Here is a 115,343-nt window from a genome sequence, read left to right on the forward strand (position 1 = left end):
ATTTACATTACCCCAGTATTAGTATTGCCCAAAAAATAAAAAATTAGTACAGGAGTAAATTCCCATACTAATTTCTAGTTAGATATACACTTCTAAAGTCATTTACACAAATCTATAAACATTCTCGGTTGAAATTATTATTATAGTGTTTCTTTTGTTATTGCTCAATTGAATCACCTCCTTTTTCCTCTTTACTCCATAATATTTTACAAGTGTTTACTAAATTATAGTTTATTTATACAATAAAAATAACATAAATTTCACCATCCATTTTTCTAAAGGTAGTTTGGTGCTTGATAATGCAGATTTTGTAACTCTAAATCCGAAAAAGTTTTTATATCTTCTTTCAAAATACCAACACTTGGCATATAATAACCTTAAAAATGTATTTATTGCCTTATTATAACACATGCCGCAAAAATATATACAATATCACTATTTATGTCTAACATATCCTAAAATTAAAACGTTAGCGCATATATATATATATGAATGCAATATATTAACTAATGATTTTTCGATAATATTTCAATAATATGGTATAATACTATTAGGGCACAGGCCCCTTAGGCAAAGTATGATATAGGTATGGTGATGATGATGACAATGCTGGGAAAAATAATATATGGTGCTGGAAAACTAGTTGGGAATACTGCTGAGTATAGCATTGAGCTAACGGGTAATGTTGTAGCTAATATAGTAGGGCTTTCAGGTAAGAAGAAGTTGGCTTTAAACACTAAAAAATATAGTACAGTAGTTGGTGGTGTAGTAGGTAAAACTGCAAAAATAGCAGCAGCAATAACTGCGGTTGTAGCAGATACAACTGTTAATGCAACTGTAAATACTGCAAAATATATTGCTGAAAATGCTGTACAAACAAATATACGTATTTATGGGCAATCAGAAAAATTTTATGATGAAGATAAATATATTGAGGTTGAATATAAAACATTGGAATAAAAATGAGTATAGTCTAAAAGACACTATAGTAATATTAATTATATAAATTTAATAATATTGCTTTGCAAATGTATATTTTAGTGATATAATTTTCATTGAGAGTAAATATGAATTATGGCTAAGAGAAATGAGAGCCACACTAACAAGTCTGTTTAACGATAGATTTATTAAGTGTGGTTTTTTGTGTTTATATTTCTTGGATTTAAATTATCGTAAATAAAGAATTAGTTTGTATTGCTTGGTCAAAAGGGTGTAGAATTATTTTAATAAAGTATGGATAGGATATAAAAAATATAATAGGGGGCTGGGGTTATGAAAGCAGAAAATTTTAAGATTAAGGACAAGGGTGACTTAGAGATATTCGTATACAAATGGCTACCTGATGAGAATATAAAAGTTAAAGGGGTAGTTCAGATAGCCCATGGAATGGCAGAAACGGCGGCTAGGTACGAAGGTTTTGCAAGGGCTTTAACAAATGATGGATTTATAGTTTATGCGAATGACCATAGAGGACATGGGAAAACGGCAGGTCAAGTTTCCAAACTAGGAGACTTAGGTGAAGATGGATTTAACTCAATGGTGGAAAATATGCATGGACTAAATGAAAGAATTAGAGAAGAAAATAACAATTTGCCTATGTTTTTATTTGGTCACAGTATGGGATCTTTCTTAACACAAAGATATATTTGTTTATATGGAGGGGACTTAAAGGGTGCAATTATTTCAGGATCTTGTGGCAAGCAGGGAATTACTGTAGATATTGCAAGACTTATAGCAAAGAGAGAGATTAAGAAAATTGGAAGAATAGGCAAAAGTAATAAATTAGATAAATTATCTTTTGGAAATTATAATAATTCTTTTAAGCCAAATAGAACAGCCTTTGATTGGTTAAGTAGGGATAACAAACAAGTGGATAAATATATAGGTGATCCTTTCTGTGGGACTGTTTTTACAGCAGGATTTTTCTATGATTTTCTAGGTGGACTTAAGAGTATAGCTGACCCAAGGGAAATTAAAAATGTTCCTAAAAACTTACCTATTTATATTTTCTCAGGCGATAAAGATCCCGTAGGAAAGAATGGCAAGGGTGTTTTAAAATTGGTTAACACTTATAAAGAACATGGAATGGTGGATTTAACTTATAAGCTTTATAAAGATGGAAGACATGAGATGCTTAATGAGATTAATAAGGAAGAAGTAATTGAGGATGTAATAAAATGGCTTAACGCATCTATAAATAAAATAAATTAAGAATTACTAAGGCGCAGGGAAGCATTTTACACAATATATCCTTTTGTTAGCATAATCTAAGAAAAAATACTTATGTATAAAATTATCATTTTTTTATATTAAAGAAATTTATAATTCTATTAATAGTAGAAAGATATTAAAGAGGCTTATCACATCATCACAAGTGGTAAGCCATTAAATCCCTTGAAATATTACTTAGGTTTATATTGTTTCATCTTTTGATATTTTCGATCCACATAATGAGTATGGAGTAGCTCATGAGCTTTTTCACCATAAGGTTCCCCTAAAAATTCACTATAGAGCTTTTGAATATAGGGGTTTTCATGGGATTTTTTTATGACTTTATTGTCGTCTTCACTGTAAATAGCTTCTATTCTCTTTTTAAGTATATCACTATTACCGTAAATATATGGTTGACCACCCCCACCAATGCAACCACCTGGGCAGGCCATAATTTCGATTATGTGGTAAGTAGATTCACCACTTTTTATAGATTCAAGTAGTTTTCTGGCATTGCCTAGTCCGTTAGTAACTGCTACATTTACATCTGTGTCATTTATTTTAAGAGTTGCTTTTTTAGAGCCTTCCAGTCCTCGTATAGAGTGGAATTGTAATGCTGGACCAGTTTCACCTGTGATCCACTCATAAGCAGTACGCACAGCAGCTTCTAAAACCCCACCGGAAGCTCCAAAGATAACTCCAGCACCTGTGGATTCTCCTAGTGGATTGTCAAAATCATCATCCTCAAGAGAATTAAAGTCAATACCAGCCTCTTTAATCATTTTTGCCAGTTCCCTAGTGGTTATTACAATATCTACATCTCTTAAATTATCGTGTTTTAGTTCATCTCTTGCAGCTTCATATTTCTTGGCAAGGCATGGCATAACAGATACTACTATCATTTTTTTAGGATCTATATTCATTTTCTGCGCAAAATAGGTTTTAGCTATAACGCCAAACATTTCATGGGGAGATTTGCAAGTGGATGGAATATCAAGCATGTCGGGGTAGTCATGTTCTAACATATTTATCCAAGCAGGGCAGCAACTTGTAAGTATAGGTAAGGTACCACCATGTTCTAATCTATGTACAAATTCACTAGCTTCCTCCATTATAGTTAAATCAGCTGCAAAGTCTGTATCAAAAACATAATCAAATCCTAAGGCACGTAGAGCAGATACCATCTTACCAGTTACTAGGGTGCCAGGTTCTAAACCAAATTCTTCTCCAAGAGCAGCTCTTATGGCTGGTGCAGTTTGAACTACAACAATTTTATCCTTAGTATTTATAGCATCCCATACATTGGTAGTGAAGTTTACTTCTGTTAAAGCTGCAGTTGGACATACTGCAACGCACTGACCGCAGAAAGTACAGTTTGTTTCAGCTATAGGTGCATTAAAAGCAGGGGCTACATTGGTTATAAAGCCTCTATTAATTCCAGATAATACCCTGCAGGTCTGGACTTCATTACACATAGTTTCACAACGCCGGCACAAAACACATTTATCTAAGTTTCTTATAATAGAGTAACTTGAATTATCTATTGGATAATGAGACATTTTACCTTCATATCTAATTTCACGAATATCTAGTTCACCTGCTAGTGATTGAAGTTCACAGTGAAGATTTTTTTCGCATAATAAGCATTCTTTAGGATGATTAGAAAGATAGAGTTCAACTATTGTTCTACGTGCTTTTATAGCCCTTATAGAATTAGTTTTTATAACCATTCCGCTGGAAACAGGAGTGGAACAAGCAGGAGCTAAATTTCTGCGTCCTTCTACCTCTACCACACATACTCTGCAGGAACCAGGATCATTTATAGTTTTGTCATCATGAAGCTTAAAATGACATAAGGTAGGTATACGGATATTAAGACTTTTGGCAGCATCTAAAATAGAAGAGCCCTCTGCTACTTCAATTTTTTTATCATTTATAGTTAGAGTTACTAAATTCAAAGTTTTCACCTCTCTTGTGTTTTATTTTCTGATTATGGCATCTACTGGGCATGCCTCATAGCATGAACCACATTTAATGCATCTATCTTGATCAATAACATGTAGCTCTTTAACTTTTCCATGTATACAGGTAACGGGACAAATTTTAGCACAACGAGTGCAGCCTATACACTTGTCTGTTATTTCATACATTAATAAGTCTTTACATACTCCAGCAGGACAGTGTTTATCCCTTATATGAGCATTAAATTCCTCTTCAAAATACCTTAAATTACTAAGAATAGGATTTGGAGATGTTTGACCAAGACCGCAAAGAGAAGTATCTTTGATAATTTGACCAAGCTCCTTTAAATTAGCGATATCTTGCTCCGTAGCCTTACCTTTTGTTATTTTATCTACTATTTCGTATAATCTAGTATTTCCTATTCTACAAGGAGTACATTTACCACAGGATTCTTCTAAAGTGAATTGAAGATAGAATTTTGCAATATCTACCATGCAATTATCTTCATCCATTACAATCATCCCACCAGAACCCATCATGGAACCTATTGAATTTAGTGATTCATAGTCTATTGGTGTATCGAGTAGAGAAGCTGGAATGCATCCACCAGAAGGTCCACCAGTTTGAACTGCTTTGAATTCACGTCCATTTTTAATTCCGCCACCGATATCATATATAATTTCCCGGAGTGTAGTTCCCATTGGGACTTCAACCAGGCCCACATTGTTAATTTTGCCTGCAAGAGCAAAAACTTTAGTTCCTTTAGAGGTTTGTGTTCCTATAGAGCTGAACCATTTTGCGCCTTTATTAATAATTGCTGGTATGCAAGCGAAGGTTTCTACATTATTAACACTGGTAGGTTTATCCCAAAGACCGCTTTGCGCAGGGAAAGGGGGTTTATTTGTAGGTTCTCCACGATAGCCTTCAATGGATTTTATAAGTGCAGTTTCTTCTCCACAAACAAAGGCACCGGCACCATATTTTAATTTTACATCGAAGCTAAAGTTAGTTCCTAAAATATTGTTGCCCAAAACACCGCACTGGCGAGCCTGAACAATAGCTATTTTAAGCCTATCAATGGCGAGTGGATACTCAGCTCTTATATATATAAAACCTAGGGAGGCACCAATTGCGTATCCAGCAATAGCCATAGCTTCTAGCACACTGTGAGGATCGCCTTCTAGTATAGAACGATCCATAAAAGCTCCAGGGTCTCCTTCATCTGCATTACATATAATATATTTTTGATCTGCTTCATATTTCTTGGCGAAAGACCATTTTTTGCCTGTAGGGAAACCACCGCCGCCACGTCCTCGAAGTCCAGAATCAGAAATTAGGCTTATAATATCATCTTGGGACATGCTAGTAATAACTCTGCCCAGGGCCATATAACCTTTTTGCGCGATAGATTCTTTTATATCTTCTGGATTTATAAGACCACAGTTTCTAAGTGCAATTCTGTGCTGCTTTTTATAAAAGGATATTTCATCTTGCCTCTTAACCTTTTGTTTTAAAGTTGGCTCTTCGTATAATAACCTTTCAATTACATTACCTTTAAGCAAATGCTGCTGTACTATTTCCTTCGTATCTTCTGGTTTTACTTCAACATAAAATACATTATCAGGAACTATTTTTACAATAGGACCTTTTTCACAAAAGCCAAAGCAACCTGTTACATGTGCGGTTACTTCAAGCTCTAATCCAACCTCCTTAATTTCTGTGTTTAAGTTATCAATAATAAGGGCGCTATCAGCAGACCTACAACCGGTTCCACCGCAAACTAATATTTCACGCTTACATCTAGTATGTTCTACAATTAACTCTTCCATATGAGAGCATTTTCTAAGTTCCAGTAGTTTCTTAAAATCCTCATGAGCTTTAGAAAGATCTTTAAAAGAATTTATTTTATTCAAGGGCAAATCCTCCTCGCTGTTTTCTGTGGGTAGATAACAGTTCTTAATCGCTATCTCCTTATTATTCTGAGTACTCTTCTAAGATTTTAATTACATCATTAGTTTTAAAATGACCGTAAACTTTACCGTTAACAGTTACTACGGGAGCCAAGCCACAGGCCCCTATACATCGAAGGGTCTCAATGGTATATTTTTTATCAGGGGTAGTTTCACCAGCAGATATATTAAGTCTTCTTTCAAATTCACCTAAAATATCAGCAGCCCCTCGTACAAAGCAAGCAGTTCCAGTGCATACATTTATAACATATTTCCCCCTAGGCACTGTAGTGAAGTATGAGTAAAAAGTTACAACCCCATACACTGAAGCTGTAGGAATATGTAGTTTTTCCCCAATGAAATCCTGAACTTCGTTAGGGAGATAGCCAAATATGTGTTGTGCTTTGTGTAAGACTTCAATTAAAGAACTACGGTCATTAGGTACAGTGTTAATAAAATTCTCTAGTTGTTTGAATTTTTCATTAGGCAAGTTTTCTAAGCACACTATAAGACCTCCTTGTTATTCTCCTGTGTATAAATTGCGTTACATCTAGATATATTTTATACATCAATTTTTTAGAGTGGATATAATTTAATAGTATTTCCAATTTTAAAAGAGATATCCTATGTACGCATTTTACGCGATATATACTTTTGTTAGCATAATCTAAGAAAAAAACCTAATTTTAATAGTTTTAGCAGTTCTTAGTGCAAGTAACGAAGTGAAAAATTTTTATTATATAGGAAACAGCTTGCGGAAGTGGCCGTGGATAACATCTATAGGGTAGAGCTTGTCACTTTTGCCACTTGCCACGTGGGTGGCACTACTCTCCTCCCTTTTGTGCCAGTAAATACAATTATAAAATAATTCCTATCAATTAACAGAGAAAACCTTTGCAAAACCACGGCATTCGATATAAAATATAATTAACAGCATATAATTATTTCAGTTATTTATATGTTAAAAAACCCATTTAAAAATAATGTGGTTAAAATAATTTAAATGGATGGTGTTATAATGAACAACATTTTAGAAATTATTAAAAATGGGACCCTAACCTATGAGCAAAAGGTACTAACTCTTGCACGAGCTGCGGAAGATAGTATAGATGTTTTAAATATTGAAAAAGATACTCAGAAACTTAGAGGTGAGGGAATAATCTGTGATCTTTTTGAAGGACATGCACCTTATAGGCCTAGGTATATAGTACCTAATTACGAGAAATTCATGAAAAATGGAAGTGAGTTTTTAGGCCTGACGCCACCTTTGGATATTTGGGAGGCTACAAATAGTTTATTAATATTATATAATCATGTACCCTCAATTTCTTCATTCCCAGTATATATAGGGAATATTGATTATCTTTTGGAACCCTTTGTGGTTAATGAAGAAGAAGCTTTTCATGCTATAAAATTATTTTTAACACATATAGATAGAACTATAACAGATTCATTTTGCCATGCAAATATAGGACCAAAAGATACTAAAGCAGGAAGATTAATATTAAGGGCAGAAAGAGAACTACAAAATGCAATTCCTAACTTAACTTTAAAATACAGCACAGAAGATACCTCAGATGAGTTTGCTATTGATGCAATTAACACTGCACTAATAACTGCAAAACCAAGCTTTGCTAATCATGAAATGTTTTCAAGGGAATTTGATAACAACTACGCTATAGCTAGTTGTTATAATGGATTAACAATAGGTGGGGGAAGTTATACACTTTCTAGGTTGAATTTAGCGAGCCTGGCTAAAAAAGCAGAAAATGAAGATGAATTTATAAATGTTATATTGCCGGATGCAGTAGAGAAAATGGCTGGGTATATGAAGGAAAGAATTAGATTTTTAGTAGAGGAAAGCGGATTCTTTGAAACTAATTTCCTTGTAAATGAAGGATTAATCCATAAAGATAATTTCACAGCTATGTTTGGCATGTTTGGACTAGCTGAATGTGTGAATTACTTTATTGACGCATCTAAACTAGAAAATAGATTTGGACATGGCGAAATAGCCAATAATTTAGGTTATAAGATTATTGAAAAGCTAGAAACTGAGGTTAATAAATATAATGACCCTCATTGCAGTATATCTAAAGGAAAATATTTATTACATGCTCAAGTGGGTATTGATTCTGATATGGGGATAAGTCCAGGGTGTAGGATTCCTATTGGAGATGAACCTGACCTTCCTCAGCATATAGTTGAAGCGGCTAAATTCCATAAGTTTTTTCCTTCAGGAATTGGTGATATATTTAATTTTGATAGTACAGTTAAAAGTAATCCGAAGTATGTTCTAGATATTATCAAAGGCGCTTTTAAAAAGCAAATGAGATATTTTTCAGCATATTCTACAGATTGTGATGTAATAAGAATTACGGGATACCTTGTAAAAAGATCAGAAATTGAAAAGCTACAAAAGGGACAGCAGGTTCTGCAGGATACAGTAACACTCGGACTTGGAGCAGTTTTGAATCAAAAGGTATTAGACCGAAAGATAAGAAAAAATGATTAAGGGACTAGTTAATCGAATTATTCCCTTTAGCTCCGTGGATGGACCAGGGAATAGAACTGCTATATTTTTGCAAGGGTGTAATTTTAACTGCTCCTATTGTCACAACCCAGAGACTATAAATGTTTGTATTAGCTGCGGGGAATGTGTGAGTGCTTGCCATTATAGTGCATTAGAGTTTAAGGCTCCTAATGTAGTATGGGATAAAACAGTTTGCAGTAAATGTGATGAATGTTTGAAGGCTTGCAAAAGAAACAGTTCGCCTAAAGCACAAAGCATGACTGTAGAAGAAGTTGTGGGGGAAATAGAGAAGAATAAATTTTTCATCTCTGGAATTACTGTCTCAGGTGGCGAGTGTACCCTACAAAGCGAGTTTTTAACAAACCTATTTAGGGAAGTTAAAAAGATGGGGTTAACATGTTTTGTGGATACTAATGGTTCGGTACCACTATGGGAACATAAAGAGCTAGTGGATGTTATGGATATGGCAATGGTAGATATAAAATCCTATAATAATGAGGAACATAAGGAACTTACAGGTATGGGAAACGCTACTGTCATAGAAAATGTAAAATATTTAGCTAAGTTAAATAAAATATTTGAAATTAGAACGGTTATTGTTCCAGAAGTTTTAGATAATTTTAATAATGTAGATAAAATCAGCAAGCTTATTGCAATCTTAAATCCGAATATAAGATACAAACTTATAAAATATAGGCAAATTGGTGTTCGACGGGATAAGATAAACAGTTATACACCTAATGATAAACTCATGAAGGAATTAGGTGAAATAGCGGCGCATAATGGGTGCAAAAATATAGTTGTAGTATAGTTTATATTTAGGCATAAAAAACCAACAAGTCAGTATGTTAATTTGTATATTGGAATATAATACTATAAACCTCACAAAATGTGAGGTTTTTTAGATTGTAGAATTTTTGTAAGTTATATGATAGTATAGATATAATATGTTATCTGCTAATGTAAGTTAGTGGATCTTAAATTTATAAAATGAAAGAAGGAAATTATAGTGAGTGAAGTTAAAAAGCTTAAGACAAGAGACGAAATTAATAGTACGTATAAGTGGAAAGTTGATAAGATGTACGAGAATTCTGTGGCGTGGGAAGAAGATTTTGAAATATTAAAATCTAAAGCCCCAGAAATGAAAAGGTTTTCGGGAAAACTAGTGAGAGCAGAAGATTTATTAGCATTTTTAGAAAGTAATGTAGAGATTGGAAGACTTTTAGAAAAATTGCTTGTGTATGCTCATTTAAGAGGGGACGAAGATACAGCTAAAGCAGAGTTCCAAATTCTTAAGAGTAAGATTGATGCTTACAGCGCAGAAGTTTCTAGTGTCACAGCATTTTTTGTTCCTGAATTATTATCATTACCAGAGGGAGCTATAGATGAGGCGATTAAAAGACTTCCAGCACTTAAACTCTATGAATTCTATTTGAAAGATATTTTAGAGCAAAAGCCTCATATTTTAAGTGCAGAGGGAGAAAAGCTTTTAGCTTCTGTTTCCGATTGTTTAAATGCACCAGGAAATATATTTGGAATGCTTACAAATGCAGATATGACGTTTCCAAGTATAAAAGATGAAAGTGGTAATGAAGTTGAATTAACAGAAGGAAACTATAGTACTTTTATAAAATCAAAGGATAGAAGAGTAAGAAAAGATGCTTTCGATGCACTATTTGGAACCTATAGTGGATTTAAAAATACTTTAACAACCTCTTTAACATCTTCAATAAAGAATTTTATATTTAATGCAAAAACAAGGAATTATACCTGCGCATTAGAAAGTTCTTTAAAGCCAAATAACATCCCGGTAGAGGTTTACCACAATGTGGTGGATACCATAAATAACAATTTATCATCGCTTCATAAATACGTAAGCCTTAAAAAGAAACTGTTAGGACTTTCCGAAATTCATATGTATGATTTATATGTGCCCATAGTTGATGTAGAAGTAGATCATATTGAGTATGAAGATGCTGTTAAAATAGCACTCGAGGGTATTAAGCCACTAGGTCAAGAATATTTAGATATTTTCAAAAAAGGAATTAGTGAAGGATGGGTAGACGCATTTGAAAATAAGGGTAAACGTGGAGGGGCATATTCTTGGGGCTGCTATGACAGTATGCCATATGTACTATTAAATTATAATTACCAATTAAATGATGTATCTACGCTTGCTCATGAAATGGGGCACTCTATTCATTCTTATTATTCAAGAAAGACTCAACCCTATATATATTCTGAGTATGTGTTATTTTGCGCAGAAGTAGCATCAATAACTAATGAATGCCTATTAATAGATTATTTGATTAAAAATGAGACAGACAAGAAGAAAAGATTATTCTTAATAAATCAGCAATTAGAGGGAATAAGAACTACAGTATTTAGACAATGTATGTTTGCAGAGTTTGAAAAAATAACTCATGAAAATATTGAAGAGGGCAATCCATTATCTCCAGAGGATTTATGTAGAATTTACCATGATTTAAACGTAAAATACTTTGGACCAGATATGGTAGTAGATGAGGGAGTAGATATGGAATGGTCAAGAATACCTCATTTCTACAATGATTTCTATGTATATCAATATACTACAGGTTTTGCAGCAGCTAATTCTTTTAGTAAAATGATAGTTGAAGAGGGCGAAAGTGCTGTAGAAAGATACAAAGGATTCCTAAAAAGTGGTGGAAGTGACTATCCAATAAATATACTTAAAAAAGCAGGGGTAGATATGTCTACACCAAAACCTTTAGAAGATACTATAAGAAGATTTGATGAATTATTAGAGATGCTGGAAAAAGAGATGTAAGAGAAGTATAGAAGTTCTCCTACGCGCCTTGCAATAAGAGCTTGAAACTGGAAATTTGATTAAGAAATTCTAATATTTTGCGAATGCAAAATTCTCTGGCGCTCACATTCGGCGTCCTGCCTCAAGTTCGCTAGCCTGCCTTCCTGGCAGGCTCACGAGAATTTTACATTCGCAAAACAAGAATTTCTAAATCAAATTTCAATAGTTTCTGCACTTCTTATTGCAAGTCACTTTGGAGAATTTTCATAATTGCTATTTAGCTACTATTTTAAGAGTACATCTGACAGACATAACTATAACGAAAGAAGCACAGAAATTATTCTGTGCTTCTTTCGTTATAGTTATTATCAACCCATTAGAGGGTTAGGAAAAGTATATATTATGTAAATTGCATATGAGCAAGCTTTAGCAATTCTTAACTAATTTTAATTAAAGATACGTTAAGAAAATTACATGTTTGAGCAGAGCGAGTTTGTAATTTTTAGTATCTTTAATTAAAATTAGTTTAGAATTATTTAGCACAGCGAATTGCAATTGTAATAATATATACTTTTCTATTTTTATTTCTTTCTCTTAATATACCAATATACAGGTAACCCAATTAAAGTTATTGCAAGTCCTATAAGCGCGTTTGAAGTATCAGTCATAAGCGTACTTATTAGTATATATATACCTCCGATAATTCCTATAAGTGGAATTATTGGGTATAATGGTACTTTATAAGGTCTATCTAAATCTTTATGTTTTGTTCTTAAAATAAAGATACCAGCTACTGCCATGGTGAAGAAAATCCATAAAACAAAGGTAACAAGGTTAGTTAATTTATCGAAAGAACCGCTAAAAACATATAAGCAAGCAATTACTACCTCAAATACAAAAGCATTTAATGGAGTTTGATATTTTTCATTAACTTTTCCTATGAATTTGTCAAAGGGTAAAAGCTTATCCTGTGCCATGGCAAAAGGTATTCTAACTCCTGTCATTAGGTAACCATTTAATGTTCCAAAGATTGAAATTAATATACCTGCAGCGATAAATAATGAACCAGATTTTCCGAATAAAACTGTTGCAGCATCAGAAGCTACTTTATTAGAACTTATTACTTCTTTTATAGGAACTATGTTTAGAATTGCTAAATTAAATAATACATACACTATTATAATAACGGATAGCCCAAAAATTATGGACTTTGGTATGTCTTTTTTAGGATTTTTAAGTTCACCTGCTATATTACCTACACCTACCCAGCCATCATATGCCCAAAGTGTTCCAAGCATAGCAGCTTCAAATCCAGCTCCAGCTGTTACATCTCCTACTGGCAGAGAGAAACTGTGAGCGGTTCCTTTTATAAGGCCTAAAGCAATAATAATAAGAATTGGAATTAGTTTTGCAATAGTTGCAACGAATTGAATTTTACTACCAAGTTTTGTTGATATAACGTTTGCAGTTGTAATGATAAAAAGCATTAATATTGCAAATAGTTTTTGTTGCATTGAACTCATAGGTACAAAATTAGTAGCTTGAGTGGCAAGTACTATTGCAAGCGCCGCAGCGGCACCAGGTACATAAACAACGGTTTGTACCCAACCAAATAAAAAGGCGGTTTTTTCTCCATAAAGTTCTTTGAGATATATAAACACACCTCCAGTTTTTGGGATAGCTGCTGCTATTTCAGCTATAGTAAGAGCCGAAGCCATAGTTATAATACCACCTGCTACCCATGCAAGTATTCCTAGGGTTGGAGACCCAGCGTTTTTAAAAACAATGGAAGGTTTAAAGAAAATTCCTGAACCTATAACCATACCTATAACTATGGTAATGGCTTCTAGCAAACCGATTTCTTTCTTTAGTGTTTTTGGTGAATTCTTGATAGAATTTAGCTTTTTCGACGTTTCCAGAATAAATCATCCTTTCTTTTGTTAGCATTGGAGTTAGAGCAATAGAAAATTGGTAGTAATTAAAGACTTCAGAAGATTATTAGGTAGTGTGTATATAGTTTTTTCTTCAAAAAAGTCATTAAAATATATAAAAACAGGGAGTAAAAGGGCAATATAAACAATGCCTTCTTACTCCCTGTCCTTTTATCTGAAAGTTTCCTTAGATAATTATCTAAGTTGCTCCGTTGATGCCACATTTAAGTAGTCTCTCCAGGGGTATGTCAAATTATTGTACAAGGCATTTAATAACAATCACTAGACTATACTAGTCTGTCATTTTTTTAGATGCCTAATACCTGAAAGTTTCAAAATAAACCTTAAGCATAGATTCATTTTTTTCTTCTACGGTTATCCAATGTGGATATCTCCAATAATTATCATCCATAAATATAAATTTTATTATTTCTTTATTATTTTAATAGGAAATATAAATTTAGTCAACAAGATTTTTTAGAATTTTTTACTTTAAAAAGAAATTCATAAGACTATGGGAAGCTATCCATATTATCTACTTAAGAGAGATAAAAGGGAATATATTATAACATTAACATTATATTAAAAATTTGTAGTAAAAGTGAAACATTTTTTCTGTATGTGTCGTCTATTAAGTTAAAGAGTATAAAATTACATGGAAATATTAATAGATTTTACATTAAAAATACAATGTTGGAGGTTTTATTATGAAATTTACGAAGAAAACAATAGCAATATTAACTTTAGGGATATTTATAACTGGAAATTCTATTTTAGCATCTGCAAATACTATGAGCAGTCCAAAGAATGATACTAATTTAAAAATTGAAGCAATTAGTAAAAAGGGGTCACAAATAAATTTTGCAAGTACAGCAGGAATGGTTTCAAATGTGAAATCATCTGAAAGTAGATCTAGTTTTACTATTAAGAATAATAAATCAAATAATGATGAGATTATTCTAAATGTAAATGATGATACTGAGATAATAAGCACAAATGATGGCAAAAAATTAAATATAGGTGACATTAAAGATGGAGTAAAAGTCAAGGCTTATTACGGACCCGCTGTTACTGCCAGCATTCCACCAATGAGTACTGCAAATATGATAATAGTAGAGCAAGGTAAGGAAGAATGTGGATCCTGCAATTATGGAATAATCACTGATGTTTCTTTAATCAAAGAAAGCAAAGAAAACCCAAAAGATAAAAAAGATAAAGAAATTAGAGCATTTATGGATGGTGAAACAGATACTAATCTTATCGTAAGTGAAAAAACTGAAATTATAGATAATGAAACTGGTAAGGTTGTAAGCTATAAAGATATAAAAAATGGTACTAGAGTTATAGCCTATTATAATATTACTACTATGAGTATGCCACCGATAGCAACTCCTAAAAAAGTTGTTATACTGTCTAACCCAAAAGATAAAGAATCAAGTACTACAGCTACGGGAGTGATTAGTGATATCAATGTTCTCCAAGCAAGCAAAAATGAGATTATGGTATTGGTTAAGGGAGAAAAATCTAAAGATAATATATATGGCGACATAAGCTTTATTATAAATTCTAAAACTCAAATTATAAGCGAGAACAGTGGTAATGAATTAACAATAGAGGCAATTAAAAATGATGCAAATGTGAAAGTTTACTATAATGGGGTGCTTTCTAAAAGTCTACCACCAATAGGAGTTGCCAAAAAAATAGTTATTAGTGAACCAAAACATGAAATGGGCATAATTGGAAACATAGATAATGTTTATACATCAGAAGATAAAAAAGATAGTAGAATTGAAATAAAAGGTGAAAGAATAGGGGAAAGTGGCTTTGATAATATTATTCTTAATATAAGTCAAAAAACTAAAATTGTAGATTTTAAAACAGGTGTAGAACTAAAAGTACATGATATTAAGAAAGATTCTAAAGTTGCAGCATATTATGGTGGAAAATTAACAAGAAGTATACCACCAATTGGATTTGCAGAAAAAATTGTTTTAATAAAGCAATAAGACACAAAGAACTATAAAAATATTGCAGCTTCGAAAAAGATTAACAGCTGCGCAGAGGACGAGTTAAACTGGTACCTATAGACTTGACACTTTGAAAAAGTGTTTGAGCTATAGGTATTTTTTGTATTTGGAAGTTTTATTTTAACTAATGATAATCAAGTACAAATATAAATTAATACTTGCCCATAGATATCTATTGTTATTATATATATAATATAAGATAGGATAGCTTAAGTTAATGAGTTCTTAAAAATTAACAAAATCATTTTAATACATAATACTTAAATAATGTATTAATTAGTTTAGCTGATAAAAGTTAGTAATTATTAAGAAACATGGTGAATTATTAAAGGGAGGAATGAAAATGAGATTATTGCTTACCAATGACGATGGTATAAATGCAAAAGGGATATATGCACTAGCAAAAGAACTAGAAAAAACTCATGAAGTAATTATCGTAGCACCAGATAATGAAAGAAGTGCCTGCGGACATTCAATAACACTTTCAAGGCCGCTCATTGTAAAAGAAAATAGGCTAGAGGGATTAAAATCAAAAGCTTTTAGTGTGGATGGAACACCGGCTGATTGTGTAAAGATTGCAATTAATAAGCTTATTGAGGGTAAAATAGATATGGTAGTATCAGGAATCAATAAAGGATTAAATTTGGGTACCGATGTTCTATATTCTGGTACAGTTTCTGCAGCTATAGAAGCAGCTATTTATAAAGTACCATCTATGGCAATTTCTATGCAGATTAATAAAAATGTTGAAAACTATGAAATGGCTGCTGTATATGCTGGAGAAATATTGCTTAGGGCTAAGAAGAATAACATTAAGAGTGATATTGTGCTAAATGTAAATGTCCCACTACTAAAAGAGAATGAAATAAAAGGAATTAAAGTATGCAAAATTGGAAGTAGGTTATATAACAACACTTATATAGAAACTATAGGAGAAAATAACGAAACTCATTATGAAATTAAGGGCGAATTAAAAGATATTCATGAGGATGATTCCGACACGTTATATTTTAAACAAGGGTATGTCACTGTAACACCACTTCATTATGATTTAACTAATTTTAAAATATTAAATGATGTAAGTGAATGGTTTTAATTTTATCCAAAAGAGGCTCTTGATAACTATAAGCTCCTTTTTAAAAAAAAATTGTATATATGCAAAGAAAATTTGCCATATACTTTTATAATATGTTATCATTATACTAAAATTATGAAATATTTACATATGAAGTAAAATATTGATTAATTGTAGTTTGTGTTTTGGAAGAAAAAATTATATTAAAATATTGGGGGGAAAAAAGTGATCAATAAAATATTATTAAAAGAAACTGAAAATACAAATGATACACACAAAGTAATAAAATGTTTTGAAGAAATACTAGATCAATTACCTGCATTATTCGAGGATGAGATTGCTTTTACATTAACAAATAAAGAGCGGTTTGTTAAGTTTGTTGAAAGTGAAAATATGCCTGCCTATTCTGAAGTGGGAAAAGTGATTCCTAAGGGTGAAGCACTAAGAGAAGTTATAGAAAGTGGTAAAATGAAAGCCTTTACAGTTGACGATTATAATAATATGAGCATTAGAGTAGTAGCAATTCCATTAAAGGACGAGCATGGTAAAGTGGTAGGTGCAATATCCTATGGTAAAAATTTAGCTAATAGTACTAGGGTTACTAAAATGTCTGTGGACTTATCAAATGCAACTGCATCTATATTAAAAGTGGCAAATGGGATTAATAATGATATACAAAATATTAGAGAAATAAACACTAAGGTTGTAGAAGAAGTGAAAAACACTTCAAATCAATGCAATAATACGGATGACATAATTAAGTTTATCGAAGGTATAGCAAAACAAACAAATCTGCTAGGGTTAAATGCTGCAATAGAAGCATCTAGAGCAGGTGAGCTTGGAAAAGGATTTGGTGTTGTAGCATCTGAAATAAGAAAGTTATCTGGATCTAGTACCCAATCTATAACTGAAATCAATACTATACTAAAAAGTATTAAGGATTCAGTAGGCAAAGTAGAAAAAATTATTGGTATTTCTATGACTTCCGCTGAAAAACAAGAAGAAGCCATAACTCAAATAGTTAATTCTGTAAAAGAGCTAAATAATAGTGCAGAGATTTTGGCTAAAATGGCAAGCAAATTATAGAAAGAAATAGGGACGGTTAACAATTATTTATCCTTTATTTAGGTACATGTTTTCTATGAAAACTTGTACCGTTTTGAATAGTAAATTCATTTACTATTATCTTAGTATGATTATTTTCGTATTATAAAATAGATAATATAATATTTTTGTATGCTTGTCCCAATTTACCTAACAAAAAATATTTATCTAATTTCTGCAAAAAAAATATTTATTACAATTGATTACTAAATGTATAGCTAAGATACATAATTAAAATGGATATTACTAGCTATGATTAGATTAAATAATAAGCCTAATATTTAAATACATGTAAATGGATCAATACTAAGTATAACATTTAATAAAATCTCCAATAATATTTTCATATTTTTCGTCAGTTCCCATTAATTCAATACCGATACTACTTAATTGGGATAATCTAGCTTGTGTAATGTTTCCAAGTGCACCGGATATATCGTTGAAATTAAAATTGCAAAGACTCCTCATTAAAACAACTGTTAAGGCCTTTGCTCCTACAAGCTTTCTACTGTACTTAGTATTAAGGTGAAACTTTGATATATTCATTTTTGATGCTATAAAGTCTATTATATCTTCAGATGTGAAATTTCTTACAAGGATTTTTCTCCCACTTCGATATTCTGTTTTTTCATCTTGAAATTCAAATTCTTCTTTTAATTTTTCGTCGTTACATCCCCAAACATGACTATAGTAACTTTCCCTTGCGGTATCAAGGTCATTACCAAAAAAACCCATAACAAATTTATAATCAACTATGCTTAAATGGTCCCGTCTTTTTCCAATATATATTCCTAAACTGGAAAAAGCATATTTTTCAGGACAATCTTTAAATTCACCTATATCTTTAGGATTATTATGTATATATAATGATACGGTCCTCAAGTATTTTTCATTATCAACAATCTTACTCTTAAATCTATCTTTAAAAAGAGGCCCTTCTGTTTTATATTTTTTATTATAGTACATTGCATAAGAAAAATTTATTCCATGCATAACTTTTGATATATCTGCTCCATTAGCATCAACCAATAAATGTGAATGGGTATCCATAAGACAGTACCCGTAAATTTTAACTTTATAGAGCTTTTTATACTTCTTTACAAGGGATAAGTATTTTTCTTTATCATCACAATCCCTGAATAAGGTTACCTCGCTGATACTTTTACATATAATATGATATATAGCGTCAGCTGCTTTCAATCTTGCCTTTCTTGCCATAAAAATCACCTCTCTACACAAACTTTTCTCTGAATTATTGCCAATGTTCCCATAGTATATTCATGTGTTGAAGCTAATTGTTTAATATTTGTTAACCGTCCCCAAGCATTACCCAGGCATTATATTTATATTCTTAGGAAAATAGTTTAAGAAATTGTTAACCGTCCCCCGTCTCTGGTTAGTGTTGACAAGTACTAATTCCTGCAATATAATATAACATATGAACAACAATTCATGTGTTCATATGAATGGAGGGAAATAAATGGTGAAAAAAATAGAGTTTTGTACTTGTTCTACTATACATGAAGATGTGGTGGAAAAAGTTAGAAAATCAATACCACAAGAAGAAACACTGTATGAATTAGCGGATCTTTTTAAAGTTTTTGGTGATAGTACAAGGATTAAAATTCTTTGTGTGTTATTCCAAACTGAAATGTGTGTTTGCGATATAGCGGCGCTTATTAATATGACCCAATCAGCTATTTCGCATCAACTTCGTGTTCTTAAAAACGCTAGACTTGTGAAGCATAGACGCGAAGGTAAGGTTGTGTACTATTCCTTGGATGACGAGCATGTTAAACAAATTTTTGATCAAGGACTTATACACATAAAAGAATTAAAATAATATTCTATTACTATAAAGTAAAATACATAATGTAGAGTACATAATGTAGAGTACATAAAAAAATTTGTAAGAGGGGGAGAAAATGGAGACTATAATAAAAAGAGAATTCATTTTAGAAGGGCTAGGTTGTGCTAATTGTGCAAATAAAATTGAAACTAATTGCAAAAAAATAGAGGGAGTAATGGATGCAAATCTAAATTTTATTAATAAAAAATTAGTAATTAATTTTCAAAGCGAAGATAAAGTATTAGTAATTATTGAGGAAATAAAAAAAATAGTTAAGAGGATAGAACCTAATGTTGTGATTATACCAAACAATAAAAATACATTTAAACAGGAGGAAAAAGGTCATAATCATAGCCATACTAAAGAGGAACCAGGAGATGATAAAAATAAAATCATTGCAGTTTCTATAGGTGTAGTAATTTTTATCATAGCAATTGTATTTAAATTAGACTATTGGGTTGAATTTGGTTTATTTTTTATAAGTTATTTATTAATTGGTGGAGAAGTCCTTCTAATAGCCCTGAAAAATATATTAAGAGGCCAAGTGTTTGATGAAAATTTCTTAATGGCACTGGCTACTGTGGGAGCATTTTCTATTGGAGATTTTGCGGAAGGCGTTGGGGTTATGCTTTTTTACCAAGTAGGAGAACTCTTTCAAGATATAGCTGTAAATAAATCAAGAAAATCTATATCTGCACTTATGGATATAAGGCCAGATTATGCAAATAAAAAGATTAAAGGTGAAATTGTTAAAGTAGATCCGGAAGAGGTACACATTGGAGATGTTATAGTAGTAAAGCCAGGAGAAAAAGTGCCTTTAGATGGAATGGTAATAGAAGGCAAGTCCTTAGTAGATACAGCTGCCTTAACTGGCGAATCAGTTCCAAGACAAGTTGTGAGTGGGGATGACATTTTAGCTGGGTGCATAAATAAAAATGGATTATTAACTATAGAAGTAAAAAAGGAATTTGGAGAGTCAACTTTGGCTAAAATTTTGGATTTAGTGCAAAATGCTAGCAGTAAAAAAGCACCAACGGAAAATTTTATAACAAAATTTGCAAGGTATTACACACCAGTTGTAGTTATAAGTGCAATTATTCTTGCAGTAATGCCACCTCTTTTAATACCTGGTGCTACTTTCTCTGAGTGGATATACAGAGCATTGGTATTTTTAGTAGTATCTTGTCCTTGTGCACTGGTGATATCTATTCCACTTGGATTCTTTGGAGGAATAGGTGGTGCATCTAAAAGTGGAATATTGGTTAAAGGTGGAAACTACTTGGAGGCATTAAATAGTGTTGAAGTGGTGGTTTTTGATAAGACAGGAACATTAACTAAAGGAGTATTTGTGGTTACAGAAATACATGAAGAAAGGGAAATTAGCAAAGATGAGTTATTAGAATATTTAGCCCATGCAGAAAGCAATTCAAATCATCCTATTGCCACTTCTATATTAAAAGCTTATGGCAAAGAGATATGTAAAGAAGACATTGAAGATGTTTACGAAATAGCTGGCAAAGGGATTAGAGCTGTGGTAAAAGGAAAATATGTGCTAGCTGGTAATTCTAAGTTAATGGATAGTGAGAAAATTTCCTATAGTAAAGCTGAAAATGTAGGAACTGTAATATATGTAGCTATAGACAAGAAATATGCGGGTAGCATTGTAATTTCTGATGAGATAAAAGAAGACTCCATTCGCGCCGTAGCTAGTTTAAAGGCTATGGGTGTTAAGAAAATAGTAATGCTTACGGGGGATAATAAGGACATAGCCGAGAGTATTGGAAGAACATTAGGCGTAGATGAAGTTTACTCGCAGCTTCTTCCACAGGAGAAGGTTGAGAAGTTAGAAATGTTACAAAAGGAAAAGTCTCCTAAAGGAAAGATAGTATTTGTAGGTGATGGCATTAATGATGCTCCGGTACTTGCAAGAGCAGATGTAGGAATAGCAATGGGGGGAGTAGGTTCTGATGCTGCAATAGAAGCTGCAGATATAGTGATAATGACTGATGAACCTTCAAAAATTGCTGAAGCTATTGTGATTGCTAAAAGAACAAAGAGGATTGTTATGCAAAATATTGTATTTGCACTAAGTGTAAAAGCGGCTATTTTGATATTGGCGGTTTTTGGAATTTCTACCATGTGGGAAGCTGTTTTCGGAGATGTAGGAGTTGCTCTAATTGCAGTGTTAAACTCTATGAGAGCCATGAAGGTTAGCCACATTTCAGCACCCTAAGGGATGATTTAAATCTAAAGACAGAAAAAAGGTTAACAAGAACACAAAGTTCTTGTTAACCTTTTTGTAAGGTCTACTGCTTCATAGCAGCTTTCATATGAGTAACTAGTGGGTCAGCAATGGTACCAACTATGATTTGATAATTATTGCTTCCAATTTTCATAATAGCAGTAGCACCAAGTTCTTTTAGTCTAGCTTCATTTACAAGAGAATTGTCCTTAATAGTTAATCTTACTCTTGTAATACAAGCATCTATATTTTCTATATTTGATTTACCTCCAATAGCTTCTAACATACTAATAGCTCTAAGACCTAACTCAGAAGTGTTTAGTTTAGCTAATGGAGCAGATATTTCTTCATTTCCTCTACCTGGAGTACTTAAGTTGAACTTCTTAATAAAGAAGTAGAAAACAAAGTAATAAATAACACCAAATATTAAACCTATTATTAATAAAAGTATTGGCTTACTTGCGATTCCAAAGCTTATTACATAATCAATTACACCTGCAGAGAAACCAAAACCAGATTTAACTCCTAAAGCAGAGGTTATAGCAAAAGATGCTCCCGTTAATATTGCATGGACTGCATATAGTCCTGGTGCAATAAACATGAATAAGAATTCAATTGGTTCTGTAATACCAGTTAGGAAAGCAGTAAAAGCAATACCAAGAAGCATTCCAGTTACAGCTTTTCTATTTTCTTTTTTAGCTGTAGCTATCATTGCAAGACATGCAGCAGGAAGGCCAAACATCATAATTGGGAAAAAGCCTGTCATAAATGTACCGGCAGTTGGATCTGAATTAAAAAATCTAGTCATGTCTCCTGTAAATACTTTACCAGCAGCATTCGTAAAGGTACCAAACTGTACCCAAATAGGTATGTTCATAACATGGTGTAGTCCAAAGGGAAGAAGTATTCTATTTAGGACGCCATAGAAAAAGGCACCTATAGAACCAGATTGTGCAATAGCATTCCCGGCATTATTAATAACACCTTGAACATGTGGCCAAATATAACCAACGCCTACACCTATAATTAAAGTGTAAAAGGATGTTATAATTGGAACAAAACGTTTACCGCCAAAGAAACCTAAGAAATCTGGAACTCTTATACTCTTATACTTGTTGTATAGGTAACCAGCTAATATACCAACAATAAAGCCTGCTAGTACACCCATATCTATCGTAGCATTAAAAGTGACAGCAACTTTAGTTAATACAAAATAACCAACTGCAGCTGCAAGACCGGCAACTCCATTATTATCATCAGCAAGTCCTATAGCTATACCGATAGCAAAAATTATAGGAAGATTGCCAAAAATAGCATCTCCAGCAGCAAACATCCATTTAATATTAAATACATCTTTAGATCCTAATCGTAATAGTAGTGCAGCGGCAGGCATAACTGCAACTGGCATCATCATTGCTTTTCCAAGTCTCTGGAGATTTGATGAAAATTTCTTTTTTATAGACATTTTATTACCTCCTAGTGTTTTTTTTGTGGATAAAATTATTAATAGAGGTGTAAAGATATTGTTAAAGTATTATTTCGTGCTAACAATATTTAAGAAATCTAACACCAGATATACATAGTTATTAAAGCATCATAGTTTATAAAAACACAAACAAAAAAAGAGCTTGAAAGGATATACCTTTCAGCTCTTGCCCTTATATCGGTTACACGCTGATATCGAAAATTATATATTAATAAAAGCTTGTATTTTTAATAACTTTATTATAGTATATAAATTAATAGTTGTAAAGATATACTTTTATTAAATAAATTAAAAAAATCTAGGCAATAATGTAATTTAGTAGGCAGGGTTAAATTTCTCTATATGTACAGCAAGGTACGCAATTTCTTCATCTGATACATTTAAATGTAATTCAGACTCTATAAGATTACTAACTTTTTGTGCTAAAGTATAAGAAGCACTATATTGTTTTTTTATAACATCAAACAATTCATTTTTGATAGGTGTATTGTTAAGTAGCCTCTCAATAGCAAATCGAATATGAGTTATGAATCTTGCATAGTCAATTGATTGTTTGTCAATTTGTATATTTAAATTATCTTCGATTAACTCTATGATTGAATTAGATAAGAAAGCATATTTTATAGTGTTTGATAGCTTACCATTATTTCTAGCTGAATGAATATGTAGTGTAATAAAGCCTATCTCACCATCAGGAATTATTATATTCATCTTCTTTTCAAGCATGGAAACAGCTTTTTTAGCTATTTCGAATTCTCTTTTATATAGTGTTTCAGTTTCCACCAAAAATGGATTTTCAATTTCATCATTTTGTTTAAGCCTCTTTAAGGTAAATGCAACATGGTCTGTAAGGGAAATATGTATTTTTTCATTTAGTTCTTCATTAAGTTCTTTTGATATCATAAATATAATTTCTTCACATAGGCCAATTAATTCATTATCTACAGTAGTTACAAGTTCTTTAAAATTATGATAATTAGTTTTATCATCCAAAGAAAAAATTTTATCAATTTTTGTGTTTGAAGAAAGTATATCACCAAAATGTTTACCAAAACCTAATCCTTTTCCAAATAGTATTTTTTCTTTGTTTTTTTGTGTAACTAATAGAACATTATTATTGAATACCTTTTCTATGGTATAGTCAGTTTTAAAAAGAAAATTCATAAAGGTGATACCTCCCGTATTTCACTAAAATAGATAATGATTAATAATAATATTTTATCTTTACTAATATACTATTATATATTCAAAAGAATAATGAAATTTTATTTATTAACTTAAATAGGTTGTAAAACAAATGTATTTGAAATATAATTGGTATATACAACATAACAACATGATAACATATTGACTACAGGTATGTATATAAAAATTTATTGCTAATTGAGGAGGAAAGGTTTTGAAAAAAATTTCAAAGGATAATCCCATACCACTTCATTACCAAATAAAAGAGATTCTACAAGAAATGATAGAAAATGAAGTTTTAAAGCCAGGAGAATTGATTCCAACAGAAAGAGAGCTTTGTGAAATTCAAGGTGTTAGCAGAATGACAGTAAATAAGGCTATTATGTCCTTAGTAAATGAGGGGTTAGTTTATAGAGAACAGGGAAAAGGAACTTTTGTGTCTATTGCAAAGGTTAATCGTGAAATATCACAGCTTAAAGGGTTTACTGAACAAATGCAAGAAAATGGAGTGGTATCAAAAACTAAAATATTATCATTTAAGGTTATAGAAGCAACAAAAAAATATAAACATGAACTGAAAATGCCTGAAGATGAAAATAAAATAATTGAAATTAAAAGAGTTAGATTTAGTGATAATCAACCAGTAGCCATTGAAACAGCATGGCTTCCATGTTATTTATTTAAGGGTATGACTAGAGAGATAATTGAAAATAAATCGCTATATGATATATTTCGCGAAAAGTATGGGTATCACCCAGATAAAGCCAAACAAACTATTGAACCTACAATGTTAAATCAATATGAAAGCAATCTGTTAAATCAAGAAAATTCTGCTTTAGCATTAATATTTAGGCGCACCACCTATTTAGAAAATGGAACTCCAATTGAATATACCAAAGCTATCTATAGAAGCGATAAGTATAAGTATCAAATAATTTTAAATTAAGATGAAAATAATTACAATTACGATCTATCCCAAGATTTAAATAAGGAGGCTTTTTATGAGGGAAAATACTGAAAATAAATTAAATTTAGATACCATGAGTACCTTTGAAATTCTTAAGAAGATAAATGATGAGGACAAAAAGGTAGCTACAGCTATTGAAAAAGAGCTTATTAATATAGAGAAAGCTGTAGAACTAATTGTTAATTGTTTTGAAGATGGTGGCAGACTTTTTTATATTGGAAGTGGCACAAGTGGAAAGTTAGGAGTAATGGATGCATCTGAATGTCCTCCTACCTTTGGTGTTTCAGATACTATGGTTCAGGGAATTATTTCTGGTGGAGTGGAAGCCTTAAGTGGGTGGCTTGAACATACAGAGGATGACCCGGAGCTTGCTATTCATGATTTAGAAGCAGTAAATATAAATGAAAAAGATGTTTTAGTAGGAATAACGGCTAGTGGAAATACACCTTATGTTACCCGCGCTATGGAATATGCAAAAACAATGGGCTCAAAAACTATAGCGCTTATATGTAATTCAAAGGGCAAAATTAAAGACATTTGTGAAGTTGCCATAAATACAGAGGTTGGACCAGAAATAATACTAGGATCTACTAGAATGAAGGCGGGAACTGCACAAAAAATGGTTTTAAATATGCTAAGTACCGTAGCCATGATTAAAATGGGTAAAACTTATTCTAATTTAATGGTTAATGTACGTCCTATTAATAAAAAACTACAGCAGCGGGTAAGGGAAATAGTGAAGCTTGCCACAGGTGTGGATGATGCAACAGTAAATGAAATCTTAGAAATCTGTGAATATGATCCTAAAGTTTGCATTGTTAAAATTAAAAGTGATGTGACGCTTGAAAAAGCAAAAGAAGCATTATATAGGAGTAAGGGAAATGTGGCTAAGGCATTAGCTATATTATAATAATTTGGATGGGGTGATGAAAATTAAAGCTATAATTAATGGGAAACTTATTATGAAAGATAGAATAATTAATGATAGTGTAATAATATTTCAAAAAAAAATTATAAAAATTATAAATATGAATGACTTCCTTCAATATAAAAAAGATTATAAGGAACAATATAAGGAAGAAATACAAGTAATAGATGCCAAGGGTAAATATGTATCACCTGGCTTTATTGATATTCATATTCACGGTTCTGGAGGCTATGATACTATGGATGCCACGGCAGAGGCCTTAAAAGTTATAAGCACTACAATAGCTGCAAATGGAGTAACAGCGTATTTACCTACTACAATGACTAAGGATAAAAATAGTATATATTGTGCTTTAGATGCTATAAGAGAAGCAATGTCAATAGAAAATGAAGGAGCAAAGATTTTAGGGGCACATATGGAGGGACCTTTCATAAATGAAAAGTACAAAGGGGCTCAGATGGCAGATAATATTATAGAACCAAATTATGATATTATAGTGGATTATTTAGATATTATTAAAATTATAACCCTTGCGCCAGAAAAGGACAAGGATCATAGTTTTATAAAAAAAGTAAAAGGTAATTCTAAAATTACATTATCAATAGGTCATTCAGATGCAAGCTATGAAGAGACACTTGCAGCAATTAAGCATGGAATAACACATGCAACCCATACATTTAATGCTATGACTCCCTTAAATCATAGGAAACCAGGTATTGTAGGTGGGATTTTTACAAGCGATATAACCTGTGAGTTAATAGCGGATACTATACATGTTCATCCAGCAGTTTTTAGTATACTTATAAATGCAAAACAAAAGGATAAAGTTGTACTTATAACAGATTCTATGAGAGCTGGATGTATGAAGGGTGGTATATATGAGCTAGGTGGACAGAAGGTAATAGTTGAAAACGGAGCCGCAAAGCTTGAAAACGGTACTTTAGCTGGTAGTGTATTAACCTTAAATAAGGCAGTGAAAAATATGCTGGGTCACAGTGATTTAGAGATTTACGAGGCAGTGGCAATGGCATCCAGTGTTCCAGCAAAGGTTATTCATATGGAGGATAAAAAGGGGAGCTTAGAGGTGGGACTAGATGCAGATATAGTTATTTTTAATGAAGACATAGATGTATTTTTAACAATAGTTGAAGGGAAAATAGTGTTTCAAACTCAAAAATAAAATTTTGAGTATTATTATGAGGCGGTGTAAATATGAGAATAATAGTGGTAGATAATTATGAAGAAATGAGTAAAAAAGCTGCAATGATGATTGCAAGTCAAGTATTGTTAAAGCCTAATAGTGTATTAGGACTGGCTACTGGAGACACTCCTCTTGGAATGTATAAAGAATTAATCCTATTGCATAAAAAAAACCAAGCGGATTTTAAAGAGGTTACAACTTTTAACTTGGATGAATATTATGGAATTAATAGAGAAAATCCTGAAAGTTATTATAATTATATGATTGTTAATTTATTTAAGCATATAAATATAAATATGGAAAATATTAATGTGCCAAATGGTATGGCAAAAGATGTTGATGCTGCATGTTCAGACTATGAGGAAAAAATAAAAGAAGCTCACGGCATAGATATGCAAGTGCTGGGTATAGGTGGAAACGGGCACATTGGATTCAATGAACCAGATGTGAATTTTGAGGCAGAAACCCATTTAGTTAATCTTGACGAAGAAACTATAGAAGCTAATTCTAGGTTTTTTGACTCAATAGAGGATGTGCCAGTAAAAGCCATAAGTATGGGAATAAAGACAATAATGAATTCTAAAAAAATCATTTTACTTGCCAATGGAATAGGAAAGGCTGAAGCTATAGCAAAAGCTATTAATGGAAAGATAAGCCCTAAGGTACCTGCGTCTATTTTGCAGCTCCATAATGATGTAACAATAATTTTAGATAAGGAAGCTGCTAGCCTTTTATAAAAACAAAGCACCTATACCAGCTATTTAAGCCAGTGATAGGTGCTTTGTTTATTTTTAGTACCTTATGTTGCTATTAATTTAAAGCCTTTAATTTCATTATTATCGTATAATAAATTAAAACAATAAGTTATTATATCACTTCTTTTAATTATTCCTATAAAAACATTATTATCATCTACAACGGGAACAAAATTTTGATCCTTGGCTAGAGATATTAAACTCTCGATGTCTGAATTAATTGTTACTGCTGTGTTACAGATATGCATAGGAATATCTTGAATTAAAATTTTACTTGTTTCATTAAAACTTAAATTTGGAGTATTCTTTAATTTCCATAATAAATCACCTTCTGTTAAAGTGCCTACATAATTACCTTTTTCATTTACTAAGGGCACAGCTGAATACCTATGGTATTCCATTCGTTCTAATGCTTGCCTCATTGTAGAGCTGGGCGTTTCATAAACAACTTCATTTTTAGGCGTAAGAAAAAAAGCTATGTTCATATTTTATCCATCCTTTAAAATTTTTTATTTTACCAGTTTTACCAGTTATCTTACAATCTCATTATATCATGTTTTCTTATTTATGGAGGTATAATCTATTAAGAAACAATGCAATATAATAAATGATTTGTAAAGTAGTTACAAAAGGTTTATAACTATTTACGATTGTAGCGCCAAGGTGATAATTTAATAATGGACTTTACATGAATTTTATACTAAAATACTAAAATAACACATTAAATAGTAATTATGCCTTAACAATAAGGTATAATGATAATAAGCAACTATGTAATGCTATTTTAATATAATATATAGACAAATACAAAAAATATGAGTATGGAGGGTGGTGGATTTGTTTTTTAAAGATAAAAAAAATAGTAGTACAATATCTACAAAATATTCTAGTAAAGCAAATGTGAGAAGCGCAACTTTTAGAATATTAAGTACAGCAATTATATATAATGTTGAAGAAGATTACTATGATACATTAGCTACTTGCGCTAATGAAAATAATATAATAGAAACAATAAGTATAGAAGAATTTGAAATACATGAAAATGTTATAGAGCTTAGAGGTGCATATATTGATTACGAAGAGTATAAAGAAGACGCAGAAGTAAACTATACTGGGACAATATACTATTTGTAATTTTATGGAGGTTAGTATGAGGAAAATTTCAGCATATTCACGAAAAATATGGACAATAAAAGGATTAATAACAACTGGGATATTTTTAGCAATTGCTGTAGCATTAAATATATCTTTAGAATTCAATATTTTATGGAAATATGTAATAACTTATAGTATGTATGGATTAGCATTAGTTTTTTTAATAAATTCATTATTTATGCCGAAATATAGATATAAAAAATATAGATATGAAATGGACAGGTCAAAAATTATTTTAAGATATGGAATATTTAATGAAAAAAATGTAGTTATTCCTATGGAAAGAGTTAAGTACGCGGATACCAAGCAAGAAAAAATATTAAAAAAATATAAGCTTATAAATTTAACTGTGCATACTTTTGGAGGCCATTATGTAATCCCTTATTTGGAAAGTGAAGTAGGAAGGAAAGCTCAGCTCAGTATTGCAAAAATTGTTCAGGAGAGAAGTATATGAGAAAAATAAACAATAAAAACGAAAATGAATTAGAAGTAAAAGAAAACACAAAAAAAATTACTACTTCTTTAAAAGATTTATTTATGATGGCTACAATGTCTAGTAGTATCTTAGTAGGATTTTCTATAATTGCAGCTTTTTACTTTAAGCTAGAGGATATAATAATTTTTATTATGTTATCTATTTCATGGATAACATGTACTATTGTAACTATATTAAAATATTATAATTTTACAGTTATAAGAGAGGTCGACAATATTAAACTATCTTATGGGTTATTTAATAAAAAGGAAGAAATTATTCCGGTAAAACGAATTCAAAGTTTAATAATAGTAGAGGGGCTTATTAAAAAGCCTTTAGGGTATTCTTCATTAAAGGTGGAAAATACAGGATGTGGAAAAAATAAAGGTGAAAGCACAATGAGTTGTCCTTTAGCTAAAAGCAAAGTGCTTAACAAGTTTTTTGAAGACATTTTACCTGAAATGAATATAAATTACGACTTAAGGAATTCCCCAGAAAAAGCTTTAAATGGATTTCTATTATTTAGATTACTAGAGGAGGTTATGATAATAGGAATAATGGCTATTTTTCTTCCTTATGGACGCTATGTTTTTTTTATAATACCTATTTTATTAGTTTGGTACAAGATAAGATTTAAGGATAATGGGTTATATTATGGTAATGATTTTGTTGTCATGAGATTTAGAAAATTAAACAGGAAAACAGTTATAATCCGTAAGGATTGTATCCAGTCTTTTGAAAAAGAACAAAATATTTTCCAAAAGAGAAAAGCTATTGCAAAATATAAAGTGACTATAGCTGGAGATAATATGGGTAAATCATATAAGGTTGGATATATTGGCGAAAATACTTTTTGTTGAGAATGCATTTATCAAAACACTAAGGAGTGAGTATGATGAATTTTTCAGCTGTTGAAGAATATAAAAAGGCTAGTAAATCAGCTAAACTCAGGTATTACATGGACATATCAAAAGGAAAATCAGGACATATATCATCATTAGATAGTATCTTAAAAAAACTAGACATAGTAGCAGAAATCCCCTTAGGAATAAAAAGTATTCCATTAAAAAAGATATTAGGAACTTACTTTTATACAAGGAGTAGGGATTTTGCAATGAATTTCCTTCCTCTAGCGGGTGAAGATAGTGAGTTTTCTACGAAGTGGCAAGCAGTCTATGCTCATCATATTAATGATGGAATAAATGACCCCGTAAAAATTTATGAGTACATGAATGAATTCTATGTTATGGAGGGAAATAAGAGGGTAAGCGTCTTAAAATATGTAGATGCTTATGCAATAGAAGGAGAAATTACCAGGTTAGTTCCTAAAAGGGATGAGAGGGATCTGAATAATACAATATATTATGAATTTTTAGATTTTAATAATAACACAGGGATAAATGCTATTTGGTTTACGGAACTTGGTAGTTTTACTTTGCTTTCCAAATATTTGAGTGAATATAATCCAAAGCTTACCTTGTTTTCAAACAAATACGAGCATTTTTTAAAAAATGTTTATTCACCCTTTAGAAACATCTTTTATGAATTAGGTGGAGATAAATTAAATATTACCACTGGTGATGCATTCCTAGAATATATTAAAATATATGGTATTTCAGATGAATTTATAGAAAAAAAGAGAAAGTTAAGAGTTGAAAAATTTTTAACAGAACTTAAGATACTATCAAAAAATAATGCAGTAGATATTCAAACAGAACCTTTTGATGTGCATAAAAAAAATGTTATTACCTCATTTACAAATTTAGTAACTCCACCTAAAAAGTTAAGCGTGGCTTTTATTTTTGAAAAAACAATTGATACCTCAGGTTGGAGTTACGTTCATAATTTAGGAAGAATGTACGCACAGAAACAATTAGAAAGTGAAATTGAGACCACTGTTATAGAAAATTTTCAAAATGATGGTGATAGCTATGAAAGATTAAGTGAGTTATGTGAAAAAAATTATGATATTATATTTACTACATGTTCAAGTTATCTTAATATAACTTTGAGAGCAGCTTTAAAATATGACAATATAAAGTTTTTTAATTGCTCTCCAGTAAAGGCTTTTAGAAATGTAAGTACTTATTTCGGGCGTTCGCATGAACCAAGATTTTTACTGGGTCTCATCGCAGGTACAATTACAAAATCAAACATTATAGGATATATAGATATTTATAATGAAACTGAAATTATAACAGGCATTAATGCCTTTGCCTTAGGTGTTAAAACAGTAAATCCTAATGCGAAAGTTATTATTTCTTGGCTTAATGAAATAGGGGATGTAAATCATTCTAAAGAATTAATTCAAGAACTTCAAATGCGAGGCGCAGATCTTATAATGCAAAATGACTTAACAGCTTTGGGTAAAGGTTCCAGAGACTTTGGGTTATATTCTTTAAAATATAGTGAAAAGCAGGAAAAATGGATACCGGAAGTAAACTATGGATTAATTACATGGGACTTAGGAGCGTTTTACGAGAAAATACTTAGAAATATAGTTAATGGTAGTTTTAAAGGTATATTTAGTACTGAATCTAAACGTGTAAGTTTTTGGTGGGGGATGGACTCAGGCCTTGTGGATATTATTTATTCAAAACATAATGTGCCCATCCAAACTCAAAAGTTAGTAGATATAATGCGCGAACTAATTATTGAGAATAGATTTCATACTTTCGCAGGTCCTGTGCAAGACACTCAAGGTGAAATTAGGATTAAGGATGGCGACATAGGAAACTATGAGGATATGTTATATATGGACTGGTTTGTGGATAATGTAGTAGGAGAACTTCCCGTGGAGGAATAGAATTTCAAAAGATAAGTAGGTGATTAAAGTTAAAGTATTATTAGTTTCAGATATTGAAGATAGTTATATTTGGGATCACTTTGATTATGAAAGATTTAGTGAAATTGAGCTGGTAATATCCTGTGGAGATTTAAAAGCAGATTATCTAGAATATATAGCTACTATGATTAAAGCACCAGTACTATATGTTAATGGTAATCATGATGTAAATTACTTGAAGACCCCACCAGCTGGATGTATCCCTATTGATGATAAGATTTTTGTGTATAAAAATCTTAGAATACTAGGCCTTGGAGGATCTATTGATTATAATAAAGGGCCTTTTCAATACTCAGAAAAGGAAATGCAAAAAAGGTTTGGGAAATTAAAACTGAGTTTATGGAAAAATAAGGGCTTTGATATATTGGTGACTCATTCACCAGCAAAGGGCATGGGGGATGCCAAAGATCCTTGTCACAAGGGTTTTGAAGTATTTATAGATATTTTAAATAAATATTCACCAAAATATTTTTTTTATGGTCACCAGCATTTGGACTATGGAAAAGGTGAAAGAAAAATGATTTATAACACCACTATACTTATTAATGCATTTAAATATCATATTATTGAAATATAGAAAACCCATGGGTAATGATTTTGCCCAGGGGTTTTCTATATTTTCGTGTACTTAAGTTAACTACTAGCTGATATTTTCTTTCTTTTTAAGAAATCCCATTTAGTTTCTGTTGTTATAATTGCCATAAATATAGTAAGGCAGCCTATGACCATTTTTGATGTAAATACTTCATTAAGCATTACCACAGATAAAATAGAACCAAAAACTGATTCTAAACATAAAATAATAGCAGCGTGAGTAGATGTGGTATATTTCTGTGCTACATTTTGTATAATAAATGCAAACATTGTACTGAAAATTGCTAAATAACCAATTGCAAATATTGTATCTGAATTCATTTGAGTTGGTATTGGTTCATAGATTAAAGCAGCTATAAGTGAGAAAACTGCAGCGGAACCTAGTTGTATTATTACAAGGGTTATAGCACCAACTTTTTGCGTGAAAAACCCAACAGAAACTATATGAGCTGCAAAAAATACTGCAGATATTAAGGTCAAACCGTCTCCAAGTCCGATGTGTATACCTCCATCTAAGGTGAGCATTGCTATTCCTATAAAACATAGAAAAGCTGATGCTAACGAATAGGAATCTGGTTTTCTTTTGCTAATTATCCAATAAAGAAAGGGTACAATAACTACATTAGTTCCGGTTAGAAAAGCATTTTTACCGGCAGTTGTATATTTCATACCAATAGTTTGAGCAGTAAAACCCAAAAAGAGGAGAAGTCCAACCAAAGTTCCAACCGCTAGCTGATTTTTAGTAATGTGTTTAATTTTTTTTCTGAAGAATAGTAGCATAATTATGGCAGATATACCAAAACGCATTGTCATAATATAAAAAGGTGTAATACTATCTAAAGCGCCTTTTACAGCTATAAATCCACCACCCCAAACAATTGCCACTAGTAGCAAAGACATATCAGCGAGGATACTCTTTCTTTTGTCTATATTTTTCATCATTAGCACTCCTTCAATATGCGAGGCATCTTTGCCTTGTTATTTTTTTAAAATCATAAGTTAATCATTAAATTCTTCTAGTGTTTTGAATTCATATCCATTATTAATTAAATATTCTATTATAGTTGGAAGTGCGTCTACAGTTGTAGTTTTTATGTTAGTATCATGCATTAGTATAATGGCTGAAGATTTAGTGTTTAGTGTTTCTTTTGTCCTTGATATAAGTTTGTCTTTAGAAACTAAATAACCTTCAGCATCGCCGTTTAGAGCGTTCCAATCATAATAAAGGTATTTATCTGCCATAACTGCTAGTTTAAGACTATCATCTTTTCCGTAAGATCCTCCAGGAAATCTGAAAATCTTAGTATTATAAGTGGGAATAATCTTTTTTATAATATTATTGGTTTTTTCAATTTCACTTATAAGCGAAGTAGCACTTACATATATTTTGTTGTAATTATGACTGTAGCTATGGTTTGCAATAACATGACCGCTTTTATAAATTTTCTTTATTAGGTCATTATGGGCTTCAGCGTTAATGCCTGTAACAAAAAAAGTAGCTTTTATATTGTACTTTTCTAAAATATCTAATATTTTAGGTGTAACATTTGTAGAGGGACCATCATCAAAGGTTAAATAAACAAATTTACCAGTGTTTTTTTTATAAGGTTTTCCAACTACAATTAGATTATTAATTGTACCTACTGTTTGTACAATTTTATTTTGAAGATTTTTTTCATCAATAGTCGGTTGTCCTGATTCTAAATCAGGATTTGGGATATCAGGCAGTGCAGGGTCCTTGTCCTCTTTTATTTCTGGGATGTTTTTTATCTCTAACTGTAATATATAAACACCTTCTTTAAGGGGACCACATTTTACGTTGTTTTTATAGCCTGTTAGGGGTATTATTTGTTTATTATTTAAAACATCAAATATATTGTATCTATATTCTGTTTTTATATCAGGGGCAATATTAAATTCAATTTTTTCATTTACCTCATAATTTTTTTTTGGTTTAGGGAATTGTGTAATATTATTTTCATTGTCTTTTTCTGAACAATTAAAATTAAAGGATACATAATTATCATAACCCTTAACATTTAAGGGCTGTTTATGGGCTCTTTTTATCCACAGGGACAAGGTGTAATCACCAAGGAGGAGGTTTGGAGTTGATATGCTGTATACACTTTGTGCGTATAGAGGGTCAACATATCCCTTAGTAAGTTCCACCCAGGTATTTACGCTTTTATTTTTAAGCCAAACCCTGTATTGAACATCTTCAAAACCTTTAGAGAATACTTGGAAGGTTTGAAAATTTCCCACCTGAAGGTATGGAAACCGCGCCACTACTTTTTCAATATTAGGAATATTGGATTTTTCAGTTTTGCTTTTGTCTGATGAGCTATTATAGACTTGTCCATCATAACGACTACAAAGAAAATTATAAGCATGATAATTATCATATCCATTTTTGTTTATTGGCTCTTTGTCTGCTGTCTTTACCCATATAGATAAAGTGTATTCTCCAAATTTTAATTTAGGAATTGTAAAGGTGAAAGCTTTTTCTGGAATCAGCGCATTAGTATAGGTTGTAGTTAACTCTTTCCATAAATTATCTTCTTTAGAATAAAGCCAAAACTTATATTGAATTTTTGAATTTGCTTTAGTGTAAATATCTATACTTTGAGTACAACCCTCATATACTCGTGGGTTTTCTAAATCTACTTTATATATATTAGGAGGAGCATTAGCATATACAATTTTAGTTGTGCTAAAAGATAGAAATAAAATAAAAATTATACCTAACATTGTAGATAATCGTTTTTTCATATAACCAACCCCTTTTATCGTTTTAATGTAATATTTTACCAGTAATTAATCTTAGTATTACATATGTAAATATATTTGTAAAGATTATATACTAAAAAAAATACAAATTAATATGATAAAATAAGGTTAGTTAATATTTTACATTTATTCAGTTTGCTTTGGTAACGTTGAATGTGTTTCGGTTAGAAGTTCTGTAATAAATATTTCTTTTTCAATGCTTAAATCTATAAAATTTGAATTAACAGATATTAGTGGCCTGGCAATATTATTTATGTCTATTTTGATTATTCTTCCTATAGAGCCATTACTTAACTTAACCATTTCACCAGTAAAGTAATTTGACATTTGTGTTATAAAAGTAGTGAGGTAATTATAATCAAATAAGCCCATACAATCATGTTGCATAATTTCTAATGCAAGAAAGGGATTTTGTTTTTTGCCATAGACTTTGTCTGCGGTCATTGCATCAAACATATCTGTAATTCCTATTATTTTTGCAAAAACACTGATTTTATCTTCTTTTAAATGTAGAGGATAACCAGAACCATCTATACGTTCATGATGCATAAGAACAGCTAAGCTTACAGACTCGTCTAAATAAGGAATAGTGCGTACAAATTCATAAGAGTAAACTGAATGTTTTTTAATTTGTTCAAATTCTGATTTTGTGAGTTTTGAAGATTTATTTAATATACTGGGGTTAACTTTGGTTTTACCAATATCATGAAGGAATGCTGCATAGGTCAAAAGTGTTAAATTCTTCTTAGATAAATTCAACCATTTACCTAGCATAGAACTTAAAAATGCAACGTTTACGCAATGCCTTATAAGATAATCATCTATATTTCTAGAATTGGTTATACTCTTTAAAATAGAACCATAATCATTAAGGTCATCTAAAATCTCTTTAGACATAGCTCGTATTTCTGTTAAGTCTGGTTCTGTATTATTATCTATGCTATTTAAAAAATTATCTATGCGATTTGAAAAATTATTTAGTACCTTTTCAGTATGGATTGAATTTTGTGAAATAGGAACCTCTATTTCTTCTTCAAAAGCATTAATGCATATAGTGTTTGATGGGTAAAATTCCAGTATTTTTTTTATTATGGAACTATTTAATGCACTTTCCTTTGTAACTAAAGTTAAGCCGTTTAGTATTAAATCTTCGGCTAAAATCATATTTGGTTTTAACTCGTAAATGCTTATGCTTTTAATATTTGGTTTCATAGATGCCCTCCATTTATAAGTAATTCATAAATTAAGTGAAATTAATTAAATATAGTAGACAATTTATTCGAATAAATTTATTTTACCATAAAAACTGACATTATCCCAAATGAATGTTTTTATTCATTGACATTAATAATTAAAATATTTATAATTAAGTATATCAGAGCAAAACACTAAGAATTGATTTAGTAATTATAATGGATATTTGAAGAGGAGAGATATAGAAATATGGAAGTTTATTTAGATAATAGTGCAACAACTATGCCTTATGAAGAGGTTATTGAGGATGTATGTAGTACTATGAGAAATTATTATGGTAATCCATCTTCAGCTCATAGTTTAGGATTTAAGGCAGAGCAAAAACTTAGGGAAATAAGAGTAAATATTGCTGAAAGTATAAATGCTACAAGTGAGGAAATAATATTTACATCAGGAGGAAGCGAAAGTAATAATTTTCTTATAAAAGGGTTTGTAAAATCCACGTCTCATATAATAACTACTAAAATTGAACATTCAAGTGTGTGGAACACATTTAAGGCATTAGAAGATTTAGGAGCAGTGGTTACATATATTGATGTAGATGAAAGTGGTAGAATCGATATAAAACAGCTTGAGAACAGCATAAATAAGAATACTCAAATTGTTAGTATTATGCATGTTAATAACGAAGTAGGTGTTATACAGGACCTTGAACACATAGGTAAATTAATTAAAGAAAAAAGTAATAGGGCTAAATTTCATGTAGATGCAGTGCAAAGTTATGGAAAGATTCCAATTAATGTAGAAAAGTATAATATTGATTTATTATCTACTAGTGCACATAAAATCCATGGCCCTCGGGGAATTGGATTTGCATATGTAAAAAAAGGACTCATACCTAATAGTTTAATAAACGGTGGAGGGCAAGAAAGAAATTTAAGATCAGGTACGGAAAATCTTGCTGGAATTGTTGGATTTGGAACAGCAGCATTTATTATGTGTAAAAATCAGCAGGAGAATTTCAATAATGTTTTAGAGATAAAGAAATATTTCATAGATAAATTGTCTCAGCTAGATGGTGTAATAATTAACAGTAAGTTGGAAGAGAGGTTTACACCATATATACTAAGTGCTTCATTCATCGGTGTCAAAGGTGAGGTACTTCTGCATAGTTTAGAAGAAAAAGGAATATATGTGTCTACAGGTTCAGCATGTTCAGCTAAGAACCCTAATAAAAGTAGTGAAGTATTAAAGGCTCTTGGAAGGAATTTAGAGGAGCAAAAGGGAACTATACGGTTTAGTTTTTCGCAGTATAATAATAAAGAGCAAATAGACTATGTGGCATGTGAACTAGACAAGGCACTAAAGTTTTTGAGAAAGCTAAACAAAAGATAATTGATTAAGTCATTAATATTTCAGTATGGAAGATGACCAAAAGCTATGCGGATGATGAGGTAGGCGATATAAGAAAAAGAGGAGTGATAAAAGATGAGAAAATTAATTTTGGTAAAATATGCCCCGGAAATTTTCTTGAAGGGTTTAAACAGAGGTAAATTTGAAAAGAAACTTAAAGACAATATAAAAAATGTATTAATAGACTTAGATTATGAATTTGTTGAGGACTCAGGAAGATGGTTTATATGCTCCCAGCAAATGGATAAGATTATTGAAAAGGTTAAAAATGTTTTTGGAATAATGGAGGTTTGTATTGTTACAGAAATTGAAGCAACTCTTGAGGAAATTCAAAAGCAAGCACTACTGGAGATGCAAGAGTGCTCAGATAAGACTTTTAAAATACAAACAAACAGAGCAAACAAAAATTTTGACATAAATTCATTAGAAGTAAGTAGAAAAGTAGGGGCTTATATACTACAAAATAATGAAGGAGTAAGCGTAGATGTACATAATCCTAAGTGTATTATAAATGTAGAAATAAGAAATAGTGCATACATATATTCTAAAAGAATAAAGGCAGTAGGTGGTCTGCCTTATGGAATGAACGGTAGCACTATGCTTATGTTATCTGGAGGCATAGATTCTCCTGTGGCAGGTTATATGATGGCAAGGCGTGGGGTAGAACTGCATGCGGTTTATTATCATAGCCATCCCTATACTAGTGAAAGAGCCAAGGATAAGGTAAAGCAATTAACTAATATTTTAAAAGGATACACTGGGAAATTGACTTTGTATGTAGTACCTTTTACTGAAATTCAAATGCAAATTATAGAAAAGTGCAGAGAAGATGAATTAACAATAATTATGCGAAGATTTATGATGAGACTTGCTTGCGCTCTTTCCGAAAAATATGGAATAAATTCAGTAACTACTGGAGAAAGTATAGGGCAAGTAGCTAGCCAAACTATGGAAGGCCTTGTAGTAAGTGATGATGTTTCTGACAGGCCAGTTTTCAGGCCACTAGTGGCTATGGATAAAATAGATATTATGGATGTTTCAAGAAAAATAGCAACTTATGAAACCTCAATTCTACTTTATGAAGATTGTTGTACAATTTTTGTTCCTAAACACCCCAAAACAAAGCCAAGATTAATTGAGATAATTAAGTCTGAATCAGTTTTAGATATTGATGCATTAGTTGAAAAGGCAATTTGTGAAATGGAAATTTATAAATAAATATATTCATGTTAATGAACTCATAATATGTATTAAATCAGGCAAAGTGTAAATAATATTAGAAGAAATATGATTTTAAAATATATTAAAGAGGTGATTAACATGGCTAAAAAAGGTGGAGAAAAGAAATCAGGTTCTAAGGATACAAAAGATAAAACCCAGAAAAAGAATCAAAAGGGCAATACAGTAGGCTAATATCGCAGCATCGAAGATGATGAACAGCTTCGAAGATGATGAACAGCTTCCATGCTAATGAGTTAACATCCAACTACCCTAGTTACTCCTAATTTTATGAAAAAGTAAATATACTATTTAAAAAATAAGCTAATATAAATGGTAAATCATTTTGTTAGCTTATTTTATTTTATAGAGAATTATATAAATTACTATTATTTTCACTTAAAAGAAATTATTATAGTATTAATGAAACAAAATCCATGTTATTATCGTCTAATATTTAGGATGGGAGTGATATAGGTGCCTATTGCGTTTTTAGTTCAAAAGGACAATGAAGAAAAAAAGGATATCCAAAAGGAATTAGAGAGGCTTATTAATTGCTATGGAGATGATGTTCTTAGGGTAGCATTCCTATATGTTAAAGATAGGAATAAAGCTGAGGATGTTTTCCAAGAAGTGTTTATTAAAGTGTTTAAAAAATATGATTCTTTTAAAGGTAATAGTAGTGAAAAAACATGGATTATGAAAATAACAATAAATGTATGTAAAGACTATTTAAAAAGTTTTTGGATAAAGAGGGTTCTCCTAAATAGCCATGGAGATTATGATAGGGAAATTTATAATGAGAGATATAGTGCTGAAAGCTTAGATGATACTATAATCAAATCTATAGAGTCACGGGAACTACTACACCAGGTTATGAACTTATCTATCAAATATAAGGAAGTAATTATTTTATATTACTATGAGGAATTTAATACTAGAGAAATTGGTGAAATGTTAAAGATTCCAGAAGGGACAATACGAACTAGATTATTTAGAGGTAGAGAGTTATTAAAAAAGAATGTTGCTGGGAGGATTGGATATGAGGGATAACTTAGATGGATTAAAAGATATATTTAATATGGAGCTAAAGAATATAAAAGTAAGTGAAGAATTAAAGTTAAAGACATTAGGAAAATTGGATAAAAGCAGTAGAAGACCAATAAGCAAAGCCGTTATTCCAATAACTCTAACTATGGTAGCTTGTTTATTTATTGGATTTATAATATACCCTATATATAATAAAACCAATTTAATGCACAATGAAGGAATAACCATGAATACCAGTAACCAAGAAATTAAAACATTAATAGAACCATATGCAGGTACCGCAATGGTTAAAGATAAAACTAATATTACGGAAGATAAACCTAGTAAAATAGTGGAAGAAAATAAAAAGATAGTTAATAAAAATAGTAAAAAACAAAAGACGGAAAAACAAACAATTGTTTTAAATGAGAAGCCTATAATACCCTTTAAAGCAGAAAGCTTAGTGCCGGAGGATAAAAAGGAAAAAGACATTGTTGTTGCCATAAATGGAGGTATAGTTGATAATGAAAAATCGATAAAGGCGGATAATAAAGAAAATTATATGGTATTGCAAGAGAAAAGTCAGTTACAACTTAATGAAGAAACTAAAATGAGAACAATATCTTTACATGAAGCAAAAAATATTTTTGGGGAGAGTATAAAAACTTCGGTTTATATACCTAAAGCTTTTGTAATGGAAAAAATTTTAATACCAGAAGAAAATAGTAATTCAAGTGAATTATATGAAATTATTTATAGCAATGGTTCACAGTATTTTAAGATTACTCAATATAAAAATATGAAAGATAGTAGTGCATTGAGTATGGATAGTAGTCCAGAATCAAAAGTAGTAGAGGGAAATATTATGGTTATAAATATAAATAAGATTCCAGTTAATTATATTTTACGACCAAACATTGATAACAAAGAATTGCCCTATGTTAAGCTTTTTTTGGAAAGTGAAGGTGAAAAGTACAGTGTTGATGGTAATGCGCCATGGGCAGAACTCATTAATATTGCATATTATATCTTATTTTAAGTATGATAAAATATATTATGTAACGGATTTAGAATTAAACATAGTGAAAGAAGCAAAAAGGTTAACAAAATATTGTGATATTTTGTTAACCTTTTTGCATGAATTTCAAAATGACATAAACTATTAGAATTCGAGTATTTCGAGAAAATTATTTACAAATATTTAATAAAATTATATAATAATTATAAAATATCGAAAATTAATTATTATGTTAAGGAGAAGGTATGAATTTATATAATAAGTTTCTAACTGGAGTAGGGTTTGTAGCAGTAGTTTTTACAACAGTTTTACTAATATTATCCAATAGTATATTGTTAAGTGATTATAAGAAAATAGAGGAGAATAGTATTATTAAGAATGTGGAAAGAGTTAATAATGCCATAAATATAGAAGTAGATAGTATAAGTGATTTCCTGCAAGACTATTCAATGTGGGATGATACATATACCTTTTCAAAGGATAATAATGAACAATATATTTCTTCGAATTTTGGTAATGTTGCATCACTTAGAAAGTTTGGAATTAATTTTATGATTTATAAGGATAAAGAAGGAAAAATTATATTGAGTAAAGGCTTTGATTTAAATACTGATAAAGAGGAGATTATTTCTAAAAAACTAGAAAGTGAAATTATACTTAAGGTTAAGGAACTATCAATAATAAAACACTCAGAAAGTATTAGTGGACTTAGTGAAATTAACAATACACCTATTATGCTTGTTAGTGAACCTATAACAACCTCGGATGGTAGAAAAGCATCTGGGGGACTTATTATTGTAGGTAGATACTTAGATGCAAAGCAAATCTCTCAAATTGGTTCCAGTGTTAAGGTTAATTTGAATATGGAAAAATATAAGGAAACATTAGAGTTTAACAAAGACATAAATTGGAACAGTAATATAGCTGTTAAAAATATTAACAAGAAATCCGCAATAGGTTACAAAATATTGCTAGATATTGAGGGTAATCCATATCTAGTTATTAAAATAAATGCAATTAGAGAAATATATAGACAAGCTACAAGGAGTATAACATGTTTTGTTATCATTTTTGTTTTGATAAGTTTGACTTTTTTTAGTATAGCATTGATTTGTTTAAATAAAGTGGTAGCAAGAAAACTAATGAAGATGAATACAATAATACATAAAATAAGTGATACGAAAGACTTAACTTTGAGACTGAAAGTTGATGGAAATGACGAAATTGCGACCTTAGCTGCAGGGTTTAACAATATGCTAGGGGAGCTAAAAAAATCTAGCGACAAAAACTTAGAACTTGCAAATAAAGACACCCTAACTGGACTTCCTAATAGAAAAATGATAATAGAGAATATAAACACAACTATAGATAAAAGAAAAAAACATGGGGGAAAATTTGCTGTATTGTTTATAGATTTGGATGATTTTAAAAGAGTTAATGATGGTTTAGGACATGATGTAGGGGATATTTTGATTCAAAAGGTGGCTGCTCGGTTTAAGAATGTTATATCTGCTGAGGATATAGCGGCACGTATTGGTGGGGATGAATTTATTATACTACAGGATAATATAAATTCAGTTGGACAGGCTGAAAATTTAGCCCTGCACATAAAAGAGGTATTAAAAGAGTCCTTTGTATACCTAGGGAATGAACTTCATACTGCAGCAAGTATAGGAATAAGTATATACCCTGATGATGGAGAGGATATACCTACTTTGATGAAAAATGCAGATATAGCAATGTATGAAGCTAAAAAAAATGGAGGAAATTGTTATAGAATATATTTGGGAAATATGAATAAGGCAGGACTCGCTAATCTTATTTTAGAGAATAATTTATATAAATCTCTTGAAAAAAAAGAGATGGTCTTATATTATCAAGCTATTACTCATGTGGAAAGTAAAAGAATAATTGGATTTGAAGCATTAATTAGATGGAATCATGATAACAAACTAATACCACCATCAGATTTTATTCCTATGGCTGAAGATAATGGTTATATTATTGAATTAGGGAAATGGGTACTTAGAGAAGCTTGTAAGCAGTGCAGTGAATGGCAAAATGCTGGTATGAAAGTATACGTTACTGTGAACATAACTTTTAAGCAATTAGAGCAATCTGATTTTGTAGATATAGTTAGTAATGCATTAAAAGAAGTAAATATGGATTCAAAATATCTTGTTTTAGAAATTACAGAAAACGCAGCAATGCAAAATGTTGATTTAACAATAAAAACTTTAAATAAGATTAAAAATTTGGGTGTAAGTATTGCTTTAGATGATTTTGGTACAGGCTATTCTTCTTTAAGCTATGTAAATAGGCTTCCAATTGATGTTTTAAAAATAGATAGGTCTTTAATTATGGATATTACGCAAGGTACGCAAAATATTGCAGTGATAAAAGCCATAATTGCAATGGCAGATAGCTTAAATATTAAAGTTGTTGTAGAAGGTGTTGAAGATATTGAACAATTTATTATTTTAAAGAAATTAAAAACCTATTTAATTCAAGGGTATTTAATTAGCAAACCATTACCAGCAAAAGATATTAAAAGCTTAATAGGAAGAAAGATAAATTTGCCATAGAAAGAATAATAGCAATATTGAGAAGATTGAAAAATATTTCAAGAAATTATAAAAAAAATGTTGAAAAAAGTAATAATACGTGATATTATATATGTATTACGTAATTAGTAGTTGTAATTTAGTTATAAGTGTAAATTTATATGTAAAAGTTTACAGTTGAAATCAATTTAATAAGTAAATTTGCGTGTTACTGATAAAATCAGGCATGAGCATAAGTCATTATAATATAGTAGTTATATTTAATTATAGCTATTGATGTGACTTTGCTCATGCCTTTTATTTTTGCTAACATGCCACAAAGGAGAGGGGAATATAAATGAAAAAAGCTTTTGGTGTTTTACAAAAGGTAGGAAAAGCTTTAATGCTACCAGTAGCGTTATTACCGGCTGCAGGATTATTACTTGGATTTGGTAACATGTTTCAAAGCAATCAATTCTTAGCAAGTGCTCCGATATTTAATGCTGGTTGGTTCCAAATGGTAGCTAAAATTATGGAACAGTCTGGAGATGTTATTTTTGGTAACCTTGCATTATTATTTGCAGTAGGGGTTGCAGTAGGTCTAGCTGAAGGTGAAGGAGTTGCAGGACTTGCAGCAATAGTTGGATTCTTAATAATGAACAAGACACTAGGTATTGTTGCTGGGGTTACTTTGGAATTAACAAAAGGTACAGCACATCCAGAGTTTGCAAGTGTACTAGGTATTCCATCACTTCAAACAGGAGTATTTGGTGGTATTATAATAGGTATAGTAGCGGCGCAATTATATAAAAAATTCTATAATATTGAATTACCTTCTTACCTCGGATTCTTTGCAGGTAAGAGATTTGTACCTATAATTACAGCAGTATCTGCTATTGCAATAGGTATTGCAATGAGCTTTGTATGGCCTCCAATTCAACATGCCTTAAATGTGTTTTCAAAAAGTATGATTGAGGCTAATCCAACAGTATCAGCTTTTGTATTTGGAGTAATAGAAAGGTCATTAATTCCATTTGGATTACATCATATTTTTTATAACCCATTTTGGTATCAATTTGGTGAGTATATAAATAAAGCTGGTCAAATAGTTAATGGAGATCAAGCTATATTTATGGCTCAGTTAAAAGATGGTGTACAATTTACAGCAGGTACATTTATGGCTGGTAAATTCCCATTCATGATGTTTGGACTTCCAGCAGCAGCACTTGCAATGATTCATGAAGCAAAACCTGAAAAGAAAAAAATTGTAGCTGGTATTATGATATCTGCAGCTTTAACTTCTTTCCTAACAGGTATTACAGAACCAATTGAATTCTCATTCTTATTTGTAGCACCAGTATTGTTCGGAATTCACTGTGTATTTGCAGGATTATCCTTTATGACGATGCAAATATTAGAAGTTAAAATAGGAATGACCTTCTCTGGTGGACTTATAGATTACTTACTATTTGGTGTGATTCCAAATAGAACAGCTTGGTGGCTGGTAATCCCTGTAGGTTTAGCATTTGCAGCACTTTACTACTTTGGCTTTCGTTTTGCTATAAGAAAATGGAATCTTAAAACTCCAGGTCGTGAAGTAGACGTGGAAGAAGACACAAGTAATGTAAAAACTAATCTTAAAGGTCAAGAACACGCAATAGAAGTATTAAAAGCATTAGGTGGAAAAGAAAATATCACAAATTTAGATGCTTGCATTACTCGTTTACGAGTAAGTGTTGTGGATGCTAAAAATGTTGATAAAGCGGAACTTAAGAAATTAGGAGCTGCGGGCGTTCTTGAAGTTGGTGACAGTATTCAAGCAATATTTGGAACAAGAGCAGAGCATATAAAAACAGAAATTAAAGAAGTTATAGCTAAGGGTTTAGATAAATAATATGTATATCCTTAACTGATAATAAATTTTCACATAAAAAGACATTAGATAAGTATATTACTTACCTAATGTCTTTTTATGGTTATTATGAACTGTATTGCTTTTTAGTGTTTATTAATAGAGAACTTATTAAAATTAAGGCTAGTACCATTACACTCAAATTAATATTAAATATAGTTTTATTATAAATTAAACCTTCACCAATAAATCTTGTATATAAAACTACATATGAAATCCATGCACTAGAGCCAGAGATAATACTAAATTCAAGGTTTTTATTTATGAGAAAATATAATGTTACATAATAAGTTACAATCATGGGGGTAAGCCAGGTAATTAGCACATAGAAAAAGGGAAGCTGCAAACCCATGAATATATTTAAAATTCCTATTATGAAAGAAAGTATCACATTAATTGCTAATATAATTATAGTTCTGGAGAGTGTAATTTCAAAAGTTGAATATTTACAACATAGTTCCATTTCATAAACATTGTAATATACACCTCTATAAGAATATAATACTTGAAATAAAACTATCAAAGGAGAAAAAACAAATATTTGATTAAAATATCCATAAGTATTTAAGAGTAAGGAACTGGCTAATATGAGTGCAACTGAAATATAAAAAGCTTTGCCCAGTATTAATATTTGATTTTTTACTTGTCTTAGAAGGAAAAACACTTTATTGTCAGGGCATTGAGAGTTAAAAGCATCATTTTCATGCATAAGTGGCATTACACAATTTATAATGCTTTCTGCTAAATCATCAGGAGGATTAATTTGGACATTAGTACTTAAATTTTGCTCTATAAGGTCTATATCTTCCAGTGTGATATCATCATACAGGTTAAGAGCTTCAAGATCTTTCAATACATCAACATTATTTTGTGTTTTCAAGTTTATCACCTCCATAATCCTTTTTTAAGGCTTGTTTCAAATACTTTATTCCAGAATATAATCTAGCTTTAACTGTATTTAGATTACTTTCAGTTATATAGGATATTTCTTTTAGAGAAAGATCTTCATAAAATCTTAATGTTACAACTTCTTGTTGATTTTCTTTTAAAGTTTTTAAAGCATCATTAATATCATTTTGAAGCATTTTGTATTCTATAATATTAAAATTTTCAGTGATTGCAATATCTTCTAATACTTCTGACGCTTGCTTTTTATTTTTATATTCTTTAGAACGAAAATAATCTATTATACAATTGTTGGCGATCTTATATATCCATGATTTAAATGTATATTCTGGGTTAAAAGTATCACGTTTTTCATAAACTTTTATGAAAACTTCCTGACATAAATCTTGAGCTAAATAATAATCGCTGAGTTTACTATATATGAATTTGTAAATAAGTTTGTTATATCGATGAATAATTATTTCCATTGCCTCCTGATTATTTTTAGAAATAACCTTTAGAAACAACTTTTCATCAGTTATATCCTGCATTATATTCACCTCAAATTTAATGGATTTCCATGCGTTTAAATATAAATTGTCCTAAAATATATACCACTATGGATTGAGCAAGCATGCTTATAAGAGTAAAAGTCAAATTATAGTGTTGACTATTACCAAAATAAAATATTAAATCAAATAGGATGTAGGTTGATGGAAGGAAATATGTCCATTCAAATTCATTTAAAAATACAGACCCGAAGCTTACAAGAAGTATACAAAATATATAGGGTGCTAAAAAATTCTTGAATAATGAAGAGACTAAAATAAAAATGCAGGCAAACGAACTGCAACAAATAAATAATGTTAAAATTTTCTTGGTTAAGAATTCTAAAATGCTCATATTAACAGTGGCCATTTCAAACCCTCTAACTTGTTGAATTGAACCATTTATATCAGAAAATCCAAGAATTAAACCATTTGTAACAAGTGAGAAAATAATGTTTGCTATAATAAGCAAGGCAATGGATATTATTAGGGCTACATATTTTCCGTTATATAAGGTACTGCGTTTAGTTTTACATGCAAATTGAAAACTTAAAGTGTTTTTTGCTTTTTCATCAGAAATTATATTGCTGCAAAATATGCCAATTAAAACAATATATATTGCAAAGCTATTAAAATTTTTAACAAAGCCTTGAATAAAGTTTTTCTTTAAATTAGGTAATTGATGGCTTGTATAATATTCTAAATCTTTTGTTCTAGAAATAATATCAGCTTTAACAGATTCAGGGTGTTTGTTATAAAATCCATTCAGATACTCATAAGGAGCTTTAATAAAATCATTAATATCGGCGATTTCTTTTTTATATTCTATCTTAGATTTAACATTAATTTCATTGTATTTTGGAAATTCTAGTTTTGCTTGTACAGAATAAAACAAAGAGATTAAGATCATAGCTAGAAGGACAAATTTAAATTTATTAGAAAAAATTATTTTTTTAAGTTCAAATTTTACAATTTGTAAAAACATTGTGTTCACCCCCCTTACACCATAGCTCTATAATAATGTAGGTATACATCTTCAAGGGTTGGTTCTACAAGCTGCGCTTCATTACAAGGTTTGTCACCTACAACTCTTACCAGTACACCATTTTTCTTGTTTTGAGTATTGCTTACAATGTATTGTTTTTTTAGCTCATTTGCACCTTTTACATCTGTGAGAGTTTGATAAACTTTTCCTTCTAACATTTCAAGTGATTTTTGAGGTGTTGTATATTCAAGTAGCATACCATCTTTCATAAAAGCTATAGAAGTAGCTATTGCTTCTATATCAGATACAATATGTGTGGATAAAACAACTATTCTATTATCACTAAGTTCGCTTAAAAGATTTCTGAATTTTATTCTTTCTTCTGGGTCTAATCCAACAGTGGGTTCATCTATAATCAATATTTTAGGGTCGTTTAAAAGTGCCTGAGCTATACCCATTCTTTGCTTCATTCCACCTGAATAAGTTTTTAACTTTCTATGTCTTACTGAAGTTAATGAAACTACATTTAGTAAATAGTCGATCCTTTTTTTAGCAGTTTTAGGGTCTAATCCTTTTAAAACCGCAAAATAATTTAAAAAATCATCAGCCTTGAAATCTGGATATACACCAAAATCTTGAGGTAAATAGCCTATAACATTACGATATTCACTTCCTAAGCTGAAAATATTACGTCCATTACATTGTACTTCGCCGCTAGTTGGACGCATAACTGTAGCAAGTATTTTCATAAGTGTGGTTTTCCCAGCGCCATTAGGCGCAAGAAGACCTACAATACCATCATTTATATTAAGGGAAAAATCCTTTAGTGCCCAAATATTTTTATTATATTGTTTTGATAAATTATTAATTTTTAATTCCATAATTTTAACCTCCGATTAATTTTAACAAACTTGTTTTTTTAGAATTTTAATAATAGTTAAAGCAATAAAGAATGCTGTACTAAAAATTATTAAAATTAAGGGCAAAGACCAATTTAGATTATACATATTTCGAATTTTTGTAAATAAATTATAATCTAAATATGAAGTGGGTAAAAATTTAACAATATGAGAATAATCTTTCCATAGATTACTTGACATCATGGTTATAAAACCTAATAGAATACCTGAAAAAACAGGTAAAAGATAATTCTTAGTTAAAGATGAAATGAAAGTTATTACTGCTACAAACAAAAAGCACACTAAATTGGAATACAAAAAACCTATTGAGATATATTGCATAACACTCATATTGCTCTGAATAAACTCTGACCCAATCAACTGCTGCATTGGTATATTAATAGATGTATCCTTTAAAAATAAAAATCCCATACCATAGCAGGAAATAAAGAATAATAAGTTTGTTAATACAATTATAACAAAGGATGAGATAATTTTACTTAAAACTAAGTGGGTTCTAGATGTTTTACTTGAAAATAACAAACTTTCTATATTTGTTGAATATTCCTTTGAAAAAATATCTCCAAATAATATCCCAATAATTATTGAAAGGTACAGTAAATTAAAGACTGTATTGTTAATAACATTAAAAGGACTCTTAACAACTTTGGGCGAAATTCTTTCAATATTTAAAGCAGAAATTTTATCTTTAATTTTTTCCTTTTGTGCTTTGTCTGTAATGGTATTCAATTTTTTACTAAGTTTATCATAAGTAATATTGTTTGTTGTAATTACCTTATCAAGTCTAACTTGATGTTTGCCAGTTTCTATTCCACTTTTAAAGTTAATGGCAGACATAAAGCTAATTAATAAAATAATTAATAGTACCGATATGGTATTTGTTCTAAATATATTTTTTCTGAATTCCATATAAACTGTTTTTAAAAACATAACATATCTCCTTTAATAATCTAAAATTGAATAAATTGGTATGTTGATTAGTTATTTTGAAATTAAATTCGAAGTTATTACATATGGCCATATATAATTTTCCTTTTTCAATAATTAATACGGAGAAAAATATGGGAAAGTTGTAGGCAGTAATAAAAAAGTTATTTAAAAGCAATGATAGCTTTAAATTTTAATATATTAGCATACTGATTTAATATTTCTAAATATATTTTAAATCAACAACAATAAATGTACCCATACATTTGACTGATATAAGTTTACTGGTATAATAATCCTTGTAAATGATTACAAATAAATAGTTGTAGGGGGATAATTTATGAAAGTTAAAAGAGTAGTACTTTGTGGGCTTTTTGCAGCATTATGTTTTATTGGAACTTGGGCACATATTCCTATAAATATAAGCGGAAGTCCAACAATGGTTCATTTAGGAACAACAGTTATATTTCTTACAGCAGTTATAATTGGTAAGGATGCAGCTTTTGCAGGAGGTATCGGATGTGCATTATTTGATGCAACAAATCCTGCTTATATAGCTTGGGTTTTACCTACATTAATAATAAAAGGATTAACAGGATATACAGCAGGAAGCATTGCATTTGCAAGAGGAAAAGAAGGCAAAAGTATGTCTCAAAATATTATTGGCTTTATAGTTGGTGGAGTAGTATCATTACTGGGATATTTTCTTGTTAACTGGTTTGTATTTGTAGGATTTAATGTTGCAGTTGTGAAAATGGTATCATCTTTAATAACAACGGGATTAGGAATAGCAATAGCTATACCTTTAGCAGTTGTTATTAAACCAATATTAGAGAGAAGTGGTTTGAATTTAGCTAAATAGTTATCTGGACACTTTTTCTGATATCTGAACTAATAAAGAAGGAAACCTAATAAATACTGGGTTCCTTCTTTATTTATATCTATTGTTAATTGTTAATTGTTTCTTCTGCAATTTAGCAATTTTCATTATGATGATAGGATTGGTGTAAAGAATAATATAGAAATATACTTTCTCTTTTATTACAAAAATTATAATGTTAAAATTATATATAAGACAATTCAAGCTTACAAAAGGGGGTAACGTAATGAAAGACAAAGATGTAAAAAATCAAATAAATGAATACCTAGAATTATATACAAAATTATGGGCCTTTAGTGGTTCTATCGCTGCTATAAAGGATGGGGAAGTACTGTTTAAGAAAGATTACGGATACGCTAACATTGAATACAAGGTTAAAAATATTACAGAGACTAAATATAAAATATGGTCAATTACAAAACAGTTTACGGCTGTAGCTATTCTAATGCTGGAGGAAAGGGGATTATTAAGGGTAGAAGATAGTTTGAAAAAATATTTTCCTGATTGGGTTGATCTAAACCCAAAAATTACTATCCATCACTTATTAACTCATACCTCTGGAGTTTTTAACTACTCAAACCTGCCAGACTCCCATAAAACTTTTCAGAGGATGTACCATAAAAAATCTGATTTAATTAAAATGTTTGTAAGTAGGCCATTGGATTTTGAACCTGGTACACAATACAATTACAGCAATACAGGATATTACTTTCTGGGAATGTTAATTGAAAAATTATCAGGAAAGACCTACAGTGAATTTTTAACTGAAAAGATTTTTCTACCGCTAGGCATGTTTAATACAGGGGTAGATGATGAGAAAAAAATAATTGAAAATAAAGCATCAGGCTATTATCTAAATGGCGATCATCTGATACACTGCGAAAATATCAATATGAATTTGATATTTTCTTCCGGGGCTATGTATTCAACAACTCAGGATTTATTGACATGGAACCAGGCCTTAAATAGTGATAAGTTATTAAGCAGAAAGTCTATTGAAAAAATGAATAGCCCATATATGAATAACTATGGCTATGGTGTTGAAATAAATATGAATGGCAATAGAAGAGTTGTTAAACATAATGGTGGATGTGAAGGTTTTTTAACTGAAATACATAGATATGTAGATGATGGGTTTGCTGTTGTAGTTTTGAGTAATTATGGATTTACAGCTGTAAATAAATTATGTAGTGTAATTGCTTCCATAGCTTTTGGGGAAGAGTATGAGATGCCTGTAAAGCCTGAGGTGTTTCCTTTGAGTGATAACACATTGGAAAGCTATTTAGGGGTGTACGAAGAAGATGACAGCAAACTAGAGCTGAAAAAAGAAAAGGATGGTATATTTTTAATTATTGATGATGAATATATTTTGCCTACTTATCCAATTAGCGAGAATGTTTTACACCATACATGGATAGATGAAGAATATACTTTTACAAAGGATGATGATGGGCAAGTATATCTTTGGGGCATTAAGAAGAAATAGCCGCGGACATTCACAAGAAAAAACTCCTATTTATATAAATGGGAGTTTTTTCTTGTGAAACGTCGTTAAATTTATGCGGTTTTTGCATATATAATCTTCTTAATGCTACATACTGATAGAAAAAAATCGTCAGCTAAAACATTAATTGTATATCCTTCTTCGTATTTACTGCGTATAGCATCATTTCTTTTTTGTATATATGCCCTATTACCTGAATTCTCTCCCCACTTTTTTCTTTTTTGTGGCTCGGATGGAATATATACATATTGACCTTGAATATATTTTTGAATTTCTTTAACTAAATTATCTGGTAAAATTGTTTTAGCTTTTACATAGTTCATAAACTCAGCTCCTTAAATATATTTTAAATTTAAGAAGGCAAAGCCTGTATTATATGCAATATAACTATTAATGGTGATTAAATCTTTGTCTCTGTGCAAAACATCACCAAATCCATATATATACAGACTTCGCACAGAGTTTTTTATTATTTACACAATCTTTAGATAAAATACATAGCATATTATTCACCCCCACCTAAGTTCATATTCTATATTAACATTTAAATTGATTATTTTCAATAATTTACTATTTCAATATATATGGTTAAATCATGGTTTGAAGTTAAATAAATTTTATGGAAAAAATGTGTTAATCTACCATTTTACCTTAGAATATATTTCTGTTAAAATAATATTATATATTGAAATTAATTTATAAGTAATTTAGTGATTTAAATTGGATAGTGTTTATAATACAATAATGATTTTTACTTTAAAAAACAACTTGAAATACTGTCAATTGCCAACTACCCTAAACCCTAAAGGGATAATGGTTTTAGTCTTAAATATATAAATATAGTGTAGTAATTAAAGATAAGACCAAATGAAATAAGTAAAAAGGAGTTGATATAATGAATAATGAAGATAAAATATTAAAGATATTAGGACAGATGCAAGGCGATATGCAAAATATGCAAGGTGATATGCAATTAGTCAAAATTCAGCTTAAAGAACATGGTGAAATGCTTAATTCACTAAAAGTCGCTGCAGAATTTCACAAAGCGGATATAGATAATTTAACGCATCAAGTTGTAAATATGTCTGGTGAAGTTAAGGCTGAAATAAAAGAAACTAATTTGAAAATAGATACAATTGCTAAAGACTTAAATTTTGTAGAACTTGCTACAGGAAAGAATATAACAGATATTGCATATCTAAAAGGTGCAAAATAATAAATGATATATGAAGACACTTATGTAGGTGTCTTTTTTTATTTTGAACAAGATCATTAATATACAGTACCCAAGGTAATAATTTAACAGAAAGTTCAGAAAATTATATTTATAAAAAGGTTGACTAATGGGAAAATGTACAATATAATCAATATATCGACAATTTAACAAAGTCGATATATTTAAAAAATTACTGTGAAAGGGGAACTAAAGAATGATTATTATGTTGTTACAATTATAATAAATTTAAAATCTAATAATAAAATCATAGCAGAAATACTATAGGTATAAGTGTTTTTATAGACCCTATATTTTAGGTTTATTTGAAATACTCAAAATATATAGTAATCTATAATATTAAAAATTATATTTTTTAATAGTTTAGGTTTATTTGCTGTAGATTTTAGGATTTTAATTATATTGATTGAACAACATCAATTACAATTCTTTGATTTTCATTAACATTACAGTAAGTTATAAAAGTGCTAGGAAATATGTTTTTACTTTAATACTAGATTTATAAAAAGTAATTATATTTTAGCGTTATCTTACTTAATAATAATTTGAAATTAGAGCTGTGTTGTTTTTGACAACACAGCTTTTTATTTTAAATAAATATATATGTTAGATATTTATCCATAGTTAAAATATTTGGATGAAATCATATATAATAATGAAATTTCGGCACTTTAGGTGACTGGTTAAAAGGATGTAGATGAATGTAGGTTCATCTGCATCTTTATTTTTTAAAAAAAGGGACAGTTAAGAAATAATAAAGATTACTGGAAGGAGAGAGAAAGATGACAATAATGCATAGACGGTATAGTGGGTATGAGGATTTTACAAAAATGTGTGAATTTTTAGAGGAGTGTGTATCAATAACAGGACCAAAGTTTTATATGAATTTAGGGTTCTTTGAGTTTCAATGGGTTTCTGATTTTTCTTCGGAAAATTACATTGGTGGGCTAGATGAAATGTTTAAAGATGTAAATCTTTGGTTTGAGGATAATAAACTTATAGGTGGATTTTGGCCATGTGGAAGTGAAATTAATATGTTTATACATCCTAACAAAAAAAGCTTATTTAATGAAATGGTTGATGTTGCAGAAATTACAGTAAAAGATACTATCACTGAAAATGATCAAGATGAGAATATTCAATGGGAGATTTTTGATGGTGATGTTGAGCTGGAAGAGGTTTTGAAAGAAAAAGGGTATTGCAAAAATGAAGAATACAGACCACATCGTGTATTTGAGTACAATGGATCAATAGAAATTCCAAAGCTGCCTGAAGGTTATTATATAAAGACTTTAAAAGAGATTCCTGATAAAGATAGACTGTTTGAAATTTACAGAAGGTGCCTAGGAATGAACAAAAACGAGACTTATTTAGAGAATATTACTAAAACATCTACATATAGAAATGAGCTAGATGTTGTGGTGATGGGACCAGACCATAAAGTGGCTGCCTTTTGTAGTGGTCAATATGATAAGAAAAATAAAATGGCAAGCTTTGAAGCAGTAGCATGTTTTTTTGACCATAGAAAAAGAGGATTAAGCAAGGCTATGATGCTTACTGCATTAAAAAATGCACAAGATTTAGGGGCAGAAAGAGCAACAATACAAACAAGCTGGCAAAAAGGATATCCAGCTCCAAATAGATTATATGAATCAGTAGGTTTTGAATTGGTTGGCAATTTGTACTTTTGGGAAAAAAAATAACGACATTTAAGAAATAATAAAGGGGCGATTATGATGGAAATTAAAAATCAAATAGTAAAAAACTTAGATAAGGTACTTAATGAATATACGGTAAAAAACTATATTCCAGGCCTGGCAGTAGGTGTGGTTTATGATAATGAAGTTATTTATACAAAAGGCTTTGGCGTGAAAAATATTGAGACTAAAGAGAAAGTTGATGAATACTCACTATTTCACATGGCATCAGTATCAAAGACTTTCGTAGTTACAGGAATAATGCAGTTAGTGGAGCAAGGTAAAATTAAGTTAGACTCACACTTGATAGAATATTTACCTTATTTTGAGCTTAAAGATGATAGATACAAGAAAATTACAATTCGGCAGATGTTAAGTCATATTTCAGGTATGCCAGATGAAGAGGACTATGAATGGGATAAGCCACAATATGATGCAGGGGCATTAGAAAGATATGTTAGAAGCTTAAAAGATAAAGAATTAATGTGGGAACCAGGAGAAAAATTTGCTTACAGCAATATTGCTTTTGAAATATTAGGAGATGTTATTGCAAAGGTTTCTGGAGTATCTTTTGAAGATTATATGAAAGAAAATATTTTAGATGTACTTAAAATGAAAGAAAGTAACTTTTTAAAGCCATTAGTTTCAAAAGAACTACTTACATCACCTCATATTCTAGGCATTGAAAATCCCTATGGAGCTAAGGTAAGTGAAGTTTTTCCTTATAATCGCGCACATGGTCCAAGCTCTACCCTATGCTCTAATGTAGTAGAACTGTGTAATTATGCAATTGCTAATATGAATGAAGGAAGATTTGAAAAAACTAAGATATTAGAAGCTAATAGTTATGAAGAACTTTGGAAACAGCAGGCAGTTACAGGGTGGGGTGGATATACTTCACAAATTGGATTGGCATGGTTCTTAGGCGAATATAAAGGAAATAAGGTTAGGTCTCATAATGGTGGAGATACAGGGTTTAGAAGTAATTTGATAACTTTACCTGAGAGAGGAATAGCAATTGCTATTATGGCAAATTCAGATTATATGTCTTTAAATAACCTATGCACAAATATTTTGGATATAGTATTAGGAGATAAAATTGAAGCTATAAAGGAATCCTTTGCACACTATATTGCAAAAAGAATGATTAACGATGGTTATGAAATGGCAGTTAAAGAATATTACGAAATAAAAGAAAATTCTATGGGCAAGTATTTTGTTAATGAGGGTGAGTTAAATATACTTGCTTATGCACTATTAGAATATAACAATATTAAGGCTATTGATTTACTGAAAATTTCAATTATAGTATTCCCAGAATCATCTAATCTTTATGATAGTTTGGGAGAAATATATTTAATTAATGGTGATAAGGATTTAGCTTTAGAAAGTTATAAGAAATCAGTAGAGTTAGATCCTAAGAATATAAGAGGGAAGAAAATATTAGAAAAATTAATCAGCGAGAATAAATAACCGGGGACGGTTAACAACTTTATTGTGTTTTCAATTAAGGAGCGGTCTTAAAAGCAAAAAAAATGTAAATAAGTATAATAAGTTGTTAACCGTCCCCACTGGAAACAGCACTGAAAACAGGGAAATATAATAGAATGGGGGCAGATAAAAATGGAAGATTTAAAATTAGTCCAATACAATAATTCTTATGCAAAAGCTATTGCAGATATGTGGAGAAAAAGTTCAGAAGGATGGAACGGAAATTGGGCCACGGAAACAGAGGAAAGTGTTTTAAAATCACATGAAAGCAGCACAGATATAAACACTTATTTAGCAGTTAAGGGGGAGGAAATAGTAGGATATTGTGGACTATCAAAATATGAGTATGATGATAATACGCTTTATGTAAGACTTTTAAATGTAAGATACGACCTTCACGGTACGGGAATTGGAAGAACCTTAGTATGTAAATCTATAGAAAGAACTATAGAACTTGCATGGCCAAGAATTGACCTTTATACATGGCCAGGTAATACAAAATCACTTCCACTTTATAAAAGATGTGGTTTCTTTTTAGAAAAAAGAGATGATTCAACACATTTAATGAATTTTATACCGGGAGTAGTAAATGGGTTAGCATTTAAAGAGTATTTTGAAAATGTTCATTGGTACAAGGACTTAAAAAGAACTATAAATATGGAGCCAGATGGCATAGAGGAAAATGGGCTTATTTATTATGAGTACCTCTGGGAAAAAGAAGGAAAAGTCTTAAGAGTACAGTTTGAAAATAAAAGTCGTGGCATTACATTAATTGAATGCTCGGATTATCTAATAAAGGCTAATATGGATGATCAAAAGCTTATATTAGGTGGGAAGTATAAGATTAAATATGAAGTTATTAATAAATCTAAAAAGCCTTTGAATATTAAAGTAAAGGGTAGAGATGATAAAAATATAAAATATTCCTTTAGTGCAGAAGTTGAAGTAATAGATAAAGAAATTATTGAAGGTGAATTTTTAGTTAATGAACCTGAAAAAAAGGTTGGTCAATTTAATACTTATCCATCAGTAGTATCGGAGATCTTAATAAATGATAAGAAAGTAGAATTTAAAATAGGTGTAGATGCTCAGTATCCAGGGAGTTTATCACTAAAGGTTCCAAGAAAAGAATGTTATAAAAACATAAATTCAGTTATGTATTTAGATATAAAAAATAATTATAAACAAGCTGTTACCTTTGAATTAGAGCTTGTGGAAAATAAGGATATTAAATTTATAAATAAAAGTTTAAGTATCCCTATGGAGGCCAGTGAAAGAAAATCTGTTAAGCTCCAGTATGTTTTAAATAACTTTAATTTCTATAACGAAGTAGTTAAGGTAAAAGCAAAGCTTGAAAATGGAAGTGAAGTAGTATTTAAAAAAGAATTAACATCAGCATTAAAAGGTAAAGAGGGAAGATTTGGTGGAAAAACAGAGGATTTCTATATAGCTGCAAATGGAGTGTATTCAGCAAAGCTAAACGAAGAAAATAAAATATCGATACAAGCATTTGGAATACAGGATAGAAATGGTAATATATGCTATCCGATTCTAGGAAGACCTTTTTCAGAAGAATTTTCAAATGCAAGTCCGAGGGAAATAAAACATTATGAGGAAAATGAAAAAATGGTATTAAAAACCACCTTTGTATCTGAAACTTATAAAAATATAAGGATAGAGTCTATATTAAAACTTTCTCAAAATGGAATAGCAGAGCATCATTATGAAGTTTATAATGATGGAATGGATGAAACGGCCAGTGAAATTTGTTTATCTCAAAATTTATTTATGAAACTTACTAAGGCTATTTTGCCACTAAAAGGTAAGTTTATTGAAATTACAGATTCTAGCGCTGAATGGATAGAAGATTTTAATTTAGATGATTTAACAGAAAACTGGATATATGCAAGAAATACTGGAGAGAGCCTGGGATTATGCTGGAATAGCGAGCTGAAAGCTAAATCAAACGGGTGGGAGATAGTATTTGAACATGAGTTTGGGAAAATGAAAGCTAAAGAGAAAAGGGTTACAAAACCTGTATTTATGGCATTAGATACTTTTAAAGATTGGAAGGCTTTTAGAAATTTTGCTTTAGAGAAAAGTGATACAAATAATTTAGTCCTAAGCAATTCGCTTGGAATGATGGTTAATGATGGTAATCCTTTTGTTAAAGAAAATTTCACCGTTAAAATTTCTCAGTATGAAGCTTGTTGTTTAGATGGTGAATATTCTATAAGCTCTAAAAATAAGAACTTTGAGAAAATAAGTAATAGCGTAAGTAAGGAAGATAAAAATTTTGAAACAGAATTTAAACCTTCTTTAAGCAAGGCTATCGATAGGGATATTTTAAATTTAGAAATAGATACTGACAATATTTATTCAGAAGAAAATAAGATGATATTTAAAATTAAAAATGATTTATGTGAATCAAAAATACTTGAAGAGCAAGGCCATAGAGTATACTCCGCATGCAACGGTGTTATGGAAATTAAAGCATGCCATACTTTCAGTCATGTACTATATTCTTTAAAATACAATAATCATGAATGGCTTGAAAATTCTTTTCCAACACCAAGACCAAAATCATGGTTTAATCCATGGTTTGGAGGAATAGGTACACTTCCAGAAGATTTAAGCTTTAGATCAGTTTTAGAAGAAAATATACAGGCTGATTTTGTGACCATTGAAGATAATTTTAAAAATAAATGGCAAGGTATTAAAATAAAACTTCATGTAAAAAACAATGAGTACTATAAAGGCTTAGATGTAAATCAATATTATTTGATGTTACCTGGAGTACCGGTATTATGCCATACAGCAGAAATAGTTCAAAATACAGGCAAGCTTATGAATTATGAATCATTTGAAGGTTTTTCCTTCTTTAATTTTGATGAAAACCCTAAAAATAATTGGATAAAATTAAAGAATTTAAAGGGAACCTTTGACAAATACAAAGTAGGTGGAGAAGGTATGGACATTTTAGCAACCTCTTCACTATTATATGGAACTAACAATCTAAAAGATAAGATACAACTTTATTCAAACCAGGATGAATCAAGAAACTATGGATTTGTAAATCTAAATGACACTGCAGCTTTAAGTTTAAGACATATAACACTAGAAGATGGGTCGGTAAGGTTTACGTCACCAGACTTTTATATATTTACTGAGGAGTATATAGATGATGAACTTTTAAAGGATTTAAGGAATATTAAATTTTAGGGATATAAATGGAGGGTAATAATATGTACACAAAAACTGAAATTCTACAAATTGCGAAAGAACAGTTAGCGCTGGACTATAATTGCCAAGTATCTGATTTTGAAAAGTGGTCAAAAGAAACAACAAAATATAATCTAGGTGAGGAGTTCGCATTGGAAAGAGTAGAGTACACAGAGTTTTCTAAATATCATTCGGTTTATCATGGATTACAAAAGGCTAATGGATGGTTTAAAAAAAGCTTTGATATGATGCGTTCTGTAGTTTGTAAGGATGATGATTACTTTTGGATAATTAAAGATTGTGTAAAAGTTGGAGGAATTTTCATACAACCTAACCACATAGGCGAATTATTTGTTATACCACCTTATTCAGATGAATATAAGTTATTAAAAAAAGTTAAAGAAATTTTAGTTTATTGGTCAGATAGGAATAAAAATATAGAAGTGTCTGTAGTTGAATTATCACAGATAGATATATATGAAAAAATAGGTTTTATAAAAGGTGAGAGTGGTCGCTGGATGATAAGACCAACAGAAGAATTTAAAGTTACTTGGGAGAGAGATTTTAATATTGTTATTCCTAAGGAAGAGAACAAATTAGAAATGGCAGAATTAATATTTCAAGCATTTCAAAATGATGTCGGCTTAAATTCCACATATAGTGTAGAAGAGCGTGTTTCTTGGATTGAAGATTATTTTAAAGATAATTCTCAGATAGAAGTTTTAAATAAAGCTTCTACACTTATATATAATAAGAAAACTAAAGAATTAGTAGGCGTTTGCTTAATATCTTTATGGCAGGAATGGCCACTAGTATGGGAAATAGCTGTTAATCCGAGCTATGCAGGGAAAGGACTTGGGACTAAAATGCTTAAAAAAGCATTATCAGTTTTACAAGAAGAATATCCAGTGCTTAGGTTGTATGTAACTGTAGGGAATAAAGCTGAAAATGTATATCATAACTTGGGATTTTTAAAGGGGCTTGAGTTAGTGGATATGAAACTTATACCAGATAATTAATAGAAAAAAGATTTATTTACAAAGAAGTAATGAATTAAAGGTAAAAATAGAGGAGGAAAATAGTATGAAATATTTAAAAAAATTAATAGGTGAAAAATGTTACCTGGCACAAATGGTTTATGATGATTATGAAAAATTTGCAGAATGGTTTACAGACATGAATACAGCTATTGGGCTGGGAGATGCAGCAGGCAATTATTCTATAGAAAGTACTAAAGAATTTTTCGGAAAACACTATAGTAGCCAAGCTAATCATTTTTCAATAGTTGATTTAAAAGAAGATAAGCTAATTGGGTTTTGCTGGCTTAAAGAAGTATGCGCTATAGATAGATCAACGGAATTAGCTATTTTAATAGGTGATGAGAACTTCAGATGTAAAGGTTATGGGGTTGAAACAATGCAGCTTATTGTAGATTATTGTTTTAATATATTAAACCTCCATAATGTGATGGTGGTGGTTTATTCTCATAATGATAAAGCAATACAAATGTATAATAAAGTTGGCTTCAAGGAATTTGGAAGAAGACGTGAATCTCATTTTATAGGTGGAAAAGCTTATGATGAAGTGTATATGGATATTTTACCTAAAGATTATAAAGGAAAATCAATTACTGATGTATATTTTTTAGTATAAAGTTTTATGGCTCCAGTTTCAATTAAGGGGATTAATGATAAAAATATAAAATGTTCTTTAAAGGTACTCAGTATATTCATTAAACAACGGCATTATAGAAATAAAAGCAGCACCTTCATTTTCAAATACCTTACATTCAGTTATATATTCACTGAGGATTATATAGAAGCTGATCTTATAAAAAATTTAAAAAATATTAAGTTTTAACAACATTTCAGGAGGAATTTAAATCTCATCCTGTTCAAAAAACAAAAATGATGCCCAAACAAATGATTTTAAAGGTGGAAATAGAGGAGAAATTAGAATGAATATAAGTATAAAAGAATTGCAACAAGATTTATTTATGGATACAGCAAAAATGATAACTGAGCTTATTAATTATCATAGAAAATTAACTAATGCACCAAAAGAGTTTTGGATAAGTGATGAAGAATCAGTTGAAACACTTAGGGAATGGCAGGGAACAGGGAAAGTTTATAGTGTTTTTAAAGATGAAATATCAGTAGGCTTTTTCTATGTAAGATTTGGGGGTAATAATGCTGCGTGGTTAGAGGATTTTTATATTTCAGAGGAATTTAGAGGGCAAGGCATCGGCAAGAAGGCTATGGCAGCCTTAGATGAACTTATGAGAGAAAAAGAGATAATAGCAATGTTTGTTGATGTTATTCCTAGAAATACAGGAGCTATTAAACTATATAGGGAATGTGGCTTTGATCATTTAAATATGATTCAGCTTAGAAAAAATTATGATGTGAGATTAAACAAACAAGAGGATGTAGATGTATTGGGATTTCAGTTTAAGAAGTATTAGAAAATTGTTGAGGGAGGAATATTTAATATGCAAAAAACATCATTAAAAAGTAAAATAATTATGCAATTAGAAGAAAAAATTCAACATGGAAATAATAAAGTAATGGACGAATTTTTATGTGAAATAGAGCATAATGGTACTCCATTAATAGAAAAATTAGAGGGCGATTTTGAAAATGACTTAGTTACTTTTATCTATAATGCAGATGAAGAACTTGAAAATATAGTATTTATGCCACCAGTTGGAGAGGATAACTTATTAGAAAATAAAATGCAAAAGCTTCTTGAAACAAATTTATGGTATATAACTTATAAAGTGCGAAGTAACATACGGTTTACATATGCTTTCTCTGTTAATGACTCATTGGAGGTTAATTGTGAAAAAAGATGGGACAGCCTAATGTATGATAGATTTAATAAAAATCGATTAGTTTTTAAAGGTGAAGATGGAGAAGAAGATGAAATAAGGTCTTACGTTGTAATGCCAAATGAAGAGGAACATTTTTGGGCTAAAGAAAGAAATGATATTTCTAAAGGAACTATATATGAGCATCAATTTCATAGTGAAAATTTAGAAAAAAATCGAAGAATTAGAATTTATACACCTTATGGTTATGAAAAAACTAATGAACCTTATGGATTTTTAGTTTTAACTGATGGTGATGAATACATTAATCTTCTTTCAGGTACAAAAATATTAGACAATCTAATAGCTGATAAAAAAATACCACCTATAGTTGCAATATTTATTGATTCAACTGAAACAAGAAGAGAGGAGTTAAAGTGCAATGATGAGTTTGTAAATATTATAGCTAAAGAAATAATACCCTGGGCTCGTGATAATTATAATATTTCTAGTAAAGGTGATGAATGTGTAATTGGAGGATATAGTTTAGGTGGATTAACAGCATTATATTTAGGATTAAAACATTCTGAAATTTTTGGGAATGTACTTTCTGAGTCAGGGTCTTGTTGGTATAAGCCAGAGAATTATAAAGATGATGAAATAGATTGTTGGTTAGGTAATGAATTTAAAGTAATAGATAAACTACCTCTTAAGTTTTACTTAAATGTAGGAGTTCTTGAGGATAAAGAAACAATGATTGATACACATATTATTTTTAAAGATATATTAACAGAAAAGGGATATAAGGTAGATTTTGAGTATTTTAATAGTGGACATGATTTCTTATGCTGGGGTGAAACTTTAGCTAATGGATTAATTTCATTGATTGGACTGAAATAACCTATGAGAAGAGTAAATAACATAATGATTTTTATTAGAAAATAAATAATAGAGTAGCAAGGTGATGATTTAAAGGAGAATATAAATTATGAAATATGATTCATGTAAATATACACATACAGATAATGAGCTAAAAGAAATGCAAAATTTATTAATTGATAGTTATTTCCAAAATAGTGCGCCTATTAATTGGTTTTTTAGCCGATTTCAGAATTGGCACTATGCACACAATTTTAATAGATCTGAAGAGGATATAAAAGTATTATCAGACAAGGTAAGATTGTGGCGTAGCAATAATGGGCAATTAGTTGGGTTTTGTATTTCAGAATATGGAGAAGAGGAATTTCACATTCAAGTGGACCCTAATTATAGAGAAGTGGAAAAAGATATTATTCAATGGATAAATGAAAGACATACAGGAAATCGGACAACCTTTGCATTAGAGGAAGATACTTATAGAATTGAGAACTTAAAATCCGCTGGGTTTCACTATAAGTGTCATTCGAAAAACATTTATGCATATGACATGTGGCGAGCATTACCAAATGCACAGTTAAAACAAGGGTTTCGAATGAGTTCCTTATCTGAATTAAAAGATTTTGATACATTTTTCACAGCTAAAGATGCTGCGTTTCCGCATGCGGGCTCTAGTAAACAACGGTTTAAAACTAAGTCGCAGGCACCGGGGTATTACTATGATTGGAATATTATCATAATAACAGCAGAGGAACAATGTGCTTCATTTTGCACGGTATGGCCTGACTGGAAAAATAAGATGGCAGAAATTGATCCTGTTGGAACGCATCCTGATTTCCAAGGTAAAGGATTAGCTAAAGCAATGTTAAGTAAGGTGTTTTTAAAATTGAAGGATTCGGGAATTGATATAGTTTATATAGATACTGGAGCAGAGCCCTTTACTGCAAACTTTTTATATAAATCATTAGATCCTGTTAATAAATATAAGGTTTTAACTTTTATAAAAGAGGATTAGCAAATTAAATCAAGTAAGTAAAAAATATAATTGGAGGCAAGTTCATGAATATAAGTTTTAAAAAATATGAAGCAAATGATTTTCTAAGAGTAAGAGATTTTTTAGTGGATACATTTAAAACTATTGGAAAAGGTCGTAATTGGACAATTGAGCGTTGGAACTTCTCAAAATCTATGGCTAGAATAATGAATGAAGTTTCTATTGAAAAATGGGAAAGTACAATTGGTATTTGGGAGCAAAATAGAAAGATAATATCGGTTGTAAGTGCTGAAGGCGAAGGAAGTGGAGAAGCCTTCTTTCATATTGGTATGAAGGAATTTCCACAGGGGATTTTAGAAGAAATGTTTGAGTTTACTGAAGAAAATCTTACTCTTGAGAAAGATAAAAAAAGCATTGTGCAGTTACGAATAGCAAATGGGTATAAGCAAGGGGAAGACTTAGCTTTAAGTAGAGGATATATAAAAACAAAAAATTATGAAACTACTTCAGCATTCCATATTGATGGCTCTATAGATATAAATTTACCAAATGGGTTTTCAATAAAAAATGGACATGAAGTAAGTGATGTGGAAAAGGGAAAAGCTCATGCAAGGGCTTTTGGTTATGTAAATACTAATTATGAGAATATATCACCTCTCGGCTATGAAGCATTAAGACAAACTCCTAACTATAGAGTAGATTTAGATTTATATGTTGTATCTGAAGCTAATGAGATAGTTGCTTTTTGTACAATGTGGTATGACAATATAAACAAAATAGGTATACTTGAGCCAGTTGGAACTATTCCAGAGTTTAGAAAAATAGGACTTGGGCGTGCTGTTATTAGAGAAGCAACAAATAGGATTGCTAAAGAGGGCGCTGAAACAGTATATGTTGGCTCTGATCAGAAATTTTATTTAGCAATTGGTTTTAAAGAAGAATACAAGAACAATATATGGGAAAAATCTGTATCGCTTTGATTTAAGGTATTTAAGTAAAGTAATATGTTAACGGAAACTAAGTTAGGAGATGAGAGGAAGTGGATATATTAAATTATTCAGATGGACATATCAAAGAAATAATATCTAAATTACTAAATGAGAATATAGAAGTAGTACCAATAGGAAATCATGAACTTCAAAGACACCTTGTTTATATCGTTAAAAATGAAAGTGGAATAATAGGAGTAGTTAAGCTTTATTACAAAAAAAATAGATGGAATAGGGAAGTGGCTTCGTTAAGGTTTCTTGAAGAAAGTGATGTTAAAGCACCTAAAATCTTAAAGCTAGGCAAACTTTGCGGTGGTACAGAGTGGCTTTTTATGGAGCATATAGAGGGTGAAGTATTTGCCAAAGTTAAAGATGTTATGAGTGAAGATAATGCAAAAGAAATATACGAAACAATGGGAGAAGAGCTAGGTAAAATACATAGATTAAAGACCTTTGATTTTTTTGGTAATTGGGATGAAAATGGAAAAAGCATAGATAATATAAAAGATTTTTCTAGGCTTTTTAGAAAAAATGTTGATGCAGTTTTGAAGGAGCTCTTTGACCAACATTTAGAGGAAGAACCACTTCAAAGACAATGTGCAGAAATTTTAAAGGGAAAATTAAACTTAGTAGATGATGTTAAAGTGTCATACCTTCATAATGGAGATTTTGGAGAGAGAAATATTCTTGTTAAGAAAGTAGATAATAAGTGGGAACTTTCAGCGCTAATTGATTTTGAGCATTGTGTTCCATATGATAGAGATTCAGAAATAATTGATTGCTACTATAAGTTATTAGATGAAAATCAAAAATTTGCAGAAGCTTTCAAACTGGGATATGAAAAGTACATGAAGTTTAGTGATGATTTAGAAAAGAAAAGGCAATTATATGAACTTTATGGAGGACTTAGTATATGCAGTTGGGCTAAAATACAGGCACCTGATTATTACTGGGAGGGTATAAATATACTTAAGAGATATTCATAATGGGATTACAATTAGTAATTGCTCAGTGATTATAAGAGCTAGTAGGAGGGGTTCATATGATAAAAATAAATACAATAAAAAACAATGGAATATATAAACTGGCAGAATTTGTATCATTTATGAATTCTAAAGAAAATCATAATATAGGATATTGTGAAAAAACAAAAGAAGAAGTACTTAATGCTTTATACGAAGACTTTGAAGAGGGGACTATTGAAAAATATTTTGTTGGTGCATATGATGGTGAAAAGCTTATAGGGGTGCTGGGGATAGATGTAGATGAGGAAAAGAACTATGGAGAATTATGGGGACCTTTTGTAGATGAATTATATAGTGAAGAAAATGTTTGGAGTAAACTATGGCTATTTTTAAAAGAAAATATATTAAATTGCTGTGGTAGTTTTGGAGTGTTTTGCAATAGTAAAAACATTCAATGTATAGAATTTGCCAAGGAATATGGATTTAGAAATACTGGTGAACACTTTATTATGAGGCTTAGTAGAGATGAATTTAAAGAAATCTTCGATGTGAAAGATTTTGAACTTACTTCAGAGTACTATAATGAATTCAAGTTACTTCATGATGAAAATTTTCCTAACACTTATTATTCCGGAAGTGATATTTTAAGTCGCATTAATGATCATAGAAAGGTGTTTTTTATAAAAGATAATGAGGAATTGATAGGATATATTTATGCAGAGGTTGAACCAGAGTTTGGTGAAAGCTGTATTGAATTTTTCGGAGTTAGAGAAGATATGAGAGGTAAAGGACTAGGAAGTAAATTAATAAGAGTAGCAATCAATTGGATTTTTTCTTTTGAAGAGATACACAATATTAAGTTATGTGTCAGTTTTGAAAATCTACAAGCAATTAAGTTATACAGTAAGGTAGGCTTTGAAGAGGAGTGTAAGATGGTATTTTATAAGTACTGAATTTATACAGGAAGGTGAGATTGTATGAACTATAGATTATTACAAAAAGATGAACTAAAATTTTTAACTGAAATTGACAGAAAAGAAATCATTGAAGAAGTCTATTATTTTAAAAACCATAAACTTGAACTAGTAAAAGAATTTTATGATATTCAAGGATGGGATTTGGAAGAGCTTAACAGTTTTATTAATAGATTAGATGAGATATATGATAGAAAAGGCACAATTTATGGCGCCTTTGATAAAGGTAAAATAGTAGGACTAGCAGCTTTAGAAAGTGGATTTATGGGTGAAAATAAAGATAAAATTAAGTTGGATATGTTGTACATAAGTACAAGCTATCGTAAAAAAGGTATTGGTAAAAAGTTGATGTGTTTATCAATGGGAAAAGCAAGGGTATTAGGTGCTAAAATATTGTATATTTCGGCCACTCCAACTAGAAAGACAGTAGAATTCTACTTGGCAATGGGTGCAAGGGTAACGGATGAAATAGACAAGGAACTTTACGAATTAGAACCATATGACATACATATGGAATTAAATTTATGTGGTAGTCTGCAGAATTTCATTTAACAGTGAGAGATTATGAAAATAATTTTTAGGGTTAATTAGGTTATATTGAAAAGCAATAATTTAAAATTGAGAATTATATTAATAACAAGGGGTTGATTAATAATGGGGAACAGTAAAATAGTAAGTCTGATATTAAGGGTATTACATGATGATTTACAAGGTGGAAGAGAAGAAGCATTAGAAGTGTTTTGGGAAAATATTGAGAAAAATGGATCACCTTTAATTGAAAAAATTGAGGGCGATGATGAAAACTATATGGTTACATTACTTTGGAAAGCAACGGGGCCTATAGATAATGTATGCGCAATTGGTGAAATGTTTGGTTATGATGAAGAAAATAACAAATTTGAGCAATTATTAGATACTAATTTATGGTATAGGACATGGAGGAGAAGAGGAGATGCTCAGTCAGTATATTTTTTTGTAGTTAAAGAACGTGAAGGGCAGGAATGGGATGATTGTGATTTTAGAGTGGATCCACATAATCCCAATAAATATGTATGTATTGAGGATGAAAAATATCCTGATGAATGTTATTTGATATCTAAGGAGGAGTCTTATGTTAGTCTACCTGAATTTAAAGAGAGTATATGGACAATTGAGAAAGAAGACGTACCTAAAGGTAAGCTAGAACTATTTAATGATTTTGAAAGCAAGATTTTAAATAATAAAAGAAGAGTATGGGTTTATACGCCAGCAGCTTATAGTAACAATGAAGAGCCTTATGGATTAGCAATATTTACAGATGGATGGGAATATGTTCATATATCTAAAGCACCAATAGTTATTGATAATCTAATTGCAGAGGGAAAAATTCCGCCTATGTGTGCTGTATTTATTGAAACTCAGGAAGAGAGAGAGATAGAGCTTACTTGTTCAGATAAATTTGTTGATTTAATTACAAAGGAGATACTTCCTTGGATGCATGAAAAATATAACATCACAAAGGATAGAGAAAAAAATGTAATCGTTGGTTTCAGTTATGGGGGACTTACTGCTAATTATACAGCATTAAAACATCCGGAAATTTTTGCAAAGGTATTTTGTCATTCTGGGGGCCTTTATTGGAAAGCAGAAGGTGACGAAAACGAAAGAGGTCTTATACTTAGAGAATATGAAAAGAAAGAAAGGCTTCCACTTGATTTTTATGTTACTTTTGGTGAATTTGAAAAGGAAGCAGAGAAACATTATAAGGCTAATCTAGAGTTTGTAAAAATATTAGAGCGTAAAGGCTATAATTTTAAATATGAGGAATTTATGGGTGGACATACCTATATGGATGTAAAGATTAACCTAGCTAAGGGTCTTATGCATTTGTTAGGCATATAGAAATATGTATATTAAAATTAAGTAGGTGTAATGCCTACTTTGGATATTCTAGTTAAAGAATTTATACTTTATGTCCATATAAACCTGAGATTCTTAAGGAGGAGAGATAGGAATGGCAATAGAAAATGGAGTTAAAGGAGTAATTTTAACAGAAAATAAAGATGAATGTTATGAGGAGCAAAAAGAGATAATGAATACATCGAAAGAGGGTAGGCTAAAGTGTGAAATTGTAGATAAAGATAAATTTGGACATTGCATCCCTGAGGATTTAGATAAGAAAATTGATGAGGCGTTAGAGTATATTTTTAGTTACAAAAAGGAGAGATTATTTATGGAAAACAAAAACATAGAAATTAAGAAGAATATAACGGATTTATTCAACAAGGTATCAGCAGTTTTTGATAGTAGTGGGCCAAGAATTTTTGCATACTTTGGAGAGCGGTTGGTCCAACTTGCGGGTGTAGTGGAAGGTGAAAAAGTACTGGATGTTGCATCAGGAAAAGGAGCTTCTCTTTTTTTAGCAGCAGAGAAAGTTTGCGAGAATGGAAAAGTTATAGGTATTGATATAGCAGAAGGAATGGTTAATGAAACTAATTTGGAAATTCAAAAACGAGGTATTAAGAATACAAAAGTAGTAGTAATGGACGCTGAAAACTTAGATTTTAACAGCGGAACTTTTGATCATATACTATGTGGATTTGGAGTGTTTTTCTTTCCGGATTATAAAATTGCCTTCAATGAATTCATGAGAGTTCTAAAAAATGGTGGCAGATTTTCATTCACTACCTTTTTAAGAAAAGAAGATGAAAAATTTATGTGGTTAGATGATTTAGTCCAAAAATATTTGCCAGAATGTGAGGATGAACTAGATGAATATCAAGAGGAGGAGAGCCCTGAATTTCATACAGAAGAAGGCTTATATAAAATTTTAAAGGGCGCTGGATTTAAAAACATGCAAGTTATAAGTGAAGAAAAAGATTTCATATATAAAGATGAACAAGAATGGTGGGACAAACTTTGGACTCATGGCTATATAAAGGTATTAGAAATGATACCAGAAGATAGGATGGGAGACTTTAAAACAGAAGTTTTTGAAAGGCTTAGAGAAATTAAAGAAGCGGAAGGGATAGTTGCTACGATGTCCGTTTTATATGCTTTTGGGGAAAAATAATTTTGTAATGGGGGATAATTATTATGAATATTAGATTTGAACCAGTAACCAAAGGGAATTATAGAGAATGTATTGAAATGCCAAAACTAGAGCATGTTGCAAGCAATATGTTTTCTATTGTACAAGCATATGTACTTGATAGAACATATCCCTTTTGTATTTTTAACGAAGACAAAATGATTGGGTTTGTAATGTATAAAATTATTTATGATGATGAAGAAGATATTGATATATTTTGCATGAATAGGTTATATATTGCTGAAGAATATCAAAATAAAGGTTACGGAAGAGTAGCAGTAAATAAATTGTTGCAGATGATAAAAGAAAAGCATAGCTCAGAGGAAATTTATACAAGTACTCATCATGAAAATCATAGAGCTCTCCATTTATATGAAAGTATAGGTTTTAAAAGAAATGGAGAAATGGATGATGATGAGGTAGTGCTTGTATACAGATTTAGGAAATAGGAGGAGGAAGAATAATGGAATGTAAGATAAAAAATCTATCTATAAACTATGAAATAGTAGGTAATGGAAAACCAATTGTTATGCTACATGGTTATTATGTAGACCACAGATTAATGGCTGGATGTATGGAACCTGTATTTAGTGATAAAGAGGGTTATAAAAGAATATATTTTGATTTGCCAGGTATGGGAAAATCAGAGAGTGCGGAATGGATTAAGGGCTCTGATGATATGCTTGATATTGTAATTAGTTTTATTGAAAAAACCATCCCAAATGAAAATTTTCTAATTGCGGGTCAATCATATGGCGGATATCTGACAAGAGGAGTAATTAACAAAATGGCAGATAGGGTAGATGGCATTTTATTAATTTGTCCACTTATAATACCAAATTATGAGAAGCGAAGTGTTGAAGAGCATGTTGTTTTAGTAAAAGACAATGAGTTATTATCTAGGCTAACAGCAGAGGAGGCTGAAGATTTTAATTCTTCATTCGTGGTTCAAAGCCAAAGAATCTATGAAAGAAATAAAAATGAAGGACTGTGTGGTTTTGAAATTGCAGATGAAGAATTTTTGCAAAACCTTCAACAAAGTGGATATGCGTTATCATTCGATGTAGATAAGTTAAATAAAAAGTTTGATAAACCTACTCTTATATTGTTAGGAAAACAAGACGATTGCGTGGGTTATAAGGACGCATGGAGTATACTAGAAAACTTTCCGAGAGCAACTTTCGCTATATTGGATGGAGCAGGACATTGTTTGCAGCTAGAACAGGAGAAATTATTTAACTCATTAATTAATGACTGGCTTGTAAGAATTGATGAGTTATAATATTTGCAGAATGGAGGAGAGTTACTATGGATATACAAGAACAAATAAAAGAAATTTTTAATAAATATGCAAAAGAGAATAACTTTTCTGGTGCAGCACTGGTTAAAAAAGGAGCGTTAACTCTATTTCATGAGGCATATGGAGATGCGCATAAGGGATTTAAAATTAAGAATACAATTACAACAAAATTTGATACTGCGTCTATTACTAAGTTGTTTACTACAGTTGGAATACTTCAATTAATTGATAAAGATTTAATATCCTTTGAAGATAAGGTATTAGATATTTTAGATATCAAAGACACTAATATATCAAAAGAGGTTAATATCTATCATCTTCTAACGCATACTTCTGGAATTGGGGATGATGCAGATGAAGAAGCAGGAGAAGAGTATGAAGATATTTGGAAGGAAAAGCCAAACTATTCTGTAAGAGAAACAGTTGATTTTCTACCACAATTTATTAATAAAGAACCTAATTTCGAACCAGGAAAGGGTTGTAGGTACAATAATGTTGCCTTTGTTTTATTGGGACTCGTTATTGAAAAGGTTACTGGTCAGAAGTACCGAGAATATATAAAAGAAAATGTTTTTGAAAAAATAGATATGAAGAATACTGGCTTCTATAGTATGGATGGGGTAAATGAAAATGTTGCAGAGGGGTATGCAGAAACATGCAATGAAAAAGATGAAGTTATTGGCTGGAGAAAAAATATATATGCATATCCACCAATAGGATCACCAGATAGTGGAGCTTTCACAACGGTTGCAGACTTAGATTTGTTTGTGCGCCAGCTTTACAATGGTAGGGTATTGTCTAAAGTAATGACAGTGGATTTATTCACACCAAAAGTAGTGCATACAAAGTATGAAAAAATAACACATATGATGGGCTATGGCTATGAATTCATTGTTAGCAATGATAACAATGAAATGATATATATAACTAAAGATGGTTGTAACCCTGGGGTGGCATGTAAATTTAATTATTATCCTTCCATAGATACAACACTTGTAGTTCTTGCAAATCAAGATTGTAATGTTTGGGATTTAGCTGGGGAAGTTCAAGAACTATTAATAGGGAAGATAAATTAGATTAAGCAAGGAGGAAATAAAATGACAATAAGTTATAGAAAATACAAAGATAAAGAGGATTTAATAAAAATAAGAGAATTTCTAATTGAAAGTATATCGGTTACAGGACCAAAGTTTTATTGTAACATAGGAAATTTTGAATATTGTTCGTTACTAGATTTACCACAAGGAAAAGGTTTAGAAAGTATAGATGAGGCACTTAAGAATATTTATTTATGGTTTGAAGATGAGAAGCTTTTAGGGGGAATATCGCCAGACGGAGACTCATTGGAGTTTCTTATTAATCCTAATATAGGAGTTCCATTTCAGCAAATGATTGATATTGGGGAAATGGCTTTAAGAGAATCTATTGAAGGATATGAGCAAATTGAGTGGTGGGTTTATGATGGAGATATTGAAATAGAGAAGATTTTAATTGAAAAGGGATATTGTAACAGTGGAGAATATAGACCCCATCGTGTCTTTGACCATAGTGTTCCGGTGGAAATACCAGTGCTGCCAGAGGGATATTACATAAAGAATTTATCAGAGGTTTCTGATAAAAGCAGTTTAATTTATATTTATAGGAATTGTCTAGGAATGCCTGTAGATGAAAAAACCCTAGAAAATTTTACTGAGAATGCTACTTACAGAAATGAATTGGATGTTGCAGTTATGGCACCAGACCATACTGTAGCTGCATTTTGTAGTGGGACATATGATGAGAAGAATAAAATGGCAAGTTTTGAAGCTGTGGCATGTCATTACAATCATAGATGTAAAGGATTAACTAAAGTAATAATGCGTTATGCATTACAAAAAGCTAGAGAGCTGGGAGCTGAAAAGTCAACAGTTCAAACAAGCGATCCAAAGAGACATCTAGCTCCAAATAAACTATACGAATCAGTAGGGTTTAAATTAGTTGGTAATATAAATTTCTGGAGAAAGAAAATATAAATTAAGGAGTTTTTCGAGATGAAATACAACCAGTGGTCTAAAGAAATTAATGTATATGAGTTATCAGAAGGATATAGTATTCATAAAGCAGAGTGGAAAGAATTTTCTATTCACTTTGCAACATATGAAATTTTCAGTATAAATGTATGGTTTAGACAGAGCTTTGATATGTATTGTTCAGTTTTAAAAGATTGCGATATTTGCTATTGGATTAAAAAAGATGGTCACAGAATGGGGGGGGTATTACTTGAACCAAATTATATGAACTGTTTATTTTTAGAACCACCATATAACCAATATGATGAGGTATTAAATGAATTAAGAAATATTTTGATATGTTGGTCTGATGAAAGTAAAAAGATTATTGTAGGTGGAGTAAAACCACAGGAAATTAAATATTATCAAAGAGCAGGGTTTAGAACGGGAAAAGCACGTAGATGTATGATTAGACCCACTGAAGAATTCAATATTAATTGGAGTGATGAATACCAAATAGTCTTGCCAACCGTAGAGCGTGAAATGGAAATAGTAAAGTTATTTAATGAAGCATTTCAAGGTGGAGTTGGTGATGATGGTAATTCAACGATTGATAAGCAACAAGAATCAGTAAAATATTATCTGAATGATAATTTGCAAAATAACTTAGTAAACAAGGCATCTACACTAATATATTATAAAAAAACTAATGAATTAGTAGGAGCATGTCTAATATCTATATGGGAAGAATGGCCTAATGTGTATGATATTGCAGTAAAGCCATCATTTCAAGGAAATGGACTTGCTAGAAATATGATTAAGAAGGCGTTGACAGTACTAAAAGAACAACATACTGTACTTAGATTATTTGTAACATTAGGAAATGATGCGGAAATGAGTTATCATAAGTTGGGATTTTTAGCAGGGGTAGAAACAACTGAGATGTTTTTAGTGGAAAAAGAATCGGTGTGCTAAGGTGAAATGAGAAATTAAATTAAATTAGAAATATGACTAGGGATGAAACAGTACGTTTAGGAAGTTTAGAGCTCGGCAAGGAAGGAATCTTACTTGTGGAGGTTTAGATTATTTGGTAAAAATTACACCCCTGGGGTGTAGTTAACCATAGTTCAATAAGTTGTTAACTGTCCCCAGGAAACCCAAGAAAGGAGAATTAAAATGGATACACCATTTAAACAATATATAAAATTATTATGGAAATTTTTAAAGCCACAAAAGTTTAGAGTATTTTTGCTTACCTTAATTTTAGGTAGCAGCGTGGCACTTCAATTAGTTAATCCTCAGATTCTACGTTATTTTATAGATGCAGCTACGGAAGGAAAGTCGGCTAAAATGTTAACTATAGCTGCTCTTATATTTATAGGTGCAGCATTAATTCAGCAGGTGCTTGCCGTTATAGCAACCTATGTAAGTCAAAATGTAGGGTGGACAGCTACTAATGCATTAAGGGCAGAACTCGTGGAGCATTGTATTAATTTAGATATGAGCTTTCATAAAAGCCATCAGCCAGGAGAAATTATTGAAAGAGTAGATGGAGATGTTACGGCATTATTTAATTTCTTTTCAAAATTCATGATAAATGTTTTAACCAATGGGGTATTGGTTATAGGTATATTAATTCTTTTATTTAGAGAAGATTTTAGAGTGGGTATAAGTTTATCTATTTTTGCTTTTGCTGCTATGTATACTCTTTGGAAAATTCAAGCGAATTCTGTGGACAAATGGGTTAAGGATAGAGAAACTGGTGCTAAGTTTTATGGTTTTCTAGGAGAAGAGATTGGAAACACAGAGGATGTTCGCTCGAGTGGTGCTGAAGAGTATGTTATGTATAAATTTTATAAGCACATAAGAAATTGGCTTTTAATTACGAAAAAAGCTAAATTAAGATATTACCTTATGTGGGCAAGTACCTTAGGTATTTTTGCTATAGGAAATATTATTGCTTTTGGTGTAGGAGGGTACCTTTGGACTAAAGGGATAATTACTATTGGAACAGTTTATTTGATTTTTAATTATACTGAATCCTTAAGTAAGCCTATTGAAGAAATAAGAACTCAGCTTGAGGATTTACAAAAAGCTGGAGCAAGTGTAGCTCGGGTTCAAGAGCTTTTAAATATGAAATCAAAGATAGTGGATGGTACTGAAAAGCTATTTAGCGATGGAGCAATATCTGTTGAAGCTAAGAATATCTCCTTTGAATATGAAGAGGGGGTTCCAGTATTAAATGATGTTTCTTTTAATATTCCTAAAGGAAAGGTTCTTGGAGTTTTAGGACGTACAGGTAGTGGAAAGTCAACTCTAGCTCGTATGCTAGCAAGACTTTATGATCCAGATACTGGTGATATTTATTTTGAAGGTAAAAAATTAAATACAGTATCACTAAAGGAACTGAGGCGTAACACAGCTTTTGTAACACAAGATGTTCAACTTTTTAATGCTACAGTTAGGGATAATTTAACCTTCTTTAATCCAAATATTAAAGATGAAGAAATACTAGTTACACTTCACGATATAGGACTACAAGAATGGTATAATTCATTGCCTAATGGACTAGACACTATTCTAGATGCTGGTGGAGGGGGATTATCAACTGGAGAAGCGCAGTTACTTGCTTTTGTTAGAGTTTTTCTAAAAAATCCAAGCCTTGTTATACTAGATGAAGCCTCATCTAGGCTAGATCCTATAACAGAACAATTAATTGAAAGAGCTTTAAATAAGCTTTTAGAAGATAGAACCTGTATTATTATAGCTCATCGTTTATGGACAGTTCAGAGAGCTGATGATATTTTGATTTTAGAAAATGGAAGAGTTATAGAATATGGTAATAGGGAAAAATTATTAAGGGATAAAGAATCTAAATTTTTCAATTTACTTCAAAAAAGTATGGAAGATGTGGAAGAATCCATAATTGCGTAGAAGAATAGTTGAGAAATTAGAATTAATTTTAGAATATAAGGAATACGGGGTGATAAATAAATGGAAAATAGCATAAATAAAATAGGGATGAAAAAAGAAAATAAAGGGGATATGAAGACCTTTCGACTTATGTGGGAGCTTATAAAATATAGACCATGGCTTTATTTTGCTAATTGTTTAATATGGATATTTATTCTTGTATCTCCAGTAATACCAGGACTTATAGCTAAGGAGTTTTTTGACACTCTTAGTGGAAAAGCAAGCCTCAATATTGGTATTTGGGGGCTTATAGTCTTAATATCAGTTACGGCAATTGTGACTATTATGGGGATATTTTGTGGAGCCAGAATTGATATTGTTCATAGATTTACTATGAGTGCACTTATTAGACGAAATTTGCTCCAATGTATTCTACAAAAACCAGGGTCAAATTCAATACCTTATTCAGTAGGTGAGGCTGTTAACTGTTTTCGTGATGATGCTGAGAAAGCAGAGGATGCAATTAGTTGGACACTAGATGTAATTGGAACAGCAGTTTTTGCTATAGTGGCAATAGTTATTTTATTAAATATAAATGCCAAAATTACTATATTTGTATTTACGCCTTTAGTAGCAGTAGTAGCTATTGCACAAATTGCTAGTGAGCGTGTAGAAAAATATAGAAGGGCTTCTAGAGAAGCTACAGGAAAAGTTACAGGGGCTCTTGGAGAGATATTTGGGTCGGTACAAGCTATTCAAGTTTCAGGTTCAGAAGAGTATATTATGAATCACTTAAATAAGCTTAATAAAGAGAGACATAAAATGGTACTTAGAGATAGTGTATTAAGCCAGCTTTTAGATTCAGTATTTACTAATACAGTGAGCATAGGTACAGGATTTATTTTGCTTTTAGTAGGGCAAAGTATGAAAGCTGGAAGCTTTACTGTAGGGGATTTTGCATTGTTTATATATTATTTAACATTTGTAGCTGATTTTACTCACTCCTTTGGAACCTTTATATCTGATTATCAGCAAACAGGTGTAGCTTTCAAACGTATGCATGAACTTTTACAGGGAGAACCACAAGAAACTTTGGTAAAGCATAATCCATTATATTTGAAAGGAAAACTTGAAAAGCCAAAGTGCAATTTAAATGTAGAAGGAAAAGAATTAAGAAAACTACAGGTAGAAGCATTAACTTATATATATAAAAATTCAAATGGTGGAATACAAGATGTGAATTTCACTTTGAAGGAGAAATCCTTTACGGTAATTACAGGACGTATAGGCTCAGGAAAAACCACCCTGCTAAAGACTTTGATTGGGCTACTTCCATCAGATAGTGGCACAATATATTGGAATGGTGAAAGAGTAAAAGAACCTTCAGAGTTTTTTGTGCCACCAATTAGTGCTTATACAGCGCAAGTACCAAATTTATTTAGTGACACCATGCGAAATAATATATTACTAGGGCTTCCAGAAAATCAGGTAGACTTAAATAGTGCCATAGCTTCAGCAATACTTAAGGAGGATTTAGCTACCTTAGAAAACGGGCTTGATACAATTATAGGTCCTAAGGGAGTTAAATTATCAGGAGGACAAATTCAAAGAGTAGCAGCTGCTCGTATGTTTGTAAGAAACCCAGAGCTATTAATTTTTGATGATATATCAAGTGCGCTTGATGTAGAAACGGAAATGAAACTTTGGAATAGAATTTTTGAAAATAAAGATAAAACATGTTTAGTAGTTTCCAATAGGCGGGTTGCACTTCAAAAGGCAGATAATATTATAGTTATGAAAGATGGACATGTGGAAGCACAAGGAACACTAGATGAGCTATTAGAAAACTGTGAGGAAATGACGCAGATTTGGGGTTCATAGAAATAAAATCAAGTAAAGGTAAGTAAAAGTAAATATATTTATTGACAAACAATAAAAATACATTGAAAGACAATTTAATTAGTAGTAAAATTAAAATTGAAAGAAATATTAGTTCAGGAGGAATATTAAATGAAATATTATGGGAAAATGTCCTTAGCTTCATTATTAAAAATATTATTAGATATTATGATTGTTATTGGTTTAGTTGTCTATATTATAATGTCAAAGCAAACTTTAACGGAAAAAGGAGTAGATATGTCCTCAGGTAGATTTATTAGTACATATATCTTATTTACCATAGGAAGAATCTCTATTATATTAATCTTGTTTAATCTTAGAAAAATAGTTGATTCTCTAATAAAGGTAACACCATTTATTAGACATAATGTGCTTTGTTTGAAAAGAATATCACTACTATGTTTTTCAATCGCAATTTGTTTTGCTTTGAATTTTTTTATAAACGGACAATACAAAAATTTTAATATTGCCTATGTTGACGCTAATGGAATACACACTGACATTGAATTCTTAATATTCTTTTTTGTTGGATGGTTTATTCTAATTTTATCGGAGGTATTTAAACAAGCGATTGAAGTAAAAGAAGAAAATGAATTTACAATATAAGGAGGATGAATATGGCAATTGTCGTAAATTTAGATGTTATGATGGCAAAAAGGAAGACATCATTGCAAGAGTTATCAAGCAGAGTTGGAATTACAAATGCAAATTTATCTATATTAAAGACTTCTAAAGCAAAGGCCATTAGATTTAGTACCTTAGAAGCTATTTGTAGAGAACTGCATTGCCAACCAGGAGATATACTTGAATATAGTGAGGAGTAATAATATTACGGAGGGATACTTATAATGGAGAAAAAGTATGTGCAAGCTATTATTGTAAAAGAAAATATGATTCTTATGGCATATGGTCATAAAGAAAATAGTGAACCTATTAATTTTTTCATAAGAGGAGAAGTAAATGAGGGCGAGACTCCTGATGATGCAATTGCTCGCGAAATCACAGAGCAAATTAATATGCCCTGCAAAGTTAATTTAAAATTTAGTAAAGAGTTATCTTTAGATATACAAACTTATTTAATTAATATAGAAAGTGAGGATAATAAGTTTGATATTTCAACAAAAGAAATTAAAAAATATGTAGGGGATGTTTATATAGAGGGTCTTGAGTGGATTTCTTTATCTGAAAAAGAAAAATTTCATAGAAATAATATAAATTATTTAAGACTTTTAGTAGAAGAATGTATAGATCAGGATTATAGTGAAAATTGGTTAAAGGCAGTCCAAAGTTTAGTTTTTTCTTTTCCAAATTATAAGTATGACAACATAAGGTTATTAGATAAAAAACGTATGAAAGAAACAAAAAACATAGATGCTAAAATTGATATGAATGAAAAAATTTATACTATTGGTATTGCTCTTATTTTGGCAATAATTTATGAAAGATTTTTTATAGGTAAACAAGCTGGTATTTCTATGCCTATTTTCTATGTTATGTTCATGGGGTTTTTCTTATGGAGTACTCGGGAAAAGGTTTACGTTAAAAAAAATGTTGGTTTTATCATGATTATTCCTACTATATTAATAGCATTAAATTATTCCATTCATTCAAATACTATTTTAAACTTTTTTAATGGGATAATGATATTGGTACTCACCTTAGTAAGTACCGTATTAATTAAATATGAGAACATAAAATGGGATAGTTTTAATTTTATAAAAAAAGCATTTAATAGAGGTGCTAAATCTATTTCAGAGAATTTTTATAAACCTTTTATCTTTATAAAAGGGAATATAACTTTGAGAAATAAAAAAGAAATAAGTCCTACAAAGAAAAACATTTTAAAAGGAGTAGTTATTTCTATACCCCTATTAATTGTTATTATAGTTTTATTAACATCAGCAGATATGGTATTCAAAAACTATATAACCAATTTTTCTATTGGACTAGGCGACATAAGCATGGGGAAAATAACAGGTCATTTCTTAGTTGTTATAATAGCTTTCATCCTTATATTTTCATATGTATGGAGCTTTAAATATGCCTTTGATGAAGGTGAAAGTAAGAAGAAGGATATGCAATGGGAGCCAGTTACTATTTTGACAATTATTTTCATGATAAATTTAGTGTATCTTTTATTTTCAATAGTTCAGTTTTCCTATCTTTATGGTGGAGGGAATAACTCTATTCCTGGCGGATTCACTTACTCAGAATATGCAAGAAAAGGATTTTTTGAGCTTGTGGCCGTTACGATAATTAACTTTACTATATTACTTAGCAGTATGAAATTTATTAAAAAGGATAATAAGAGGATAAATAATATATCTAATGTATTTTTAAGTATACTTATAGCGTTTACATTTAATATGCTTTTTTCAGCTCATTATAAGATGTCACTTTATGAACAAACCTATGGATTTACCTATTTAAGGATTTTTGTTCATATATTTATGTTTATGCTATTTATGCTATTTGTAGCAGCATTAATAGGGATTTGGAATAGAAAAATGCCACTTAACAAGGTAATAATCCTAATTGTTTTGAGTATGTATGTATTAGTAAACTACATTAATGTGGATAAAATGATTGCGAGTAAGAATATAGACATATATTATAAAACACAGAAAATTGATGTAGAGTATTTAAGGAATTTATCCTATGATGCTATTCCAGAGATATTAAAATTAAAAGAGGATTCTAACATTGAGGTTGCTAGAGAAGTTAATAAATATTTAAAAGATGTAAAAAATGAGTTATCAGAAGGGCATTCTTGGTATGAATTTAACTATTCTAAATATAGAGCTAGAAAATTACAGATCAAAATTAACTAGAAAATTTAACGAGTGCTATTTTATAGAATTAAGCCAATTATATCATGCTAACTTTATAGATAATATTAGAAAAACAGCTATCGATATGATAGAACTTGTCACTTTTGCCACTTGCCACGTGGGTGGCACTACCCTTTTAAAATCATAAGTTAGGAGAGGCAGCATGGAGAAAAATATTAGATTTGAAATAATAACTAAAGATAGATTAGGTATAACTGTAATAATATTAGAAAAAATTTATCAATTAGCAATAAATCTACTTTCTGTAGAAGTGTTTCCAGAAAAAATCTGTGTTAAGATGCAAAATATGGATGATGATAAGAAGGATACATTAAAAAAACAGCTTTGTGCAATAGAAGATGTGGCTAGGGTTAATGAAATCAACTTACTTAATTATGAGGAAAATGAAAGAAAACTTTTGGCTATTTTAGATTCAGTAGATGAAGGAATAATGGTTGTAAATAAAAAATTTGAAATAGACATCTTTAATAATTATTGTGAAAAAGTATTTCATTGTAAAAAAGAAGAGGCAATAGGTACGGATATTAGAAAATTAATAGGTGGAGATGCCCCAGCTGTAGGACTTATAAATAGTGGGGTAAAGTATGACAATGTAGAGGTTAATGTTAAAACAGAAAGAGGGGAAGTACACTATCTAACTACAGGTAGACCAATTGTAGATGACAATAATATTACAGTAGGTGCAGTTGCATCTATTAAAGATATTCATAAAGCTATAGAGATTGCAAATGTTATTGCTGGAACTACTGAAGGGGCATTTAAGGAAATCGTAGGAAATAGCAATAAGATTGAGAACGTAAAAAAAATAGTTGAAACTGTAGCTAAGAGTGATTCTACTATACTTTTTAGAGGAGAAAGTGGGACCGGAAAAGAGTTATTCGCAAAGGCAACTCAAAGCTTAAGTAGTAGGAGAAATAATCCTTTTGTAACTATAAGTTGCGCGGCACTTCCAGATAATTTAATAGAAAGCGAGCTATTTGGTTATGAAAAGGGAAGTTTTACGGGTGCCATGAATAGCGGAAAAGAAGGTCTTTTTAAAGAAGCGGATGGTGGAACCTTGTTTTTAGATGAAATAGGCGAACTATCTATAGTGCTGCAGGCAAAGCTTTTAAGGGTTCTTCAAGAAGGCGTTATTAGAAAGATTGGTAGTACAAAAGAAGAAAATGTAAATGTAAGAATTATTGCAGCTACTAATAGGAACTTAGAAGAGATGATCCAGCAGAAAAAATTTAGAGAAGATTTATATTATAGGTTAAATGTTATTCCAATAACTATTCCACCTCTTAGAGATAGGTTAGATGATATATCATCTTTAGTTACTCTGTTTATATGCAAATTCAATAGAAAATTAAACAAAGAAATAAAGGGAGCAGAGCTATCTTTTATAAATAAATTAATGGCATATAATTGGCCAGGAAATATACGCGAATTACAAAACGTAATTGAGAGGGCTATGAATTTATGTGATGGTAAATATATATCATCAGAGGATCTTATTATGGACATAGGGATAGGGAGTAAGATGGAAAATAAAATTGATTTGGATGAGCATAAAGCGTTGAAACTTAAAGAAGTTGTGGAAATTTGTGAAAAACAGGCAATAGTAACTGCTCTTTCAAAAAACAAAAGTCTTAGAAAAACAGCAAAGGAATTAGGGGTTTCACACACTACTATTATTAATAAAATTAAGAAGTACAAAATATGTGAAGGATAAGTTAAAAGTGTAAAGAATAGTTTCCAAATGGAAAGAAAACTTTACACTTTTATTGCCTTAGTGGTTATAAAAAATTCCACTGTATTAAAAAAATTTAATCTAGAGCTATTATAATATCAACTGAATTTTGATTTCTCCAGCATAAATATTAGAATTCATATAGAAAACTGTAGTTAAATGGCATAGGTACACTAAATAAATAAAAAGCTATTTGTTTTCATGTGCCTAAAGAATTTTATAATGCTAATTTTAAAGAGCTTTAACTAAAAGGTGGCAGCATTATTGCTTATATATATTTATATGAAGAAAAAAATTATACTAGGGGGAATTGTAATGAATACAGAACATTTACGTAATAGTGGATTTGCAACTAAAGCTATACATGGTGGAAATAAGAAGGATCAATACGGATCACTAGCTACTCCAATACATCAAACAGCTACTTTTGTTTTTGATTCAGCAGAGCAAGGTGGAAGAAGATTTGCTGGAGAAGAAGATGGATATATTTATACAAGACTTGGAAATCCTACTAATACAGTACTCGAAGAAAAATTGGCAATGCTTGAAGGCGGAGAAGCGTGTATGTCTATGGGGTCAGGCATAGGAGCTATATCTTCAGTTATGTGGACTGCATTAAAGGCTGGAGACCATGTGATTTCAGCACAAACTCTTTATGGCTGTACTCATGCATTTTTGGCTCATGGTATTTCTAGATATGGTGTTGAAGTTACTTTTGTTGATGTTTCAAACTTAGATAATGTTAGAAATGCTATGAAAGAAAACACAAAAGTTATTTACTTAGAAACACCTGCAAATCCAACATTGCTTATAACAGATATTGAGGCAATAGCAAAGATTGCTCATGCTAAGGAAGATTGTATGGTTATAGTGGACAATACATTTAGTACTCCATATACACAAAGGCCTCTAGAACTAGGTGCAGACGTTGTAGTACATTCAGGAACGAAATTTCTTAATGGACATGGAGATGTAATTTCAGGTTTTGCTGTTGGATCTAAAGAATTTATTGATCAGGTTAGATTATTTGGGGTTAAGGATATGACAGGAGCTTCGTTAAGTCCTTTTAATGCATTCTTGATTATAAGAGGAATGAAAACACTAGAAATAAGAATGGAAAAACACTGTAGCAATGCAATGGCTGTAGCTGAATTTTTAGAAGCTCATCCATTAGTTGAAAAAGTGTATTACCCAGGACTTAAAAGTTTTCCACAATATGAATTAGCAAAAAAACAAATGAGTCTGCCCGGTGGAATTATTGCTTTTGAAATAAAGGGTGGAATCGAAGAAGGTAAAAAATTCTTAAATTCTACTGAGCTTTGTAGCATAGCTGTTAGTTTAGGAGATGCTGAAACACTAATTGAACATCCTGCTTCCATGACTCATTCGCCATACTCACAAGAGGAAAGATTAGAAGCTGGTATAACGGATGGTTTAGTAAGACTCGCAGTAGGTCTTGAAAGTGTTGAAGACATTATCGCTGATTTAGACCAGGCTCTTAAATTAATGAATAAATAGTAGTTACTATAAATTATAAAAAGATTATCTATATGTTAGCATATAGATAATCTTTTTTATTTGCGATTTACAATAATAAATTTTTTATTAACTGGAAATATCATATTAGTATAAATCTCTTTTCCAATGGAAAATATAAATGAAGGAAGGGAGTGTTTTAAATGACTGTAAATCAGAAACTTACTAATCAGCAATTATCTTCATTAGGAATAAAGAGAACAAATAATGACAAAGGTATGAATGCAACTGATGCAAATATAAGAAATAACAAACAAACAAACAAAAAAGAAAAATAAATAAATAAAATTTCTATAAAGGGCTGCTATTCACTGCGTTAAATAAGTGGCTCTTGATAGAAATTATATAGTAATCAAAGATTAAACTTCTTATATATATTAACTTGACAGTAAAATCACAAAGTGCTATTCTTAAGTTGAAAATTGAATAGATCCTTCAGGGTAGGTGAGATTCCTAACCGGCGGTATAGCCCGCGAGCCGAAAGGTAGATCTGGTTGAATTCCAGAGCCGACAGTAAAGTCTGGATGAGAGAAGGAGAATAATAGATATAAGAGAGTTTTATTTATTAACTATGAAGATAGTTGTGAAGATGCTTTTGTATTTTGATATTAAATATATTAAGCTTATTAAGCCCTGAAAACATTGTTTTCAGGGCTTTTATTAATTTATGCACATGCAAATAAATAACAAACCAGTGATTTATATGATTTTATTTCGTGGAAATTATGCATACTAAGAAAAGAAATACTTAAGAGGACTTACACTACAATTATAGAATTAGGGGTGGTAATTTGGACAACTATTATATGAAAAGAGCACTTGAATTATCTAAAAAAGCAGTAGGGATGGTAAATCCCAATCCATTAGTGGGAGCTGTTATTGTAAAAGACAATAGAATAATAGGTGAAGGCTATCATGAGTATTTTGGTGGACCACATGCGGAAGTCAACGCTTTTGCAAATGCTCTGGATGATGTAGAAGGTGCAACTATGTACGTAACTTTGGAGCCTTGCTCTCACTATGGTAAAACCCCGCCCTGTGCTGATGCTATTGTGAAAAATAAAATATCTAAAGTGGTAATTGGAATGATAGACCCGAACCCACTGGTGACAGGTAGAGGCATAGAAATCCTTAGAAAAAACGGTATAGAAGTTATCACAGGAATAATGGATACCGAAATAATGAAAACAAATGAAATTTTTATAAAGTACATAACTGAGAAAAAACCTTTTTTAATTATGAAAACTGCTATGACACTAGATGGGAAAATAGCAACCTCTACTGGTGATTCAAAGTGGATAAGTAATGAAAAATCTAGATCCTATGTGCATGAATTAAGGCAAAGGGTAACAGGGATTATGGTGGGGATTGGTACTATACTTGCGGATGATCCAGAGCTTACAACAAGAAGAGAGGGTTTGCTTAGCTTAAACCCTACTAGAATAATTATAGATAGTAGGGCAAGAATACCAATAGATGCAAAGGTATTAAAATGCGATGAAAAAACAAAAACTATTATAGTCACAACAGAATATGCTGATAAGAGTAAAATCCAAGCTATAAAACAAAAGGGTGCAGAGGTTATTGTAACTCAGAGTAAAAATAATTGGGTAGATTTGAAGCCTTTAATGACAGTGCTTGGTGAAATGGGCATAGATAGTATATTACTCGAGGGTGGAAGCACTTTAAATTATTCTGCAATAGAGGCCGGTATAGTTGATAAAATAATTACTTTTATATCTCCTCAAATATTTGGAGGAAGTTCTGGTAAAACCACAGTGGGTGGCAAGGGTATAGAATATGTGAAAGATTCTATTAAACTTCGGGATATTGAAGTAACAAGATTTGATGAAGACCTTATGATAGAGGCTTACGTAAATAAAGTTTAAAGTTATTATAAAGGATGTGAATATATGTTTACAGGCTTGATTGAGGAAATTGGAGAGATAAAGTCAATTGAAAAAGGTGTTAACTCCGCGAGAATTACAATAAAGGCCACAAAAGTTCTTTACGGCACAAAGATTGGAGATAGCATTAATACCAATGGAGTTTGTCTTACTGTAACAGAATTTAATAAAAATAGCTTTAGTGTAGATGTAATGGCAGAAACTATTCGACGCAGTAATTTAGGAAAATTGAAACCGGGTTCCCTCGTTAACTTAGAAAGAGCACTAAGGCTTTCCGATAGACTAGGAGGCCATATGGTAAGTGGACATATTGATGGAACAGGAACTGTTGTAGAGTTTTATAAAGAAGACAATGCCACTTGGGTGTCAGTAGAAACTACAGTGGATATATTAAAGTATATTGTACATAAAGGTTCAATAACCATTGATGGCATTAGTTTAACTGTAGCATATGTGGACGCCCAAAAATTCAAAGTATCAATTATACCTCATACAAAGGGCGAAACTACACTATTAGATAAGAACATAGGGGATATGGTAAATCTTGAAAGTGATATGTTAGCAAAGTATGTTGAAAAATTATTGAAAGATGGTGAAGTACCAAAAGAAAAGAAACCTATTAGTAGGGATTTTCTTATTGAAAATGGATTTTAATAAATCTTTTTACAGTATAAAGCAATAATTAAAAAAATTAAGGGGTGTAGTGATGTTTAAATTTAATACTATTGAGGAAGCACTAGAAGATGTTAAAAATGGGAAAATGATTGTGGTGGTAGATGACGAGGATAGGGAAAATGAAGGAGATATAATAATAGCAGCTGAAAAAGCTACCAAGGAAAATATAAATTTTATGGCTACTTATGCCCGTGGACTTATATGCATGCCTACAACTAAAGAAAGATTAGATAAATTAAATATAAAACAGATGGTGACAAACAATACTGATGTTCATGGAACAGCGTTTACAGTTTCTATTGATGCCGTGGATACTACTACAGGAATATCCGCAGCAGAAAGAGCAACCACTATATTAAAAGTAATAGATCCTCAGGCTTCTTCTAAGGATTTTAATAGACCGGGTCATGTATTTCCACTAGCTGCAAGAGAAGGCGGAGTATTAAAACGGGCTGGACATACTGAAGCTGCAGTGGATATGGCAAGGCTTTCTGGATTATATCCTGCAGGGGTAATTTGCGAAATTATGAATGAAGATGGATCAATGGCTAGGGTTCCGCAGCTTATGGAGTATGTGAAAGTGCATGATCTGAAAATAATTACTATAGTAGATTTAATTGCATATAGACGAAAAACTGAATGTCTTGTAGAAATGGTTACAGAAGCTAAAATGCCAACTAGATATGGAGAATTTAAAATCTATGGATTTGTGAATAAGATAAATGGAGAACACCATGTAGCATTAGTCAAAGGAAAAATAGACAGTAGCAAACCAGTACTTGTTAGGGTACATTCTGAGTGCCTTACTGGAGATGCGTTGGGGTCTATGAGATGTGATTGTGGGGAGCAATATGATGCAGCCATGAAAGAAATAGCAAAGCAGGAGTGTGGAATTTTGGTTTACATGAGACAAGAAGGCCGGGGAATAGGATTAATTAATAAGCTAAAGGCTTATAATCTTCAAGATAGTGGCATGGATACCGCAGAAGCAAATGTAGCTTTAGGATTTCCGGTAGATATGAGAGAGTATGGTATAGGAGCTCAAATATTGGAACTGCTGGGCGCTAAAAAAATTAGAATGATGACTAACAATCCTAAAAAAATAACAGGCATTTCAGGCTATGGCATTGATATAGTTGAAAGAGTAGCTATAGAGATGAATCATAATGAAAGAAATAAGTTTTATTTAGAAACTAAAAAGGAAAAAATGGGGCACATACTTAAATTAAAATAGATAATATATTATTTATTTTGTGAAAATATATTAAAAGTTAAAATATCATAAATTAATAGGAGGAATAGATATGAAAACATATGAAGGTAAATTAATAGCAGAAGGTTTGAAATTTGGAATTATCATAGCGAGATTTAATGAATTTATAGGTGGAAAATTATTATCAGGAGCACTAGATGGTTTAAAGCGTCACGGTGTGGAAGAAGATAATATTGAAATTGCATGGGTGCCTGGTGCTTTCGAGATACCTCTAGTTGCAAAAAAGATGGCTAAGTCTGGTAAATATGATGGTGTAATATGCTTAGGAGCTGTTATAAGGGGTGCTACATCTCATTATGAATATGTATCTGGAGAGGTTACTAAAGGAATTGCATCTGTATCCCTGGAAACAGGAGTTCCAGTTATTTTCGGAGTGCTTACTACTGAGAATATTGAGCAAGCTATTGAAAGATCAGGAACTAAAGCTGGAAATAAGGGCTATGATGCTGCAGTATCCGCAATAGAAATGGCAAATTTATTAAAAGAAATTTAGTAGGTTATAAAGAAAAACCTTATAAAGAAAAAATATAAATACTTTCAAACAAATATTGGAGAGCTTAATGTAGGTTACTATATTAAACTCTCTTTTTCCTATAGTATTTCACTAATTTTTTTTCATTGACCTTTATACGTTAGTATTTTATAATTTACCTATATATATGCCAGCTATACCTTATAATAGAAGGTGAAGAAATTATATATAAAGTGGTCAAGTAGCTGGGCAACAACAAAAAAGATAATAAATTTAAATTATTAGAAAAGAGGGAGACAATTGGAAAATAAAATAAATTTGTATTTGTTAACAGGTTTCTTGGGTTCAGGTAAAACAACATTTCTAACAAATGTGCTTAAGGATTTATCTGAGGAAAAAGTCGGAGTGATAATGAATGAATTTGGAAAAATAGGTATAGATGGACAAATTATTAAGAAGGAAGGCATGGAGTTAATTGAAATTAACAAGGGGTCTATATTTTGTTCTTGCTTAAAATTATCTTTTGCTCATGCTATGATTGAAATGTCAAAGGGATCATTAAAATATTTATTTGTAGAAAGTTCTGGACTTGCAGATCCGTCTAATATTGGAGATGTATTAAGTGGGGTAGAGGTTGAAGTGGGTAATATTTATGACTATAAAGGAGCCATATGCCTTGTGGATGCGTTGCACTTTCTAAACCAAATAGAAGATTTGGAAACGGTAGAAAGACAACTTAAACACTGCCACTTAGTTGTAATTAATAAAACAGATTTAGTTAATGAAGAAACACTTTCTCAAATTAAAAATAGAATTTCAGAAATTAATTCTAAAGTGGAAATTCAGGAATGTAGCTTTGGTGAACTTAGCTATGATTTCTTAAGCCAGGATTTAATGGAAAACCAATGGATAGAAGATGAAGAAACTACTAATACTCCTGAAAGCAAACCTAAAAGTTTAAATTTAACTTTTAATGGACAAGTAACTAAAGAAGAACTAACTGAATTTCTAAACAGTGTTTCAGAAAGTAGCTATAGAATTAAAGGGTTTTTCAAATTGCAGGATGGATGGAATCAAGTAGATGTAGTTAATAGAAAAATTGATTATAAATTATTGACCTTAGAAGAACCCGAATCCAAATCTAAATTAGTTTTTATATCAAAGATAGGACCTAATATTATAAAACCAATTATAGATAATTGGAAGACGATTATAGGTCAGGAAATGAAGCTTAATAATTAATACACTATAGTATTGAGATATATTTATGATATGAGATTATTGATATTACTACAGTTTAAGTATATAAGGGGGTATTGGAAATGGGACTTGGTGATAGTGTTTTTACTATTATATTTATTATGATGGGGGCCGCTACTATTGTTTCTGGCTTGAATTTTGAAAACAAGCAGGGCAAAAATTTTAAAGGTGCAAATAAAGGGGAATATATAAAATTAAATAAGCTTATTTTAATTTCAATGGGTGGGATAATTTTATTTGGAACGTTCCTAGGACAAGGTATACCAGCATTTAAAGATATAATAACAAATATAACAATTGGAACTTTATTAATTATATGGATTGGTTATTCCGTAATATCTAAAAAGAAATTCTCAAAGAAAAAATAATTTGAATTTAATGATTTCCCTTGAGTTGATTTAACTTTTATGTATATATATGATATAATATACTTAATATAGTAAAATTAGTGATTATGAGAGGATGATTTTAAATGGAGATGGAAAGTGTATTTACTATCATATTTATTGTATTTATTGTGACAGGTGTGGTGCTTATTATAGCTGCCTTGAATTTTGATAACCAATATCGAAAGGAATATAAGGGTGCTAATAAAGCGGAGTATGTAAAATTTAATAAGATTGGTTTAATTTCAATGGGTGGGATAATGTTATTATCGGCTTTCCTTGGACTATGGTTACCAGTATTTAAGGTGAATATAATACTTATATCATCTGTATGTTTGTTTTCAATATCGATTATTTATTCAATGATATCTAGGAAAAAATTTCCTGATAAAAAGGAATCAAAATAGAAGCATTTAACTTCTATTCTGATTTCTTTTTAATTTAAAGAAAAAATATTATGCCTGACATACTTTATTTCTCCCGGAATGTTTAGCAGCATATAATGCATTATCGGCCTCTTTAATAAGATCTTCCAAATCTGATACATTATCAGGGTAAGTAGCAGCGCCTATAGAAATAGAAATATTAAGCTTAATTTCATCAGAAATAACAAATTCATGAGTTTCTACAGATAATCTTAAGCGCTCTGCAACTTCCATGGACTGATTGCTTGGACAGTCAGGTAAAATAACAGAAAATTCTTCACCGCCAATTCTAGATACAATATCGAAACTTCTGCAAAAGGTAGATAATATGACTCCTAATTGCTGTAATACAGAATCACCAGCTAAATGACCATAAGTGTCGTTTACTTTTTTAAAAAAATCTATATCTATAATTAGAATAGATAGACGTTCATTCTTATCTTTAACATTTACAAAAGATTTATTTAGTGCATTATCGAATTGTCTAACGTTGTTTAAACCAGTAAGAAAATCAATAGTTGACTCTTGTTTTAGTCTATTAAGTAATTTAATTGAAGTATTCATGTAATTTGAGATATAATAGGCCAAAATTCCAATAATAAAAGATGCTAGCCAGAAATGTAAAAGAGTATGGCGGAGTATTACTAAATCTTTAATAATTAATAGAAATGAACTAGTAATAATTAATAAGCTTACAAAGTTCATATAAATCCATTTTTTAAATCCCTTTAGATTTAATTTTGATAACAGTGCACAAGCAATAGCAACAATAAGTATGCAAATAGAGGCTATTATAGCAGGGTCACTAACACCAAAATAGCTTATTCTAAACGTTGCGATTGTTATGCCGGCAATAATTGAAGCAAATCCACCCCCGTAAAGAGCGGCAAGTAGTATTGCAATATGGCGAAAATCCATAACAACGTTAGGGGTAACTTGAATAGTAAACAACATCAGGATAACACCTAGTATTCCTTGTGTTAATCCGAATAGGAATTTATCTTTATAGGACACCGATAAGTTTAAAAAATTATTTTTAAATACTTGACTACTTATGAAAATGAAGGAAATTAGTATTGTACCATTAACAAATAAATCTCTTAACATGAGAATGAGATAGCTCCTTTCAAAACAAAATATGTTATGATAATTCCAATTAAAAAACTACTATATAATATTATATAGTAGTTTTTTAGCAAATTAAAGTAGATTAGAAAGTAAAACAAGAATAAACGAAGATATTATATTTCGATGTGTTCTGGGCGTAGCTTATATACCACATCTTTTCTTTCAAGCATTATATTTATTTTTTCTTTTAATTCATCATCCTTTAAGATCATTAGTAGCAGTTCTTTAGTAGGGTTTATTGCTGTAGGATTACTAATTGACTTTAACATAGTGTAATCCCCAGAAGTATCTCCATAAGCATAACTTTGCTGCAAATCTATATTATATTTATAAACAAAATTATCTATGGCAGTTTGTTTACTAGCACTATCCCACATAGGAATAATTTTACCAGTGTAAACATCATTTTCATTCAATATATACTTCGTTCCGATATAATCGTCAAAACCGTATTTTATAGACATTTCGCGTACAAGTTCAATGGGGCTACCTGATATGGTAATAATTATATGACCCTGATCTTTATGCCATTTAATTCTATCACGGGTGTAGGTATAAACTCTATCACCTTTTTGCTTTATGATTTGACTAGCTATAAATTCAATTTGAGTCCTATGAAGTCCAATTATGGCTTCACTATAAATATCAGCCATCTTAAGTAGGTAATTATCATAATTCCCTATTCTCTTATCCCATTTAACATAAAAGGGTTTTACTTCTTTGTACCATCTATCATTTTCTATAAGTTCGCTTTTAATTAATTTTTTAAATACCTCTGTTATTAAACCTTCTCTATAGAGAGTACCATCAATATCAAAGAAAGCGGCTATTCTTTTTTCCAAATGGGTCACCTCCAGCACTAGTATGATTTAGTTATTATTCTTTTTTCAGTGATTATGAAATCCAAAGGTACATCATAAACACCAGTGGGAATTTTATTAATTACTTGATAATCATAAGCTATACCTATAGTAGAAGTGTTTTTTACTCTTTTAGGTAAAAATCTATCATAATAGCCTGCACCAAATCCAATCCTATTGCAATCCTCATCAAATACTACGCCAGGAACTATGATTAAATCTATATCGCAGGTATTAGCTTTTTCTAATATATCATGTTTTGGCTCCATAATACCAAAAGAAGATTTAGTAAGATCCTTTGTAAGATTATTTATTTCAAAAGGGATAATTTCTCGCGTCTCTTTTATACAATAAGGTACAATTACTTTTTTACCATTGTCTAAACACCACTTAGCAAGATAATATGTATCAACCTCATTATTAAAACTTAAGTATATCATGATATTTTTGCAATTTATAAATTCGGGTAATTTCATAATTGTGTCTATAATTTTATTGCTAAAAGCACTTACAGTCTCTATTTCCATACTTTTTCTTTGCTTTAGCATATTTTTCCTTAAATTATCCTTAATATTATTCTCCATAAGTACCCTCCCCTAAAAAAAATTATAGCAATGTAATTTACACACTATAAAATTTTAATTAGTATAACATATGTATCTCATATATGCAATTTGTTGAAGTTGGTAAAAGTATACATTCACTCAGAAAATTAATCTTAATAACATTAAAGCTGTTTAAAATATCATATGAAAAAGAGTGATAAAGGGGACTAATTAATTTCGAATTTTATATATCTCATGATAAATGCAGAGGATTTGATAGTAGAGGTTGGGTTTAGGTTTAGGGTTATGCCATGTCAGATTGGTATCCATTGTGAGCTAACTATTTTTTCTTGGATTATGCTAACAAAAGTATATATTGCGCAGAATGCATTTGAACAAGCTTTAGTAATTCAAAATTTATTTTATTTGCAGGTGCGTAAAGAAAAATGCATGTCTGAGCGATAGCGAGTTTGCATTTTTTAGCAACTGTAAATAAAATAAATTTTAGAATTACTTAGCGACGTGAGAGCATTCCAGCAGTATATACTTTTGTTATAGCATAATCCAAGAAAAAAGCGTTAACTCCAGATTTATTCGTAAATTAAATACTTTTGTCGCTCCTTTTTAAATTCTTCCAAATCCAATTTATAGGTGGCTTCTATTTGCTGAGGCGTGTATCCTTTTTCTAAATACATCCCAATCTTATCCGTACCCATGATTTTATCAAACATTACAATGGTTGTACCGCTTTTAGGTACTTTGAAATTATTTAACAAATGTGCACGTGCAAGAGTGTATATGCCTGTTTTAGCTGGGTTAAATAAACGATAATCGGTTATCAAAAGTTTTACACCACCAGAACTTCCTCTATTTTTAGCAATAAATTTTACACCAGGTAGTTTATCGTCGTTTAATAGCTTTGCGTACTTATCTGAGTTAATACCGGGTCCACCTACCCATTTAAAGAAGTCGTCTTGATAAATAGAAGTTTCTGATCCAAGACCAGTAGCAGAATAACCAAACACTGAAGCAATATCTGGAATGTATGGAGAACTTTGAACCCATTTTAATTTTGTATCTTCAAAAATCATATCTCTGCTATAGCCTTCCATAGGTATAACAGTTAGGTTAGCACTAATTTTACGATTGAAAAAATTAGCTAATTCACCAACTGTCATGCCATGACATATGGGCAGATTATCTACTCCAACAAAGGTTTTATATTTATCCTCAAGCACTGGGCCATCAACAATTTTCCCACCCAATGGGTTTGGCCTATCTAAAACAATAATTGGTTTATTATACTGCGCAGCAGCTAGCATACAGTAGTTTAATGTTGAGATGTAAGTATAAGAACGCGCACCAATATCTTGAATATCAAAAATAAGTACATCTATGTTTGATAGCATTTCTTTAGTAGGCTTTCGAGTATCTCCATAAAGGCTATAAACAGGAATATTTAAGCTTTGGTGAATATAAGATTTTACATAGTCACCAGCCTTAGCTTTACCATCAATGCCATGCTCAGGACCATATAAAGCTGTAAGTTTTGCGCCTTTATAATTAGATAGTAGTGTTATTATATTCTCACCTGAACTGTTTACCCCAGTCTGATTTGTAATAAGTCCTATTTTTTTGCCCTCTATAAGTTCACTATGCTTTGTGAATAATAATTCATCCCCAAGTTTAAAACTAGGGATAATAAAAGGCATTGCAACAGCCGAGGATAATCTATTACCATTTAATGCTTGTACACCATTTTCTATATTTAAAAAGTAGTTTTCATTTAAATTATAACTCTTTTTAAGTGGAGATATTTTTACTGATTCCAAATCTTCGGATAAAGCTAAGACAGTATCTAGCTTAATACCTTTTGAATCAGAAACCCAAATGTTTTCATCCGTGATAGTTTTTTTATCAAGGCTTGTGTTAAATTTTATAGTCCATACTTTATTTATATCATTATTTTGTTTTGAGGATAAGAAAATATATTTTTCAGTAGAAAAAGTTGGACTGGTGGAAACCATGAAAATACAGGAAAATAGTAAAAATACAAATATTTTAAAATTGCGTTTCAATATGAAAACCTCCTTGGTTGTATCTGCTTATAAATAACAATTATACAATAAATAAAAATTTATGGAATATTACTTTAAATTGATTATATTATATTTTTATAAATTAGTATATAAAAAGAGGGCTATCAAAGATAAAATTCATGAGTTCTTTAATCACTTAATAAAAAAAAAGCACTATGAAAACTTATTTAAATTCAGTAAGTTTTCATAATGTTTTTTTTAGTTTTTAAGAATATATTGTTTATTTCAAAGTTTCAAGTTCTTTTGATACAAAGTCCATTAAGTCTTTTATTATTTCTTCAGAAAAGTCAAAACGTATTCCTGCAGCAGCATAAACCTCTGGAAGAGGCTTTGAACAGCCAAGGGATAATGCGTTTTTATAAGCTTCAATAGCTTTTTTAGGATTTTCTTTGTAGTTTTTCCAAACTTGAAGGGCACCTAATTGAGCAATTGCGTATTCAATATAGTAGAAAGGTACCTCGTATATGTGGAGCTGATTTTTCCATCTATGTTTAAGTACATCTTCAAAACCAGTAAAGTCTACAGAAGAATAAGTATATTCTTTAGCAATTTCAGCAAATTTATCATTTCTTTCCTTAGAAGTAGCCTGTGGATTTAGATAAATCCAATGTTGAAATTTATCAACGGTTATACCCCAAGGTAAGAATTTAATTATTCCTTCAAGCTTTTCACGTTTTGCTCTTTTTAAATCACTATCATTTTTATAGAATTCATCCCATTTATCCATAGTGATAAGCTCCATACTCATACTTGCAAGTTCAGCAGATTCACTTGGCACATTCCTATAATCAGAAATTTTCATATCCGCACATAACATATTATGAACAGAGTGGCCACCTTCATGAGCTAAAGTTACTACATCATCATGACTCTGCGCACCATTCATAAAGATAAATGGAATTTTAGATACTGGGAAGTAGTCACAAAAACCACCAGGAGATTTAGCTTTTCTGCTTTTTAAATCTAAAGTTTCTTGATTTTTCATGCGTTTTAAAGTATCTGAAAAGAATTTATCTGTTCTTTCAAACATTCTTATTACACCATCAATAAGTTCTTCAACAGTATTATATGGCTTAAGAGGAAGCTCGTTTTTTTGTACAGCATCAATATCCCAAGGCTTATATGTATCGATATTAAGTTCTTGCTGATGCTCTTTTTGAATTTTCACGCTGAGTGGAACTACATATTTAAGTACAGATTCATGGAATTTGATGCAATCCTCTGGTGTATAAGAAAATCTTTCTAAATCCTTAAATTTATAAGATCTATAGTCGCTAAGACCAGAATTTAAAGCTTTTTTATGCCTAATGGCCACTAGTTTATCCATAATATCATCTAAAGGAGCCACATCTTGGAGTCGTCTTTCTTGAATTAGCTTCCAAGCAGTTTCACGTATAGTTCTATCAGCATCTTTTAAATATATAGCCATTTGAGGAAGAGTTTTTTCTTCTCCTTGCCACATTACTGTTATTTTTCCAGTAATGTCATAGTAATCAGTGGAAAGTTTATCTTCTTGTATTCCTAGTTCTACATTTTCTTCACGGAAAAGTTCCATAGCATTTACCTTTTTTTCAATGAGAATATCGTACTCACTGTTAAGTGCTGCTCTAAATTTATTATTATAGAAAAATTTATCAAATTGATCTTGATAGTTATTTAATAGTGGGGAGAGTATTTGTTGATCATAGGTAAATCTAGCTTTTATTTCCTCATTGTCATTATGACATTGAAAATTAGCATAATCCTTTATAAGAACCTCGCTAATCTCATCTTGAATAGTATTTAAATCTAGAAGCCATTGTTCTAAAGCGGTGGCAGAATCAACTTTTTTATTTAGCATTGTTTTAAAACATTCCTCTAACTCATCATGTTTATCCATGGAAGTTATAGCTTCTTTAATGGTTTTAAGATCAAAGTTATTTAATGTATTTTCCATAAGGTTACCTCCTAGTATTCATTTAGGGAACAAAACAATTAACAATTATTTAGTTCCTATTATTAAAACTAATTATTGATAAATTATAACATATATTGTTTATATTTGCATATCACTTATAATTGTTTTTTATATTATTAATACATATTTTATTAACATGAGTTAAAAACATTTATTCGATAATAATAGGAATTTAGTGTTTTTGAAGAAAATTTATTATTTTATTAATACATTAAAAATTTAAAATTGGGAAGTCTATAAGTATAATATTAGTAACCAAATAGTATAGGTTTTTCATAAATTTTAAAAATAGAAAGTGAGGTGAATACTGGTTTTAAATTTTAAATGTTTATAAATATTTAGATTTAAAAAACCAGGAATATCCATGGATTATTCAAAAGTAAGAGAAGTTAATGGAATGGACCACGTTGGAGATGTAGGAGTTGCAAAAAAAGGAATTATAGATTTTCTTTCTGGTGAGGACATATATAAAGATTCAATACCACAAGATAGACTTAATTCCTATAAAAAAGGTCGTGAGATAGCGGCAGAAATTGAAAATCTTTTAAATGGAGACCAAAGAGCATATTAGAATTAAATATATCAAAAAAAAGCACAGGATTTAAATTCTGTGTCTTTATTTTCATATTTTCATATACACTTTCACATAAAGTTAGAAAATAAGTAGGTTTATCTAGAATCCTAAATAATTATGGGTCTGATTCAATATAACAGAGAGCGTATTTAGTAGAAAATGACTTATTATTGTTAAGAAAATGTCATTAACTATCATTTTTTTAATTCTTACAAAATTACCATTGAAAATTTTATAAATTTATTTAAGCATTTATTTAGAGTTTTTGCATGAAATAGTTAAAAATTCACTTGTATAATGAGAAACTTCATGGTGATACAGTTATAGCAATTTGAAAACATGCATTTTAAAATATGTATTGATTTAATAAATTAAAAAAATAAAATGAAAAACATTTAACAATGCTTGCAATTATCTGAAAAATTTGATAATATAATTTTATGAATAATTAACATAATATTAATAAAAATAACACAAGAGGAGGCAATTAATGGCTAAAAAACGAGAAGAGTGGGGATCCAAGATTGGAATGATTCTAGCAATGGCAGGGAATTCAGTTGGACTTGGTAATTTTTGGAGATTTCCATATCAAGCTGCAAAAAACGGTGGCGGAGCTTTTATGATCCCCTATGTATTGGCACTTATTTTAATAGGAATTCCGTTAATGTTAGTAGAATGGATGATGGGAAGACTTGGTGGAAGATATGGACATGGTACTGTAGGTTTTATGATTTATATTCAATCAAGAGACAAGATTAAGCCACGACGTGCGATTGTTTTAGGCTCTATATGTGGAATGATAGTTATTGGGGTTACACTACTAGTAAATTCATATTACAATCACTTGATAGGATGGACATTAGGCTATGCAGTTTTATCTGCTACTGGTGGATACTCGGATATGGCTGTAACCACAACACAGTTTTTTGCCAACTATATACAAAATCCCGCTTATGTATTTACTTTCTGGATCATTAGTTTAGCAATTCTAGGACTAGCAGTTACAAGAGGGATTGAAAAAGGTATAGAATCTTGGGCAAAATTAATGATGCCTACTCTCTATATATTTGGATTTGTATTAATTTATAAAGCATTAACAATAGGATCGCCAGTTAATCCAGATTGGTCCGCTATAAAAGGGTTGGATTATCTTTGGACTCCAAGATGGCAAGATTTGAGTTTTAAAGGAGCACTTGCAGCAGCAGGTCAAATTTTCTTTACGTTGTCACTAGGCATGGGAATAATTCAAAACTATGCTTCGTATTTAAAGAAAGATGATGATATTGTAGCTTCAGCAATGACAACAGTATCCTTAAATGAATTTGCAGAAGTAATACTGGGTGGAAGTATTGCAATACCAATTACTTATGCTTTCATGGGTGTAAAAGGGTTGGGTTCGGGAGTAGGATTATCTTTTATGTCTCTACCTAATATTTTTAGAGTTATGGAGGGTGGTAGAGTAATTGGAACACTATGGTTTATGTTACTATTCTTTGCTGGATTTACTTCTGCTATTGCTATGTATAATTACTTAGTAACAATTTTAGAAGAAGGCATGGGAATGGCAAAGAAGAAGGCAGCGTTAATGGTTTTCGTAGGATATGTAGTAGTTGGACTTCCAGTTGCTTTAGAACCAATAATTACCAAAACTGCTGAACTTGCTTATTTCACAGAACTTGATAACTGGGTTGGTAGTTATTTATTGGTTATAATGGGTCTTATAGAAATAATCGTAGCTGGTTGGCTCATGAAAGATAATGCATTAGACGAGATAAATCGTGGATCTTACTGGAAAGCACCAAAATGGATTTATAATGTTATGATTAAATTTGTAACTCCTGGAGTAATAATAATTATCTTAATTGGATCAACTAAAGCATACATTGAAGAAGGATATTTTAAATTTGTACCAAGTTTTGTAGCAAAGACGCCAGAGTTAATTCCCTGGGTAAATGGTGCAAGAATGGTTTTGGTTGTGATATTTATAATAGGATTTATTGGAACGTATAAGAGTTTAAAAGCTGTTTATGGTGAAGAAATTGTGCAAAATAAGGTTCTTATAAGAAAATAATAAACAGTATATACTTTGGATAAATACAAGTAGGAAATAATTAATAATTGTTTCCTATTCTAAAAAAATACAAGGAGGAAGAAATATGAGTGGTCAAGCTTTGGCTTTTATGTTAGTAATGTGGTGTAGTATATTTGGAGCAGCAGCCCTTAGTTTAAGAACTGTATTAAAGAATCAATAAGAAAAGAGTGGAAATATATGAATATTGATGAAACTATAATTATGAGAAAAATTACTTTCTATTTTACAATTTTATGTGCATTGTTTTTAATGTTATCTTCACAATTTACTGGATTTGTTTTGCCTTTGTTATTTGTTCTACCAATATTTATGGGACTTATAGGAATTAAGAGAAGAAGAAAAAGCGGGTATTTAATAGCAATGGCAATAGTTCCTTTAGCTTTTGCTATTTCAGTGCTATGGATACGATATTCTATAAGTTTTTTTGCAGATAGAACTAACCAGATTGCTAAAATGAGTGCAGTTTATAACATATCAGCGACGTCTGCTGTAGCATTTAATATAATCTTTTTTTTATTAAGTATTCTAATGATTAGCTTGTCTGTAACAGTATTTATAAAATTGCGTAGACATAAAGAAATTTTCACATAATTTTATATAATGGGTTAAAATAAAAACGCTGAGATAAAGTCTCAGCGTTTTTATTTTATTATATTTATTATCTATAAGAATTGAAAGAGCAGATTGTTTTAAAACCTTTTTTAGTTTTTATTAAGTGTTAAAATTTACAAAAAATAAAAAATAAAAAATAAAAAATAAAAAATAAAAAATAAAAAATAAAAAATAAAAAATAAAAAATAAAAAATAAAAAATAAAAAATAAAAAATAAAAAATAGAAAATTTACAAATAGTAATATTACTATTTGTAAATAAATATATTATAAATAGAAATATATTAAAAAAAGAAAAGGAGGGAGGTTAAAAATGGTTGAAAAACGAGAAAATTGGGGTTCTAAAATCGGACTTATTCTTGCAATGGCAGGAAATTCAGTAGGTCTTGGTAATTTTTGGAGATTTCCATATCAAGCTGCAAAAAACGGTGGCGGAGCTTTTATGATCCCTTATGTATTGGCACTTATTTTAATAGGAGTCCCGCTAATGCTAGTAGAATGGATGATGGGAAGACTTGGTGGAAGATATGGACATGGTACTGTAGGTTTTATGATTTATATTCAATCAAGAGATAAGATTAAGCCGCGACGTGCAATTATTTTAGGTTCTATATGTGGAATGATAGTTATTGGAGTTACATTACTAGTAAATTCATATTACAATCACTTGATAGGATGGACATTAGGCTATGCAGTTTTATCTGCTACTGGTGGATACTCGGATATGGCTGTACCCACAACACAGTTTTTTGCCAACTATATACAAAATCCCGCTTATGTATTTACTTTCTGGATTATTAGTTTAGCAATTTTAGGACTAGCAGTTACAAGGGGAATTGAAAAAGGTATAGAATCTTGGGCAAAATTAATGATGCCTACTCTCTATATATTTGGATTTGTATTAATTTATAAAGCATTAACAATAGGATCGCCAGTTAATCCAGATTGGTCCGCTATAAAAGGGTTGGATTATCTTTGGACTCCAAGATGGCAAGATTTGAGTTTTAAAGGAGCACTTGCAGCAGCAGGTCAAATTTTCTTTACGTTGTCACTAGGCATGGGAATAATTCAAAACTATGCTTCGTATTTAAAGAAAGATGATGATATTGTAGCTTCAGCAATGACAACAGTATCCTTAAATGAATTTGCAGAAGTAATACTGGGTGGAAGTATTGCAATACCAATTACTTATGCTTTCATGGGTGTAAAAGGTTTGGGTTCGGGAGTAGGATTATCTTTTATGTCTCTACCTAATATTTTTAGAGTTATGGAGGGTGGTAGAGTAATTGGAACACTATGGTTTATGTTATTATTCTTTGCTGGATTTACTTCAGCTATTGCTATGTATAATTACTTAGTAACAATTTTAGAAGAAGGCATGGGAATGGTGAAAAAGAGTGCAGCCTTAATGGTTTTCTTTGGATATATAATAGTTGGTTTACCGGTTGCTTTAGAGCCAATAATTACGAAAACTGCTACACTCGCTTATTTTACAGAGCTTGATAACTGGGTTGGTACTTATTTACTGGTTGTAATGGGTCTTATAGAGATAATTGTGGCTGGGTGGCTCATGAAAGATAGTCCATTGGAGGAGTTAAATAATGGCTCTTACTGGAAAGCACCAAAATGGCTATATAGCGTTATGATTAAATTTGTAACTCCAGCAGTAATAATAATTATTTTAACGGGATCAACTATATCATACATTAAAGAAGGATACTTTAAATTTATACCAGATTTTGTAGCAAAAACACCAGAGTTAATTCCATGGGTAAATGGTGCGAGAATAGTTTTAGTATTGGTATTTATCATAGGCTTTATTGGAACTTATAGGAGTTTGAAAGCTGTTTATGGTGAAGAGGTATTACAAAATAAGGTTCTTATAAGAAAGTAATAATTATTATATACTCAATAGGAATACAAGGAGGAAGATATATGAGTGGTCAGGCGCTAGGTTTTATGTTGGTAATGTGGGGGTTAATAGCAGGTTTATCATTTGCCAGTTTAAGAGCTGTTTTAAAGAATAAATAAGAGAAATTTTGTGTTTATCGTAACATAAATTAACTATAGGTTTCGTAATGGCTAAAAACACTGAAATTTTGTTTCAGTGTTTTTAATTTGGACTAAAAAATTCTGCGATTCATGCTATAGTAAGAGATTTACTTAAAATATATATGGTATAATGTATTTAAAAATAAGCTAGGAAGGGTGAGGTATTATAATAAGTTCACGCAAAATATGGTATATAATTTTATTATTGTCCACTTCAATATTTTTAGTATCTTGCAAAAGTAATGCTAAGCCTGTTGAAAAAGAGACCTATATGATGGGGACAATTGTCCAATTAAAGGTTTATGGTAAAAATGCAGAAAAAGCCACGGAGAACGCCTTAAAAAGAATCAGTGATATAGAAAATAAAATGTCCGTTAATATTGAAACTTCTGAAATTACTAAATTAAATAAAAAAGCTGGGAATTCAGGGCAAAAACTTAGTCAGGATACTTACTGCGTAATAGAAAAATCAATTAAATATAGTAAATTAACAGGTGGCTCACTTGATGCAACAATAGAACCAATTGTAAAGCTATGGGGCATAGGTACAGATAAGGAGAGGGTTCCTTCCAAAAGTGAAATCGAAAAAAAGTTAAAGCTAGTTGACTATAAGGATATTGTTCTAGATAGTAAGAATTCTACCGTGAAATTAAGGCGATTTGGGCAAGCTATAGATTTGGGTGCTATAGCAAAAGGATATACAGCTGATGAGATAAAGAAAGTTTTAATTGATAATAAGATTAGCAGTGCACTTATAAATTTAGGGGGTAATGTTTTTGCTATAGGAAATAAACCAGATGGAAATAGCTGGAATATAGGAGTGCAGAATCCATTGGACACCCGGGGGCAATACTTAGGAACCATTAGTGTTTCTGATAAATCTATGGTTACATCAGGAAACTATGAAAGATATTTTATTGTGGACGGCAAGCGGTATCATCATATATTTGACCCTAAAACTGGATATCCATCGGAGGCGGGGCTTATAAGTGTAACAATAGTATCAGATAAGTCAATAGATGGAGATGCACTATCTACAAGTGCATATATATTGGGACTCTCAAAAGGATTCAAATTGATAGAGTCGATTAAAGGTGTTGATGCAATTTTTATTACAGAGGATAAAAAAGTACATGTTACTTCAGGTATTAAAAATAGTTTTAATTTGACGAATAAGGAGTTTACTTATGAAAAAAGGTGATAAAATAGTTGGAATTGTACTCTTGGTTATTGTATTAATAGCAGTAGGAGTAGTTTCAATATATAAAACTTCTATTAAGGGAACAGAAAATATTGCGGTTATTAAAAGTAATGGTAAGGTATTTAAAACTATTGATTTAAATAAGGTAGTTGAGCCACAGGAGTTCACTATAAAAATAGATAATAGTCATTATAATACTATACTAGTTAAACATAATGGTATTAGTGTTAAAGATGCAAATTGTTTACATGAAGAGTGTGTTAAAAGTGGAGAGATTTCGCAGCCTGGTGGGGTTATTGTATGTTTACCTAATAAACTTATGATTAGTATTCAGGGGAAACAAGTAAAAGAAAATAATTCCATTGATGCGGGGACATTCTAAAATGAAAAAGATGCAGGTGATAATATGAAAAAGACTAAAAAAATGGTTTTACTTAGTATACTCGTGGCAATAGCTTTGGTTATTTATCTGATTGAGGCTCAGATTCCAGTATTATTTCCAGGTATAAAATTAGGACTTGCTAATTCTATATCCTTGGTTGCATTAATTTTATTTGGCTGGAAGGAAGCACTTTTAATAATGATTTTAAGAACTGTGTTAGGTTCCATTTTTGGAGGCGGGTTATCAGCGCTTTTGTTTAGTATTGCTGGGGGATTGCTTAGTAATATAGTAATGATATTACTATACAAGTATCTTAGCAACGCACTAAGTCTACCGACAATTAGCGTATGTGGCGCTGTTTTTCATAATATAGGGCAGCTACTAGTAGCTGCCTTTATAATTAAAGATTTAAGAATTTATTTGTATTTACCAGTACTATTAGTTTCAGCTATTGTTACAGGGTATTTTATTGGAACTCTAGCTAGTGTACTAAAAAATAGATTAGAAAAAATATTAACATTAAAATAAAGAGGTCAGGAAATTTCTCCAGCGTGCCTTGCAAAAGAGCTCTAAACTTAAAATTCCATTAACAAATTCTAATCTTTTGCCAATATAAAATTCTCTAGCGCTCACACTTGCCATCCTGGCTCGGGTTCGCTAGCCTGCCGTCCTGGCAGGCTTACGAGAATTTTATATTGGCAAAAGAAGAATTTGTAAATGGAATTTTAATAGTTTTGTCGCTTCTTATTGCAAGTCACTCTGGAGAAATACTCTATTGTACTATTAATTGTTATGACGTCCTGGAAGGCTTACGAGAATTTTATATTCGCAAAAGAAGAATTCCTAAATGAAATTTCAATAGTTTTTTCGCTTCTTATTGCAAGTCACTAGGGTTAAATATCTTACCCTATTATTAATTTTTATGACGTCCTGGCAGGCTTACGAGGATTTTACATTCGCAAAGCAAGAATTTCTAAATCAAATTTCAATTGTTTCTACGTTTCATATTGCAAGTCACACAGGAAAAACTTTCTATCCTATTATTATGCATCGAAGGGAAACACACAAAAAAAGGTACTAAGATTTTATAATCTTAGTACCTTTTTAATTGAAACTATTTACTTACTGCCTCACTCATGGTTTCATGAGCTTTTAGCGGCTTTGAGATAGCTTTTGTTGGACACTTAGTAGCACATAGGCCACACTGTGTACATTTTTCAAAGTCTATTGTAGCTAGGTTATTAACCATAGTAATTGCTTCGGATGGGCAAACTTTTACACACATGGTGCAAGCGATACATCCAACGCTACAATTTTCTTTTACTGATTTGCCTTTTGATTTTGAGTTGCATTCAACAAGTACTTCTTGAGTAGCTGGAACTAGCTCTATTAAGTTTTTAGGACATACTTTAATACAAGCACCACAAGCTACACAATTATCCTTATAGACTACAGCGACGCCATCGATGATGTGAAGGGCATTGAATTCACAAGCTCTTACGCAACTCCCAAAACCCATGCAACCATCTGAGCAGGCTTTAGGGCCTTCACCAGGAGCAATAACTGCTTGGCGGCAATCTCTTACTCCATCATATTCATATTTCTCTTTTGCAACATTGCAAGTACCTTTACATTTAACAAAGGCAACTTGAGGATTCGTAGTTTCAACTGATAATCCCATTATTTCACCTATTTTTTCAGCAACAGAAGCTCCACCTACTGAACATAAATTTAAAGGTGTATCTCCCTCAACTACGGCTGCGGCATAAGCATCACAACCAGCATATCCACATGCACCGCAATTTGCACTAGGTAAGGCTTCTCTAACTAGTGGTACTTTAGGATCAACTGGTACATGAAATTTCTTGTTAGCATAACCAAGTACTACTCCGAATACTAGTCCCAAACCACCAAGGCTTAATACTGGGTAAATTAAATTGTTCATATCCATTTAAATACCCCCCAATTTTAAACCACTAAAGCCTAAAAATGCAATAGCCATGAGGCCTGCTGTAACTAGTGAAATAGGAAGACCTCTAAAGCAGAGTGGCATATTATCGCTCTCTTCCATTCGTTCTCTTAGACCTGAAAGAAGTACAATAGCAAGCATATAGCCAGCTGCGGCTCCAAGAGCATTAACCATGGATTCTATTAGGTTATATTTTTCACCTATATTAATAACTGCCATACCAAGAAGCGCGCAGTTAGTTGTTATTAAGGGAAGAAATATTCCAAGTGCTCTATAGAGACCTGGTTGAGTTTTCTTAATAACCATTTCAACGAATTGCACTAATGCTGCAATAACTAGAACGAAAGCTAGAGTTGATAAGTAGGTTATGCCTAAAGGCTCTAAAATCCAGTTGTAGACTCCATAAGTCATTATTGAGGCTAAGAACATAACAAACACTACTGCTAGGCCCATACCTTTTGCAGTCTCAGTTTTTTTAGAAACTCCAAGAAAAGAACATATTCCAAGGAATTTAGCTAATACGAAGTTATTTACTAAAAATGCACTTATAAAAATCGAAAAAAGTCTCATTTTCATCCACCTTTCTTAAAAAATTAACAAAATTATTTTTTGCAACTATGGGCACAAGAGCCACAACCAGTACATTCACCAGTTTCTGGATTGATTTCATGAAAATGTGCAATTTTGTCATTAACTTTATTTGTTTTATTTATTGATTTTTGATTTAATAATGCCATTAAAATTCCTAGTGTAATAAAGGCACCAGGTGCTAAAACCATAATTATAGCAGGTTCAAAAGAGTTTCCAAATACCTTATATCCATATATGGAACCTGCCCCTAGTAGTTCTCTTATTGCACCGAGAACAGCTAATGCTACTGTAAAACCAAGTCCCATTCCGATAGCATCAAAAATCGAAGGTAGTGCTTTGTTTTTTGATGCATAGGATTCGGCTCTTCCTAGAATTACACAGTTAACAACTATAAGGGGGATAAAAATTCCTAGTTCTTTATATAGAGCAGGAACAAATCCTTGCAATAGAAATTGTATTAATATAACAAAAGAAGCTATTATTGTTATATAAGCAGGTATACGAATTTTATCTGGGATTACTTTTCTTAATAATGATATAAAAAGATTGGAACCAATTAACACTACTGTAGCAGCTAGACCCATACCTACACCATTTTTTACACTGGTGGTAACAGCTAGGGTAGGGCACATAGCTAGAACTTGCACAAATATTGGATTTTCCGTTACTATACCGTTTTTTATTCTTTCAGAAAGTACGCTCATTATTTTTTATCTCCTTTCAATGAAGAGTTATAAAAATCAATAGCATCGTTAACACCAAGAGTTACAGCTTTCGACGTAATAGTGGCACCTGTAATAGCTTGTATTTGAGTTTCCTTTGAAGGAGCTATTTTTACAACTTCTAATTTGTCTTTTGCAGCTTTATTTTTAAATTGACCTGAAAATTTAGGCTCTGGAGCATTAGCACCAAGACCAGGAGTTTCAGTGTGAGATAAAATTTTAATTCCAGTAACTTTTCCCTCAGTTGATATTCCAACCATGATTTCTACTGGGCCGCCATATCCTTTTGGTGCAACTTTAATAGCATATCCAGCTATTTCAGTACCCTTAAGTCCAGTATTAACTTCAGAAATTTTTTCGTTACCTTCAATTTTTACATCTGTCTTATCAAACTTATCAGCTGTGGGCAATATTTCCTTCATAGCTGATTGTTTATCAGCAAGAACCTTATCAGCAATAGGTCCTTTTGTTATTTCATAGGCACCACCTAGTAAAAATCCTGCAATGCCTGTAATTAAAAGTAAAATCAAACCTAATTTAATATTTTCTTTCAATTATTTCACCTCCCCAAAAATACGTGGAGCAGTAAACTTATCAATGAATGGAACAAATAAGCTCATTATCAATATAGAATAGGATACTCCCTCAGCATAACCACCAATTAAACGTATTATTGTGGTTAATACACCACATCCAAGTCCAAAGATAACCTGTCCTTTTCGTGTCATTGGAGAAGTGGTATAATCTGTTGCCATAAAGAAAGCACCAAGCATTAAACCACCAGCACATATTTCGTATATTGCATTTCCACTCATGAAGCCATCTCTGCCTAATATAAGTGTTAAGATAAATACTGAACCAATATATGCAATTGGAGTATGTAAACTTATTATTTTTTTATATAGTAGATAAGCTGCACCAATTAGCAATGCAATTACAGAAGTTTCACCAATACAACCACCTACATTACCAATAAAAACGTTCATTAAAGTAGGTAATTGACCTTCACCGCCTTTAAGTATTCCAAGTGCAGTCGCCGCTGAAACACCATCAACAGTAAAATTAGTCATGTGAACGGGCCAAGACATAAGTAAAAATGCTCTGGCAGCTAAAGCGGGATTCATTATATTTTGTCCAATTCCACCAAAAAATTGTTTTACAATAATTATTGCGAAAAATCCTCCAATTGCAGGAATCCAAAGTGGAACAGCAGCTGGCAAGTTAAAAGCAAGTAATAAACCAGTTACAACAGCACTAAGGTCTCCTACTGTGATTTTTTGATGAGCAAGTTTCTGCCATAGCGCTTCTGCTGCAACACATGATAGCACAGATACTAATGTAACTAAAAATGCTTTCATTCCAAAAAAATATACTCCAGCAAAGGTAGCAGGGATTAATGCTATTATTACGTCTCTCATTATACCCTGCACAGAATCATTCGATTTTATGTGTGGGGATGAAGATACTGTATACATATAAGTCACCTCTATCTATTTTTTTCTTCTATTAATATTTATTGTTCGTTTGCCTTCGCGGCAAGTTTGAGTTAAATGACGTTTAGCAGGGCATACATAAGAGCAACAAGCACACTCTATACAATCCATACCATGATATTCTTCAAACTCCTCATATTTTCCTCTTAAAACTAAAGAGTTGAGTTTTGTAGGGTTTAAAAACATAGGGCAAACACTCATGCATTTTCCACATCTTATGCAACTAGATTCTTGTTCTAATTTAGCTTGCTCTTTTGTTAAACAAAGTACCCCAGAGGTTCCTTTTATTACAGGAACATCTAAAGAGCTTAAGGTTGTTCCCATCATAGGTCCACCTGAAATAACTTTAACAGGGTCCTCTTTGAATCCACCAGCAGCTTCGATAACTTCACTTATAGAAGTTCCGAATTTAACTCTTAAATTAAGAGGCTCTTTAATTGCTTCTCCGGTTACAGTTAAAACTCGCTCTGTAAGGGGTTTGCCCTTTACTACAGCGTTGTATATCTCAAACACTGTATCAACATTTTGAACTATGCAGGAAACATCAGCAGGAAGCTTTCCAGAAGATAACTCTCTACCAGTAATTGCATAAATCAATTGTTTTTCTGCACCTTGAGGATATTTTGTAAGCATTGAAGTAACTTCTACATTGTTAATGTTTGCTGTGGCTTTTTTCATAGCCTCAATTGCATTAGGTTTATTAGTTTCTATTGCAATATAGCCTTTTACACCTGGAAACATTTGAAGAATAATTTTTAATCCCTCAGCAATTTCATCTGTCTTTTCCAGTAACATTCTGTAATCACAGGTTAAATATGGTTCACATTCAGCAGCATTTATTATTATGCTGTCGATGATTTTACCTTCTGGCGGATTAAGCTTAATATGTGTTGGAAAACCTGCTCCACCCATACCTACGATGCCGGCTTCTTTAATGATAGCCAATAGCTCATTTTTCGATAGTTTTTCATAATCACTATGTGGAGTCATAGTAAGTACTTCTTCGTAAATGTTATCGTTTTCGATAATAATGGCAGATACCATAGTTCCATTACTATGGAGTCTCGGGCCTACTTCCAATACTGTTCCAGATATGCTTGAATATATTGGTGCAGACACAAAAGCTTTGGATTCACCTATTTTTTGGCCGACACATACTCTATCACCTTTTTTTACTAGTGGATCACAAGGCGCTCCTATATGTTGTTGCATAGGAAATACTAAGTTGCCTTTTGGAAGCAAATCTTGAATTGCTTTGTGCATACTTAAGTCTTTTTTGTCGCTAGGGTGAATACCTTTTTTGAAAGTCAAAAGTCCCATAATAAACCTCCTTGTAGTTCGTTTTGAAACTAGCAATTATAAATTGTTATGCCTTTATTTATTCTAGGTACATAATAATAATAAATTGATAGCTACCTTATCATTATGATTATATAACAAAATTATATAAAATAATGTAAAAATAATATAATTTTATTGTTAAAGTGCATATAAAATGCACTTTAATATATATATTACACCTTTTATGAGTATAAAAGAATGCTTTTTAAGAAAAAAAAACCTATAAAATATAGACAGATTATTTTAATAATTCCAATTAATCTATATTAAAATGGGATTTTTTCAATATATTATAATGAAAAACAATTGCATAATATGGTATACTTAAAATATACAAAAAAACTATATTTGCGAGAGTTAACTGCCAACTACTATAAAAGGGTACTTGTTTTATGCCCAACATATAAACAATCAAAAAGGTAAGGTGAATATGGAAAAGAATAGTTTAAATAATCTAGAGATTCACAGTGTTAATTTAAACATGGATGAAGATATCATAAGTAGTTTAAAAACAGAGATTCATAGAAGAAATAAATTCCAATATAATTCTAATGTTGTTTTTATACCAAATTATTTTTATCGTTTTATAGGTATAAAAATTAATGAGATTGATTACTATGACAACTTATATAAATTAGACAAAGAACTAAAAAAAATAAGACCAGGCTACATTCGATTTAGTGAGGGATTAGATAAAGACATTAGCATAAGACTTCAAAATGTGTTGAATGACATTTGGGCAAAAGTAGGACAAATGGAAATTATCGATGTGCCCACAATTATAAATTTAATAAGTGATAATGGACTTTTTCCGGATTTACCTAACAAAGTTTTGCTAAGGCAAATTGAAAATAATTTAAAGGGACTTATAGAATATTACATTAAAAGTAACGTGGTAATAAACAATCAGGATATTAAACTTATTATAAATTATATGATTCATTGGATAAACATTTATTCGGAAGAACTATTCCAAAAATTTGACTATATGAGTATTAACCCAAAAGTGTTGTTTTATGGAGAGATTTCAAAAACTGAGGTTTTTTATTTGGTACTACTATCAACCTTGGGCTGTGACATTTTATACTTTAATCCTAAAGATTCTGGAACCTTTCAGGAAATTGATAAATACAATGCTTTTTCTAAGGAAATTGTTTATAATTATAAAGGGGAAATAAAATCTTTTCCAACTGGCGCGGAAGATAGGATTAAGACCACTGCTTATAACGCTAAGCAGGAGCTTAATAAAACACTGTTTACAGATGATTCTGGGTTTTACAGGCCTTGGCAATTTGCAGATTATAACCTGCAGGCGGTAACCCTTAATACTACCTATGAAGAAATATATATATGGATGAAGGAAAAAGCACATATAAGGGAAGGCTGGAAAGTTAAAGACTCAACTGTAGTCGTGCCTAATATGTTTTCAAAAGTATGTGGCACTCATGAGGATATTGATATTTATTGGAAAGAAATTAATGATGCAGTAACTCAAAAACATACAAAGTTTTATAATGAACTACCTATAATGGATGTAGTTCATTTAGAATATGGTAAGTTTAATTTAATATATCCTAATAATGTTTTTTCGGAATTTGATATAGAGGAAATGATTAATTCTTCTTGGTGGAAATATAAGGAGTTAAGACTCGGACTTCAAAAAAATATGGCCCGAAAAATTAAAGAGTTATGCTTAAGCCCTGTAATAATAAATGTTGAACAGGAAGATTTAAGGGATTTACAAGTGGATATTTTCTCAGTGCTTATAAATCTAGATGGATCGGTACTTGAATTATTACAATCCTATGATTACCCAGAGGAAGTTCCTAAAATTATAGTTTATAATAATGAAGAAAATGGGAATCTATCTTTTGAAGATTGCATAATGCTTACCTTTATGAATTCTATGGGAATAGATATAATCATATATAACCCATCAGGATACAACGACATAGAGAATTTTATTTATGCACAGCAATATGATATTCATAGACTGGAGAATGTGAGCTTTGAATTGCACTTTAAAAAATATGTAGAAAAGAAAAAAAGTTTTTTTGGGAATTTTTTTGGAAACTAATATTTGAAGTAGTTAAGGTAGAAAGTTAATTTTGATTTTTGTGCTAGGGCATAAAAATCTGAAAATAATCAGGAAAATAGATAAGAGGAGTGAAAAACATGGAAAATAATAAAGGTGTACTTATAATCAAAGAAGAGGACGTTGAAAATGCGGATATAGAAAAAAAGGCTATTAGCATAAACAATCAGCTTAAAGTCTCACCACAAGTGATGCAAATTGCATCTAATTTAAATATTAAAGATGCAAATGCCATATTAGAATTTGGAAATGAACCAGCTCAGCAAATATCTAAATTTGCAGATCAAATATTAAACTCTATTAAAACCAGCAGTGTTGAAGATTCAGGTGTTATGATAAAGGAACTTACAAGTATAATGAAAAAATTTGATAAGCAAGATTTTGAAGAAAGCAAAACGAGTTTCCTTGGAAAATTGTTTAGTAAACCGGCTAAGGCTATAGATAAAATGATGGGTAAGTATAAAACCATTGGGGGAGAAATAGATAAAATCTATACTCAACTTAGTGGATATAAGGTGGAAATAAATAACTCTAACTTAATGCTTGAAAACTTATATAATCAAAATTTTGAGTATTATGGAGAATTAGAAAAATACATTGCTGCAGGAAATATGATTGTTGAAAAAAGTGAAAGTGGAGATCTTCCTAAACTTGAGTCTTTAGCAAAAAATGGAGAACAAATAAACGTAATAAATTATGAGAATTTTAAAGCTACTCTTGAAATGTTAAAACAGAGAATTTATGATTTGGAAATGGCTAAGATGGTATCATTACAAACTGCACCTCAGATTAAAATGATTCAAAGAGGAAATTATAAGTTGATATCTAAAGTGCATTCTGCGTTTATCATAACTATACCTGTATTTAAAAATGGTATAATTCAAGCCATTGCACTAAAAAAACAAAAATTAGTAGCGGATTCACTAGCTGAGCTCGATAGAACTACTAATGAGCTATTAATGAAAAATGCAGAAAATATAAGAAGTCAAAGTGTGGATATAGCAAAACTTGCTGGAGGCACCAGCGTAAAAATTGAAACACTAGAGAAAACTTGGAATACGATTATGCAAGGTATCGAAGAAACAAAGAGCATTGAAGATGAAAACAAGAGAACAAGAGAAGCTGGAATAATTAAGCTACATGAGATGACAGAAAAACTAAAGCAGAAATCAATAAAATAATATTTTTATTAATTATAATAGAGTTAGGCAAACAAAATGAAGGATTTAGACCCATGAAAACAAATAACAAGTTCAATAGTCTAACCTATTGACTTGTTATTTATTTGAATGTGCCTGATAGGTGATCATATGGATATATTTGAATTACAAGCGGAAAAAAATTTATTAAAAGATGCACCACTTGCGGAAAGATTAAAACCTGAAAAATTAGAGGATTACGTAGGGCAAGAGCATGTTTTAGGCAAGGGAAAGCTTTTGCACCGGGCGATTATTGCTGATAAAATAACCTCATTAATACTATATGGCCCGCCAGGTACAGGCAAAACTAGCTTGGCTAAAGTTATTGCAAATACAACAAAATCTAATTTTGTTAGGCTAAATGCAGTTACAGATGGGCTAAAAGAATTAAGAGAAGTTGTGGCCGCGGCAAAGAACGATTTAGGAATGTACGATATTAAAACTATCTTATTTATAGATGAGATTCAT

101 protein-coding genes and 2 riboswitches (1 of these 103 running past the window's edge) are annotated in these 115,343 nt (G+C 30.8%); of the genes, 73 read left to right on the forward strand and 28 right to left on the reverse strand.

The window, feature by feature from the left end; translation table 11 throughout:
- Positions 1-588: 588 nt before the first annotated feature.
- Together ACREV6_RS14245 and ACREV6_RS14250 are read left to right on the forward strand one after the other, a co-directional pair.
- On the forward strand, positions 589-960 hold the full coding sequence (locus ACREV6_RS14245) for a hypothetical protein (protein WP_431578705.1): 372 nt from the start codon (positions 589-591) through the stop codon (positions 958-960).
- A gap of 312 nt (positions 961-1,272) precedes the next feature.
- Positions 1,273-2,211: an alpha/beta hydrolase gene (locus ACREV6_RS14250; protein WP_431578706.1), complete on the forward strand. Its 939-nt coding sequence runs from the start codon at positions 1,273-1,275 to the stop codon at positions 2,209-2,211.
- A gap of 191 nt (positions 2,212-2,402) precedes the next feature.
- Here ACREV6_RS14250 and ACREV6_RS14255 read toward each other — a convergent pair whose 3' ends face one another.
- The 3 genes from ACREV6_RS14255 to ACREV6_RS14265 form a co-directional block, all read right to left on the reverse strand.
- Positions 2,403-4,169: an NADH-dependent [FeFe] hydrogenase, group A6 gene (locus tag ACREV6_RS14255; RefSeq protein ID WP_431578707.1), complete on the reverse strand. Its 1,767-nt coding sequence runs from the start codon at positions 4,167-4,169 to the stop codon at positions 2,403-2,405.
- A gap of 21 nt (positions 4,170-4,190) precedes the next feature.
- Entirely contained in the window at positions 4,191-6,086 is a 1,896-nt protein-coding gene (locus tag ACREV6_RS14260; protein ID WP_431578708.1) for an NADH-ubiquinone oxidoreductase-F iron-sulfur binding region domain-containing protein, read from the reverse strand.
- Positions 6,087-6,147: 61 nt separating this feature from the next.
- Positions 6,148-6,627: an NADH-quinone oxidoreductase subunit NuoE family protein gene (locus tag ACREV6_RS14265; RefSeq protein WP_431578709.1), complete on the reverse strand. Its 480-nt coding sequence runs from the start codon at positions 6,625-6,627 to the stop codon at positions 6,148-6,150.
- Positions 6,628-7,140: 513 nt separating this feature from the next.
- On the opposite strand from ACREV6_RS14265, the gene ACREV6_RS14270 reads away from it, so the two are divergent.
- The 3 genes from ACREV6_RS14270 to pepF all read left to right on the forward strand — a co-directional run bounded on the left by ACREV6_RS14270 (position 7,141) and on the right by pepF (position 11,464).
- Positions 7,141-8,637 carry a YjjI family glycine radical enzyme gene (locus ACREV6_RS14270; RefSeq protein ID WP_431578710.1) on the forward strand — a complete coding sequence of 499 codons (1,497 nt, stop codon included), beginning with the start codon at positions 7,141-7,143 and terminating at the stop codon, positions 8,635-8,637.
- The gene (locus ACREV6_RS14275; protein WP_431578711.1) at positions 8,630-9,466 is read left to right on the forward strand and encodes a YjjW family glycine radical enzyme activase; all 837 of its coding nucleotides are present in this window, start codon (positions 8,630-8,632) and stop codon (positions 9,464-9,466) included. Before ACREV6_RS14270 ends, ACREV6_RS14275 begins: the two co-directional genes overlap by 8 nt.
- Before the next feature lie 198 nt (positions 9,467-9,664).
- The gene (pepF, locus tag ACREV6_RS14280) at positions 9,665-11,464 is read left to right on the forward strand and encodes an oligoendopeptidase F (protein WP_431578712.1); all 1,800 of its coding nucleotides are present in this window, start codon (positions 9,665-9,667) and stop codon (positions 11,462-11,464) included.
- A gap of 560 nt (positions 11,465-12,024) precedes the next feature.
- Here the strand turns inward: pepF and ACREV6_RS14285 are convergent.
- A complete protein-coding gene (locus ACREV6_RS14285) occupies positions 12,025-13,335 on the reverse strand; it encodes an APC family permease (protein WP_431578817.1) in 1,311 nt (436 codons plus the stop codon).
- A gap of 192 nt (positions 13,336-13,527) precedes the next feature.
- Positions 13,528-13,625: riboswitch (glycine riboswitch) on the reverse strand.
- Positions 13,626-14,081: 456 nt separating this feature from the next.
- Between ACREV6_RS14285 and ACREV6_RS14290 the strand changes: the two genes are divergently transcribed.
- The 3 genes from ACREV6_RS14290 (at position 14,082) to ACREV6_RS14300 (ending at position 17,562) form a co-directional block, all read left to right on the forward strand.
- The gene (locus ACREV6_RS14290; protein ID WP_431578713.1) at positions 14,082-15,380 is read left to right on the forward strand and encodes a hypothetical protein; all 1,299 of its coding nucleotides are present in this window, start codon (positions 14,082-14,084) and stop codon (positions 15,378-15,380) included.
- A gap of 364 nt (positions 15,381-15,744) precedes the next feature.
- A complete protein-coding gene (surE, locus tag ACREV6_RS14295; RefSeq protein ID WP_431578714.1) occupies positions 15,745-16,497 on the forward strand; it encodes a 5'/3'-nucleotidase SurE in 753 nt (250 codons plus the stop codon).
- Between the two features lie 204 nt (positions 16,498-16,701).
- Positions 16,702-17,562, forward strand: a complete 861-nt coding sequence (locus ACREV6_RS14300; RefSeq protein ID WP_431578715.1) for a methyl-accepting chemotaxis protein — start codon at positions 16,702-16,704, stop codon at positions 17,560-17,562.
- A gap of 324 nt (positions 17,563-17,886) precedes the next feature.
- Here the strand turns inward: ACREV6_RS14300 and ACREV6_RS14305 are convergent, their stop codons facing one another.
- On the reverse strand, positions 17,887-18,798 hold the full coding sequence (locus ACREV6_RS14305; RefSeq protein WP_431578716.1) for a transposase: 912 nt from the start codon (positions 18,796-18,798) through the stop codon (positions 17,887-17,889).
- Between the two features lie 262 nt (positions 18,799-19,060).
- Here ACREV6_RS14305 and ACREV6_RS14310 point away from each other — a divergent pair, with 262 nt between their 5' ends.
- Both ACREV6_RS14310 and ACREV6_RS14315 read left to right on the forward strand, forming a co-directional pair.
- On the forward strand, positions 19,061-19,423 hold the full coding sequence (locus ACREV6_RS14310; protein ID WP_431578717.1) for an ArsR/SmtB family transcription factor: 363 nt from the start codon (positions 19,061-19,063) through the stop codon (positions 19,421-19,423).
- 82 nt (positions 19,424-19,505) lie between these two features.
- Positions 19,506-21,662 carry a heavy metal translocating P-type ATPase gene (locus ACREV6_RS14315; RefSeq protein ID WP_431578718.1) on the forward strand — a complete coding sequence of 719 codons (2,157 nt, stop codon included), beginning with the start codon at positions 19,506-19,508 and terminating at the stop codon, positions 21,660-21,662.
- Positions 21,663-21,735: 73 nt separating this feature from the next.
- On the opposite strand, the gene nagE is transcribed toward ACREV6_RS14315, so the two are convergent.
- Entirely contained in the window at positions 21,736-23,136 is a 1,401-nt protein-coding gene (nagE, locus tag ACREV6_RS14320; RefSeq protein ID WP_431578719.1) for an N-acetylglucosamine-specific PTS transporter subunit IIBC, read from the reverse strand.
- Positions 23,137-23,472: 336 nt separating this feature from the next.
- Positions 23,473-24,321, reverse strand: coding sequence for a glucose PTS transporter transcription antiterminator GlcT (glcT, locus tag ACREV6_RS14325; RefSeq protein ID WP_431578720.1), 849 nt, complete (start codon positions 24,319-24,321; stop codon positions 23,473-23,475).
- A 235-nt stretch (positions 24,322-24,556) separates the two neighbouring features.
- Between glcT and ACREV6_RS14330 the strand changes: the two genes are divergently transcribed.
- Genes ACREV6_RS14330 through nagB form a run of 4 tightly spaced genes read left to right on the forward strand, consistent with a single transcriptional unit; the run spans position 24,557 to position 28,175 of the window.
- The gene (locus tag ACREV6_RS14330) at positions 24,557-25,288 is read left to right on the forward strand and encodes a GntR family transcriptional regulator (protein WP_431578721.1); all 732 of its coding nucleotides are present in this window, start codon (positions 24,557-24,559) and stop codon (positions 25,286-25,288) included.
- Positions 25,289-25,343: 55 nt separating this feature from the next.
- The gene (gene murQ, locus ACREV6_RS14335; RefSeq protein WP_431578722.1) at positions 25,344-26,219 is read left to right on the forward strand and encodes an N-acetylmuramic acid 6-phosphate etherase; all 876 of its coding nucleotides are present in this window, start codon (positions 25,344-25,346) and stop codon (positions 26,217-26,219) included.
- 22 nt (positions 26,220-26,241) lie between these two features.
- Entirely contained in the window at positions 26,242-27,417 is a 1,176-nt protein-coding gene (nagA, locus tag ACREV6_RS14340) for an N-acetylglucosamine-6-phosphate deacetylase (protein WP_431578818.1), read from the forward strand.
- Between the two features lie 32 nt (positions 27,418-27,449).
- On the forward strand, positions 27,450-28,175 hold the full coding sequence (gene nagB / locus ACREV6_RS14345; protein WP_431578723.1) for a glucosamine-6-phosphate deaminase: 726 nt from the start codon (positions 27,450-27,452) through the stop codon (positions 28,173-28,175).
- Between the two features lie 62 nt (positions 28,176-28,237).
- Here nagB and ACREV6_RS14350 read toward each other — a convergent pair whose 3' ends face one another.
- Positions 28,238-28,678, reverse strand: coding sequence for a CBS domain-containing protein (locus tag ACREV6_RS14350; protein WP_431578724.1), 441 nt, complete (start codon positions 28,676-28,678; stop codon positions 28,238-28,240).
- Positions 28,679-29,030: 352 nt separating this feature from the next.
- Here ACREV6_RS14350 and ACREV6_RS14355 point away from each other — a divergent pair, with 352 nt between their 5' ends.
- Genes ACREV6_RS14355 through ACREV6_RS14375 form a run of 5 tightly spaced genes read left to right on the forward strand, consistent with a single transcriptional unit; the run spans position 29,031 to position 33,245 of the window.
- A complete protein-coding gene (locus ACREV6_RS14355; RefSeq protein ID WP_431578725.1) occupies positions 29,031-29,327 on the forward strand; it encodes a hypothetical protein in 297 nt (98 codons plus the stop codon).
- Positions 29,328-29,343: 16 nt separating this feature from the next.
- Positions 29,344-29,802 (forward strand): PH domain-containing protein, encoded by a 459-nt coding sequence (locus tag ACREV6_RS14360; protein WP_431578726.1) that lies wholly within the window; start codon positions 29,344-29,346, stop codon positions 29,800-29,802.
- Positions 29,799-30,683, forward strand: coding sequence for a PH domain-containing protein (locus tag ACREV6_RS14365; protein WP_431578727.1), 885 nt, complete (start codon positions 29,799-29,801; stop codon positions 30,681-30,683). The genes ACREV6_RS14360 and ACREV6_RS14365 overlap by 4 nt, the downstream gene beginning before the upstream one ends.
- Before the next feature lie 32 nt (positions 30,684-30,715).
- Positions 30,716-32,629, forward strand: coding sequence for a BMP family ABC transporter substrate-binding protein (locus tag ACREV6_RS14370; RefSeq protein WP_431578728.1), 1,914 nt, complete (start codon positions 30,716-30,718; stop codon positions 32,627-32,629).
- Between the two features lie 19 nt (positions 32,630-32,648).
- A complete protein-coding gene (locus tag ACREV6_RS14375) occupies positions 32,649-33,245 on the forward strand; it encodes a metallophosphoesterase family protein (RefSeq protein ID WP_431578729.1) in 597 nt (198 codons plus the stop codon).
- Between the two features lie 56 nt (positions 33,246-33,301).
- Here ACREV6_RS14375 and ACREV6_RS14380 read toward each other — a convergent pair whose 3' ends face one another.
- From ACREV6_RS14380 to ACREV6_RS14390, 3 genes are all read right to left on the reverse strand, one after another.
- Positions 33,302-34,204, reverse strand: coding sequence for a DMT family transporter (locus tag ACREV6_RS14380; RefSeq protein WP_431578730.1), 903 nt, complete (start codon positions 34,202-34,204; stop codon positions 33,302-33,304).
- 57 nt (positions 34,205-34,261) lie between these two features.
- Entirely contained in the window at positions 34,262-36,031 is a 1,770-nt protein-coding gene (locus ACREV6_RS14385) for a polysaccharide deacetylase family protein (RefSeq protein WP_431578731.1), read from the reverse strand.
- A gap of 144 nt (positions 36,032-36,175) precedes the next feature.
- Positions 36,176-37,261: an HD-GYP domain-containing protein gene (locus ACREV6_RS14390; RefSeq protein ID WP_431578732.1), complete on the reverse strand. Its 1,086-nt coding sequence runs from the start codon at positions 37,259-37,261 to the stop codon at positions 36,176-36,178.
- 231 nt (positions 37,262-37,492) lie between these two features.
- Between ACREV6_RS14390 and ACREV6_RS14395 the strand changes: the two genes are divergently transcribed.
- From ACREV6_RS14395 to ptsG, 6 genes are all read left to right on the forward strand, one after another.
- Positions 37,493-38,638, forward strand: coding sequence for a cysteine desulfurase family protein (locus ACREV6_RS14395; protein WP_431578733.1), 1,146 nt, complete (start codon positions 37,493-37,495; stop codon positions 38,636-38,638).
- 93 nt (positions 38,639-38,731) lie between these two features.
- Entirely contained in the window at positions 38,732-39,874 is a 1,143-nt protein-coding gene (thiI, locus tag ACREV6_RS14400) for a tRNA uracil 4-sulfurtransferase ThiI (RefSeq protein ID WP_431578734.1), read from the forward strand.
- Between the two features lie 477 nt (positions 39,875-40,351).
- A complete protein-coding gene (locus ACREV6_RS14405) occupies positions 40,352-40,927 on the forward strand; it encodes a sigma-70 family RNA polymerase sigma factor (RefSeq protein WP_431578735.1) in 576 nt (191 codons plus the stop codon).
- Positions 40,917-41,942 carry a hypothetical protein gene (locus tag ACREV6_RS14410; protein ID WP_431578736.1) on the forward strand — a complete coding sequence of 342 codons (1,026 nt, stop codon included), beginning with the start codon at positions 40,917-40,919 and terminating at the stop codon, positions 41,940-41,942. The genes ACREV6_RS14405 and ACREV6_RS14410 overlap by 11 nt, the downstream gene beginning before the upstream one ends.
- 224 nt (positions 41,943-42,166) lie before the next feature.
- Entirely contained in the window at positions 42,167-44,506 is a 2,340-nt protein-coding gene (locus tag ACREV6_RS14415) for an EAL domain-containing protein (RefSeq protein ID WP_431578737.1), read from the forward strand.
- 316 nt (positions 44,507-44,822) lie between these two features.
- The gene (ptsG, locus tag ACREV6_RS14420; RefSeq protein ID WP_431578738.1) at positions 44,823-46,358 is read left to right on the forward strand and encodes a glucose-specific PTS transporter subunit IIBC; all 1,536 of its coding nucleotides are present in this window, start codon (positions 44,823-44,825) and stop codon (positions 46,356-46,358) included.
- 85 nt (positions 46,359-46,443) lie between these two features.
- Here ptsG and ACREV6_RS14425 read toward each other — a convergent pair whose 3' ends face one another.
- From ACREV6_RS14425 to ACREV6_RS14445, 5 genes are read right to left on the reverse strand one after another with little or no spacing between them, the layout of a single operon-like run.
- Positions 46,444-47,256 (reverse strand): hypothetical protein, encoded by an 813-nt coding sequence (locus ACREV6_RS14425; protein WP_431578739.1) that lies wholly within the window; start codon positions 47,254-47,256, stop codon positions 46,444-46,446.
- On the reverse strand, positions 47,240-47,812 hold the full coding sequence (locus ACREV6_RS14430) for an RNA polymerase sigma factor (RefSeq protein ID WP_431578740.1): 573 nt from the start codon (positions 47,810-47,812) through the stop codon (positions 47,240-47,242). The genes ACREV6_RS14425 and ACREV6_RS14430 overlap by 17 nt, the downstream gene beginning before the upstream one ends.
- A gap of 16 nt (positions 47,813-47,828) precedes the next feature.
- Positions 47,829-48,794, reverse strand: coding sequence for an ABC-2 family transporter permease (locus tag ACREV6_RS14435; protein WP_431578741.1), 966 nt, complete (start codon positions 48,792-48,794; stop codon positions 47,829-47,831).
- A 14-nt stretch (positions 48,795-48,808) separates the two neighbouring features.
- Positions 48,809-49,675 (reverse strand): ABC transporter ATP-binding protein, encoded by an 867-nt coding sequence (locus tag ACREV6_RS14440; protein WP_431578742.1) that lies wholly within the window; start codon positions 49,673-49,675, stop codon positions 48,809-48,811.
- 21 nt (positions 49,676-49,696) lie between these two features.
- The gene (locus ACREV6_RS14445) at positions 49,697-50,644 is read right to left on the reverse strand and encodes an ABC transporter permease (protein WP_431578743.1); all 948 of its coding nucleotides are present in this window, start codon (positions 50,642-50,644) and stop codon (positions 49,697-49,699) included.
- A 337-nt stretch (positions 50,645-50,981) separates the two neighbouring features.
- Between ACREV6_RS14445 and ACREV6_RS14450 the strand changes: the two genes are divergently transcribed.
- Positions 50,982-51,503 (forward strand): ECF transporter S component, encoded by a 522-nt coding sequence (locus ACREV6_RS14450; RefSeq protein ID WP_431578744.1) that lies wholly within the window; start codon positions 50,982-50,984, stop codon positions 51,501-51,503.
- A gap of 244 nt (positions 51,504-51,747) precedes the next feature.
- The gene (locus ACREV6_RS14455) at positions 51,748-53,007 is read left to right on the forward strand and encodes a serine hydrolase domain-containing protein (protein WP_431578745.1); all 1,260 of its coding nucleotides are present in this window, start codon (positions 51,748-51,750) and stop codon (positions 53,005-53,007) included.
- Positions 53,008-53,078: 71 nt separating this feature from the next.
- Here ACREV6_RS14455 and ACREV6_RS14460 read toward each other — a convergent pair whose 3' ends face one another.
- Positions 53,079-53,348: a CD3324 family protein gene (locus ACREV6_RS14460; RefSeq protein ID WP_431578746.1), complete on the reverse strand. Its 270-nt coding sequence runs from the start codon at positions 53,346-53,348 to the stop codon at positions 53,079-53,081.
- Between the two features lie 572 nt (positions 53,349-53,920).
- Here ACREV6_RS14460 and ACREV6_RS14465 point away from each other — a divergent pair.
- From ACREV6_RS14465 to ACREV6_RS14635, 35 genes are all read left to right on the forward strand, one after another.
- Complete coding sequence (locus ACREV6_RS14465) at positions 53,921-54,241, forward strand: hypothetical protein (protein WP_431578747.1); 321 nt, start codon at positions 53,921-53,923, stop codon at positions 54,239-54,241.
- 800 nt (positions 54,242-55,041) lie between these two features.
- Positions 55,042-55,962: a GNAT family N-acetyltransferase gene (locus ACREV6_RS14470; protein WP_431578748.1), complete on the forward strand. Its 921-nt coding sequence runs from the start codon at positions 55,042-55,044 to the stop codon at positions 55,960-55,962.
- Between the two features lie 30 nt (positions 55,963-55,992).
- Complete coding sequence (locus ACREV6_RS14475) at positions 55,993-57,429, forward strand: serine hydrolase (RefSeq protein WP_431578749.1); 1,437 nt, start codon at positions 55,993-55,995, stop codon at positions 57,427-57,429.
- A gap of 150 nt (positions 57,430-57,579) precedes the next feature.
- Complete coding sequence (locus ACREV6_RS14480) at positions 57,580-60,669, forward strand: GNAT family N-acetyltransferase (protein WP_431578750.1); 3,090 nt, start codon at positions 57,580-57,582, stop codon at positions 60,667-60,669.
- A 23-nt stretch (positions 60,670-60,692) separates the two neighbouring features.
- The gene (locus ACREV6_RS14485; protein ID WP_431578751.1) at positions 60,693-61,688 is read left to right on the forward strand and encodes a GNAT family N-acetyltransferase; all 996 of its coding nucleotides are present in this window, start codon (positions 60,693-60,695) and stop codon (positions 61,686-61,688) included.
- A gap of 64 nt (positions 61,689-61,752) precedes the next feature.
- The gene (locus ACREV6_RS14490; RefSeq protein WP_431578752.1) at positions 61,753-62,322 is read left to right on the forward strand and encodes a GNAT family N-acetyltransferase; all 570 of its coding nucleotides are present in this window, start codon (positions 61,753-61,755) and stop codon (positions 62,320-62,322) included.
- A 304-nt stretch (positions 62,323-62,626) separates the two neighbouring features.
- On the forward strand, positions 62,627-63,133 hold the full coding sequence (locus ACREV6_RS14495) for a GNAT family N-acetyltransferase (protein WP_431578753.1): 507 nt from the start codon (positions 62,627-62,629) through the stop codon (positions 63,131-63,133).
- A gap of 27 nt (positions 63,134-63,160) precedes the next feature.
- Positions 63,161-64,378, forward strand: a complete 1,218-nt coding sequence (locus ACREV6_RS14500; protein WP_431578754.1) for an alpha/beta hydrolase — start codon at positions 63,161-63,163, stop codon at positions 64,376-64,378.
- Between the two features lie 88 nt (positions 64,379-64,466).
- Complete coding sequence (locus ACREV6_RS14505; protein WP_431578755.1) at positions 64,467-65,369, forward strand: GNAT family N-acetyltransferase; 903 nt, start codon at positions 64,467-64,469, stop codon at positions 65,367-65,369.
- A 44-nt stretch (positions 65,370-65,413) separates the two neighbouring features.
- A complete protein-coding gene (locus ACREV6_RS14510; RefSeq protein ID WP_431578756.1) occupies positions 65,414-66,328 on the forward strand; it encodes a GNAT family N-acetyltransferase in 915 nt (304 codons plus the stop codon).
- Positions 66,329-66,387: 59 nt separating this feature from the next.
- Positions 66,388-67,323 carry an aminoglycoside phosphotransferase family protein gene (locus ACREV6_RS14515; RefSeq protein ID WP_431578757.1) on the forward strand — a complete coding sequence of 312 codons (936 nt, stop codon included), beginning with the start codon at positions 66,388-66,390 and terminating at the stop codon, positions 67,321-67,323.
- A gap of 56 nt (positions 67,324-67,379) precedes the next feature.
- Positions 67,380-68,255 (forward strand): GNAT family N-acetyltransferase, encoded by an 876-nt coding sequence (locus ACREV6_RS14520; protein WP_431578758.1) that lies wholly within the window; start codon positions 67,380-67,382, stop codon positions 68,253-68,255.
- A gap of 24 nt (positions 68,256-68,279) precedes the next feature.
- Complete coding sequence (locus ACREV6_RS14525; protein WP_431578759.1) at positions 68,280-68,828, forward strand: GNAT family N-acetyltransferase; 549 nt, start codon at positions 68,280-68,282, stop codon at positions 68,826-68,828.
- Positions 68,829-68,930: 102 nt separating this feature from the next.
- The gene (locus tag ACREV6_RS14530; protein ID WP_431578760.1) at positions 68,931-70,157 is read left to right on the forward strand and encodes an alpha/beta hydrolase; all 1,227 of its coding nucleotides are present in this window, start codon (positions 68,931-68,933) and stop codon (positions 70,155-70,157) included.
- A 112-nt stretch (positions 70,158-70,269) separates the two neighbouring features.
- Positions 70,270-71,328 (forward strand): class I SAM-dependent methyltransferase, encoded by a 1,059-nt coding sequence (locus ACREV6_RS14535; protein ID WP_431578761.1) that lies wholly within the window; start codon positions 70,270-70,272, stop codon positions 71,326-71,328.
- A gap of 23 nt (positions 71,329-71,351) precedes the next feature.
- Positions 71,352-71,795 (forward strand): GNAT family N-acetyltransferase, encoded by a 444-nt coding sequence (locus ACREV6_RS14540; RefSeq protein WP_431578762.1) that lies wholly within the window; start codon positions 71,352-71,354, stop codon positions 71,793-71,795.
- Between the two features lie 14 nt (positions 71,796-71,809).
- The gene (locus ACREV6_RS14545) at positions 71,810-72,628 is read left to right on the forward strand and encodes an alpha/beta fold hydrolase (protein WP_431578763.1); all 819 of its coding nucleotides are present in this window, start codon (positions 71,810-71,812) and stop codon (positions 72,626-72,628) included.
- Between the two features lie 26 nt (positions 72,629-72,654).
- Entirely contained in the window at positions 72,655-73,722 is a 1,068-nt protein-coding gene (locus ACREV6_RS14550; protein ID WP_431578764.1) for a serine hydrolase domain-containing protein, read from the forward strand.
- A gap of 21 nt (positions 73,723-73,743) precedes the next feature.
- Positions 73,744-74,658 carry a GNAT family N-acetyltransferase gene (locus tag ACREV6_RS14555; protein WP_431578765.1) on the forward strand — a complete coding sequence of 305 codons (915 nt, stop codon included), beginning with the start codon at positions 73,744-73,746 and terminating at the stop codon, positions 74,656-74,658.
- Positions 74,659-74,676: 18 nt separating this feature from the next.
- Positions 74,677-75,609, forward strand: coding sequence for a GNAT family N-acetyltransferase (locus tag ACREV6_RS14560; RefSeq protein ID WP_431578766.1), 933 nt, complete (start codon positions 74,677-74,679; stop codon positions 75,607-75,609).
- A 201-nt stretch (positions 75,610-75,810) separates the two neighbouring features.
- The gene (locus tag ACREV6_RS14565; RefSeq protein ID WP_431578767.1) at positions 75,811-77,568 is read left to right on the forward strand and encodes an ABC transporter ATP-binding protein; all 1,758 of its coding nucleotides are present in this window, start codon (positions 75,811-75,813) and stop codon (positions 77,566-77,568) included.
- A 60-nt stretch (positions 77,569-77,628) separates the two neighbouring features.
- Positions 77,629-79,428 carry an ABC transporter ATP-binding protein gene (locus tag ACREV6_RS14570; RefSeq protein ID WP_431578768.1) on the forward strand — a complete coding sequence of 600 codons (1,800 nt, stop codon included), beginning with the start codon at positions 77,629-77,631 and terminating at the stop codon, positions 79,426-79,428.
- Between the two features lie 129 nt (positions 79,429-79,557).
- On the forward strand, positions 79,558-80,052 hold the full coding sequence (locus ACREV6_RS14575; RefSeq protein ID WP_431578769.1) for a DUF2975 domain-containing protein: 495 nt from the start codon (positions 79,558-79,560) through the stop codon (positions 80,050-80,052).
- Positions 80,053-80,063: 11 nt separating this feature from the next.
- Entirely contained in the window at positions 80,064-80,270 is a 207-nt protein-coding gene (locus ACREV6_RS14580; RefSeq protein ID WP_431578770.1) for a helix-turn-helix domain-containing protein, read from the forward strand.
- 24 nt (positions 80,271-80,294) lie between these two features.
- On the forward strand, positions 80,295-82,277 hold the full coding sequence (locus ACREV6_RS14585; RefSeq protein ID WP_431578771.1) for a DUF4153 domain-containing protein: 1,983 nt from the start codon (positions 80,295-80,297) through the stop codon (positions 82,275-82,277).
- 163 nt (positions 82,278-82,440) lie between these two features.
- Positions 82,441-84,012 (forward strand): sigma 54-interacting transcriptional regulator, encoded by a 1,572-nt coding sequence (locus ACREV6_RS14590; protein WP_431578772.1) that lies wholly within the window; start codon positions 82,441-82,443, stop codon positions 84,010-84,012.
- A gap of 333 nt (positions 84,013-84,345) precedes the next feature.
- Positions 84,346-85,548 (forward strand): methionine gamma-lyase, encoded by a 1,203-nt coding sequence (gene megL / locus ACREV6_RS14595; protein ID WP_431578773.1) that lies wholly within the window; start codon positions 84,346-84,348, stop codon positions 85,546-85,548.
- Positions 85,549-85,709: 161 nt separating this feature from the next.
- Positions 85,710-85,844 carry a hypothetical protein gene (locus ACREV6_RS14600; RefSeq protein WP_431578774.1) on the forward strand — a complete coding sequence of 45 codons (135 nt, stop codon included), beginning with the start codon at positions 85,710-85,712 and terminating at the stop codon, positions 85,842-85,844.
- 149 nt (positions 85,845-85,993) lie between these two features.
- Positions 85,994-86,106, forward strand: a riboswitch (FMN riboswitch).
- 251 nt (positions 86,107-86,357) lie between these two features.
- Positions 86,358-87,455 carry a bifunctional diaminohydroxyphosphoribosylaminopyrimidine deaminase/5-amino-6-(5-phosphoribosylamino)uracil reductase RibD gene (ribD, locus tag ACREV6_RS14605; RefSeq protein ID WP_431578775.1) on the forward strand — a complete coding sequence of 366 codons (1,098 nt, stop codon included), beginning with the start codon at positions 86,358-86,360 and terminating at the stop codon, positions 87,453-87,455.
- Positions 87,456-87,479: 24 nt separating this feature from the next.
- Positions 87,480-88,127, forward strand: coding sequence for a riboflavin synthase (locus ACREV6_RS14610; protein ID WP_431578776.1), 648 nt, complete (start codon positions 87,480-87,482; stop codon positions 88,125-88,127).
- A gap of 52 nt (positions 88,128-88,179) precedes the next feature.
- Positions 88,180-89,382 carry a bifunctional 3,4-dihydroxy-2-butanone-4-phosphate synthase/GTP cyclohydrolase II gene (locus ACREV6_RS14615; RefSeq protein ID WP_431578777.1) on the forward strand — a complete coding sequence of 401 codons (1,203 nt, stop codon included), beginning with the start codon at positions 88,180-88,182 and terminating at the stop codon, positions 89,380-89,382.
- A gap of 70 nt (positions 89,383-89,452) precedes the next feature.
- Positions 89,453-89,914, forward strand: a complete 462-nt coding sequence (gene ribH / locus ACREV6_RS14620) for a 6,7-dimethyl-8-ribityllumazine synthase (protein ID WP_431578778.1) — start codon at positions 89,453-89,455, stop codon at positions 89,912-89,914.
- Between the two features lie 279 nt (positions 89,915-90,193).
- Entirely contained in the window at positions 90,194-91,135 is a 942-nt protein-coding gene (locus ACREV6_RS14625) for a CobW family GTP-binding protein (protein WP_431578779.1), read from the forward strand.
- 80 nt (positions 91,136-91,215) lie between these two features.
- Complete coding sequence (locus ACREV6_RS14630) at positions 91,216-91,521, forward strand: hypothetical protein (protein ID WP_431578780.1); 306 nt, start codon at positions 91,216-91,218, stop codon at positions 91,519-91,521.
- 104 nt (positions 91,522-91,625) lie between these two features.
- A complete protein-coding gene (locus tag ACREV6_RS14635) occupies positions 91,626-91,946 on the forward strand; it encodes a hypothetical protein (RefSeq protein WP_431578781.1) in 321 nt (106 codons plus the stop codon).
- A 48-nt stretch (positions 91,947-91,994) separates the two neighbouring features.
- Here ACREV6_RS14635 and ACREV6_RS14640 read toward each other — a convergent pair whose 3' ends face one another.
- From ACREV6_RS14640 to ACREV6_RS14650, 3 genes are all read right to left on the reverse strand, one after another.
- Positions 91,995-93,071 carry a diguanylate cyclase gene (locus tag ACREV6_RS14640; RefSeq protein ID WP_431578782.1) on the reverse strand — a complete coding sequence of 359 codons (1,077 nt, stop codon included), beginning with the start codon at positions 93,069-93,071 and terminating at the stop codon, positions 91,995-91,997.
- 134 nt (positions 93,072-93,205) lie between these two features.
- Positions 93,206-93,934, reverse strand: a complete 729-nt coding sequence (locus tag ACREV6_RS14645) for an HAD-IB family hydrolase (RefSeq protein ID WP_431578783.1) — start codon at positions 93,932-93,934, stop codon at positions 93,206-93,208.
- Positions 93,935-93,951: 17 nt separating this feature from the next.
- Positions 93,952-94,536, reverse strand: a complete 585-nt coding sequence (locus ACREV6_RS14650) for a 5-formyltetrahydrofolate cyclo-ligase (protein WP_431578784.1) — start codon at positions 94,534-94,536, stop codon at positions 93,952-93,954.
- Positions 94,537-94,752: 216 nt separating this feature from the next.
- Between ACREV6_RS14650 and ACREV6_RS14655 the strand changes: the two genes are divergently transcribed.
- A complete protein-coding gene (locus ACREV6_RS14655; protein WP_431578785.1) occupies positions 94,753-94,962 on the forward strand; it encodes a hypothetical protein in 210 nt (69 codons plus the stop codon).
- Positions 94,963-95,087: 125 nt separating this feature from the next.
- Here ACREV6_RS14655 and ACREV6_RS14660 read toward each other — a convergent pair whose 3' ends face one another.
- Together ACREV6_RS14660 and ACREV6_RS14665 are read right to left on the reverse strand one after the other, a co-directional pair.
- Positions 95,088-96,575, reverse strand: a complete 1,488-nt coding sequence (locus tag ACREV6_RS14660) for a DUF1343 domain-containing protein (protein WP_431578786.1) — start codon at positions 96,573-96,575, stop codon at positions 95,088-95,090.
- A 241-nt stretch (positions 96,576-96,816) separates the two neighbouring features.
- Positions 96,817-98,532 carry a M3 family oligoendopeptidase gene (locus ACREV6_RS14665; RefSeq protein WP_431578787.1) on the reverse strand — a complete coding sequence of 572 codons (1,716 nt, stop codon included), beginning with the start codon at positions 98,530-98,532 and terminating at the stop codon, positions 96,817-96,819.
- Positions 98,533-98,917: 385 nt separating this feature from the next.
- Between ACREV6_RS14665 and ACREV6_RS14670 the strand changes: the two genes are divergently transcribed.
- From ACREV6_RS14670 to ACREV6_RS14700, 7 genes are all read left to right on the forward strand, one after another.
- Positions 98,918-99,124 carry a hypothetical protein gene (locus ACREV6_RS14670; protein ID WP_431578788.1) on the forward strand — a complete coding sequence of 69 codons (207 nt, stop codon included), beginning with the start codon at positions 98,918-98,920 and terminating at the stop codon, positions 99,122-99,124.
- 493 nt (positions 99,125-99,617) lie between these two features.
- The gene (locus ACREV6_RS14675) at positions 99,618-101,198 is read left to right on the forward strand and encodes a sodium:neurotransmitter symporter family protein (protein ID WP_431578789.1); all 1,581 of its coding nucleotides are present in this window, start codon (positions 99,618-99,620) and stop codon (positions 101,196-101,198) included.
- A 198-nt stretch (positions 101,199-101,396) separates the two neighbouring features.
- A complete protein-coding gene (locus ACREV6_RS14680) occupies positions 101,397-101,810 on the forward strand; it encodes a hypothetical protein (RefSeq protein WP_431578790.1) in 414 nt (137 codons plus the stop codon).
- Positions 101,811-102,143: 333 nt separating this feature from the next.
- Positions 102,144-103,724 (forward strand): sodium:neurotransmitter symporter family protein, encoded by a 1,581-nt coding sequence (locus tag ACREV6_RS14685; RefSeq protein WP_431578791.1) that lies wholly within the window; start codon positions 102,144-102,146, stop codon positions 103,722-103,724.
- 429 nt (positions 103,725-104,153) lie between these two features.
- A complete protein-coding gene (locus tag ACREV6_RS14690) occupies positions 104,154-105,083 on the forward strand; it encodes an FAD:protein FMN transferase (protein ID WP_431578792.1) in 930 nt (309 codons plus the stop codon).
- Complete coding sequence (locus ACREV6_RS14695) at positions 105,070-105,465, forward strand: NusG domain II-containing protein (RefSeq protein WP_431578793.1); 396 nt, start codon at positions 105,070-105,072, stop codon at positions 105,463-105,465. The genes ACREV6_RS14690 and ACREV6_RS14695 overlap by 14 nt, the downstream gene beginning before the upstream one ends.
- Before the next feature lie 24 nt (positions 105,466-105,489).
- Positions 105,490-105,993: a Gx transporter family protein gene (locus ACREV6_RS14700; protein WP_431578794.1), complete on the forward strand. Its 504-nt coding sequence runs from the start codon at positions 105,490-105,492 to the stop codon at positions 105,991-105,993.
- A gap of 586 nt (positions 105,994-106,579) precedes the next feature.
- Here the strand turns inward: ACREV6_RS14700 and rnfB are convergent.
- The 6 genes from rnfB to rsxC are packed head-to-tail and all read right to left on the reverse strand — an operon-like array spanning position 106,580 to position 111,560.
- Entirely contained in the window at positions 106,580-107,410 is an 831-nt protein-coding gene (gene rnfB / locus ACREV6_RS14705) for an RnfABCDGE type electron transport complex subunit B (RefSeq protein ID WP_431578819.1), read from the reverse strand.
- A 6-nt stretch (positions 107,411-107,416) separates the two neighbouring features.
- Entirely contained in the window at positions 107,417-108,004 is a 588-nt protein-coding gene (gene rsxA, locus ACREV6_RS14710) for an electron transport complex subunit RsxA (RefSeq protein ID WP_431578795.1), read from the reverse strand.
- Positions 108,005-108,036: 32 nt separating this feature from the next.
- Positions 108,037-108,729, reverse strand: a complete 693-nt coding sequence (gene rsxE / locus ACREV6_RS14715; RefSeq protein ID WP_431578796.1) for an electron transport complex subunit RsxE — start codon at positions 108,727-108,729, stop codon at positions 108,037-108,039.
- Positions 108,729-109,301: an RnfABCDGE type electron transport complex subunit G gene (locus ACREV6_RS14720; protein WP_431578797.1), complete on the reverse strand. Its 573-nt coding sequence runs from the start codon at positions 109,299-109,301 to the stop codon at positions 108,729-108,731. The genes rsxE and ACREV6_RS14720 overlap by 1 nt, the downstream gene beginning before the upstream one ends.
- On the reverse strand, positions 109,302-110,222 hold the full coding sequence (locus tag ACREV6_RS14725; protein ID WP_431578798.1) for an RnfABCDGE type electron transport complex subunit D: 921 nt from the start codon (positions 110,220-110,222) through the stop codon (positions 109,302-109,304).
- A 15-nt stretch (positions 110,223-110,237) separates the two neighbouring features.
- The gene (gene rsxC / locus ACREV6_RS14730; protein WP_431578799.1) at positions 110,238-111,560 is read right to left on the reverse strand and encodes an electron transport complex subunit RsxC; all 1,323 of its coding nucleotides are present in this window, start codon (positions 111,558-111,560) and stop codon (positions 110,238-110,240) included.
- 451 nt (positions 111,561-112,011) lie between these two features.
- Here rsxC and ACREV6_RS14735 point away from each other — a divergent pair, with 451 nt between their 5' ends.
- From ACREV6_RS14735 to ACREV6_RS14745, 3 genes are all read left to right on the forward strand, one after another.
- Positions 112,012-113,658 (forward strand): YceG family protein, encoded by a 1,647-nt coding sequence (locus tag ACREV6_RS14735; protein WP_431578800.1) that lies wholly within the window; start codon positions 112,012-112,014, stop codon positions 113,656-113,658.
- A 98-nt stretch (positions 113,659-113,756) separates the two neighbouring features.
- Positions 113,757-114,857, forward strand: a complete 1,101-nt coding sequence (locus tag ACREV6_RS14740; RefSeq protein ID WP_431578801.1) for a toxic anion resistance protein — start codon at positions 113,757-113,759, stop codon at positions 114,855-114,857.
- Positions 114,858-114,986: 129 nt separating this feature from the next.
- A protein-coding gene (locus tag ACREV6_RS14745) for a replication-associated recombination protein A (RefSeq protein WP_431578802.1) crosses the window boundary here: on the forward strand, positions 114,987-115,343 show its start. 963 nt of this gene lie beyond the right edge of the window; the window shows 357 of its 1,320 coding nt (coding positions 1-357); its start codon is at positions 114,987-114,989; its stop codon lies off the right edge, out of view.

The organism is Clostridium sp. (genome assembly GCF_050717515.1).
Classification (GTDB): Bacteria; Bacillota; Clostridia; order Clostridiales; family Clostridiaceae; genus Clostridium_AD.

What these genes read in the sequence shown, in the direction of transcription:
- ACREV6_RS14690 (WP_431578792.1), top strand. Translation starts at nt 104,154, where the DNA reads ATGATGGGGACAATTGTCCAATTAAAGGTTTATGGTAAAAATGCAGAA.
- ptsG (WP_431578738.1), top strand. Translation starts at nt 44,823, where the DNA reads ATGAAAAAAGCTTTTGGTGTTTTACAAAAGGTAGGAAAAGCTTTAATG.
- ACREV6_RS14365 (WP_431578727.1), top strand. Translation starts at nt 29,799, where the DNA reads ATGAGAAAAATAAACAATAAAAACGAAAATGAATTAGAAGTAAAAGAA.
- ACREV6_RS14495 (WP_431578753.1), top strand. Translation starts at nt 62,627, where the DNA reads ATGAATATAAGTATAAAAGAATTGCAACAAGATTTATTTATGGATACA.
- ACREV6_RS14600 (WP_431578774.1), top strand. Translation starts at nt 85,710, where the DNA reads ATGACTGTAAATCAGAAACTTACTAATCAGCAATTATCTTCATTAGGA.
- ACREV6_RS14430 (WP_431578740.1), bottom strand. Translation starts at nt 47,812, where the DNA reads ATGCAGGATATAACTGATGAAAAGTTGTTTCTAAAGGTTATTTCTAAA.
- surE (WP_431578714.1), top strand. Translation starts at nt 15,745, where the DNA reads ATGAGATTATTGCTTACCAATGACGATGGTATAAATGCAAAAGGGATA.
- ACREV6_RS14440 (WP_431578742.1), bottom strand. Translation starts at nt 49,675, where the DNA reads ATGGAATTAAAAATTAATAATTTATCAAAACAATATAATAAAAATATT.
- nagE (WP_431578719.1), bottom strand. Translation starts at nt 23,136, where the DNA reads ATGTCTATAAAAAAGAAATTTTCATCAAATCTCCAGAGACTTGGAAAA.
- ACREV6_RS14415 (WP_431578737.1), top strand. Translation starts at nt 42,167, where the DNA reads ATGAATTTATATAATAAGTTTCTAACTGGAGTAGGGTTTGTAGCAGTA.
- ACREV6_RS14475 (WP_431578749.1), top strand. Translation starts at nt 55,993, where the DNA reads ATGATGGAAATTAAAAATCAAATAGTAAAAAACTTAGATAAGGTACTT.
- rnfB (WP_431578819.1), bottom strand. Translation starts at nt 107,410, where the DNA reads ATGAACAATTTAATTTACCCAGTATTAAGCCTTGGTGGTTTGGGACTA.
- ACREV6_RS14395 (WP_431578733.1), top strand. Translation starts at nt 37,493, where the DNA reads ATGGAAGTTTATTTAGATAATAGTGCAACAACTATGCCTTATGAAGAG.
- ACREV6_RS14370 (WP_431578728.1), top strand. Translation starts at nt 30,716, where the DNA reads ATGATGAATTTTTCAGCTGTTGAAGAATATAAAAAGGCTAGTAAATCA.
- glcT (WP_431578720.1), bottom strand. Translation starts at nt 24,321, where the DNA reads ATGAATTTTCTTTTTAAAACTGACTATACCATAGAAAAGGTATTCAAT.
- ACREV6_RS14460 (WP_431578746.1), bottom strand. Translation starts at nt 53,348, where the DNA reads ATGAACTATGTAAAAGCTAAAACAATTTTACCAGATAATTTAGTTAAA.
- ACREV6_RS14270 (WP_431578710.1), top strand. Translation starts at nt 7,141, where the DNA reads ATGAACAACATTTTAGAAATTATTAAAAATGGGACCCTAACCTATGAG.
- ACREV6_RS14470 (WP_431578748.1), top strand. Translation starts at nt 55,042, where the DNA reads ATGACAATAATGCATAGACGGTATAGTGGGTATGAGGATTTTACAAAA.
- ACREV6_RS14390 (WP_431578732.1), bottom strand. Translation starts at nt 37,261, where the DNA reads ATGAAACCAAATATTAAAAGCATAAGCATTTACGAGTTAAAACCAAAT.
- ACREV6_RS14655 (WP_431578785.1), top strand. Translation starts at nt 94,753, where the DNA reads ATGATAAATGCAGAGGATTTGATAGTAGAGGTTGGGTTTAGGTTTAGG.
- ACREV6_RS14570 (WP_431578768.1), top strand. Translation starts at nt 77,629, where the DNA reads ATGGAAAATAGCATAAATAAAATAGGGATGAAAAAAGAAAATAAAGGG.
- ACREV6_RS14360 (WP_431578726.1), top strand. Translation starts at nt 29,344, where the DNA reads ATGAGGAAAATTTCAGCATATTCACGAAAAATATGGACAATAAAAGGA.
- ACREV6_RS14525 (WP_431578759.1), top strand. Translation starts at nt 68,280, where the DNA reads ATGAACTATAGATTATTACAAAAAGATGAACTAAAATTTTTAACTGAA.
- ACREV6_RS14680 (WP_431578790.1), top strand. Translation starts at nt 101,397, where the DNA reads ATGAATATTGATGAAACTATAATTATGAGAAAAATTACTTTCTATTTT.
- ACREV6_RS14530 (WP_431578760.1), top strand. Translation starts at nt 68,931, where the DNA reads ATGGGGAACAGTAAAATAGTAAGTCTGATATTAAGGGTATTACATGAT.
- ACREV6_RS14640 (WP_431578782.1), bottom strand. Translation starts at nt 93,071, where the DNA reads ATGTTAAGAGATTTATTTGTTAATGGTACAATACTAATTTCCTTCATT.
- ACREV6_RS14520 (WP_431578758.1), top strand. Translation starts at nt 67,380, where the DNA reads ATGATAAAAATAAATACAATAAAAAACAATGGAATATATAAACTGGCA.
- ACREV6_RS14685 (WP_431578791.1), top strand. Translation starts at nt 102,144, where the DNA reads ATGGTTGAAAAACGAGAAAATTGGGGTTCTAAAATCGGACTTATTCTT.
- rsxA (WP_431578795.1), bottom strand. Translation starts at nt 108,004, where the DNA reads ATGAGACTTTTTTCGATTTTTATAAGTGCATTTTTAGTAAATAACTTC.
- ACREV6_RS14510 (WP_431578756.1), top strand. Translation starts at nt 65,414, where the DNA reads ATGAATATAAGTTTTAAAAAATATGAAGCAAATGATTTTCTAAGAGTA.
- ACREV6_RS14480 (WP_431578750.1), top strand. Translation starts at nt 57,580, where the DNA reads ATGGAAGATTTAAAATTAGTCCAATACAATAATTCTTATGCAAAAGCT.
- ACREV6_RS14560 (WP_431578766.1), top strand. Translation starts at nt 74,677, where the DNA reads ATGAAATACAACCAGTGGTCTAAAGAAATTAATGTATATGAGTTATCA.
- ACREV6_RS14565 (WP_431578767.1), top strand. Translation starts at nt 75,811, where the DNA reads ATGGATACACCATTTAAACAATATATAAAATTATTATGGAAATTTTTA.
- ACREV6_RS14580 (WP_431578770.1), top strand. Translation starts at nt 80,064, where the DNA reads ATGGCAATTGTCGTAAATTTAGATGTTATGATGGCAAAAAGGAAGACA.
- ACREV6_RS14650 (WP_431578784.1), bottom strand. Translation starts at nt 94,536, where the DNA reads ATGGAGAATAATATTAAGGATAATTTAAGGAAAAATATGCTAAAGCAA.
- ACREV6_RS14315 (WP_431578718.1), top strand. Translation starts at nt 19,506, where the DNA reads ATGGAGACTATAATAAAAAGAGAATTCATTTTAGAAGGGCTAGGTTGT.
- ACREV6_RS14380 (WP_431578730.1), bottom strand. Translation starts at nt 34,204, where the DNA reads ATGATGAAAAATATAGACAAAAGAAAGAGTATCCTCGCTGATATGTCT.
- ACREV6_RS14290 (WP_431578713.1), top strand. Translation starts at nt 14,082, where the DNA reads ATGAAATTTACGAAGAAAACAATAGCAATATTAACTTTAGGGATATTT.
- ACREV6_RS14445 (WP_431578743.1), bottom strand. Translation starts at nt 50,644, where the DNA reads ATGTTTTTAAAAACAGTTTATATGGAATTCAGAAAAAATATATTTAGA.
- megL (WP_431578773.1), top strand. Translation starts at nt 84,346, where the DNA reads ATGAATACAGAACATTTACGTAATAGTGGATTTGCAACTAAAGCTATA.
- thiI (WP_431578734.1), top strand. Translation starts at nt 38,732, where the DNA reads ATGAGAAAATTAATTTTGGTAAAATATGCCCCGGAAATTTTCTTGAAG.
- ACREV6_RS14555 (WP_431578765.1), top strand. Translation starts at nt 73,744, where the DNA reads ATGACAATAAGTTATAGAAAATACAAAGATAAAGAGGATTTAATAAAA.
- ACREV6_RS14735 (WP_431578800.1), top strand. Translation starts at nt 112,012, where the DNA reads ATGGAAAAGAATAGTTTAAATAATCTAGAGATTCACAGTGTTAATTTA.
- ACREV6_RS14505 (WP_431578755.1), top strand. Translation starts at nt 64,467, where the DNA reads ATGAAATATGATTCATGTAAATATACACATACAGATAATGAGCTAAAA.
- ACREV6_RS14630 (WP_431578780.1), top strand. Translation starts at nt 91,216, where the DNA reads ATGGGACTTGGTGATAGTGTTTTTACTATTATATTTATTATGATGGGG.
- ACREV6_RS14455 (WP_431578745.1), top strand. Translation starts at nt 51,748, where the DNA reads ATGAAAGACAAAGATGTAAAAAATCAAATAAATGAATACCTAGAATTA.
- ACREV6_RS14575 (WP_431578769.1), top strand. Translation starts at nt 79,558, where the DNA reads ATGAAATATTATGGGAAAATGTCCTTAGCTTCATTATTAAAAATATTA.
- ACREV6_RS14700 (WP_431578794.1), top strand. Translation starts at nt 105,490, where the DNA reads ATGAAAAAGACTAAAAAAATGGTTTTACTTAGTATACTCGTGGCAATA.
- ACREV6_RS14550 (WP_431578764.1), top strand. Translation starts at nt 72,655, where the DNA reads ATGGATATACAAGAACAAATAAAAGAAATTTTTAATAAATATGCAAAA.
- ACREV6_RS14450 (WP_431578744.1), top strand. Translation starts at nt 50,982, where the DNA reads ATGAAAGTTAAAAGAGTAGTACTTTGTGGGCTTTTTGCAGCATTATGT.
- ACREV6_RS14350 (WP_431578724.1), bottom strand. Translation starts at nt 28,678, where the DNA reads ATGAACATAGCTTTTTTTCTTACGCCTAAAAATGAAGTTGTTTATGAA.
- murQ (WP_431578722.1), top strand. Translation starts at nt 25,344, where the DNA reads ATGAGGGAAAATACTGAAAATAAATTAAATTTAGATACCATGAGTACC.
- ACREV6_RS14585 (WP_431578771.1), top strand. Translation starts at nt 80,295, where the DNA reads ATGGAGAAAAAGTATGTGCAAGCTATTATTGTAAAAGAAAATATGATT.
- ACREV6_RS14675 (WP_431578789.1), top strand. Translation starts at nt 99,618, where the DNA reads ATGGCTAAAAAACGAGAAGAGTGGGGATCCAAGATTGGAATGATTCTA.
- ACREV6_RS14465 (WP_431578747.1), top strand. Translation starts at nt 53,921, where the DNA reads ATGAATAATGAAGATAAAATATTAAAGATATTAGGACAGATGCAAGGC.
- ACREV6_RS14670 (WP_431578788.1), top strand. Translation starts at nt 98,918, where the DNA reads ATGGATTATTCAAAAGTAAGAGAAGTTAATGGAATGGACCACGTTGGA.
- ACREV6_RS14250 (WP_431578706.1), top strand. Translation starts at nt 1,273, where the DNA reads ATGAAAGCAGAAAATTTTAAGATTAAGGACAAGGGTGACTTAGAGATA.
- ACREV6_RS14540 (WP_431578762.1), top strand. Translation starts at nt 71,352, where the DNA reads ATGAATATTAGATTTGAACCAGTAACCAAAGGGAATTATAGAGAATGT.
- ACREV6_RS14275 (WP_431578711.1), top strand. Translation starts at nt 8,630, where the DNA reads ATGATTAAGGGACTAGTTAATCGAATTATTCCCTTTAGCTCCGTGGAT.
- ACREV6_RS14410 (WP_431578736.1), top strand. Translation starts at nt 40,917, where the DNA reads ATGAGGGATAACTTAGATGGATTAAAAGATATATTTAATATGGAGCTA.
- ACREV6_RS14545 (WP_431578763.1), top strand. Translation starts at nt 71,810, where the DNA reads ATGGAATGTAAGATAAAAAATCTATCTATAAACTATGAAATAGTAGGT.
- nagB (WP_431578723.1), top strand. Translation starts at nt 27,450, where the DNA reads ATGAGAATAATAGTGGTAGATAATTATGAAGAAATGAGTAAAAAAGCT.
- ACREV6_RS14740 (WP_431578801.1), top strand. Translation starts at nt 113,757, where the DNA reads ATGGAAAATAATAAAGGTGTACTTATAATCAAAGAAGAGGACGTTGAA.
- ACREV6_RS14590 (WP_431578772.1), top strand. Translation starts at nt 82,441, where the DNA reads ATGGAGAAAAATATTAGATTTGAAATAATAACTAAAGATAGATTAGGT.
- ACREV6_RS14665 (WP_431578787.1), bottom strand. Translation starts at nt 98,532, where the DNA reads ATGGAAAATACATTAAATAACTTTGATCTTAAAACCATTAAAGAAGCT.
- ACREV6_RS14310 (WP_431578717.1), top strand. Translation starts at nt 19,061, where the DNA reads ATGGTGAAAAAAATAGAGTTTTGTACTTGTTCTACTATACATGAAGAT.
- ACREV6_RS14305 (WP_431578716.1), bottom strand. Translation starts at nt 18,798, where the DNA reads ATGGCAAGAAAGGCAAGATTGAAAGCAGCTGACGCTATATATCATATT.
- ACREV6_RS14635 (WP_431578781.1), top strand. Translation starts at nt 91,626, where the DNA reads ATGGAGATGGAAAGTGTATTTACTATCATATTTATTGTATTTATTGTG.
- ACREV6_RS14245 (WP_431578705.1), top strand. Translation starts at nt 589, where the DNA reads ATGGTGATGATGATGACAATGCTGGGAAAAATAATATATGGTGCTGGA.
- ACREV6_RS14725 (WP_431578798.1), bottom strand. Translation starts at nt 110,222, where the DNA reads ATGTATACAGTATCTTCATCCCCACACATAAAATCGAATGATTCTGTG.
- ribH (WP_431578778.1), top strand. Translation starts at nt 89,453, where the DNA reads ATGAAAACATATGAAGGTAAATTAATAGCAGAAGGTTTGAAATTTGGA.
- ACREV6_RS14535 (WP_431578761.1), top strand. Translation starts at nt 70,270, where the DNA reads ATGGCAATAGAAAATGGAGTTAAAGGAGTAATTTTAACAGAAAATAAA.
- ACREV6_RS14385 (WP_431578731.1), bottom strand. Translation starts at nt 36,031, where the DNA reads ATGAAAAAACGATTATCTACAATGTTAGGTATAATTTTTATTTTATTT.
- ACREV6_RS14695 (WP_431578793.1), top strand. Translation starts at nt 105,070, where the DNA reads ATGAAAAAAGGTGATAAAATAGTTGGAATTGTACTCTTGGTTATTGTA.
- ACREV6_RS14435 (WP_431578741.1), bottom strand. Translation starts at nt 48,794, where the DNA reads ATGTTTTTACAAATTGTAAAATTTGAACTTAAAAAAATAATTTTTTCT.
- rsxC (WP_431578799.1), bottom strand. Translation starts at nt 111,560, where the DNA reads ATGGGACTTTTGACTTTCAAAAAAGGTATTCACCCTAGCGACAAAAAA.
- ACREV6_RS14610 (WP_431578776.1), top strand. Translation starts at nt 87,480, where the DNA reads ATGTTTACAGGCTTGATTGAGGAAATTGGAGAGATAAAGTCAATTGAA.
- ACREV6_RS14500 (WP_431578754.1), top strand. Translation starts at nt 63,161, where the DNA reads ATGCAAAAAACATCATTAAAAAGTAAAATAATTATGCAATTAGAAGAA.
- ACREV6_RS14485 (WP_431578751.1), top strand. Translation starts at nt 60,693, where the DNA reads ATGTACACAAAAACTGAAATTCTACAAATTGCGAAAGAACAGTTAGCG.
- ACREV6_RS14490 (WP_431578752.1), top strand. Translation starts at nt 61,753, where the DNA reads ATGAAATATTTAAAAAAATTAATAGGTGAAAAATGTTACCTGGCACAA.
- rsxE (WP_431578796.1), bottom strand. Translation starts at nt 108,729, where the DNA reads ATGAGCGTACTTTCTGAAAGAATAAAAAACGGTATAGTAACGGAAAAT.
- ACREV6_RS14615 (WP_431578777.1), top strand. Translation starts at nt 88,180, where the DNA reads ATGTTTAAATTTAATACTATTGAGGAAGCACTAGAAGATGTTAAAAAT.